General features: G+C 71.9%; 73 protein-coding genes and 1 pseudogene. 38 read left to right on the top strand and 36 right to left on the bottom strand.

Going from position 1 to position 81,592, the window contains the following annotated elements; translation table 11 throughout:
- Positions 1 to 758: 758 nt before the first annotated feature.
- Positions 759 to 1,526 (top strand): nitroreductase family protein, encoded by a 768-nt coding sequence (locus SM418_RS33990; RefSeq protein WP_371945593.1) that lies wholly within the window; start codon positions 759 to 761, stop codon positions 1,524 to 1,526.
- Here SM418_RS33990 and SM418_RS33985 read toward each other — a convergent pair.
- Together SM418_RS33985 and trxA are read right to left on the bottom strand one after the other, a co-directional pair.
- Positions 1,464 to 2,297, bottom strand: coding sequence for a putative RNA methyltransferase (locus SM418_RS33985; RefSeq protein WP_371966135.1), 834 nt, complete (start codon positions 2,295 to 2,297; stop codon positions 1,464 to 1,466). The two genes, SM418_RS33990 and SM418_RS33985, sit on opposite strands and share 63 nt — an antisense overlap.
- 158 nt (positions 2,298 to 2,455) lie before the next feature.
- On the bottom strand, positions 2,456 to 2,809 hold the full coding sequence (trxA, locus tag SM418_RS33980) for a thioredoxin (RefSeq protein WP_371945591.1): 354 nt from the start codon (positions 2,807 to 2,809) through the stop codon (positions 2,456 to 2,458).
- 129 nt (positions 2,810 to 2,938) lie between these two features.
- Between trxA and SM418_RS33975 the strand changes: the two genes are divergently transcribed.
- Together SM418_RS33975 and SM418_RS33970 are read left to right on the top strand one after the other, a co-directional pair.
- Complete coding sequence (locus SM418_RS33975) at positions 2,939 to 3,934, top strand: sigma-70 family RNA polymerase sigma factor (RefSeq protein WP_371945590.1); 996 nt, start codon at positions 2,939 to 2,941, stop codon at positions 3,932 to 3,934.
- A 137-nt stretch (positions 3,935 to 4,071) separates the two neighbouring features.
- Positions 4,072 to 5,421 carry a class II 3-deoxy-7-phosphoheptulonate synthase gene (locus SM418_RS33970; RefSeq protein ID WP_371945589.1) on the top strand — a complete coding sequence of 450 codons (1,350 nt, stop codon included), beginning with the start codon at positions 4,072 to 4,074 and terminating at the stop codon, positions 5,419 to 5,421.
- 144 nt (positions 5,422 to 5,565) lie between these two features.
- Here SM418_RS33970 and SM418_RS33965 read toward each other — a convergent pair whose 3' ends face one another.
- From SM418_RS33965 to SM418_RS33955, 3 genes are read right to left on the bottom strand one after another with little or no spacing between them, the layout of a single operon-like run.
- A complete protein-coding gene (locus SM418_RS33965) occupies positions 5,566 to 5,934 on the bottom strand; it encodes an ATP-binding protein (RefSeq protein WP_371945588.1) in 369 nt (122 codons plus the stop codon).
- 44 nt (positions 5,935 to 5,978) lie between these two features.
- Complete coding sequence (locus SM418_RS33960) at positions 5,979 to 6,317, bottom strand: STAS domain-containing protein (protein ID WP_371945587.1); 339 nt, start codon at positions 6,315 to 6,317, stop codon at positions 5,979 to 5,981.
- A 31-nt stretch (positions 6,318 to 6,348) separates the two neighbouring features.
- Complete coding sequence (locus SM418_RS33955) at positions 6,349 to 8,649, bottom strand: SpoIIE family protein phosphatase (RefSeq protein WP_371945586.1); 2,301 nt, start codon at positions 8,647 to 8,649, stop codon at positions 6,349 to 6,351.
- Positions 8,650 to 8,994: 345 nt separating this feature from the next.
- Between SM418_RS33955 and SM418_RS33950 the strand changes: the two genes are divergently transcribed.
- Both SM418_RS33950 and SM418_RS33945 read left to right on the top strand, forming a co-directional pair.
- Complete coding sequence (locus SM418_RS33950; protein ID WP_371945585.1) at positions 8,995 to 13,224, top strand: hybrid sensor histidine kinase/response regulator; 4,230 nt, start codon at positions 8,995 to 8,997, stop codon at positions 13,222 to 13,224.
- Positions 13,225 to 13,308: 84 nt separating this feature from the next.
- Positions 13,309 to 13,920 (top strand): response regulator, encoded by a 612-nt coding sequence (locus SM418_RS33945; protein ID WP_371945584.1) that lies wholly within the window; start codon positions 13,309 to 13,311, stop codon positions 13,918 to 13,920.
- Positions 13,921 to 13,962: 42 nt separating this feature from the next.
- Here SM418_RS33945 and gltX read toward each other — a convergent pair whose 3' ends face one another.
- The gene (gene gltX / locus SM418_RS33940) at positions 13,963 to 15,363 is read right to left on the bottom strand and encodes a glutamate--tRNA ligase (RefSeq protein ID WP_371945583.1); all 1,401 of its coding nucleotides are present in this window, start codon (positions 15,361 to 15,363) and stop codon (positions 13,963 to 13,965) included.
- Positions 15,364 to 15,425: 62 nt separating this feature from the next.
- Positions 15,426 to 16,004, bottom strand: a complete 579-nt coding sequence (locus SM418_RS33935; protein ID WP_371945582.1) for a TIGR03086 family metal-binding protein — start codon at positions 16,002 to 16,004, stop codon at positions 15,426 to 15,428.
- A 95-nt stretch (positions 16,005 to 16,099) separates the two neighbouring features.
- Between SM418_RS33935 and SM418_RS33930 the strand changes: the two genes are divergently transcribed.
- Both SM418_RS33930 and SM418_RS33925 read left to right on the top strand, forming a co-directional pair.
- Positions 16,100 to 16,939, top strand: coding sequence for a helix-turn-helix domain-containing protein (locus tag SM418_RS33930; RefSeq protein ID WP_371945581.1), 840 nt, complete (start codon positions 16,100 to 16,102; stop codon positions 16,937 to 16,939).
- Positions 16,936 to 17,589, top strand: coding sequence for an NUDIX hydrolase (locus tag SM418_RS33925; RefSeq protein ID WP_371945580.1), 654 nt, complete (start codon positions 16,936 to 16,938; stop codon positions 17,587 to 17,589). Before SM418_RS33930 ends, SM418_RS33925 begins: the two co-directional genes overlap by 4 nt.
- Before the next feature lie 19 nt (positions 17,590 to 17,608).
- On the opposite strand, the gene SM418_RS33920 is transcribed toward SM418_RS33925, so the two are convergent.
- Complete coding sequence (locus SM418_RS33920) at positions 17,609 to 18,109, bottom strand: HAD domain-containing protein (RefSeq protein WP_371945579.1); 501 nt, start codon at positions 18,107 to 18,109, stop codon at positions 17,609 to 17,611.
- 90 nt (positions 18,110 to 18,199) lie between these two features.
- Here SM418_RS33920 and SM418_RS33915 point away from each other — a divergent pair, with 90 nt between their 5' ends.
- On the top strand, positions 18,200 to 19,054 hold the full coding sequence (locus SM418_RS33915) for a class II glutamine amidotransferase (protein WP_371945578.1): 855 nt from the start codon (positions 18,200 to 18,202) through the stop codon (positions 19,052 to 19,054).
- A gap of 54 nt (positions 19,055 to 19,108) precedes the next feature.
- Positions 19,109 to 19,921, top strand: a complete 813-nt coding sequence (locus SM418_RS33910) for a PIG-L family deacetylase (protein WP_371945577.1) — start codon at positions 19,109 to 19,111, stop codon at positions 19,919 to 19,921.
- On the opposite strand, the gene SM418_RS33905 is transcribed toward SM418_RS33910, so the two are convergent.
- From SM418_RS33905 to SM418_RS33885, 5 genes are all read right to left on the bottom strand, one after another.
- Positions 19,914 to 21,059, bottom strand: coding sequence for an ARPP-2 domain-containing protein (locus SM418_RS33905; RefSeq protein WP_371945576.1), 1,146 nt, complete (start codon positions 21,057 to 21,059; stop codon positions 19,914 to 19,916). The two genes, SM418_RS33910 and SM418_RS33905, sit on opposite strands and share 8 nt — an antisense overlap.
- The gene (locus tag SM418_RS33900) at positions 21,056 to 22,477 is read right to left on the bottom strand and encodes a hypothetical protein (RefSeq protein ID WP_371945575.1); all 1,422 of its coding nucleotides are present in this window, start codon (positions 22,475 to 22,477) and stop codon (positions 21,056 to 21,058) included. Before SM418_RS33900 ends, SM418_RS33905 begins: the two co-directional genes overlap by 4 nt.
- Before the next feature lie 221 nt (positions 22,478 to 22,698).
- Complete coding sequence (locus SM418_RS33895; RefSeq protein ID WP_371945574.1) at positions 22,699 to 23,061, bottom strand: VOC family protein; 363 nt, start codon at positions 23,059 to 23,061, stop codon at positions 22,699 to 22,701.
- 71 nt (positions 23,062 to 23,132) lie between these two features.
- The gene (locus SM418_RS33890; protein ID WP_371945573.1) at positions 23,133 to 23,813 is read right to left on the bottom strand and encodes a TetR/AcrR family transcriptional regulator; all 681 of its coding nucleotides are present in this window, start codon (positions 23,811 to 23,813) and stop codon (positions 23,133 to 23,135) included.
- The gene (locus SM418_RS33885) at positions 23,806 to 25,098 is read right to left on the bottom strand and encodes an acyl-CoA dehydrogenase family protein (protein ID WP_371945572.1); all 1,293 of its coding nucleotides are present in this window, start codon (positions 25,096 to 25,098) and stop codon (positions 23,806 to 23,808) included. Before SM418_RS33885 ends, SM418_RS33890 begins: the two co-directional genes overlap by 8 nt.
- A gap of 107 nt (positions 25,099 to 25,205) precedes the next feature.
- Here SM418_RS33885 and SM418_RS33880 point away from each other — a divergent pair, with 107 nt between their 5' ends.
- Positions 25,206 to 26,270, top strand: a complete 1,065-nt coding sequence (locus SM418_RS33880; protein ID WP_371945571.1) for a phosphotransferase family protein — start codon at positions 25,206 to 25,208, stop codon at positions 26,268 to 26,270.
- A gap of 552 nt (positions 26,271 to 26,822) precedes the next feature.
- On the opposite strand, the gene SM418_RS33875 is transcribed toward SM418_RS33880, so the two are convergent.
- The 3 genes and pseudogenes from SM418_RS33875 to SM418_RS33865 all read right to left on the bottom strand — a co-directional run bounded on the left by SM418_RS33875 (position 26,823) and on the right by SM418_RS33865 (position 29,233).
- Positions 26,823 to 27,497 carry an RlpA-like double-psi beta-barrel domain-containing protein gene (locus SM418_RS33875; protein WP_371945570.1) on the bottom strand — a complete coding sequence of 225 codons (675 nt, stop codon included), beginning with the start codon at positions 27,495 to 27,497 and terminating at the stop codon, positions 26,823 to 26,825.
- Positions 27,498 to 28,094: 597 nt separating this feature from the next.
- A pseudogene (locus tag SM418_RS33870) lies at positions 28,095 to 28,496 on the bottom strand (hypothetical protein); the annotation flags it as partial.
- A 536-nt stretch (positions 28,497 to 29,032) separates the two neighbouring features.
- Positions 29,033 to 29,233: an SIP domain-containing protein gene (locus SM418_RS33865; RefSeq protein WP_371945598.1), complete on the bottom strand. Its 201-nt coding sequence runs from the start codon at positions 29,231 to 29,233 to the stop codon at positions 29,033 to 29,035.
- Between the two features lie 64 nt (positions 29,234 to 29,297).
- On the opposite strand from SM418_RS33865, the gene SM418_RS33860 reads away from it, so the two are divergent.
- On the top strand, positions 29,298 to 30,392 hold the full coding sequence (locus SM418_RS33860) for a winged helix DNA-binding domain-containing protein (RefSeq protein ID WP_371945569.1): 1,095 nt from the start codon (positions 29,298 to 29,300) through the stop codon (positions 30,390 to 30,392).
- A 39-nt stretch (positions 30,393 to 30,431) separates the two neighbouring features.
- Here SM418_RS33860 and SM418_RS33855 read toward each other — a convergent pair whose 3' ends face one another.
- Positions 30,432 to 31,940 carry a long-chain-fatty-acid--CoA ligase gene (locus SM418_RS33855; RefSeq protein WP_371966134.1) on the bottom strand — a complete coding sequence of 503 codons (1,509 nt, stop codon included), beginning with the start codon at positions 31,938 to 31,940 and terminating at the stop codon, positions 30,432 to 30,434.
- Positions 31,941 to 32,196: 256 nt separating this feature from the next.
- Here SM418_RS33855 and SM418_RS33850 point away from each other — a divergent pair, with 256 nt between their 5' ends.
- Both SM418_RS33850 and SM418_RS33845 read left to right on the top strand, forming a co-directional pair.
- Entirely contained in the window at positions 32,197 to 32,469 is a 273-nt protein-coding gene (locus tag SM418_RS33850) for a hypothetical protein (protein WP_371945567.1), read from the top strand.
- Between the two features lie 126 nt (positions 32,470 to 32,595).
- Positions 32,596 to 33,960, top strand: coding sequence for a DUF2786 domain-containing protein (locus SM418_RS33845; protein WP_371945566.1), 1,365 nt, complete (start codon positions 32,596 to 32,598; stop codon positions 33,958 to 33,960).
- Positions 33,961 to 34,042: 82 nt separating this feature from the next.
- Here SM418_RS33845 and SM418_RS33840 read toward each other — a convergent pair whose 3' ends face one another.
- Positions 34,043 to 34,255 carry a helix-turn-helix domain-containing protein gene (locus tag SM418_RS33840; RefSeq protein WP_371945565.1) on the bottom strand — a complete coding sequence of 71 codons (213 nt, stop codon included), beginning with the start codon at positions 34,253 to 34,255 and terminating at the stop codon, positions 34,043 to 34,045.
- Positions 34,256 to 34,817: 562 nt separating this feature from the next.
- Between SM418_RS33840 and SM418_RS33835 the strand changes: the two genes are divergently transcribed.
- Positions 34,818 to 35,774: a hypothetical protein gene (locus tag SM418_RS33835; RefSeq protein WP_371945564.1), complete on the top strand. Its 957-nt coding sequence runs from the start codon at positions 34,818 to 34,820 to the stop codon at positions 35,772 to 35,774.
- 357 nt (positions 35,775 to 36,131) lie between these two features.
- Here SM418_RS33835 and SM418_RS33830 read toward each other — a convergent pair whose 3' ends face one another.
- Complete coding sequence (locus SM418_RS33830; protein WP_371945563.1) at positions 36,132 to 37,379, bottom strand: hypothetical protein; 1,248 nt, start codon at positions 37,377 to 37,379, stop codon at positions 36,132 to 36,134.
- Positions 37,380 to 38,382: 1,003 nt separating this feature from the next.
- On the bottom strand, positions 38,383 to 39,168 hold the full coding sequence (locus SM418_RS33825; protein ID WP_371945562.1) for a hypothetical protein: 786 nt from the start codon (positions 39,166 to 39,168) through the stop codon (positions 38,383 to 38,385).
- A 175-nt stretch (positions 39,169 to 39,343) separates the two neighbouring features.
- On the opposite strand from SM418_RS33825, the gene SM418_RS33820 reads away from it, so the two are divergent.
- Positions 39,344 to 40,282 carry an aldo/keto reductase gene (locus tag SM418_RS33820; RefSeq protein ID WP_371945561.1) on the top strand — a complete coding sequence of 313 codons (939 nt, stop codon included), beginning with the start codon at positions 39,344 to 39,346 and terminating at the stop codon, positions 40,280 to 40,282.
- 76 nt (positions 40,283 to 40,358) lie between these two features.
- Positions 40,359 to 41,255: a serine/threonine-protein kinase gene (locus SM418_RS33815; protein WP_371945597.1), complete on the top strand. Its 897-nt coding sequence runs from the start codon at positions 40,359 to 40,361 to the stop codon at positions 41,253 to 41,255.
- Positions 41,256 to 41,264: 9 nt separating this feature from the next.
- On the opposite strand, the gene SM418_RS33810 is transcribed toward SM418_RS33815, so the two are convergent.
- Positions 41,265 to 41,927: a thiaminase II/PqqC family protein gene (locus SM418_RS33810; RefSeq protein WP_371945560.1), complete on the bottom strand. Its 663-nt coding sequence runs from the start codon at positions 41,925 to 41,927 to the stop codon at positions 41,265 to 41,267.
- Between the two features lie 128 nt (positions 41,928 to 42,055).
- Here SM418_RS33810 and SM418_RS33805 point away from each other — a divergent pair, with 128 nt between their 5' ends.
- The 3 genes from SM418_RS33805 (at position 42,056) to SM418_RS33795 (ending at position 45,494) form a co-directional block, all read left to right on the top strand.
- Positions 42,056 to 43,339: a citrate synthase gene (locus tag SM418_RS33805; RefSeq protein WP_371945559.1), complete on the top strand. Its 1,284-nt coding sequence runs from the start codon at positions 42,056 to 42,058 to the stop codon at positions 43,337 to 43,339.
- A 298-nt stretch (positions 43,340 to 43,637) separates the two neighbouring features.
- On the top strand, positions 43,638 to 44,543 hold the full coding sequence (locus SM418_RS33800; RefSeq protein WP_371945558.1) for a hypothetical protein: 906 nt from the start codon (positions 43,638 to 43,640) through the stop codon (positions 44,541 to 44,543).
- 258 nt (positions 44,544 to 44,801) lie between these two features.
- Positions 44,802 to 45,494, top strand: coding sequence for an alpha/beta fold hydrolase (locus SM418_RS33795; RefSeq protein WP_371945557.1), 693 nt, complete (start codon positions 44,802 to 44,804; stop codon positions 45,492 to 45,494).
- 372 nt (positions 45,495 to 45,866) lie between these two features.
- On the opposite strand, the gene SM418_RS33790 is transcribed toward SM418_RS33795, so the two are convergent.
- Positions 45,867 to 46,580 (bottom strand): TetR/AcrR family transcriptional regulator, encoded by a 714-nt coding sequence (locus SM418_RS33790; protein WP_371945556.1) that lies wholly within the window; start codon positions 46,578 to 46,580, stop codon positions 45,867 to 45,869.
- Between the two features lie 104 nt (positions 46,581 to 46,684).
- On the opposite strand from SM418_RS33790, the gene SM418_RS33785 reads away from it, so the two are divergent.
- A complete protein-coding gene (locus SM418_RS33785) occupies positions 46,685 to 47,587 on the top strand; it encodes a TIGR03620 family F420-dependent LLM class oxidoreductase (protein ID WP_371945555.1) in 903 nt (300 codons plus the stop codon).
- 417 nt (positions 47,588 to 48,004) lie between these two features.
- Here the strand turns inward: SM418_RS33785 and SM418_RS33780 are convergent, their stop codons facing one another.
- A complete protein-coding gene (locus tag SM418_RS33780) occupies positions 48,005 to 48,313 on the bottom strand; it encodes a hypothetical protein (RefSeq protein ID WP_371945554.1) in 309 nt (102 codons plus the stop codon).
- 594 nt (positions 48,314 to 48,907) lie between these two features.
- On the opposite strand from SM418_RS33780, the gene SM418_RS33775 reads away from it, so the two are divergent.
- A complete protein-coding gene (locus SM418_RS33775; protein ID WP_371945596.1) occupies positions 48,908 to 49,774 on the top strand; it encodes a Sco1979 family transcriptional regulator in 867 nt (288 codons plus the stop codon).
- A 7-nt stretch (positions 49,775 to 49,781) separates the two neighbouring features.
- Here the strand turns inward: SM418_RS33775 and paaI are convergent, their stop codons facing one another.
- Positions 49,782 to 50,237 (bottom strand): hydroxyphenylacetyl-CoA thioesterase PaaI, encoded by a 456-nt coding sequence (paaI, locus tag SM418_RS33770; protein WP_371945553.1) that lies wholly within the window; start codon positions 50,235 to 50,237, stop codon positions 49,782 to 49,784.
- A 124-nt stretch (positions 50,238 to 50,361) separates the two neighbouring features.
- On the opposite strand from paaI, the gene SM418_RS33765 reads away from it, so the two are divergent.
- The 7 genes from SM418_RS33765 to SM418_RS33735 all read left to right on the top strand — a co-directional run bounded on the left by SM418_RS33765 (position 50,362) and on the right by SM418_RS33735 (position 57,723).
- Positions 50,362 to 50,763: a nitroreductase family deazaflavin-dependent oxidoreductase gene (locus SM418_RS33765; RefSeq protein ID WP_371945552.1), complete on the top strand. Its 402-nt coding sequence runs from the start codon at positions 50,362 to 50,364 to the stop codon at positions 50,761 to 50,763.
- Between the two features lie 106 nt (positions 50,764 to 50,869).
- A complete protein-coding gene (locus SM418_RS33760; protein WP_371945551.1) occupies positions 50,870 to 51,925 on the top strand; it encodes a phosphotransferase enzyme family protein in 1,056 nt (351 codons plus the stop codon).
- Positions 51,926 to 52,029: 104 nt separating this feature from the next.
- On the top strand, positions 52,030 to 52,896 hold the full coding sequence (locus SM418_RS33755; protein WP_371945550.1) for an NAD(P)-dependent oxidoreductase: 867 nt from the start codon (positions 52,030 to 52,032) through the stop codon (positions 52,894 to 52,896).
- Positions 52,897 to 52,963: 67 nt separating this feature from the next.
- The gene (locus SM418_RS33750) at positions 52,964 to 53,791 is read left to right on the top strand and encodes a hypothetical protein (RefSeq protein ID WP_371945549.1); all 828 of its coding nucleotides are present in this window, start codon (positions 52,964 to 52,966) and stop codon (positions 53,789 to 53,791) included.
- Entirely contained in the window at positions 53,788 to 54,882 is a 1,095-nt protein-coding gene (locus tag SM418_RS33745) for a hypothetical protein (RefSeq protein ID WP_371945548.1), read from the top strand. The genes SM418_RS33750 and SM418_RS33745 overlap by 4 nt, the downstream gene beginning before the upstream one ends.
- A 7-nt stretch (positions 54,883 to 54,889) precedes the next feature.
- Positions 54,890 to 56,362 (top strand): hypothetical protein, encoded by a 1,473-nt coding sequence (locus SM418_RS33740; protein WP_371945547.1) that lies wholly within the window; start codon positions 54,890 to 54,892, stop codon positions 56,360 to 56,362.
- Between the two features lie 59 nt (positions 56,363 to 56,421).
- Entirely contained in the window at positions 56,422 to 57,723 is a 1,302-nt protein-coding gene (locus SM418_RS33735; protein WP_371945595.1) for an AAA family ATPase, read from the top strand.
- 618 nt (positions 57,724 to 58,341) lie between these two features.
- On the opposite strand, the gene SM418_RS33730 is transcribed toward SM418_RS33735, so the two are convergent.
- Entirely contained in the window at positions 58,342 to 59,181 is an 840-nt protein-coding gene (locus SM418_RS33730) for an ATP-binding cassette domain-containing protein (RefSeq protein ID WP_371945546.1), read from the bottom strand.
- Positions 59,182 to 59,508: 327 nt separating this feature from the next.
- Positions 59,509 to 59,703: an ATP-binding cassette domain-containing protein gene (locus SM418_RS33725; RefSeq protein ID WP_371945545.1), complete on the bottom strand. Its 195-nt coding sequence runs from the start codon at positions 59,701 to 59,703 to the stop codon at positions 59,509 to 59,511.
- A gap of 351 nt (positions 59,704 to 60,054) precedes the next feature.
- Between SM418_RS33725 and SM418_RS33720 the strand changes: the two genes are divergently transcribed.
- The 3 genes from SM418_RS33720 to SM418_RS33710 all read left to right on the top strand — a co-directional run bounded on the left by SM418_RS33720 (position 60,055) and on the right by SM418_RS33710 (position 61,748).
- Positions 60,055 to 60,570, top strand: coding sequence for a hypothetical protein (locus SM418_RS33720; protein WP_371945544.1), 516 nt, complete (start codon positions 60,055 to 60,057; stop codon positions 60,568 to 60,570).
- A 132-nt stretch (positions 60,571 to 60,702) separates the two neighbouring features.
- On the top strand, positions 60,703 to 61,392 hold the full coding sequence (locus SM418_RS33715; RefSeq protein ID WP_371945543.1) for a thioesterase family protein: 690 nt from the start codon (positions 60,703 to 60,705) through the stop codon (positions 61,390 to 61,392).
- Between the two features lie 140 nt (positions 61,393 to 61,532).
- On the top strand, positions 61,533 to 61,748 hold the full coding sequence (locus tag SM418_RS33710; protein WP_371945542.1) for a hypothetical protein: 216 nt from the start codon (positions 61,533 to 61,535) through the stop codon (positions 61,746 to 61,748).
- A 39-nt stretch (positions 61,749 to 61,787) separates the two neighbouring features.
- Here the strand turns inward: SM418_RS33710 and SM418_RS33705 are convergent, their stop codons facing one another.
- From SM418_RS33705 to SM418_RS33685, 5 genes are all read right to left on the bottom strand, one after another.
- Complete coding sequence (locus SM418_RS33705; protein WP_371945541.1) at positions 61,788 to 63,338, bottom strand: coiled-coil domain-containing protein; 1,551 nt, start codon at positions 63,336 to 63,338, stop codon at positions 61,788 to 61,790.
- A gap of 27 nt (positions 63,339 to 63,365) precedes the next feature.
- Entirely contained in the window at positions 63,366 to 64,364 is a 999-nt protein-coding gene (gene pip / locus SM418_RS33700; RefSeq protein WP_371945594.1) for a prolyl aminopeptidase, read from the bottom strand.
- A gap of 82 nt (positions 64,365 to 64,446) precedes the next feature.
- Complete coding sequence (gene hrpA, locus SM418_RS33695) at positions 64,447 to 68,379, bottom strand: ATP-dependent RNA helicase HrpA (RefSeq protein WP_371945540.1); 3,933 nt, start codon at positions 68,377 to 68,379, stop codon at positions 64,447 to 64,449.
- A gap of 178 nt (positions 68,380 to 68,557) precedes the next feature.
- A complete protein-coding gene (locus tag SM418_RS33690; RefSeq protein WP_371945539.1) occupies positions 68,558 to 69,466 on the bottom strand; it encodes an SDR family oxidoreductase in 909 nt (302 codons plus the stop codon).
- The gene (locus SM418_RS33685) at positions 69,463 to 70,236 is read right to left on the bottom strand and encodes an SDR family oxidoreductase (protein ID WP_371945538.1); all 774 of its coding nucleotides are present in this window, start codon (positions 70,234 to 70,236) and stop codon (positions 69,463 to 69,465) included. Before SM418_RS33685 ends, SM418_RS33690 begins: the two co-directional genes overlap by 4 nt.
- A gap of 64 nt (positions 70,237 to 70,300) precedes the next feature.
- Here SM418_RS33685 and SM418_RS33680 point away from each other — a divergent pair, with 64 nt between their 5' ends.
- From SM418_RS33680 to SM418_RS33665, 4 genes are read left to right on the top strand one after another with little or no spacing between them, the layout of a single operon-like run.
- Positions 70,301 to 71,047 (top strand): enoyl-CoA hydratase family protein, encoded by a 747-nt coding sequence (locus SM418_RS33680; protein WP_371945537.1) that lies wholly within the window; start codon positions 70,301 to 70,303, stop codon positions 71,045 to 71,047.
- Entirely contained in the window at positions 71,044 to 71,907 is an 864-nt protein-coding gene (locus SM418_RS33675) for a CoA transferase subunit A (RefSeq protein WP_371945536.1), read from the top strand. The genes SM418_RS33680 and SM418_RS33675 overlap by 4 nt, the downstream gene beginning before the upstream one ends.
- Positions 71,904 to 72,635 (top strand): CoA-transferase subunit beta, encoded by a 732-nt coding sequence (locus SM418_RS33670; RefSeq protein ID WP_371945535.1) that lies wholly within the window; start codon positions 71,904 to 71,906, stop codon positions 72,633 to 72,635. The genes SM418_RS33675 and SM418_RS33670 overlap by 4 nt, the downstream gene beginning before the upstream one ends.
- Positions 72,635 to 73,705 carry an NAD(P)H-dependent flavin oxidoreductase gene (locus SM418_RS33665; RefSeq protein ID WP_371945534.1) on the top strand — a complete coding sequence of 357 codons (1,071 nt, stop codon included), beginning with the start codon at positions 72,635 to 72,637 and terminating at the stop codon, positions 73,703 to 73,705. Before SM418_RS33670 ends, SM418_RS33665 begins: the two co-directional genes overlap by 1 nt.
- A 46-nt stretch (positions 73,706 to 73,751) precedes the next feature.
- On the opposite strand, the gene SM418_RS33660 is transcribed toward SM418_RS33665, so the two are convergent.
- From SM418_RS33660 to SM418_RS33650, 3 genes are all read right to left on the bottom strand, one after another.
- Positions 73,752 to 74,570, bottom strand: a complete 819-nt coding sequence (locus SM418_RS33660) for an SAM-dependent methyltransferase (RefSeq protein WP_371945533.1) — start codon at positions 74,568 to 74,570, stop codon at positions 73,752 to 73,754.
- A 141-nt stretch (positions 74,571 to 74,711) separates the two neighbouring features.
- Positions 74,712 to 75,887, bottom strand: coding sequence for an acyl-CoA dehydrogenase family protein (locus SM418_RS33655; protein WP_371945532.1), 1,176 nt, complete (start codon positions 75,885 to 75,887; stop codon positions 74,712 to 74,714).
- A gap of 62 nt (positions 75,888 to 75,949) precedes the next feature.
- Positions 75,950 to 76,645 (bottom strand): GntR family transcriptional regulator, encoded by a 696-nt coding sequence (locus tag SM418_RS33650; protein ID WP_371945531.1) that lies wholly within the window; start codon positions 76,643 to 76,645, stop codon positions 75,950 to 75,952.
- A 92-nt stretch (positions 76,646 to 76,737) separates the two neighbouring features.
- On the opposite strand from SM418_RS33650, the gene SM418_RS33645 reads away from it, so the two are divergent.
- On the top strand, positions 76,738 to 77,889 hold the full coding sequence (locus SM418_RS33645) for an acyl-CoA dehydrogenase family protein (protein ID WP_371945530.1): 1,152 nt from the start codon (positions 76,738 to 76,740) through the stop codon (positions 77,887 to 77,889).
- On the opposite strand, the gene glpK is transcribed toward SM418_RS33645, so the two are convergent.
- Both glpK and SM418_RS33635 read right to left on the bottom strand, forming a co-directional pair.
- Entirely contained in the window at positions 77,886 to 79,412 is a 1,527-nt protein-coding gene (glpK, locus tag SM418_RS33640; RefSeq protein ID WP_371945529.1) for a glycerol kinase GlpK, read from the bottom strand. The genes SM418_RS33645 and glpK overlap by 4 nt on opposite strands.
- Before the next feature lie 69 nt (positions 79,413 to 79,481).
- Positions 79,482 to 80,249, bottom strand: coding sequence for an IclR family transcriptional regulator (locus SM418_RS33635; RefSeq protein ID WP_371945528.1), 768 nt, complete (start codon positions 80,247 to 80,249; stop codon positions 79,482 to 79,484).
- A gap of 244 nt (positions 80,250 to 80,493) precedes the next feature.
- Here SM418_RS33635 and SM418_RS33630 point away from each other — a divergent pair, with 244 nt between their 5' ends.
- Both SM418_RS33630 and SM418_RS33625 read left to right on the top strand, forming a co-directional pair.
- On the top strand, positions 80,494 to 81,357 hold the full coding sequence (locus tag SM418_RS33630; RefSeq protein WP_371945527.1) for an MIP/aquaporin family protein: 864 nt from the start codon (positions 80,494 to 80,496) through the stop codon (positions 81,355 to 81,357).
- Between the two features lie 35 nt (positions 81,358 to 81,392).
- Positions 81,393 to 81,592, top strand: a 200-nt coding sequence (locus tag SM418_RS33625) for an FGGY family carbohydrate kinase (RefSeq protein WP_371945526.1), incomplete at its 3' end; no start/stop codon positions are given.

The following is an 81,592-nucleotide window of genomic DNA, read 5'->3' as shown; positions in this document are numbered from 1 at the left end:
AAAGACGGCCACGGGGCGACCCGACCCCAACAAGGGCCGAGCCGATAAAGGCACTGGCTTTTAACACGCTGTTGAGTTCTCAAGAAACGGACACCCACCGCGCCGAACCCCTGCTCACGCAGACCCGGCTCCGGGGCAACCCTTCTAACTTACCCGATCCGCTCCCGTTGTCAAGCCGATCAGCGAAGATCTTTTTGACGATCGGAGGCGCACCAGCCCCCACGGCGACGACACACCCCCAGGACGAAAACCTGGCGAAAATCGTTCCGTAGGAGATGCCCTGCGGGCCGGCCACCTCGCGGCGTCCTGCATCCCGGTCTTGGGCTTTTCGACCATCCTACACCAGCCCGAGCGCCGCTCGAACCGATTTTCGGAGGTCCGCTCACCCCGTGGGCCGTCCGCCACATCGGGCGTCCCGCATCCCATCGGGGGCGTCACACAGGACCAACCCGGCTTGCGGCTGGGTCATTCCTGGTGGCTTCCCCTAGACCGGCCGCCTTGCGGCGTCCCGCGTCCCTCGGGGCAAGAGAGACATTAAGGTCCGCCATGGGCATCGTCAAATCGCCGCGCTCGGTCCCCTCGCACACTTGTCACCCAGGAACACCATCGGCCTCGCTGACCTCGCATTCGCGCACTACGTGCGCCGGGTCACAGTGAGGTAGCGTGCGCAGGCAGACAGCTCGTCCAGCGGCGACGCCCCGCCGGGGCGGGCGGTGGCTCCCGGCACGACACCCCGCCGAGGTCAGGAGGAACACCTCGTGAATGTGCCCGTCGCCATCCGCGCGTCCGCGGAACGTCTCGTGGTCGCCGCGACGATGGGGCCGACGATCCATGACGTCCACGCGTGGCGCTTCAAGGTCGTTCCTGGACTGGTCGAGGTGCACGCCGACCCGGACAGGTTCCGGCCCATGCACGACCCCTCGGGGCGGGGCCTGCATCTCAGCAGCGGCGCCGCGCTCGTGAACCTGCGGCTCGCCGCCGCCCAGCTCGGACATGAGGCCGTGGTGCGGCTGCTTCCCGACGCCGCGCGTCCATCGGTCCTCGCCTCCGTGCGCCTGGCCGGACGCCACCGGGTCACCCGCGAGGAACGGCTGCTCTACGCCGCGACGCTGAAGCCCTTCCTGGCGAACCGTGCCGCCTCAGGCGCCCGGCCGGCGCTTCCCGTCGTCAACGAACTGGGGGAGGCGGCCCGGCTGGAAGGAGCGGCGCTCCATCTGCTCACAGGGCCCGGATCGCAGGAGGCCGAGGGCCGCCGCGCCGTTCTCACGACCTCCGGCGACTCCCCCGCTGAATGGCTGCGCGCGGGCCAGGCCCTCCAGCGCCTGCTGCTGAGCGGCATGGCCCGCTCGGTCTCCGTCTCGTTCATGTACGAGACGGTCGACGTGCCGGGGGTCGAGGAAGTGACGGCGCCGGGCGAGGTGCCGCAGGTCCTCCTCGAACTCTGCCAGAGCGTCGGCGCGGACCTAGGCGAGCCGCCGGTACGTCGACAGAACGAAGGACAGCGGCGCCGGCACCGGGTCAGGTAGCCGCCGAAGCCGCTCCCGGAGCACGTCGGCCGGGACGTGATGAGCGCTCGGCCCCATCCCCACGAGCGTCGCCGCCTCATCGTGGTACAGGACGGCCTCCACGTCGATCTCCTGGCGGGAGTCGAACTTGAAGTAACCCGCGAGCGCGGCGTCCATGCGTTCGGTCTTGCGCTCGTCGACGGAGAGCAGGCCGAGCGGCTCCACGAGAGTGCCGAGATGCCGGAGCGACGGGGTCACGGTGAGCAGGAGCCCGTCGTCGCGCAGGACCCGGTGGAACTCGGCCGCATTGCGCGGGGCGAAGACGTTCACCACCGCGTCGGCGACGCCGTCACGCAGCGGGAGCGGCCGCCAGAGGTCCGCGACGACGGCCCCCGCGCGGGGATGAGCCCTGGCCGCGCGGCGGGCCGCGTGCTTGGAGATGTCCAGTGCGAGACCGACCGCGCCGGGTGTCCGGTCGAGTATCCGGCCCAGGTAGTGGCCGGTTCCGGCGCCGGCATCGACGACGAAGGAAGGGGCGGCGCGGGAGACGCTCATCGCCAGCCTGTCCACAGGGGCGGCGAAGTGGCCCGCCTCGAGGAACGCGTCTCGCGCACGCACCATCTCCGGGGTGTCGGCCGTTCCCGGGCGGGCGTTGCCGGGCAGGAGGTTCGCATAGCCCTGTCGCGCGATGTCGAAGGCGTGCCCGCTGGGGCAGAGGAGTCCGCGGTCGGCCAGTTCGAGGTCGGCTCCGCACACGGGGCACACCAGATAGGGGACGACATCGGCGAGCATCCGTCCATCATCGTCCATCCGGGCGGCCGATCGGGCGTCACCGTCCTGTTCTTTGCCCTCGTGCCGCCCGCTCGCCGCCCCTGCGTCCGCCGGACGTCGCGTCCGCGCAACCTTGCGCCCTCAGTGCCGCCGGGTAGTCCCGGCGCCGGGACCCGGGGTCAGGCCTCCGCGCGCCGGCGGACGTCCTCCATGTCCAGACCGCGGACCTGCTCGATCACGTTCTCCAGCACCGGCTCGGGCACGGCGCCGGGCTCGGCGAAGACGATGAGACCGTCCCGGATCGCCATCAGCGTGGGGATCGACCTGATCCCGAACCGCTCTGACAGCTCCGGCTGGGCGTCGGTGTCGACCTTCCCGAAGACGATGTCCCCGTGCTTGCCCGCCGACCTTTCGAAGACCGGCGCGAAGCGCTTGCACGGACCGCACCACTCCGCCCAGAAGTCGACGAGCACGATGCCGTCGGCCTGAGCGACCTTGTCGAAGTTCTCAGCGGTGAGTGTGACCGTGGCCATGTCGGTTTCTCCTCAGTCGGGGTACAGGACGTAGAGCGGCACACAGCCAGGCAGTATTCCCCACCCGGGAATCACAGAGCGGTAATTAGCGTTCTCCTCCTAGGGAGATCGCACCGGAGAAGGGTCAGGATGGCTGCAACCCGTACTAAGGGCGACAGGGTCGAAGTTCCCGACAAGGACCTAGTCGGGGCGTACCTCGACCGGATCGGCCGTACCCCCCTGCTCGACGCGCAGGAGGAGGTCGATCTGGCCAAGGCGATCGAAGGGGGCCTGTACGCCGAGCAGCTCCTCGTGAACGGGAGTGCGCCCGAGGGCGCGACCCGCGAGGAGCTGGAGGAGCTGGCCGCGGCGGGGCTGCGCGCGAAGCAGCGCTTCGTCGAGGCCAACCTGCGGCTCGTGGTCTCGATCGCCCGGAAATATCCGACCGACTCGTTGCCCCTCATCGACCTCATTCAGGAGGGGAACCTGGGGTTGATGCGCGCGGTGGAGAAGTTCGACTACCGCCGCGGCTTCAAGTTCTCCACGTACGCGACCTGGTGGATCAGGCAGGCGATCGGGCGTGGGCTCAGCCATACCGCCCGCACCATCCGGCTGCCGGTCCATGTGGAGGAGGAACTTTCCCGGCTGCGGCGCGCGGAGCGCCAGCTGGGCCGCGAACTCGGCAGGGAGCCGACCCGGGAGGAGCTCGCCGGGACGCTCGGCGCCGAGGCCGACCATGTGGACGAGCTGCTGCGCTGGCGGCGCGACCCGGCGAGCCTGGACGCGACCGTCGACGACGCCGGCGAGACGCCGATGGGCGACCTGCTGGAGGATCCGGAGGCCGTCACGCCGGAGGCGGAGATCCTCGCGCTGGACGACGTCGAGGGCCTCGCCCGGCTGCTCGACAGGCTCCCGGAACGCGAGTCGGCGATCCTGCGCGCCAGGTTCGGGATGGACAGCGGCCAGCCGCTGTCCTACGCCCAGATCGGCGCCAGGTACGGCCTGAGCCACAACCGGGTGCGGCAGATCACCGACCGTTCGCTGCGGCGGCTGCGGCAGCTGGCGAGCGAGACGGATCTGAGCGGCCGCAGGACGGTGGCCGGCTCCACCCGGGAAACCGCGGGCGCCGGGAGCCGCGCCGCCTGACGGAGCCCACGCCGACGTGATCACGGACCGGGCGGCCCCGAAACGGGCCTCCCGGTCGGCGTGCCCGTCCCCGCCGCGCCGCCGCCCGGACGGACTCGCCGTCCGTTGCTGGGCGGGCGGTGCCATAGCCTTTCCGCGTGAGTACTTCCGCCGACATCGGGGACCTCGACGCCTGGCGCGCGCTCCCCGCCCTTCAGCAGCCCGAATGGGACGATCCGGACGAAGTCTCGGCGGTCGCCGCCGAACTGGCCGCCCAGCCCCCGCTCGTCTTCGCCGGCGAGTGCGACCAGCTGAAGGCCCAGCTCGCGGACGTCGCGCGCGGTGAGGCGTTCGTCCTGCAGGGCGGCGACTGCGCCGAGACGTTCGAGGGGTCGAACGCCGACGCGGTGAAGAACAAGCTGAAGACGCTGCTGCAGATGGCGGTCGTGCTCACCTACGCCGCCAGCGTGCCGGTCGTGAAGATCGGCCGGATGGCGGGCCAGTTCGCCAAGCCGCGCTCGAAGCCCGTGGAGGTGCGCGGCGGCGTCGAGCTGCCCGCCTACCGGGGCGACGCCGTCAACGGTTTCGGGTTCGACGCCGCGTCCCGCCGCAACGACCCGAACCGGCTGCTGAAGGCCTACCACTGCTCGGCGGTGACGCTGAACCTGTGCCGGGCGTTCACCAAGGGCGGGTACGCCGACCTGCGGCAGGTGCACGCCTGGAACCGCGACTTCGTCCAGCGGAGCCCCGCGGGACGCCGCTACGAGCAGCTCGCGGCCGAGATCGACCGGGCGCTGACGTTCATGAAGGCGTGCGGAGCGAATCCCGACGAGTTCCATGGGGTGGAGTTCTACTCGAGCCACGAGGCGCTGCTGCTGGAGTACGAGCGGGCGCTGACCCGCGTCGACCACCTGAGCGGCCTCCCCTACGACGTTTCCGCGCACTTCCTGTGGATCGGCGAGCGCACCCGGCAGCTGGACGGGGCGCACGTCGAGTTCCTGCGGCACATCCGCAACCCGATCGGGGTGAAGCTCGGCCCGACGACCTCGGCGGACGACGCGCTGGCGCTGATCGAGCGGCTGAACCCCGACCACGAGCCGGGCCGGCTCACCTTCATCACCCGGATGGGCGCGGGCAAGATCCGGGAGGCGCTGCCCCCGCTGATCGAGAAGGTGCGCCAGCACGGCGCGCCGGTCGCGTGGATCTGCGACCCGATGCACGGCAACACGTTCGAGGCGCCCAGCGGGCACAAGACCCGGCGGCTCGACGACGTCCTGGACGAGGTGGCCGGCTTCTTCGAGGTGCACCGGGCGCTCGGGACCCACCCGGGCGGCATCCACATCGAGTTCACCGGCGACGACGTCACCGAGTGCGTCGGCGGCGGCCAGGGGCTCGCCGAGCACGACCTGCACCAGCGGTACGAGACGGCGTGCGACCCGCGGCTCAACAGGGGCCAGTCGCTCGACCTCGCGTTCATGGTGGCCGAGCTGTACCGCAAGTCGGCCTGACCGTCACGGGGCGGGCGCGTCCATCTGCCGTGTCACCGCGGGTGGACGCGCTCCCGCCGGAAGCCGGGCGCGACGGCCTGCCCCCAGTGCGGCTGCCTCCAGGACGGCCGTTCCGTCACGGCGCGTTCCGCCGGGAGGCCTGGGTCAGATGTCGACCTCGGCCCACACGACCTTGCCGCCGGTCACCGGGTCGGCTCCCCATGAGTTCGCGAACCTGTCGACGATGAACAGGCCGCGGTGCGACTCGTCCAGCGGGCCGGGGACGGTCAGCCGGGGCAGCTGCGCGGCGCGGTCGCGGACCTCGACCCGGACGCGGCCGGAACCGCGCAGCAGCCGCAGTTCCAGCGCGGTGCCCGCGTGCCGGACGGCATTGGCGACGAGCTCGGCCACGATCGCGGTGACGAGCTCCTCGCGCTCCATCAGCGCCCAGGTGCGCATGGTGCGGGCCGCGAGGCGGCGTGCGTACTCGACCGCCTCGGTCTGCGGCGCCGCGCGCAGTGTGGTCTCGGTCATCGGGTCGGTCACTCCGCCCGCTCGCCGTTCTTCATCGTCTCCCCTCACCGTCCATCGGCCGGTGCCTCCTCCGTGGGGCCCTCGATCAGGAAGCGGTCGAGCCCGGTGGTGCGCAGCACGTTCTCGACCCGGCCGTAGGCGCCGGTGACGGTGAGCTTCGCGTTCTGCGCGCGCGCGTGCTTGTACGCCCGGACGAGGACGTTCAGGCCGGAGGAGTCACAGAAGTCGACCGCCGCGAGGTCGACGACGACCGCCCGCTCTCCCGCGTCCACGAGCTCGGTCAGCCGAGTGCGCAGCTCTTCGGAGGAATGCAGGTCGATGGAGCCGCGCGCGGCGATCGTCGCGCGGCCGTCCTGTCGTGTCGTGTGCAAGGCAAGCCCCACGCCACCCCACCTTACCGATTGTTGGTCTCCATCATGACGCCCGTAGAACGATCAGGGCAATGTCATCGTTCGACGGCTCCGGGCCGAAGTCGCGCACCGCGCGTTGGATCCGCGCGGCGACGGCGCCCGCGCTCAGCCCGGTGCAGCCGGCGAGCAGCCGTTCGAGGCCGTCGCCGTCACCGAGCAGCCGGCTCCCGGAACGCCGCTCGGTGACGCCGTCCGTCACGCAGAGCAGGACCTCGCCTCTGCGGAGGTCGACAGTGTCGGTGTGGAAGTCCACACCGTCGAAAACGCCGAGCAGCGCCTGGGCCGTGGCCGCCTCGCGCACGCCGCCGTCGGGGTCGAGGACGAGCGGGAGCGGGTGCCCCGCGCTCGTCAGCCGGATCCGGACGCCGTCGCGGCGGCGGGCCTCGATCTCGCCGTGCAGCAGGGTGAGCAGGCGGCCCCGCTCCCCCTCGCCGAGGATGAGCCGGTTGAGCCGGCCGAGCACGGCCGGGACCGACATGTCCTCGGCGGCGAGGATGCGCAGGGCGTGCCGGGCGAGGCCGGTGACGGCGGCCGCCTCGGGGCCGGTGCCGCACACGTCGCCGATGGCGAACCGCCAGCGGGTCGAGGACGCGGAGCCGCCCGGGCGCGGGACGCTCTCGAACACGTCGTAGAAGTCGCCGCCGACCTCGCTGCCCTCCCCCGCGGGCTCGTACACCACCGCGACCTCCAGGCCGGGGATCTCGGGGATGCCCGGCGGCAGGAGGCTGCGCTGCAGGGCGCTGCTCATGGCGGTCTGCGCGGAGAACAGGCGCGCGTTGTCGACGGCGAGGGCGGCGCGGCGGCTGAGCTCCTCGGCCAGCTCGACGGCGCTGCGCGGGAAGCGGTCGCCGGGCGGGCGGCCGATGACGATGGTGCCGACGCTACGTCCCCGGGCGATCAGCGGGAACGCGTAGACGTGGTCGGCGGCCGTCCCGCCGGCGGCGGCCCGGACGTCCGCGGGGGCCGTGGCGAGCCCGGTCCACGGGCCGGGGCCGTCCATCGGCGGGGCGGCGCCCGCGTGCTCCAGCAGTTCGCGGAGCCCGTCGGCGCGGTTCTCGTCGGCGTGCCACACGTAGGCGAGCCGGTCGGGCTCGGCCTCGGTGACGGTGTAGACGGCGCACCAGGTGGCCAGGCGCGGGACGACGAGCTGGGCGACCAGGGCCATGGTGCGCTCCTGGTCGAGGGTGCCGGCGAGCAGGTCGCTGGCCTCGGCGACGAAGCTGAGCCAGCCGCGCCAGGACCGTTCCAGCTCGCCGACCCTGGCCTTCTCCAGGGAGAGCGACATCTCGTCCGCGAGCCGCCCGAGCCGGATGCCGTCGGCCTCGTCGAAGCGGCCCGGAACGGAGGACACGGCCACGACGACGCCGGTGAGGCGTCCCTGGGACTCCAGCGGCGCGGCGGCCAGGGACCGCGCCTGCAGGGCGGCGGCGGTCGGGTCGGGGTCGGCGGCCACCCAGGGCGAGCCGGCGCGGGCGGCGGGGCCGAGTCCGGCCACCGACAGCTCGCCGAGCGGCAGCTCGGCGGCGGTGCCGGTGGACGAGCCCATGATCATGCGGCCGTCGCGCTCGGTGAGCAGGACGGCGGCGCCCTCCGCGCCGAGGATCTCGCGGACGGTGGCGACACCGTCCTCCATGGCCTCCACGGCGGCCGGGGAGCGCAGGAGCCGGTCACCGGCGACGGGCATGTCGCCGGCGTCGCCGCCGAGCCCGCCGTCGCGGCCGAGCCCGCCGTCGCGGCCGGGCGCGCCGGCGGCGTCGCGGGCCTCGCTCCGGTCGCGGTCCGCGCCGTCGCGTCTCGCGCGATCACGGGCGGCGCGATCACGGGGCGTCCGATCACGGACGGCGCAACCGGTGGGTCCGTCGCCGGCGGCCTCGGGCTCGCTCCCCTCGGCGGCCTCCGCGGCGGGCCCCGGCGCGGGGCCGGCGGCCGCGTCGGGCCGGGGCAGCCGGAACCAGACGCCCTTGGTGCGGCGGTCGTAGGAGACGCCCCAGGACGCGGCGAGCCGGGCGATCGACGGCAGCCCGCGGCCGCTGGAGGCGGTGACGCCGGGCATCTCGATGCCCCGGGTCGGGTGCCGGTCGCGGACCTCGATCTTGATGTCGCCGTCCTCCAGCCGGCAGGTGACCTCGAAGGAGGTGCCGGCGTAGGCGATCGCGTTGGTGGCGAGCTCGCTGGTGGCCAGCACGGCGTCGTCGGCCGCCTCGTCCATGCCCCAGTCGGCGAGGACCTTCCGGACGAACCGGCGCGCGTCCGCCACCGCCGCGGCGGCGGACGGGAAGGTCGCCGACGCCGTCTGCCGATCCAACTGTCGTCCCTTTGTTCGAAGCGTCACAATCCGGGCCTGGCTATCGTGACAGACGGTCGGCCGCGCGGCCACGAGAGCCGTGAACCGGGGGCTCCGCGAAGCGTCGGCCTCGGCGAACGCGACCCCCCGCCACGACACGACAGACCGTAACACGAAGACTACAAGCGCTGATGCACGGTCATCGACGTCTGACCACGGCCTGGTCCGCGAAAGGGCCCGGCCGTCGCCCGGCGACGTAGAGTACAGGTGCGGCCGGAAAGGGCCCAGGGGAACCGGACGTGGGCCCGGAGCAGGAGTCCGTGGTATCCGGATGTTGGACGTTCGCGGGCCAGGAGGATGAAGAGAATGCCGCGTACCGCGTCACGCGCCCGCCTCGGCGGGTACCGCGACACGACCCCGCGTTACAGCGACGCCGACCTCGAACCGCTGCTGAGGGCGCTCGTCGCCGTGCGGGACGGCAGGGCGAAGACCGAGCTGGACGTGCCGGGTGACGGCGCCGTGGCGGACGCCGCGGCGATCCTGGAGGAGATCCGGCAGAACGGCCATGAGCTCGCGTCGGGGCTGAGCCGCGTCCGGCGGGAGATCGGCCGGGAGGGGAAGCTCCGGGGGCGGCTGACCACGGGCCCGCTGCGCGGTACGTGGGCGACCGCGGTGGAGGACGCCAACGCGGTCATCGACAAGCTGACCGACCTGGCGACCGGGATGAGCCGGGTGGTGGAGGCCGTCGCGGCCGGGGACCTGAGCCAGCGGGTCGAGCTGCGGGTGCGCGGGAGGCCGATGCGCGGCGAGCTGCTGCGCATGGCGAAGTCGGCCAACGGCATGGTGGAGCTGCTCGACCAGTTCACCTGGGAGGTCACCCAGTTCGCCCGCGAGGTCGGCACGGAGGGCAGGCTCGGCGGGCAGGCGCCGGCGCGCGGCATGACGGGCCGCTGGCGGGACGTGACGGCGTCGGTGAACGTGATGGCGAACCGGCTGACGTCGCAGGTCCGCGACATCGCGGAGGTCACCACCGCGGTGGTGAAGGGCGACCTGACCCGCAAGGTCACGGTGGAGGCGAGCGGTGAGCTCCAGGAACTGAAGCTGACCGTGAACACGATGGTCGACCAGCTGTCGGCCTTCGCGGACGAGGTCACCCGCGTCGCCCGCGAGGTCGGCACCGAGGGCCAGCTCGGCGGGCAGGCGCATGTGCGGGGCGTCAGCGGCGTCTGGAAGAACCTGACCGACAACGTCAACGCGATGGCGAACAACCTGACGAGCCAGGTCCGCAACATCGCGCAGGTCACCACCGCCGTCGCCGAGGGCGACCTCGGCAAGAAGATCACCGTCGACGCGCAGGGCGAGATCCTGCAGCTGAAGAACACCGTGAACACGATGGTCGACACCCTGTCGGCGTTCGCGGACGAGGTCACCCGCGTCGCCCGCGAGGTCGGCACCGAGGGGCGCCTCGGCGGCCAGGCCCGGGTGCCGGGCGTGAGCGGCGTGTGGAAGGACCTGACCAACAACGTCAACGGCATGGCGTCCAACCTGACCTACCAGGTCCGCAACATCGCGCAGGTCACCACCGCCGTCGCCGAGGGCGACCTCGGCAAGAAGATCACCGTCGACGCGCAGGGCGAGATCCTGGAGCTGAAGGACACGGTGAACGCGATGGTCGACACGCTGTCGGCGTTCGCCTCGGAGGTGACCCGCGTCGCCCGCGAGGTCGGCACGGAGGGACGCCTCGGCGGTCAGGCGATCGTCCCCGGCGCGGGCGGGGTGTGGCTCGACCTCACCGACAACGTCAACTCGATGGCGAACAACCTGACCAACCAGGTGCGCGGGATCGCCACGGTGACGACCGCGGTGGCGCAGGGCGACCTGACGCGCAAGATCGAGGTCGACGCGCAGGGCGAGATCCTGCAGCTCAAGGACACGCTGAACACGATGGTCGACACGCTGTCGGCGTTCGCGGACGAGGTCAGCCGCGTCGCCCGCGAGGTCGGCACGGAGGGACGCCTCGGCGGCCAGGCGATCGTCCCCGGCGCGGGCGGCATGTGGAAGGACCTGACCGACAACGTCAACGGGATGGCGTCCAACCTGACCTACCAGGTCCGCAACATCGCGCAGGTGGCGACCGCGGTCGCGCACGGCGACCTGACGCGGCGCATCGACGTCGACGCGCAGGGCGAGATCCTGGAGCTGAAGACGACGCTGAACACGATGGTGGACACGCTGTCTTCGTTCGCGTCCGAGGTCACCCGGGTGGCTCGCGAGGTCGGCAGCGAGGGGCGTCTCGGCGGGCAGGCCGAGGTCGAGGGCGTGTCGGGCACCTGGAAGCGGCTGACCGAGAGCGTCAACGAGCTGGCCGGGAACCTGACCACGCAGGTGCGCGCGATCGGCGAGGTCGCCAGCGCGGTCGCCACCGGCGACCTGACCCGGACGATCACCGTGGAGGCGCGCGGCGAGGTCGCCGAGCTGTCCGACAACGTCAACCTGATGGTCGCGACGCTCCGCGAGACGACCCGCGCCAACCAGGAGCAGGACTGGCTCAAGACCAACCTGGCGCGGATCGGCGGGCTGATGCAGGGCCACCGGGACCTGCTGCAGGTCGCCGACCTGATCATGCGGGAGCTGACGCCGTCGGCCAGCGCCCAGTACGGGGCGTTCTACCGCGCCGAGGGCGCGGGCGACGAGACCGAGCTGGTGCTGATCGCGGGGTACGGGACGCGCCGCAACCGGGTCGGGGCGGTGCGGTTCGCGCCGGGCGAGGGCCTGGTCGGGCAGGCGGCGCAGGAGCGCCGGCCGCTGCTGATCGCCGACGCGCCCGCCGACTACATCAAGATCGGGTCGGGCCTGGGCGAGGCGTCCCCGGTCAACATCATCGTGCTGCCGATCGTGTTCGAGGACGAGCTGCTCGGCGCGATCGAGCTGGCCTCGTTCGGCCGGTTCAGCGACGTCCACCTGGCGTTCTTCAGGCAGCTGATCGAGACGATCGGGGTGACGCTGAACGCGATCCGCGCCAACGCGCGGACCGAGGCGCTGCTCGGCGAGTCGCAGCGGCTCGCGCAGGAGCTGCAGGAGCGGTCGGACGAGCTGCAGCGCCAGCAGGGCGAGCTGCGGCACTCCAACACCGAACTGGAGGAGAAGGCGGCGCTGCTGGCCCAGCAGAACCGCGCGATCGAGATCCAGAACTTCCAGATCGAGCAGGCGCGGCGGACCCTGGAGGAGCGCGCCGAGCAGCTGGCGATCTCCTCGCGGTACAAGTCGGAGTTCCTGGCGAACATGTCGCACGAGCTGCGCACGCCGCTGAACAGCCTGCTGGTGCTCGCCAAGCTGCTGTCGGAGAACCAGAGCGGGAACCTGACCGACAAGCAGGTGGAGTTCGCGCGGACGATCCACGACTCCGGCACCGATCTGCTGGAGCTGATCAACGACATCCTGGATCTGGCCAAGGTCGAGGCGGGCAAGATGGAGGCGCACCCGCAGCGGCTGTCGGTGTCGGCGCTGGTCGACTACGTGGAGGCGACGTTCCGCCCGCTGTCGGTCGACAAGGGGCTGCAGTTCGGCGTGGAGGTGGCGCCGGACGTCCCCGCCGCGCTGAACACCGACGAGCAGCGGCTGCAGCAGGTGCTGCGCAACCTGCTGTCGAACGCGGTGAAGTTCACCGCGGAGGGCGAGGTGCGGCTGCTGATCGAGCGGGCCGGCGACATCGACTTCACGCTGCCCGCGCTGTGGAACACCCCGGACGTGGTCGCGTTCCGGGTGATCGACACCGGGATCGGGGTCAGCGCGGACAAGCTGCAGGAGATCTTCGAGCCGTTCCAGCAGGCCGACGGCACCACGAGCCGCCGCTACGGCGGCACCGGCCTCGGCCTGTCGATCAGCCGGAACATCGCGCGGCTGCTCGGCGGGGAGATCCACGCGGAGAGCCAGCCGGGCCGCGGCAGCGTGTTCACGCTCTACCTGCCCGCCCAGTACAGCCGGCGCGAGGACCGGCGGCGCCCGGCGGCGCAGGAGGAGTCGCTCGCCGCGCCGGAGGGCGGGCACGGCGCGGACGCCGGGCACGGGAACGGCGGCGGGGTCCGGCCGCCGGCCGCCGCGGCCGCCGAGAACGGGGTGCTCATCGAGCAGGGGCCGCCCGCCGCGGAGTCCGAGCCCGCGCTGAACGGCCTCGTGGAGGAGCCCCCGGCCGACTTCCTCGACACCGTCCTGTCGGGGCGCAAGGTCCTGATCGTCGACGACGACGTCCGGAACGTGTTCGCCCTCACCAGCGTCCTCGAGGGCTACGGGATGGACGTCCTCTACGCCGAGGACGGGCAGGCCGGGATCGAGGTCCTGCACCGCAATCCGGACGTGGCGGTCGTGCTGATGGACGTCATGATGCCCGGCCTCGACGGCTACGCGACGGCCGCCGCGATCAGGGCGATGCCGCAGTTCGCCGAGTTGCCGATCATCGTCATCACGGCGAAGGTGATGAAGGGCGACCGGGAGAAGAGCCTCGACTCCGGCGCGTCGGACTATGTGCCGAAGCCCGTTGACGTGGACCATCTCCTTGACGTCATGAGGAATTGGCTGCAACCCTCCATCGTCCGCTGAGGAGAGGAGGCGCCCGGGCACTAGGGTCGCCGCAGGGGGCTCATGCGCCGGGCGATGGCGGGGACCGGAATCGGAGAGACGCGCGTGGACGACAAGGCGAAGATCCTGCTCGTGGACGACCGCGAGGAGAACCTGATCGCGCTGGAGGCCATCCTCAGCTCACTCGATCAGGACCTGGTCCGGGCGCGGTCGGGTGAGGACGCGCTGAAGGCGCTCCTCACCGACGAGTACGCGGTCATCCTGCTGGACGTCGTCATGCCGGGCATGGACGGGTTCGAGACGGCCCGCGACATCAAGCGCCGCAAGAAGACCCGGAATCTTCCGATCATCTTCCTCACGGCGGTGAACAGCGACCCCGACTACGCGTTCCGCGGCTACGCGGCGGGCGCGGTCGACTTCATCTCCAAACCGTTCGACCCGTGGGTGCTGCGCGCCAAGGTGTCGGTGTTCGTGGAGCTGCACACCAAGAACAAGCAGCTCCACGAGCAGGCCGCCCTGCTGCGCGAGCAGTCGGCGCTGCTGGACGAGCGCCCCGACCAGGACACGGTCCGTGACCGGCTCAGAGCGGTGGAAGAGCAGGCGGAGGCGGTCGGCAAGCACATACCGCCCGCCCGCCGCGACGAGTTCGACGAGCTGACCCGCCGCCTCACCGAGCTGCGCCGGACCCTGGACGGCGCGGAGCCTCCCTCCTCCTGACCCGTGCCCGGCCCGTGGGGCCGGACCCGGATCGCGGAAGCGTCAGGAGGAGGCTTCGAGGCGGGCGCGGGCGGCGGCGATGCGGGCGAGGGTGCGGTCGCGGCCGAGGATCTCCAGGGACTCGAACAGCGGCAGGCCCACGGTGCGCCCGGTGACGGCGACGCGGACGGGCGCCTGCGTCTTGCCGAGCTTGAGGCCGTGCTCGGCGCCGATGCGCTCCAGCCGGTCCTTCAGCTCGGCGGCGTCCCACCGGGCGTCCCGGTAGGCGGCCTCGGCGGCGGCGAGGATCGCGGCGGCGGGCTCCTTCATCGCTTTGTTCCAGGACTGCTCGTCGGAGGGCGGCTCGTCCAGGAACGCGAAGTCGATCATCTCGACGATCTCCGACAGCAGCGCCACCCGGGTCTGGGCGAGCGGCGCGAGTTCGGCGAACACCGCCACGTCCACGTCGAAGGGGGCGCGTTCGAGGAAGGGCAGGCACTCGGCGATGAACTTCTCGACGGGCAGCGCCCGGATGTACTCGCCGTTGATCGCGCGGAGCTTCTTGACGTCGAAGAAGGCCGGCGAGGTGTTGACGTCCTCGATGCGGAACTCCTCGACGATCACGTCCCAGCGGACGATCTCGCGGTCGGCGGCCGGGGCCCAGCCGAGCAGCATCAGGTAGTTGCGCATGGCCTCGGCGAGGTAGCCCTCGTCGCGGTAGTCCTCCAGCGCGACCTTGTCGCGGCGCTTGGACAGCTTCTGCCGCTTCTCGTTCACGATGACGGGGATGTGCGCCCAGACGGGCGGCTCGCCGCCGAGCGCCTCCCACAGCAGCTGCTGCTTGGGCGCGTTGGACAGGTGCTCCTCGCCGCGCACCACGTGGGTGATGCCCTGGCTCATGTCGTCGACGGCGTTGGCCAGCAGGAACGTGACCGAGCCGTCGGCGCGGGCGATGACGAAGTCCTCCAGGACGGCGTTGTCGAAGACCGGCTTGCCGCGCAGCAGGTCGACGACGGTGGTCTGGCCCTCGTCGGGGGTGCGGTAGCGGAGGGCGCGTCCGGGGCCGGGCTCCAGGCCGCGGTCGCGGCAGAAGCCGTCGTAGCCCTTGTGCTGGTCGCCGGTGCGGGCGACGACGGCTTCGCGGCTGCAGTCGCAGTAGTAGGCGCGGCCGGCGTCCTTCAGCTTCTGGACGGCCTCGGCGTGCCTGTCGGCGTTGGCGGACTGGAAGTAGGGGCCCTCGTACTGCTCGCCGTCCATCCCGAGCCAGGCGAGGGCGCGGATGATGCCCTCGGTCCATTCGGGGCTGTTGCGGGAGGCGTCGGTGTCCTCGATGCGCAGCACGAGCGTCCCGCCCGACTGGGCGGCCATCACCCAGTTGAACAGCGCCGAGCGGGCGCCGCCGACATGGAACATGCCGGTCGGTGACGGGGCGAAGCGTACGCGGATCGAAGAGCTCGAAGACATGTCTCAAGGGTAGAGCGCGCGGGCCCCCGCTCGCGCCGGGACCCGCGCGGCGGGGCGGCGTTTCAGGGCTTCCAGTGCGGGTCGCGGCCGGACGCCCCGAGGACGCGGTCGAGCAGCGGCGCGTCCTCGGGCACGGGCACCTCGGCGCCGAACACCCCGTACCGGCGGCTCATCTCCGCCATCGGGACGACCTGGTCCCATGCCGTCCGCACCACCTCCGGCGAGAACCCCGGATCGCGGCCGGTGGCGACGGCGAGGTCCCAGCCGTGGAGGACGCACTCGACGAAGAGGATCCCGGCGATGAACTCGGCGGGCATGCCCTCCCCGGTGCCGCTGAGGCTGGTCCTGCCCTCCCAGGCCGCCGGGTCCTGCCACGCCTCGGCGGTCTTCCTGGCCTGCTCCCCGAACCGCTCGGCCCACCCCGGTTCGGCGGTGAAGTCGTGGTCCTCCCCCGGCCCGGTGACCGGCGCCCGGTGCGCGGCGGCCTCGCCCCGCCCGTTCCAGAGGATCAGGTGGTTGACCAGGCCCCGCACGTCCCAGTCGGGGCACGGGGTGGGGTCGTCCATCCGCGCCGCGGGGACCTCCAGGACGATCCGCGCCGCGGCCTCCGCGGCGGGAAGCATCCGGCTCCGGACATCCATGATCTCTCCCTCGCTCATTCGTTCGAACACATGGCCACGCTAGGACGGGCCCGCGGCGCCGTCTTGTACAAACGCGACGGCGTTAGCCTGAGACGATGGAACGATCCCTACCCGGTGGGACGCGCGGCATCCTGCGGGCGCGGACGGGCCTGGAGCGCTTCGGGGTGGAGCGGATCGCGCCGGCCGAGGCGCTCGCCCCGTTCGTGGAGAACTTCTGGGTGCTGCGGTGGGATCTGCGGGGCCGGCCGCCGCACCGGCAGCGGGTGCTCACGCGGCCGTCCGTCCATGTGACGTTCACCAGTTACCTGACCGGCGGGGCGACGCGGGCGCGGATCGTGGGCGTGGTGCGCGACGACTTCGTCGAGGAGATCCACGACGAGGGCCGCGTGGTGGGGGCCGCCTTCCGGCCGGGCGGGTTCAGACCCTTCATGGACGGGTCCGTCTCCGCGCTGACCGGCCGGTTCGCGGGCGTGGACGAGGTGTTCGGCGCGGCCGGTCTCGCGCTCGCCGATGAGATCTTCGCTTCGGCCGGCGCCGAGGAGGCGGTCGGGCGGCTGGAGGCGTTCCTCGCCGGAGCGGCCCCCGGACCCGATCCGCAGGCCGGGCGGGCCGCCGCCATCGTCGAGCGGATCGCGGCGCGGCCGGGCCTCGTGCGGGTGGACGAACTGGCGGCCGACGTCGGGCTCGGCGTGCGCGGCCTGCAACGCCTGTTCCACGAGTACGTGGGCATCGGCCCGAAATGGGTGATCCGGCGGTTCCGGATGCAGGAGGCGGCCGAGCGCGCGGCGTCCGGCGGCGAGGTCGACTGGGCGGACCTCGCCGCCGAGCTGGGCTACGCCGACCAGGCGCACTTCACCCGCGACTTCACCGCGGCGGTCGGGACGCCGCCCGCGCGGTACGCCCGCGAGGCGGGTCCTGGCAGTATCGAGGCATGACCGCCCCCCTCGACCCCCTCGACCCCCTCGATCCCCTCGACGACCTCGCCGCCTTCCGGAGGCTGGCGGCCGCGAAGCTCGGCTCCTTCGCGCACACGACCGTCCCCGACGCGCCCGGCCTGCGCCGCGCCGGCGTGGTGCTGTGCGCGGTCGAGCACGACGGCGTCCCGTCGGTGATCCTGATCAAGCGCGCGGACCGGGGGCGGAACGCGGGCCAGTGGGGGCTGCCGGGCGGGCGGCTGGAGGACGGCGAGACGCCCGAGGAGGCGGCGCTGCGGGAGCTGCACGAGGAGATCGGCCTGGCCGCCGGGTCCGCCGACGTGCTCGGCCGGCTCGACGACTTCCCCGCCGCCTCGGGCTTCGCGATCACCCCGGTCGTGGTGGTGCTGGACGACCCCGGCCCGCCGGCGCCGAGCCCGGACGAGGTCCAGTCCGTCCACCACGCGAGCCTGCGGAGGCTGGCGGACGACGACACCCCGCACTGGGTCCCGCAGCCGGACGGCGGCAGCCTCCTGCAGATGCGGCTCGGCCCGAACTGGCGCGTCCACGCCCCTACGGGCGCGATGCTGTGGCAGTTCCGCGAGGTGGTGCTGCTCGGGCGGGACGTCAGGGTCGCCGACTTCGTCCAGCCCGACTGGACGCGCCGCTGACCGCCGGCCCGCGGATCCGTCAGCGGGAGATGGCGCGGAGCCAGGTCGCGGCGGCGGCGAGGTGCTCGTCGGTGAGGCCCGTCAGGGGGTCGACCTCCACGAGGAGGTGCTCGGCCGCGTCGGTTTCGGCGGCGATGCATTCGGTGGCGTCGGGCTCGTCCTCGAACCAGACGAACGGGCGGCTCTCCGCCCACGCGGCCACGTGCCGGGCCTTCCACGCGCCGAGGGTGCCGCCCTGCTCGGCGCCGGGGAACCGCGGGATGGGGACGAAGGGCAGTTCCGGCAACCCGATCCTGGGCGCTATCCAGACGTTGGCGTTGTCGCACCAGTAACTCGCCCAGGCCAGTTCGGCGCCGGTGGATTCGGCGAGATCGAGCAGGGACGGGCCGTGCGCCGGGTTCAGCCACAGCCTGAACATCCTGCCGTCCGGCACGCACCGGTGCCGTTGGAACCCGCGATGGGGCCTTTCGAAGGGATTGAGAACTCCGTCCACGTCCAGCAGAACCACCGGCGATCCCATACTCCGGACCGTACGTCATCGAGGACCCGCCGTCGAAGGTCATTTCCGCGTCCGAGTCTTGACCGGCGCTCCGCCGGGCATCCTCCCGTCATGTGCCGGTTGTTCGGGATGACCACGGGCGGTCCCCGCATCCACGCCACGTTCTGGCTGCTGGACGCGCCCGAGAGCCTGGAGTTCCAGTCCCGCCGCATGCCCGACGGGACGGGACTCGGCTGGTTCTCGCTGGGCGAGGAGCCCGTCCGCGACCGCGCGCCCGTCGCGGCGTTCAAGGACGCCGACTTCAACGCCGAGGCGCGCAACGTCGTGTCGCACACGTTCGTGTCCCATGTCCGCTATGCCTCCACCGGACGGCCGGAGGTCCACAACTCCCACCCGTTCGTCATGGACGACCGGCTGTTCGCCCACAACGGCGTCGTGCGGGGGCTCGACGACCTCGGCTCGTGGCTCTCCGACGTGGACCGGGCGCTGATGCAGGGGCAGACCGACTCCGAGTTCGTCTTCGCCTACATCACGGCGGAGATCCGGCGGCACGGCGACACCGCGGCCGGGTTGATCGCGGCCGTCCGCCGCATCGCCGCCGAACTGCCGCTGTTCGCGTTGAACATCCTGCTCGCCGAGTCGGGGCGGCTGTGGGCGCTGCGCTATCCGGACACCCACGAGCTGTGGGTGCTGAACCCCAGGCTGGAAAAGCCGGGACCGGCCCGGCACCTGGCCTCCGACCGCGAGCCCGGCCAGGTGAGGGTGTCGGCGCACCGGGAGGCGTGCCCGGCGGTCGTCCTCGCCAGCGAGCGGATGGACGACGACCCGGGCTGGCGGCTCCTCGCCCCCGGCGAGCTGCTCACCGTGGACGGGCTGGAGTCGTCCTCGGCCTTCCCGTTCGACGAACCCGCGCATCGGCTGACGACCGCGGATCTGTCGCCGGCGGAATCCACGTCCCAGACCTGATCGACTCCCGCGCCGGGACGTAAGGTGGACGGCCGAACCGCTTGAGGAGCCCGGATGACGCATGAACTCACGCTGATGGCCGTCCACGCCCACCCGGACGACGAGGTGCTCGGCACCGGCGGGCTGCTCGCCCGCAGCGCCGCCGAGGGCATCCGGACGGTGCTGGTCACCTGTACCAACGGCGAGCAGGGCGACGGCGAGGGCGGCGCGAAACCCGGCGACCCGGGACATGACGCCGAGCAGGTCGCGCGGCTCCGCCTCGCCGAACTCCGCGAGTCGGCCGGACTGCTCGACATCGGCCATCTGGAACTGCTCGGCTACCGCGACTCCGGCATGGACGGCTGGTCGACGAACGAGGATCCGCGCGCGTTCGCGAACGTCCCCCTCGACGACTCCGCCGGGCGGCTGGCGGAGCTGATGGAGCGCTACCGCCCGCAGGTCGTCGTCACCTACGACGAGAACGGCGGCTACGGGCATCCCGACCACATCCAGGCCCACCGCATCGCGCTGGCCGCGGCCGAACGGACCGGCGTGCCCGACAAGCTCTACTACACCGCCATCCCCCGCTCGGGGATCAAGCAGATGTTCGACACGATGAAGGAGGCGGGCGTGGAGATCGACTTCGACCCGCCGGACGACTTCGGCACCCCGGACGAGCTGATCACCAGCGTGGTGGACGTCGCCGCGCACGTGGACGCCAAGCGCAAGGCACTGGAGGCGCACGCCAGCCAGGGCGAGAACATCTTCCTGCTGCGGATGCCGGAGGAGCGGCAGCGGGCGGCGTTCTCCTTCGAGACGTTCGTCCGGCACCTTTGCCGTGTGGAGGCCCCCGACCAGGAGGACGACCTCTTCGCCGGGCTCAGGTAGCCCGGGTGGCGCGCTGCGCCCGGTAGTGGTCGAGGACGTCCTGCCTCAGCAGGTACCCGAACCCGGCCCGCTCCAGGCGCAGCGCCAGCGCCGCCCTGTCGGCGCCGAGGGCGGCGGCCGTGGCGCCGAGCCGCCAATCGTGCTCGGCGAGCCTGCTGAGCAGGTAGCCGCGCCTGGTCTGGGCGTCGGACAGCCGGAACGACTTCAGGTAGGCGACGCGGCCGTCCCCGTCCGTGATCGTCTCGCCGATGTGGTTCTCGTCGCGCAGCGCGAACGACGGCAGGAACCGCGCGAGCTCGAACCCGCGCAGACGCTGGACGACCTGGCGGGAACCGTCGCCGTCGAACAGCCGCCCGGCCATGACCACGTCGTGGAAGGACGCCCACTCCTCCTGGCGCAGCTCCGCCGCGGCCCGCAGGTCCGCCAGGGAGCGGATCTGCGTGTCGTCGACGCGCCCGGACAGGTCGCCGGCGGGTGCGCCGAGCAGGCCGTAGGTATGGATCAGCTCGCCGAAGAGATCCTCGACCAGGGTCGGGTGCAGCGCCCGGTAGTCGTCGTGGTGCGGGACGACGAACGCGCTGGCCAGCGCGTCCGCGACGTAGACCATGGCGCCGCACTGCCCCGGATGGATCTCGAAGATCCTGAGCGCGTCCTCCAGCCCCCGCACCTGGAGCCCGAAGTAGGTCTCCTCGCATCGAGGAGACAGTCCGTGCGCGACGGCGTCGCGCGCCCACTCCTCCCAGGCGATCTCGGGGCCGCCGAAGTGGAGCGCGAGATAGCCCTCGACCGCCAGGTGCAAGGGAAGGAAGCGGAGCCGGTCCTTGCCCGCCTTCCGCGCCATGCGCCGCGTGGTCCGCACCGCCATGCGCGGGGGCGCGCCGGTGTCGCGCTCCAGCAGCCGCGTCCCGTAGGACGCCGAAGGCAGCTGGTCAGCGTCGCTCCAGGACGCCACGAAGGCGTGCGGGACGAACGAGACGTAGTAGGCGTCGCCGACGTCCACGACCGTCACCGGCTCCCCGTAGGCCTTCCGGTGCAGGCGCAGGTGGGGGACGGGCTCGTCGCGGATGAGCGGGACGAGCCGCACCGAACCCCGCACCTGTGCCGGGCCCGTTTCCAGGCCGTCCAGCTTGAAGGTCACGCGTGCTCTCCCAGGAAGCGGGCGGTCCGGTCGTCCAGGTGGGCCCGGAGCTTGCCGAACCCGACCCGCCCCTCGGCGAACCGGGCCAGCTCGACGAGCGTGGGCAGGTTCTCGGCGTCGCGGATGCCCGCCGTAGGCACGGCCGGCGCCAGCCTCCGCACGTCGAAGTCGTCCGCGTCGTAGACCGGGTTGAGATGCACGATCAGCATCCGGTGGCCGGGCGCCAGCCGGTGGCCGGGGTCGAGGCGCGTCCGCCAGATCCGCAGGACGTCCGCGGCGAGGCCCGACGGCGCGTTGTCCCAGCCGTCGGAGACGATGAGGAGCCGCTCGGGCGCGGTGTCCAGCGCATCGATGATCCGCAGGCCCAGCGGTGTGGGGCCGGACGGGTAGAGCAGCAGCTCGTCGGCGCGTCCCGACGTCCACAGCGGCGTGTACTCCTTCGCGAGCGCCTCCAGCAGGTAGTGCGCGGCGAGCGCGACCGCCAGCGGGCGGCGGCGCTTGTCCCCCGACCCGAGCGAGGAGTAGCTGTCGTCCAGCACGGCGGCGACCCGGCCCCACGACCCGCGCGCCGGCCCGGCCACCCGCCGCGCCGCGGTGCGCAGGGCCTGCGACAGTTCGGCACGCCGCCCGGACCTCTCGTCCAGCGGCAGGGAGAGCACGTACGACGCCAGCCGGGTGAGCGGCATCTCCCCCAGCTCAGCGCGGACGCCGCTCCCCTGCATGCGCAGTCGCTCCAGCCGCGTCATCCTGCGCTCGATGCGCTCCAGGAACACCTCGCGCGGAATCCCGTGCTTGGCCGCGAAACCCTCCGCGACCGTGTACGGAAGATCGTAGATCGCGGCCTGCTCGTAGTGCGCGCGGCGCCACTGCTCGAAGACCGGCGACCGGAACGACTTCACGCTGGACGGCGCGAAGAGAAAGTCGCTCTGCTCCTTGCCGAGCCGCAGGTGCGCGTGCCGCACGGCGTCCTTCACCGCTCCCCGGTACTTCACGAAGTCGAAGTCCGGGTCGCGGCGACCGGCCATCCAGTCGCGGACGATGGCGCGCGTCCGCCGGTTGTTCACGCCGAGCCGGCGCAATTCCCGGAAGACCCGGTACACGCGTTGCTGCGGCATCAGTTCCAGCCGCCGCGCGATCAGGCGCCCCTCCCGCCTGCGCTGTTCGGCCCCGGCGTCGCCCGCCCGCACCAGCAGATTCCGGATGATGGTCGCCGCGTTGTGGTCGTTGACGTCCAGCGCGAGCGCGGCCGCGTACACCTCCCGGTAGTTCTCCAGCATGTACTCGTGCAGGAAATCGAGGCTGAGGCGCTGCTCCCCGGCGTGGTGATGGAACTCCCGCTGCCCGGTGGAGGTGATCGCCGCGTTGACGAACATCAGCACGTCCTCGCACGCGACGAGGTCCGCGAACGTCTCGCTCATCTTTTCCCAGGGGTCGTCCGAGGGGCCGGGATGCCGGCCGGGGAAGGGTGGCGCGAGCTGCGAATCATCACTTCAGAGGTGGGTTCCGGAAGTCGCACCGAAGTCCCGCGGCCGGCCCCCGAACCGTAACATCACACCCCACCCGCCGGCCTCCGGTAATCGCCCCGGAAAGGCCCGGCCACGGAGGATCGCGGGCTCTTCCCGGGGCGATGGCGAGCCGGTCAGGGACGATAGGTGCCGAAGTACCACTCGTTGCCGTCGGGGTCCCGGGCCGCGTAGTCGCGGGAGCCGTAGTCCTGGTCGCTGAGCGGGCGGAAGATCTCGGCGCCGGCGGCCTTCGCGCGGTCGTGGTGGGCGTCGGGATCGTCCACGGCGACATAGACCGCCGTCGCGGCGGTCTCGGCGGCGCCCAGCATGACCAGGCCGGTGTCGAAGCGCATCTCGGCGTGGACGATCTTCCCCGTGTCGTCCTTGTGGGCCGCGATCTCGGTGAAGCCGAACGCCTTCTCCAGCCACGCCATCGTCCGCGCCGGGTCGGCGGATCTGATCAGCGGGTAGAAGGTCCTGCGGATCTCGCTCGTCATGTCGTCCTCCTTCGGGTCTGGCATGCCCAGTCTGCGCGGCGGGCCTCCCTTCGTCTTGGACGAATGTGACCTCAGCGGCGGGCGGCGTCGCGTTCGGCGGCGAGGCGGCGGGTCTCGGGCGAGACGGGTGCGCCGAGGATCGCGGCGACGACGTCGACGAGGTGGCTGGTGAACAGGCGGTCGTCGGTGCGGGGGCCGGAGCGGGCGCGGCGCGCCAGCTCGATCGACGCGTACAGGACGGCCGTGAAGCGGCGGTGCAGGCGTGCCGCGTCCTCCTCCATGAGGGGTTCGACGAGGGCGCGCCAGCGGCAGAGGCTGTCGGTCTTCGTCTGCGGGGAGGACCTCCCGGTCTCCCCGGCGACCGCGCCGGAGGGGTCGTCCAGCACGGCGACGGGGACGAGAGGGTTCGGGCGGTTCACCACGTCCGCCCAGATCTGGAGGTAGGCGCGGCCGGAGGGGTCGGCCAGGCGCGCCGCCGGCGGGCGGACGAGGGCGGCGGCCAGCGGCCGGACGCCCCGCTCGCCGTCCTCGTAGGCGTCGAGCAGGGCGTGCCGGCGGGCCTCCACGTCCGGGGCGTGCCGGGCGAAGATCGCGCGGAGGACCCCGGCGCGGTCCCCGAAGTGGTACTGGACGGCCGTGGCGTTGCGGGCGCCGGCCTCCTGGAGGATCTCCCGGAGGCTCACGGCGTCCACGCCGCGCGCGGCGTAGAGGGCCTCGGCGGCGTCCAGCAGGCGTTCGCGGGTGTCACTCATTGCCGATCGCGTGCTCCAGGGCCTCGGCGAAGCGCTCGCGGGCGGCGTCCCGGCGGGTGGGCAGGTGGCCGGACGGCCACAGGCCCTCGACCGGCTCGACGTCACGCAGCAGCTGCCGGGCCAGCGTGATCTTGTGGACCTCGGTGGGGCCGTCGGCGATGCCGAGCGCCTCGGCCGCGAGCAGCATGCCCGCGAACGGCATCTCGTTCGACACGCCGAGGGCGCCGTGCAGGTGCATCGCGCGCTGCACGACGTCGTGGTAGACCTTCGGCATCGCGGCCTTGACCGCGGCGATGTCCTTGCGGACCTTCTTGTAGTCGCCGTGCTTGTCGATCAGCCAGGCGGTGCGCAGGACGAGGAGCCGGAACTGCTCGATCTCGATCCAGCTGTCGGCGATCTTCTCCCGGGTCATCTGCATCTTGGCGAGCGGACCGAACCGCGTCTGCCGGGAGACGGCCCGTTCCAGCATCATGTCGAACGCCTTGCGGACCTGCGCGATCGTCCGCATCGCGTGGTGGATGCGGCCGCCGCCGAGCCGCGTCTGCGCGATGACGAACGCGCCGCCCTCGTCGCCGAGGAGGTTCTCGGCGGGGACGCGGACGTCCTCGTACCGCAGGTAGCCGTGCGAACCCTCGCGCTGGCCGCCGACACCCACGTTCCGGACGGTGGTCAGCCCGGGCGCGTCGGCCGGCACGATGAACATCGACATACCCTCATATGCGGACACATCGGGATTCGTCACGACCATCACGATCAGGAATGTCGCATGGCGGGCGTTCGAGGAGAACCATTTCTCGCCGTTGATGACCCATCCGTCCCCGTCCCGGACGGCCCGGGTGGTGAACAGCGTCGGGTCCGCTCCCCCGTGCGGCTCGGTCATCGAGTACGACGAGGAGATCTCGCCGTCCAGCAGGGGCCGCAGGTAGCGCTCCTTCTGCGCGGGCGTGCCGAAATGGGCGATGATCTCCGCGTTGCCGGAGTCGGGCGCCTGGCAGCCGAACACCGACGGCGCCCACCTGGAGCGTCCGAGGATCTCGTTCAGCAAAGCCAGCTTCACCTGGCCGTATCCCTGGCCGCCGAGGCCCTGGCCCAGATGGCACGCCCACAGCCCCTTCTCGCGCACCCGGTCCTGGAGAGGCCGCACGAGTTGCTTGTAGCGGGGGTCGCTCTTGTCGTACGGATCGCCGAGCACCAGGTCGAGGGGCTCGACCTCGTCCCGGACGAAGGCGTCCGCCCAGTCGAGAAGTTCCTGATAGCCGGGGTCGGTCTCGAAGTCCCAAGCCATGGCGAGCCTCCTGACGTCGTTTCCCCGATGATCGGCTCACCTCAGCGAGTAATGCAAGTGCATGACTGTTACTCTCCGGTTGACCTTGCGCCGGAAAGGGACCCGCCGTGCAGCCTGAGCAGATCGACCGCGCCCTCGTGGACTTCGACGTCCTGAAGGGGTGGATGGACGGCCGGGGCCTGCCGGGCGGCCCGTTCGAGGACCTCCGGCCGCTCGCGGGCGGCACGCAGAACACGCTGATCCGGTTCCGCCGCGGCGGCCGCGACTACGTGCTGCGGCGCGGGCCGGCCCACCTGCGGGCGAGGACGAACGACGTCCTGCGCCGCGAGGCCCGCGTGCTGGCGGCGCTCGACGGCACCGACGTCCCCGCGCCGCGCCTCATCGCGGCCTGCCCGGACGAGTCCGTGATGGGCGGAGCGGTCTTCTACCTGATGACGCCGGTCGAGGGCTTCAACGCCTCGGTGACGCTCCCCGAGCTGCACGCAAACGACGCATCGGTCCGGCGCGGAATGGGGCTGAACGCGGCACGCGCGCTGTCGGCGCTGGGCGCGGTCGACCACGAGGCCGTCGGCCTCGGCGGCTTCGGCAAGCCCGAGGGTTTCCTGGAGCGGCAGGTGGGCCGCTGGATGTCCGAGCTGGACTCCTACGGCGCCCTCGACGGCTATCCGGGTCCCGACATCCCCGGCCTGGACGACGTCGCCCGCTGGCTGGAGGAGCGCCGTCCGAAGCTGTGGCGGCCGGGCATCCTGCACGGCGACTACCACCTGGCCAACCTGATGTACTCCTTCGACGGCCCCGAGGTCGCCGCGATCGTCGACTGGGAGATGTGCACGATCGGCGACCCGCTGCTGGACCTCGGCTGGCTGCTCGCCACCTGGCCGGACCGCGACGACCAGAGCGCGGCGCTGGCCGGACCGCTGGGCGAGGCGGGCGGCCTGCCGGCCGCGGACGAACTGGTCGCGACCTACGCCGAACGCGCGGACGCCGTCGCCGGGCGCGACCTGGCGTCCATCACCTGGTACGCGGTGCTCGCCTGCTTCAAATTGGGGATCGTCCTCGAGGGCACGCACGCACGGGCCTTCGCGGGCAAGGCCCCGAGGGAGACCGGCGACCTGCTGCACTCGATCACTCTCGGCCTGTTCCAGCGCGCCCAGGCGTTCATCGGCTCATGACAAAGATCCGCCGTGGCGGCCCCGCCGACGCGCGGCTCTTGCTCGCCATGGCTGGACGGCGCGGTGTCGTGGCTCACGGCGAACGGCCGGACGGGGCGGCGGAGCGGGGCAGCGGGGCAGCGGGGCAGCGGGGCAGCGGGGCAGCGGGGCAGCGGGGCAGCGGGGCAGCGGGGCAGCGGGGCAGCGAACCGTGGTCGCAGGATCCGCGCCTGTCACAGCAGGTGAAGCCCGCCGCAGTTGAAAATCCGGGCGGCGCGGCGCAGCCTGGAGAGTGACCGGTGCGAACGGGGCAGTCGGTGACGCCCTTTCGCCGCACGGACGGCGACCGAGCCGCTCGCCCCGTTCCGCCGGTCGACGAGGCGGCTCACGGCCGGAGCGTTGAAAATGAGGATTCCCCGGTTATCTCGCGATACCGGGGAATCCCCGTTTTCCATGCACCGGCAGCCCTGTGCCGGGTCTGTGCGAGGCGCTGGCCGGCGCCCGTGAGCGGGTTCACATTTCTTTTGTGAGCCATTTCACTGGGGCACCGGCGTGCGGCCTCATGTCATTTGGTCAGGAGCCGAAAGGCCGGGGCTCGCCCTTCTTCCCGGCGCCCTTGCCCCAGGAGAGGACCTCCCACTTGACGCCGTTCAGATGGCCTTCACCCGTGCCGGCGTTGTACTTGCTCTTCGGCTTCTCGCCGTCCAGCAGGTAGCGGAAGGTGTAGGTGTCGAGGTCGAGCATCACGCCCCGGTGGGAGGGCTCGCCCGGTCCGCGGTCGCCGACGAAGCCGGTGACACTGCGGCCCTTGTAGGTGACCTTGACCTTGGTGTGCATGGGCCAGCTAGGGCTGGCGAACAGCCCCTTCTGCATCGGCTTGCCGCCGGCCGGGGCGCCGGTGTCGCCGTTGATGCCGGACCCGTCGTCCCAGAAGTAGGACGCCTTGGTCTTACCGCTGAGCAGCGCCTTGGGGGCCTTCTTCTCGCTCTGGGCGTCCTTCTTGGAGTCGGCCTTCGACTCGGCCTTGCGACCGGTCTCGGAGTCGGACTTGGACTCGCTCTTCTCCTCGCCGCCGGTGACGGGCTTCGGAGAGGTCTTGTGCTCCTGCGAGGCCACGGCCTGCTGCGACAGGAACTGCTTGTCCGGAGCGGAGTCATCACTGGCCGCGGCCACGCCGGCCACCAGCATGCCCGCAAGGGCGGTTCCGGTGACACCGGTCAGGATGACGTTGATCGCTCGCTGCTGCATGGATTTCCTTCGTTCGGGGTACAGGGCTGCCGCTCCGCGCCGGTGGCGATGCGCCGTTTCCGGGCAGGGGAGAGCGGCTCCGAGACTCGGGACTCGGGAGATGCCGCCGCGGGGAAGGACCCGCTTGGAACGGTCCACGGGCATGGCGGACCGCGCCCGCGCCGATTCGTGCACGACCGTTCTCGGACGTGCGTGTATACGCGGGCTTTGATGAAGCGGAAGAAGCGCCGACCGGGGGCTCACGGGCCCGTCACGGTGCGCGCGGCCGGTGCATGGTACGGCCGCGGCTCGGCGCGGGATCCCGCCTGGCGGGCGGGAGGCGACGGCTATGCGGTTGGCAGGGTCAACGGTTCTTTGACCCGAACCTGCGGTTGACTATATACGGCAATACCGTACTTTCGCCAAGCCACGGTTTTCTTTACCTTTGCCCAGGTAGATCTTTTTCTCCGAGATCCGACCGGAACGCCTTTCCCATCGGGCCTCCGGGCGGTCCGCCCGAAAGAAAACGATCTTTATGTTCTCCCGAGCGCAGCCGGCCGGAGAGCGCCGGAGACGTCCGGATCGGGCAAAGAGCCGGGATCGCTGCACCGGTGACGGTCACAGCATCACCACGACACAGTAAAGAACGCGAGGACCTCGACGGGCATTCCAGACATCGCCCGAGGGGAGGTAAAGCCTCGGCGGGGCCCCTGCCGAGCCCCGGCAGGCGGCTTGGGCCGGGCGTCCGCTGAGCCCGCACGGCTCAGGAGATCGGGGACGCCGGACCGTGGGCCGGGCTGGGCCCCGGCCAAGACGAGGACACTGCACGGTGCCCGTATCGTGGGTGCCGCTCGGCTGGATCAGTACGTCGGGTAGACCGTCGGCACGAGCGGCGTCGGTCCGGTACCGCCGGTGAAGATCGGGGCGCCCGGCTGCGGCGGCACGAACGGTGCCTCGGTGTAGCCGGGTTCCGGGTAGACGGGCTCCGGATAGGCGGGCTCCGGATAGGCGGGCTGCGCGTAGCCCGGCCCCGGATAGGCGGGCTGCGCGTAGCCGGGATCCGGATAGGCGGGACCGGGGTAGGCGGGCTCACCGTACGGGCTCACGGCCGCCACGGGGGGTCCCTGCGCCGCCGGGCCGCCCTGGGCCGTGGGCGCCGGGCCGTGCGAACCGTCGGCCCGGCGGGGCTCGGCTCCGGGAGCACCGCCCTGTCCCGCACGACGCTCGGCCAGCACGGCCATGAGCGCGTGGGCGGTCTCGGCGTCCATCTTCAGCAGGACGCTCGGCATCCCGGACTGGTCGACGAACGGGGAGACCGAAGGGGCGGCCGGCAGCTGCGGAAGTGTCGCCCACATCTCCTCGCGGAGATCCTGGGCCAGCCGCAGCGCCTGTCGGTCACTGTCGCTCAAGTGTGCGTTCATCGCGATCTCCGGGGAGTTCACGTGCGGGGGGTCCGGGATCATCCTGCTAGGGATGGCGTGCAGGTGCAAGAGCTGATGCACGTGCATTTCAAGAAAATCACCCCGTAACCGGCACGCCCGTCGATCGTTCCAGGGTCACTCCATCCCCCGCTTGCCGGGCGTCCAGAACGGCTTGACCAGCACGGATGCGCGAGGCCAGCCGCGGTCGCGGACGAGGTGCGCACGGACCGCCTGTACGGTGCGTTCCTCTCCGGCCACGTAGGCGATTCCCGGCTCGGACGGCAGCTCCAAGTCGCGGACGGCGCAAGATATATCTCTAGTTGCGCGCGGGTCCAGGGGCGATCGGCCCGGAAGAGCGACGGGGACTCCGCCCCCGCCCGATTACCGGCATGCTGGACGCATGGTCGAAACCCTGAGCGTCCAGGCCCTGAACCGGGCCACGCTGGCACGGCAACTGCTGCTCCGCCGGGAGGGGATCCCGGTCACCGAGGCGGTGAGCCGCCTGTGCGGCATGCAGGCCCAGGAGCCCAAACCGCCGTTCCTCGGGCTGTGGGCACGGCTGGACGGCTTCCAGGCGTCCGACCTGCACGCGGCACTGCAGGACCGGTCGCTCGTCCGCGCCACGATGATGCGGGCAACACTGCATCTGATGACCGGCGCCGACTACACGGCCTTTCGCACGGCCATGCAGCCGATGCTGGACGGCGCCTTGCGCGTCCTGGGCGACCGCGCCAAGGGGTTGGACTTGCAGAAGGTCGTCCCGGCCGCACGCGCGCTCCTTGACGAAGGCCCCAGGACGTTCAACGAGGTGCGCGCGCTGCTCCAGGAACGGTTCCCGGAGGTCAACGACCGTGCCCTCGGCTACGCCGTCCGGCTGTGCGTGCCCTTGGTGATGCTTCCCACGCAGGACAGGTGGGGGTTCCCTCGTGCGGCGCAGTTCACCCTGGCCGGAGGCTGGCTGGGGAGCGAGCCCTCGGCCGGGGCCGCGGTCGAAGAACTGATGCTGCGGTACTTGGCGGCCTATGGGCCGGCGTCTGCCGCCGACGCTCAGACGTGGTCCGGACTGGCGGCCACCGGGGAGGCCCTGGAGCGCCTGCGGCCGTCCCTTCGGGTCTTCGCCGACGACAGGGGGCGGGAGCTGTTCGATCTTCCCGACGCACCGCGCCCTGGGGAGGACGTTCCGGCACCGGCGCGCTTCCTGCCCGAGTTCGACAGCCTCGTCCTGGCGCACGCCGACCGCAGGCGCGTCATCGCCGACGCCCACCGGCCCTCGCTGACGACCAAGAACCTGCGCGTCCGCGCCGTCTTCCTCTGGGACGGCCTCGCCCGCGGCATCTGGGACACCGAGTACAAGCGCAAGGTCGCGACCTTGCGGATGCGTCCTTTCGAACCGCTCCCCCAGACGGCCGTCGACGAGCTGACCGTCGAAGGGGAGGCGCTCCTACGCTTCCTGGAACCCGACGCCAAGCAGACCGTCGTCACCGTGGAGACCTAGGCGGCCGCGCGGGCCGTGGAGGCCGAGCAATCGTGCAGGCTAGGCGATCGTGCGGCCGAGCCCCTCCCAGTAGGGGGCCCGGAGGTCCTTCTTGAGGATCTTGCCACTGGGGTTGCGTGGCAGCGCGTCCACGAAGTCGACCGAGCGGGGGCGCTTGAAACCCGCCAGCCGCCCGCGCGCGTGCGCGAGGACCTCGTCCTCGGTCAGCTCGGCGCCCGGCGCGCGCACCACGACGGCCTTGACCGTCTCGCCCCAGCGCTCGTCCGGGACGCCGATGACCGCCACGTCCGCGACGGCGGGATGGGCGGCGAGGACCTCCTCGACCTCGATGGGGTACACGTTCTCCGCGCCGGTGACGATCATGTCCTTGATCCGGTCGGTGAGGAAGAGGTAGCCCTCGCCGTCGACATAGCCGGCGTCGCCCGTGCGGAGCCAGCCGTCCCCGACGAGGAGGCGGGCCGTCTCCTCCGGCCGGTTCCAGTAGCCGGGCGTGTTCTGCGTGGAACGAGTCAGCACCTCGCCGACCTCGCCGGGGGCGCGCTCGGTGTCCCCGCCCGGTTCGACGATCTTCACCTCGACCCAGTCGTAGGGGCGGCCGGCCGAGCGCATCAGATGGCCGCGCGGGCCCCCGGGGTCGTGGTCCTCGGGTTCGAGCTGGACGATCGCGCCGGTGGTCTCCGTCATCCCGTAGAGCTGGAAGAGCGGCGCCTTGAACGTGTCGAGGGCGCGGCGCAGCACCTCCGAGGTGATCGGGGACGCGCCGTAGGTGATCGCGCGCAGCGCCGAGTAGTCGCGTCCGGCGGCGCCCGGCACCTGGCACATGAACTGCAGGACGGCCGGGACGATGAACGCGTTCGTGATCCGCTCGCGCTCGAACGTGTCGACGAGCGCGGCCGGGTCGATGTCGCGGACGAGTACCTGCCGGCAGCCCGCGTACATCCCGGACAGCGCCCAGCCGGTGCCGCCGATGTGGAACAGCGGCATCGGGACGAGGCTCACCGCCGTGCCGTCCAGCCGCCAGCGGCGGGCCATCCGCTCCCCCACCTCGAAGTTGGCGTTGCTGAGCTGGACGCCCTTCGGCACCCCGGTCGTGCCGGAGGTGTAGAGCTGCACGACGACGTCGTCCGGCTCCCCCACGAAGCCGGGGTCGTCGGCGGGATGCGCGGCCAGCCACGTCTCGTGCTCTTCGCCGGTCACGACGACGCGGCCGGGAAGCCCGTCCGCGAGGTCGGCGAACTCGGCGTCCAGCACGGTCACCGGCGCGCCCGCGTCCGCGACTATCGCGGCGATCTCGGCGGGGGTCAGCCGCCAGTTCACCGGGGCGGTCACGGCGCCGATCTTCGCGGCGCCGAACAGCAGGTCGAAGAACTCGGGCGCGTTCTTGCCGACGTAGGCGACCCGCGCGCCGGGGCCGAGCCCGTCCGCCTTCAGGGCCTGCGCCACCCGGCTGGAGCGCTCGTCGAGTTCGGCGTAGCTCACGGTCCGCCCGTCGCCGGAGACGGCGGGCGCCGACCCCCGGTCGCGGGCGTGGTCACGGACGATGGACACGACCCGGTACTCCAACTCCGGCCCCTTCCGAATCTCATTCGGTTGCGTGCGGCCGACTCTATCGATCCCGGCACGGCCTGCGGAAGCACCGGCCCGCCGCCGCTTGCGGACATGGCGTTGGGGGGGCGTGGACGGCTTCCAATGGTGATCAATCCGATACCGGAACTGGTTGAAAGATCCACCAAATGCGCGCAAGCTGTGGCCGACGTTTGGAATGCCCCGCCCGTTCCTCCCGACCGCCGACAGGACACGACTCATGTTCGAGATCTGGGAGACCAGCGACCCCGCGCGGCTCATCAGCGACGCGGGAAGTCTGAAGGTGGCACTGGAGAAGGTCGACACGATGTGCCGGCTCCGGCACGACCAGGCCGTGGCCCACGTCGGGAACACCGGCGAGGGCTACCACTTCGAGATCAGGGACGACGACGGCAAGGCCCTCGCGCGGCTCAGCTACGTCCCCGACACGTCCCGCGCGTACCAGAGCGTCGTGGTGGACGAGATGCGGGGCGACAAGCACGGCGGCGCCTGACCCGCTCGTCCAGCGAGGCCCGGACAGGACGGCCGGGGCCTTCGCGTGTCACTCGCAAAACTCCCTCCACGGCGCATCGGATGGCAGGATGCTGCGTGGCCTGTGATGCCGGCGGCGGGAGTGGCGGTGCGGAAGTCGTGGCGGCGCGAGCCCGGCTCGCCGGAGGCAGCCGAGGCCGCGGACACGCTGGCGGCCGAGGCCGTGAGGTCGCTGTCCCAGGGCGACGACGTGACGTTCCGCCGTCTCGCGGCCTCCCTCGCGGACCGTCCCGGCACGCCGCACTGGGCGCTCACCGCCGGCCGGTGCCTGACCGCGCGGCTGCGGCGCGGAGTCACCGCGGCCTGGAACCGGGGCTGGCAGCCTGTCGACCTGGTCCGTTTCACGTCCCGCCTGCGCACCTCCCGGCACGCCCGCCTGGCGACCGACGCGATCGCCGACGAGATGCGCGCCTACTCCCCCGCCACCGTGGGCGAGCAGTGGCACGAGCAGCTCACATCCATCGAAGCCGCCGTCTGGTGGACGGACGACGACTCGCACCCGACCGAGTGGTGCCACCGCGAAAACGTCGACCGTGCCGTCTACATCACGACGGCACTCGAACTAGCCCACCTCCTGGAAACCCTCCCGAAACTCCCGCCTCTGACCGCACCGCCTGGCAGCGGCCCCTCCGACCGGGACTCGTTCACGACGCACTCGGCTGGAACGGGCTCCAGTTGGGGCGGCGCGCCCGGAGGCGGGACGTCCGGCGCAGAGGTGTCGCGTGAGCGTGCACGTGGCGTGGATCAGCGGGTGCTGGGCAAGGTCCGGGCGCTGCTCGCCAAGGCGGAGTCGACCGAGTTCCCCGAGGAGGCGGAGGCGCTCAGCGCCCGCGCTCAGGAGTTGATGGCGCGGCACAGCATCGACCATGCGCTGCTGGCCGCGAAGACGGGCGGCATGGGAGGGCCCGCCGGCCGGCGCATCGCGGTGGACAGCCCGTACGACGCGCCGAAGGCGGTCCTGCTGACGGTGGTGGCCGATGCGAACCGCTGCCGGGCGATCTGGCACCGGGAGCTCGGGTTCTGCACCGTCCTGGGTTTTCCGACCGATCTGGCCGCGGTGGAGATGCTGTTCACGTCGCTGCTCGTCCAGGCGACGTCCGCCATCGTGCACGCGGGTCCGCGGCGCGACGCGCGGGGACGGTCACGAACGCGGTCGTTCCGTCACGCCTTCCTCAACGCCTACGCCTCCCGCATCGGGGAACGGCTGTGCGAGGCCGCGGGCGCTGCGGCGGACAGTGCGGTCGCGGACGCCGGCGGGAAGGATCTTCTTCCCGTTCTGGCGGCGCGCGACCGGGCCGTCGAGCAGGCCGTCGACACGATGTTCCCGGACCTCGCCAAGGGACGGGCGGGTTCGGTCTCCAACTATGAGGGCTGGGTGGCCGGGCGGGCGGCCGCCGACCTCGCCAGCCTGAACGGGCGCTCCGAGATCACCGGGGCGTTCCGCCGCTCGTAGCGCACGGGGTCCCCCCGGGGGGCGAGGGGGACGTCCGGACATGTGCTCGCTTCTTCCTTTCTCGCGTGGTCGCGGGAGCGGGTCAGCCCTTCTTGCGCCGGGTGTTGCCGCCCCGGCCGCGCAGCGGCACGCCCGCTTCCTTCAGGACGTTGTAGATGAACCCGTAGGACCGGCCGGTCTCAGCGGCCAGGTCGCGGATGCTCTCGCCGGACGCGTAGCGCGGAGCGAGTTCGGCGGCGAGCTGTGTGCGTTCGGCACCGGTGACCCGGGTGCCCCTCGAAAGTGTTCGAGCCACGGGGACCTCCTGTTCCAAGGCTGGGCGGCGGGGTCAGTCCCCGCAGCTCACAGCAGTGTTGATCTCCCCAACGTACACATTCCCCCTGATTACGCCGTCGATGCCGCGCGAATCACCGCGAATTCGGCCGAAGCTGGTCTTTTCCGTGGTGAACGGCGTGTCGGATCTAGACAGACGGGCCCTCAACTGCCGACGACCGTCCGTTCCGCACGAGCATCGTCCGCAGCGGCCCCCGGACCGGAACCCGATCCGGCCTCCCGCCGACGCCTCAGCCGCGTGTTCCGAGCCGGAGGGCCTCACTCCGGGCCCAGTACGCCGTGGACCGCCGTCCGGCGAAGGTGAACGCCGACCCGGCCGACCCGCCTTCGGTTCGACGACCGCCGCCGAGATCGCGCACCGTCATGAGTACGCACGGCCGAGCCGACTTCCCGCACGCCCTCACGCGAACGCTCCGGCCGGCGGCCCCGGGCGCCGCCGACTTTTCCCCAGAATCTCGTTCTACTGCTTCGGGCCGGGGCGGCCGCGCATGCTGGCCGTGTCCCGTCCCGGAAGGAGCGATCCGATGGCCACGATCACGTTCTCGGTCCCGGCGACCACGACCTCGCGGTTCGCCGTCGCCGCAGACCGCATCCCGCACGACCTCGCCGGCGTTCTTCGCCGGGCCGCGTCCGGCCCCTATGCCCCCCACATCGCCGGACGTCTCGGCTCGTCCCAGCTGCAGATCACCCGAGAGGACGTCGCGACCCTGCGCTGGGATCCGGGCGCCGTCCGCGCGGCCGGCCCCGGAGACCGGCAGGCGGCACTCGCCTTCAACGGCGCCACGGAGTTCGCCGTCGTCACCACCCTGGGGCCGATCACCGACCAGCCCCGCGGCGTCCAGGTCGCCCGCGCCGCCGCGTACGCCATCGCCAAGTCCACCGGCGGCATCGCCGCCGACCTCGTCACCGGTCACGTCCTGGCGCCGTCCACCGCCGAGCGGACCCGCTTCGTCCTCGCCGACCGCTGGCTCGGCGACGTCCTGCCGCCGTTCCGCGCGAACGGCCGCTGCACGGCCCCCGACCCCGACCTGGCCCCGGAGGGCCTCAACGGCTGCGCCTGCGTCCGCCTGCGCACCCGCGGTCTGCGCCGCTTCGGCCTTCCCGAACTCCAGATCACCGACGTCGCCTGCCCGCACGACCTGGCCGCCCTGAACGTCCTGCGGGCCGCGGCCCGCCGTCTCCTGACCGACCACTGGTCCTGGCTCGCCACCGGTCCGGCCGAGGGCACCCGCACGATCCCCGCCGCACTCGACCTCACCCAGCGGGACTTCAACGACTTCTGGGGGTCGACACGCCGCGTCCGCCTCACCCCGCCGGCCCCCTTCCAGCTCACCCTCTCGCCGCTGACGACGCGCCTCCTCACCGTCAGCCCGCCCGCCGAATTCGACGGCACGGTCAACGACTGGCTCTCGGGCGACACGCTCCCCCTGGGCATGTACGACGTCCTGAAGGCCGCCGCCGACCCCTCACGCGCCGCCTAACCGAACCTCCGGCATTGCCCTCCGCACCCCTCCGCCCCCCCACCTGCCCAGCAACGGCTCACCTCCGCGCAAAGGGTCTGTAGGGCCTTGCGGGTAACCGAGGGCTGACACCCGCCGGGGTCCGGCAAGCCCTGTTGATCTCGACCGGGGACCGCGCTCTACGCCGGTCATCCAAGTCGGTGTCACTAGGACGCCCGGAGACCGCGATCAACGCCACCGATCCGACAAGTCGGTGTAGCTCCTGATCGAGGAGTTACATCCTGACGACGGCCGGAGTGAACACGGCGGCCGTGGTGGCCGAGTCAGGTAAGAAGCCCAGCCGGCGGAGGCGGTAGTCGGCGGGCACTGGTTTCGCGGTCAGGGACGGCGAGGGGATGAGCGGCGTTTGGGCGGGGGCTTCTTGGCCTCCCTCTGCTGCGCCAGGGCGGCGAGGAGACGGTCCCGGGCCTCGGTTCGGGAGAGCGCCGGGACGCGGTCGGGGAGGGCGGAGGCCAGCGCGGGAGGGGCATCGACCAGACCGTCGTCGTCGATCATGGCCTGGTCGCCCGTCCACGGCCCGAGAAGGACGGCCGAGGCGCCGCCCGGATGCCGGGCGAGGAGTGCCTGGAGCCGGTGGGCCTCCTGGGCGCAGTCGGCCACCAGGAGGAGTCGGCGTGCCTGCGTCACCCCGGTGTCCTTGCGGATGGCGAGTTCCGTCTCGAGGTAGGCGAGCGCCACGTCGAGGTTGCCGGGGATGAAGAGCCCGTCCGTGCTGTCGTCGAGGAGTTCGTCCTCGGCCAGCCCGAACAGGCTGGTGGCGTCGGGACGCGGGATCACCAGCAGGGATTCGTCGCCGTGCGCCTCAAGGGCGGTCAGGGCGAGCACACGTGCCGTGGAAATCGCCCCGGGGCCGCACAGGCCCGCGACCGGCGCGGCGAAGGGGTCGAGGACGGGGCGGTAGCCGAAGCCGACCGGCGCCGACGCCTCCGCCTCCGCCTCGGGCACGGGGAGGACGGGCAGGCCGGCGGTGGCGGCGGCGCAGAGCCGGTGCCGGAAGGGGTAACAGATCGCCGCCGCGGCGGGAATGAGCAGACTCAGCAACAGGACGGGCTGCAGCGAGGAGGAACGTGACTCCGCCTCCTCCGCCCGCTCCGGTATGCGAGTCGGCGCCGCAGAGGACGGTGCGGGACGAGGGGTGTTCTTCTTCCGGACGGGGGACGGCCGCTCGCCGCTCGGCGGATCCGGCAGGACGGTGCGGGCGCTCGGCCTCTGCGGTACGGGCGGGGACGGCCGGTGTCCCGTCTTGGGCTTCCAGGTGTGCCGGTGCGCCCGGCGGGGGACGTCCCGGCCGCGTCCCGACCTCCTGCGAGACCTCTCGTACATCGACCGCCATGCCTCCCTGCACTTGTGCGCGGTGTGCCGGTCACCGACGCTCACAGCGTGACGGCAGATCGGCGGCACGGATCTGCGCGACCCCGGCTCGGGCCGGGCGATGGCGTCCGAGGGCGCCGCCGCACCGATCGAGATGGCACCGGCCATGGCGGTACAGCCCAGCACGCCGCAGGTGCAGCGGAGCCAGTCGCCGAGCAGGGCGGCAAGCCTGGGATGTGCCAGAAAACGGTTCATCTTCGCCCCGGGGGATCGCGTCGGTCACCGTGAGAATGCCGATCGTAGTCAATTCGGCTACGGAGCGTTGAACATTGCTCACAGTCGCCTGCACGGTCCCCGCCGCCGACTCCGTCGGTGCGCTGGCCGGAATAGGCGGTATGTCGTAGATGGAGCCAAGGAAGACGATGTGGTGCACCGAGACGATAGCGGCACCGAACGGCAGTGGCCGCCTTCACGGTTCGCCTGCTGACACGCACCTTCCGCGAACGCGCACCGCAGGTTCACAGCCTCCGTTCACGCATGAACGCGCAGGCGGGGCGGGCCTCTTCCGTAGGCGGCGACGTGCCATGGGCAGGTGACCGCCCAGTGCCATAAGTCTCACTCGGCGTTATCAACACGCCGGGCGGACGGCACCCACTCACAGGCGGCAGATCGGTTCCGGTTATTTATGTTGGCCGGAATTGAATGACTACCCGGTCCTGCGGTCCAGCGGGCATGCTCCGAGTCGGGCGAAGCACCGGCGAGGCGGCGTGTGCGACAGGGCGGCGCGGACGATGCCGATCAGCACCGCGGCCGCGGCGCGAACCGCGAGGCCGGTGACGCCGCCCGGCTAGCCCGCGCCGGCCGCCCGGCCCAGCAGATGATCATGAGGGACTGGAACGCGGCTCCGGGCGACGCACGGGAGCGGGACCCAACCCAAAGGTCGAGCGCAACACGGGGCGCGACGCACAACACGGGCGCGACGCACAACACAGAGGGGCGAGCACGGGGGCAGGGCAAGCCAAGGCGGCGGGGCGAGCAAGGCGGCCGGGGCGAGCACGGGGGCGGCTCGTCGCCAGCCGGTCCGGCTCAGTGCCGGGGGTGCTCTTCCTTGCCCGGCGGAGACCGGGCATGGACGTTAGAAGGCGTTCTCCCCCATGACCATGGGTCTGCTTCTCATCGCTCTCTTCCAGGTCGGCCTGGCGCCTTCGGCCGTGTGACTCGCCTGATACCGGTTGACGAATGCATCGGCAGGCCGCTCTCAAGAGGCAGGGTGCTCCTGTCTTCGGATCTCGGCCCTGACGGTGCCGAGGCTTCGGAGTGCCCGGCTGAGGGGGCCGATGTCCGGTTGCTGGTCGGCGTCGCCGTCCAGGTAGGCCGAGCAGCGCAGGATCCAGGCGCGTATGACGTCCTCGACCGCGGCCTCGGACCTGCGCGTCCGCTCCAGGGCCAGGTGGCGCTTCTCCTCCGCGATCTCGCGGGCCAGGCGCTCGTCCCTTCTCAGCGCCTGGACGTCGGGAAGGGCGTAACGGCCGAGCCTGTCGGGCACGAGCTCGCGCTCACCGGCGATCCGGTCGAACATCCGGCGCGGGCATCCGAGGATGGTCGCCGCCCCGCCGGCGTCAACGGTGTCGGTGAGCGGGCCCTTCCTGGTGGAGACGACCATCCGCACGGCCTCGGGGTCGAGCCGGTCCAAGTCGCGCATGAGGTACACCGGGTGCCCGCGGAAGGTGCTGACGACGTTGAGGGCGCCTTGGGCGACCAGGACCTCGATGTCCCTTCGCTCCACGTCGAGGGTCACCCGGGCGGCCAGCCGGTCCGCCGCGCGAGCGGAGCCGATCGGCGGTTCGTCGCCGAATCTGGCGACGACCTCCTCGCCGGCCTCCCGGGCGTCCTCGGCCAGGTCGGCGGACCAGCGGTCGCCGTCGAGATCGGGGCCGGGGAGGATCCCGTGCTCCAGCCCCACGCGCAACTGCCAACGAGTGAGACCCAGGTGGTCGGCGAACTGGTGGGCACCGTACTCGGTGCGATTAATCTGCGCAGGCATTTCCGCGCCTTTCGTGCCGCGATCGTCATTGACGTGACACAGCCTCGCGGACGAGGAATCGCGAGAATGCTAGAACGCGATTCTGTGGATAATCCTGAAACAACCATCCGCTTTATCGGACAATTCAGGCGAATATCGGTTCTCCAGCGCGGGCACCCCATGCGAGGCTGGGGCCATGAACGCAATGCAGCGCCTGGGGGTCGGGCTTGCCGCGCTGGGACGCCCCGCTTACATCAACGTGGGCAGGGCCGATGAGCTACCGCACGGGCGGGGCGTAGAACAGATGCGCGAGGCGACATGGAACGTCCTGGACGCGGCCTATGCGGCCGGCATCCGATGGGTGGACACGGCACGTTCCTACGGAAGGGCGGAGGAGTTTCTCGGAAGCTGGCTCAGCGCGCGCAACCCCGAGGATGTGACCGTCTCCAGCAAGTGGGGCTACGCCTACGTCGGCGATTGGAAGACCGACGCCGCGGTGCACGAGGTCAAGGAGCACAGTCTTGGCCGCTTCCACACCCAGTACAGAGAGACCCGCGAGTCGCTTGATGGGCGTCTTTCCGTCTACCAGGTCCACTCGTTGACAGCCGAGAGCCCCCTGTTCCAAGACGTCCGTCTACAGGAGGCCCTGGCGGAACTGAACGCCGAGGGCGTGCAGGTTGGCTTCTCCACCTCGGGCCCCGGGCAAGCCGACACGATCCGCCGGGCGATGGCGCTGGACGTCTCCGGTCAGAGGCTGTTTCGTACCGTCCAATCAACGTGGAACATCCTGGAGACATCCGCCGAGGACGCTCTGCGAGAAGCACATGACGCAGGGCTGCACGTCCTGCTCAAGGAGGTTCTGGCCAACGGGAGGCTCGCCGTGCGGCCGCCAGCGGCCGTGCAGACCATCGCGTCCGAGAAAGAGGTGGGGCCGGACGGTCTGGCGCTGGCGGCGGCGCTCAGTCGGCCATGGGCCGACATCGTTCTCATCGGCGCGGTCAGTCCGACTCAACTGGAGTCGAACCTGACTTCGTCGAGGGTGTCCCTCGACGAAGGGGACCTGAGGGCGCTGGCGGAGCTCAATGTTCCGCCGGAGCGCTACTGGGACGAACGGAGTGCGCTGCCCTGGACATGAGGGCGCGCATTGCCGGACGAGTGTCCGCCCCATGACACGATTGAGCGCGCCCCACCATGATCGGATCTCCGTGCCCATGCAGTCAGAACTCCCAGAGATGATCGGCCCGTACCGCGTGGTCGCCCGGCTCGGCACCGGTGGGATGGGCGAGGTGTTCCTCGGGGCGTCGCCCAGCAGGCGCCTCGTCGCCGTGAAGGTCATCCGCCTGGAGCTTCTGGACGATCCCCGATGGCGCACGAGGTTCCGCCGTGAGGTGACGTCGGCGCGGTCGGTCAGCGGCTTCTACACGGCGCCCGTCGTCGACGCCGACCCGGACGCGGAGCGACCGTGGCTCGCGACCCAGTACATCCGTGGTGTGAGCCTTTCCAAGGTCGTCCGGGAGAAGGGGCCGCTTCGCGAACGTGCGGCCTGCCGCCTGGGGGCCGGACTCGCCGAGGCCCTGATCGCGATCCACGGTGCGGGCATCGTGCACAGGGACTTGAAGCCCTCGAACGTACTGCTCGCTTCGGACGGGCCAAGGGTCATCGACTTCGGTATCGCGAGGCCTCTGGACGCGCTGCCCCTGTCCCGCAAGGAGATCCTGGGGACGCCCGCCTACATGTCACCAGAGCAGGCTCTCGGAGACCCCCTCCACACAGAAAGTGACGTGTTCTCGCTCGGCTCGACCCTCGTCTTCGCGGCGACGGGAGTCGCGCCCTTCGGCGCCGACCGCAAGGTCCGCGGGCGGATCGTGTACGGCGAACCGGACCTCAGCCGGTTGCCCGCCCCCATGCGCGGGCTCGTGACCCGCTGTCTGCTCAAGGACCCTGGGGAGCGTCCCACACCAGAGCAGATCCTCGTCGCCTTGTCCACGCTGCTGGACGCCCACTACGGCGAGGAATGGCCGCCCGTCGACGTCGAGCAGCTCATCGGTGTCCAGGAGAAGACACTGGTCGAGATCACCGCGGAGTTGCCCACGCTGCGGGAGCACTAACACGCCCGGTCAGGGCAGACCCTCGGCGAGTGCGTCCCAGAAGGCGGTCTCGTAGGCGTGTAGGAGGCGGGCCGCGCGGGCTGCCTCGACCGGGTCGTCCCCGGATGCCAGCCCGGACGCGATCACGTCCAGGGCTTGTTCCTCGAAGCCCGGCGGTGGCTCGGCGAAGAAGTCGAAGAACCCGACGGCTGTGTCAGGGAAGCCGTACTCCGCACGGAGGGCCCTGGCGGTGCGGGCGCAATACGCACCCCACTCCTCCAGGTTGGCCAGCATGGCCAGGGCGACCTCGGCGGCCGTCCCGAAGGCCGCCCTCTGCGCGAGGTAGGCCGGATACGCCTGTGCGAGGGGTTTCGGCTCGTAGGCCATGAGATTCTTCTCACTTTGCCCGAGCGCGGCCGCGAAGTCTCCGAGCAGCGTCAGCGCCCGCCCCTCGCCCTGCGCGAGCCCCAGGAACAGCTCACCGGACGACGAATCGGGATACCTTGCAGCTAGCAGGGCGAAACTGCGCCGATCGCTCTTGACGATCCGATACTCCTCGCCGGCCAGCCAGACCAGGCGATCTCGGGGCAACTGGCCCGCTTCGAGCAGGCTGACGAAGCGGTTCGCGGCCGCTCCGCCCGCGATATCCCGGCGGGTGCGAGCGACGAGTTCAGCGGCCCCGTGATCGGTCACGATCCCACCGGAGCACCTGGCCCGGCCTTCCGTCAACAGGACGTGCCGGATCGGCCCGGGTGATCACGTGGATACGATGAAGAGCGGAACGTCTGCGCAGGTGTGGACGCAGTTGGGAGTGAGCGAGTATGTCGGATTTCGAGCTCGACCACGCGAGCGGCCGGATGCCTCTGGAGGTCACCGAGGCTACGGAAGGGCCGTCAGGGCTGGTCGTTGGCAGCCTCTTGAAGGAGACGGGGCATGTCACGCTCGATCCCGGTTTCACCAACACCGCGTCCACGACGTCGGCCATCACCTACATCGACGGCGAGGCGGGCATCCTCCGCTACCGGGGCTACCCCATCGAGGAGCTGGCGGAGAAGTCTTCCTTCCTCGAGGTGGCCTACCTGCTCATCTACGGCGAGCTCCCGACGCCCGACCAGCTGAGCGCGTTCACCGACAGCGTGCGGAACCACACCTTGCTGGACGAGAAGTTCCGCGCGTTCTTCTCCGCGTTCCCGCGCCGGGCCCACCCCATGGCGGTGCTGTCGTCCGCGGTCAGCGCCCTGTCCACCTTCTACCAGGACAGCCTCGACCCGTTCGACCCCGAGCAGGTCAACCAGTCGAGCATCCGCCTCATCGCGAAGCTGCCCACCATCGCGGCGTACGCCTACAAGACCTCCAACGGCCAGCCGCTCCTGTACCCGGACAACTCCCTCGGGTATGTGGAGAACTTCCTCCGCATGATGTTCGGCCTGCCCACCCAGCCCTACGAGATCGATCCTGAGATCGCGCGCGTCCTGGACATGCTCTTCGTCCTGCACGCCGACCACGAGCAGAACTGTTCGACGTCGACTGTGCGCCTCGTCGGGTCCAGCCAGGCGAACCTGTTCTCGTCGGTGTCCGCGGGCGTGGACGCGCTGTTCGGCCCGCTGCACGGCGGCGCCAACCAGGCCGTCCTGGAAATGTTGGAGCGCATCCACGAGAACGGCGACGACATCGACTCGTTCGTGGAGCGCGTCAAGAAGAAGGAGCCCGGCGTCAAGCTGATGGGCTTCGGGCACCGCGTCTACCGCAACTACGACCCGCGCGCTGCGGTCGTGAAGAAGGCCACGGGCAAGGTCCTGGACGCCCTGGGCAAGTCCGACCCGCTGCTGGATCTGGCCATGCGTCTCGAAGAGGTCGCGCTGAGCGACGACTACTTCATCGAGCGCAAGCTCTACCCCAACGTGGACTTCTACACCGGCGTCATCTACAAGGCGATGGGCTTCCCCACCAACGCGTTCACCGTGCTGTTCGCGCTCGGCCGGCTTCCCGGCTGGATCGCCCAGTGGCGCGAGATGATGAACGACCCGGCCACGAAGATCGGACGTCCTCGCCAGGTGTACGTGGGCCCCGGTGAGCGCCACTACGTGGATCCTTCCGCCCGCTAGCAGCAAGGGAACGTCGCCGGATCGTCCGCTCTCGCTTGGCCGAGCGCCGGTGGGCCGCGTTGGAGCGCCTTCTGACGGACGATCCGGCGGCGGCCGACGTGCCTGGCACGTCGGCAGGTCAGCAGGTCGGCGCCATGCCTGCCCGCGATCGCCGGTCGCGGGCGATCCGTGTTCGCATGGCGCTCGGACCTGCGCGCTCGGAGCCTCTATCCACAGAATCGCCTTCTAGTGAAAGTGCTCGGCGGCCTCCTCGAAGGTGGACTGCGAACGCCGGTCCACGGCCCCGAGGAGGCTGCAAATGCGCGTCACCATCACGGTTCCCGAAGAGACGACCGCCGGCTTCGTCGTCGCGACCGACAGGGAGCCCGGCGATCTCGTGGCGGCGATCCGACAGCGGCTTCCCGTCCCGCTGGCCGCGGCGGTGGCGGGCCTCCTCGGCACCCCGCATCTCACGCTGTCCTGCCATCCCGCCGGGGATTCGCCCTGGGACCTGACCGAGGTGGCGGGTGCCTCCGAGGACGATGCGGAGCGGGCCCGCCGAGCCTCACGGCACATCGGCGTCACATCCGTCCTGCCGGTCGGCGACCTGCCGTCCGGGCCGCTCCTCGCACGGGCGACGGCCAAGGCGATCGCCGACTCGCGCTGCGGGGTGCCCGTAGACCTCGCCACCGGCCGGACGCTGGCGGTGACGAGCTTCGGTCGTTTGGACGACTTCGTCCTCGCCGACGACTGGCTCGGCACCGTCCTGCCGCCGTACCGGAACTCGGGCCGCTGCACCGCCGACGAGGACGACATCGACGGCTGCGCCTGCGTCACCCTCAAGACCCGCGGGTTGCGGCGGTTCGGGCTGCCTGAGCTGGAGATCGCCAACGTGGCATGTCCCCACGACCTGGCCGCTCTCAACATCCTCCGTACGACGGCGCAACGGCTGCTACCTCTGGGCAGGCACCCCGGCGACCACGTGCTGCCCGGCGAGCTGATGCTGACCAGCACCGACTTCTCCGCGTTCTGGGGCAATCGAGACCCCATGTGGGACGACGGCCCCATCGCTGTACGGCTGACCGACGTCGGTTCCAACCGCCTAAGCATCCAGCCGCCGGCGGGGTTCCCGGGCACCCTGAACGAATGGCTCTGGGACGACCTTCCGCCCGTCCTGCACGAGTTGCTCACCTGCGAACCCGACCTCACCGCCCCCGTCAACTGAACCGACCGCAAACGCTCCCGACCTCGGGCACCACCACCGCGGACGTGCCTGCCAGTAGGGCACGCGACCCATCGTGCAGCAACTCGCGGACGACCAGCAGCCCCACCGCACGACGTCGAGCACACGGGCGCTACCGCAACGGATCGCCGCACCCGAATGGGACGAGATGCCGCTACATCAAGAGGGTGGGACCAGAAAGTGTCGGTGGAGGCTCGTAGCCTGAACGCTGCCGAACTCGACCACGCGGAAAGGTGACCATTGGCGACCTATGTACTCATCCCCGGAGCCGGCGGAGAGTCCTGGTATTGGCACCGCCTCGTCCCGGAGCTGCGAGAGCGGGGGCACGACGTCGTGGCCGCCGACCTCCCCGCGGGGGACGATTCGGCGGGCCTGCGGGAGTACGCCGACACCGTGGTGAAGGCGATCGGCGACCGGTCCGGCCTCGTCCTGGTGGCACAGTCCATGGGCGGGCTCACCGCTCCGCTGGTCTGCGAACGGCTGCCGGTGGAGCTGCTCGTCCTGCTCAATGCCATGGTTCCGGCACCCGGCGAATCGGGTGGCGCCTGGTGGAAGAACACCGGTCAGGCTCAGGCCATGGCCGACCAGGCGGTCCGCGAGGGACGGACGCCGTCCGCGGAGTTCGATCCGGAGGAATGCTTCTTCCATGACGTCCCGCAGGACGTGAAGGCCGAGGCGCTGTCCCGGGAGGAACCACCGCAGTCGTCGACGCCGTTCGCGGAGCCGTGGCCGCTCAGCGCGTGGCCGGGCACCCCGACCGTGTTCCTGCAGGGACGCGACGATCGACTTTTCCCGTTGGAGTTCCAGCGCCGTGTGGTACGCGAACGGCTGGGCATCGAGGTCGACGACATGCCCGGCGGCCACCTGCTGGCGCTCAGCCGCCCCAAGGAACTGGCCGAACGACTTGAGGCATATCGCACCCGTCCCCGCTGATCCGGCAACCACGGCATCCCGGACGCATGCGCCCGATGGCCTTGGCGTACAGCGATGCCGTCGTTTCCCGACGCTCCGCCAGGTTCGGGAGGAAATACGCCGGGCCGGGCATCGCAGAAGCGTGGATGCCAGTCACGGCATTCCTGACCGAGTGGCCAGGGCGGGAGGCACGGGATAGGGGCGTTCCTTGGGGAGGAGGGCTTTCGTCTGGGATTTCCGGCCTGCCTTGGGGAGCTCGTGGACCTTGCGGGCAAGGGCCGTGCGAGTCCGGGAAGTACGCCGGGTAGGCCGTGATCGAGTCGCGGTCGTAGCGGGCTCGGATCTCGCGTGTGCGCATGGGCCGGCCAGGCTTTCCCAGGGCGGGGGAGCGATTCAACCGGTTTTCGGGGACGCCTTCTTGCGGCGGTGGGCCTTCTGCCGGCATGAGGCACTGCAGAAGCGGGCCGGACGGCCGGTCGCGGCCGGAGTGAGCGGGGTCGCACAGATCTCGCAATGCGTTTCGTCACGCGGGCCAGAAGTTTCGTTTCGTTTCGTCGTGGGACGGAGCGCATCGCAGGCAAGGGACGTCATGTGGCCGGGACGGTCGCCCCGGCGATGCCCGCGCTCCATGTACATGGCACCCGCCAGGAGGGCGCGGACGTCCTGAACGTCCACGTCGGGACGTACGGCGCCGGCGTTCTGCGCCCTCCGCAGCAGGACGTCGAGGGCAGCGGTGAACTGCTCGTCCATGCCGCTCGCGTCGAAGCCGCGCATGTCGGCCGCCAGGGCCTCGCAGACGGCGTGGTTGAACATGGCCCGCTCGACGACCTGCGTTACGAAACCGTAGAAGGCGTCGGCCGGGTCCGCCGCGCCCCCGAGGGCCCGGGCCTCGTCCACGATCCGTTCGATGCGGACGGTGACGACGGCCTGGAACAGCGCCTCCTTGGTGGGGAAGTTGCGGTACACCGTGCCCGCCCCCACTCCGGCGCGACGAGCGATGTCATCGAGCGGAACGAGGTGCCCCTCTGCGGCGAACGCCTCGAAGGCGGCCTGGAGGATGCGCTCGCGGTTCCTGCGCGCATCGGCGCGCTGGGGCGGGCTGCCCAACGGTGCCTCCTTCTTGCGTTGACGACTTCGTGCATTGACAAGCGGGGCGCGCGTTCCGGTACGGTTCCTAACCGGGTTGTTCGTTCCGATTATAGGAGGATCCGATGTCGGTCGCAGCGGTGGAGGAGATGCGGGGAAGGCTGGGCAGGGTCGGTGCCGTGCTCATGACGCCGATCGCGCCGGCGGACGAATGGCGACGCGCGGCCCGGCGGGTGGAGCGGGCGGGCTACGGAGCAATCTGGACCAACGAGGCCATCGGGGGCCGCGAGGTCTTCACGCAGCTGGGGGTGATGCTCGCGGCGACGGAGCGAATCGTCCTCGGATCGGCCGTCGCGAACCTGTGGGCGCGGCATCCGGCCACCATGCAGGGAGCGGCGTCGGTCCTCGCAGACGCCCATCCGGGCCGGCTCGCGCTCGGCCTCGGCGTCAGCATCGCCGCGGCCGTCGAGCAGAGCGGGCAGAAGTGGGCGAGCCCGCTGAACCGGATGCGCGAGTACCTCGACGGGATGGACGCCTCCGCCGGAGCCGCCCCGGTTCCCGACGTGCCGTTCCCCCGGCTGCTGGCGGCCCTCGGCCCGAAGATGCAGGGCCTGGCGCGCGACCGTGCGGACGGCGCGCTGCCCGCCATGATGCCCGTCGCGCACACCAGAGCCGCAAGAGAGCGGCTGGGCCGGGACAAGCTCCTGATCGTCATGCAGATGGCCATCCTCGAGACGGATCCCGAGAAGGCGCGCGCCGCCGCGAGGCAGATGCAGGTGCTCAGCCTTCCCGGCTCGCCCTACGTCCGTTCGCTGAAGGAGCTCGGGTTCCCGGACGAGGCGCTCGCCGACGGCGCCTCTGACGAGGTCGTCGACGCGTGCTTCGCCTGGGGCGACGACACCGCGATCGGCAAGAGGGTGCAGGACCATCTGGACGCCGGCGCCGACCACGTGTCCATCGCGGTCCTCGCCCCGGACCCGGCGTCGTCCGCCGACCTTTACGAACGACTCGCTCCCACGCTCCTCTGACCGGCTCCAGCCCCGAGCAGCCCGACGATCCGGCCCGTCTGACGGCGGTCAACGCCATCAGGCGGGGCGGAACAGGCGGGTTTCGTAGGCGGCTGTCAGCAGTTGTGCTCTGTCGCGGGCCTGGAGTTCGGAGAGCATCGCGGCAGCAGGCAGGCGCGGCGTGCTGCCGCGTTCCACAGCGGCATTCCTCGTGTCGGCCGTCTTCGTTCGGCACGCCGTGCCGAAGACGTCATGCCGAAGGTCGCCTACCACCTGCCGGGGCCGTGGAACGAGCGCGCCGGGTCAGTAGACCGCGTCGGGCGATGGTCGCGGCCCTTCCCAGGCCGATCGGCCGCGACGAATGCATGGGCCCGAACGCGCGAACGGCGGCGCCCCGCCATGGGGCTCCGCCGTTGCAGGACGGGCGGGCTGTCAGATTCAGCCCGCCTGAGGGGAGGTCGCCCGGATCGCCAGGCGTTCGCGGAGCATGTCGGTCGCCTCGCCGATGCGGGGCGCGGCGGCCTGGGCTCGGACGCGCCGGCGGTCGAACTCGACGACGGCCTGGGCGAGCGCCGGCCTCGGCAGCGACTGGTCGTTGACCACGCTCAGCGTGACCTGGACGGACGTGACGCCACGGGCTCCGGCCAGCGCCTCGCGGACGGCGCGCTCAGCCGCCGAGCGCTCGTGCGCGGAGACATCACCCGAGGTCAGGAACCGTATCTCTGGTCGCTCACGGGTCGCGTTCATGGTTCCCCCAGATGCGCGGTGGTGGTCGCCTGTCTGCAGAGCGGCGGCTGTGACCGCCCTCTGTCGGGAAGAACGTACGAGCGGCCGGAGATCTTGCCCGTCCGGGACGAGAGCTTCGTCACGCCGCCGTCCGCCGATGCGGGCCGCCCCGCCGCGTCGGCACCGGAAGAGTCGCCAAAAGGCCCGACGTGCGACATTCACGTGTCATCCGACAGTTCACTGAATGGCCTGTCAGGATTGGTCGCCCACAATGCCAGCGAACGGTGGGATATGGGTACGCCGACGACGGCGCGACGGCCGGCGAAAGGACCCCCGAACCATCTTCGGGATTGTCCCGGCACCACGTTCCGCAGCAACGCCGCCACCTACAGCACTGGTCACCGGGCATCCCCGCCGACCGGGGCGAGCCATCGGCCCCGCATCCCGGCCCGACCCCAGACGCGTTTTTCGATACCTCCCGAAAACAGGGCCGCATCCTCTAACATAGGGCGGTGCCGTCCGGCCTCCGTACAGACCCGTCAACTGGCTGGTGACCCCTTGCCCCAGGATTCAGCTGCCCCAACACCTCCGGCCGAAGGTGATCCGGCCGGACGGCTGATCGATTACCCCCGGCGCGGCGGCCCCACCGTCCTGCGCATTCTTCTCGGCGCGCAGCTGCGCCGGCTGCGCGAGGCGCGCGGGATCTCCACCGAGCAGGCGGGGTATGAGATCCGCGGGTCGCATTCCAAGATCAGCCGGATGGAGCTGGGGCGGGTCGGGTTCAAGGAGCGCGACGTCGCCGACCTGCTCACCCTTTACGGCGTCTCCGACCCCGCCGAGCGGACACCGCTGCTACAGCTGGCCAAGGAGGCCAACAACCCCGGCTGGTGGCACCGGTACGGCGACATCCTGCCGAGCTGGTTCGAGGTGTATCTCGGCCTGGAAGAGGCCGCCTCGATGCTGCGTGCTTATGAGTTGCAGTTCGTTCCCGGGCTGCTGCAGACCGAGGACTACGCGCGCGCCGTCGTCCGGCTGGGCTACTCCGACGCCTCGGAGGAGGAGGTCGAGCGGCGCGTGCAGATCCGCACGACGCGGCAGGAGCGGTTCACCTCACCCGGCGCCCCGACGCTGTGGGCGGTGCTGGACGAGGCGGTCGTGCGCCGTCCACTCGGCGGCCGCGAGGTGATGCGGGCCCAGCTCAAGCACCTCATCGAGGTGTCGGAGCTGGCCAACGTGACGCTGCAGATCGTGCCGTTCGGCGCGGGCGGGCACGCGGCCGCCGGCGGCCCGTTCACGATCCTGCGCTTCGCCGAGCCCGGCCTGTCCGACGTCGTCTACCTGGAGCAGCTCACCAGCGCGCTCTACCTCGACAAGCCGACGGACGTCGACACCTACATGCGGGCCATGAACAACCTGTGCATCACGGCGGCGCGTCCAGACGACACCGCCCGGTACCTCACCGACATCCTCAAGGAGCTCTGAACCAGGGTCACGACGGGTCGCCACCGGACGGGTCGCCATCGGTGACCCGCTGGTCCCGGGTGCGGCTTCCGCCTCGGAACTCTGCGACGACCTCGCCGTCCGGGACGCGGCGCACCGTCACGTCGTAGATCCCGCTCCGGCCGTAGCGGACGCGTTCGGCCGCCGTCGCCTCCAGGACGTCCCCGCCGCGCGCGCTCGCCACGAACACCACCTCGGCGGACGCGGCGACCGTCACGGCGTCATGGGTGTTGCACGCGTAGGCGAACGCGGAGTCGGCGAGCAGGAACAGGTAGCCGCCGTGCGCGAGCCCGAAGCCGTTCACCATGGTGCCGGCGACCGTCATGCGGAGCCTCGCCCGGCCGGGCCCGATCTCGACGATCTCCATGGCGAGGTCCTGCGCCACCTGGTCCCGTGCGTACATCGTCTCGGCGCATCGCCGCGCCACTTCCGCCGCGTCGTCCACCGGCCCAGCGTAATGAGAGTGCGCACCACCAGGGCATGGGTAGGTCGCGCCTTGAGCCGCCGGGAAGTCGACCCCGCGTTGCGGGGTTACACGGGAGCGGGCCGAACCGGGAGAAGGAGAAGCGATGCTGTACGGCAAGGAACACGTCAAGCGCTACCAGGAGACCGACGGGGCCGAAGGCCACGACTGGCAGGGCACGACGACGCTGCTGCTCACGACGACCGGCCGCAAGACCGGCAAGGAGCGCACCACGCCGCTCATCTACGAGCCCGAGGGGGACGCCTACCTCGTCGTGGCGTCCAAGGGCGGGGCGGACGAGCCGCCGCTCTGGTACCTGAACCTCCAGGCCGACCCGGAGGTGAAGGTGCAGGTGAAGGGCGACAGGTTCACCGCGAGGGCGCGGACCGCGACTCCGGAGGAGAAGCCACCGCTGTGGCGGAAGATGGTCGCCGCCTGGCCCGCCTACGACGAGTACCAGACGAAGACGAGCCGCGACATTCCGGTGGTGGTGCTGGAGCGCGTCTGAGCCGCCGTCCGCGCGGGTTCCCTTTCGCGGCGCGGGCCGGACGTGTAGCGTCGGCGTAGAACATTCATTCGACCACCATCCGCCCCGACGCAGCCGAGGTGCCGAGGTGCCCACGTCCCAGACCGCCGACGTCGATCCGCCGCCGCGGCTCCTGCGGCGGTGGGACATCGGCGCCCCGGAAGCGGCGAGCCCGCTGGCGGCGGGCCCGGGCCGCCGGTGCTGGCGCGTCGACGCGGCCGCGGGGACGTTCTTCCTCCGCGAGTACGCCGAGCCCGACCGCCGCCGCGTGCTCTTCCAGCACACCGTGACCGCCGCGCTGGACGCGGCCGGGCTGCCGGTGCTGGCGCCGCTGCCGGCGCGCGCCGGCCGGACGCTGGTCGCCTCCGCCGGCCGCGGCTACGCCCTGTACCCGTGGGTCGGTGGCCGCGGGCGCGGCGGGCTGGAGCTGACGTTCGTCCAATGCGAGGCCCTCGGCGAGCTGCTCGGGCGTCTGCACGCGGCGCTCGACGAGCTGACCGCGCCCGTCCAGCAGAGCATGCTGGTGCCGACCCCGCGCGCCGCCGACGCGTCCGCCGCCGTCGAGGAGATGCTGCGGGACGTCCCGGGCGACGGGGACGGCACCGACTTCGACGCGCTGACCGGGCGCCGCCTGCGCGAGCGCCGCGACCTGCTCACCGAGTTCGCCGGGCATCAGCCGCCCGACATCGAGGTGAGCACGGTCGGGCACCTGCACGGCTCGTTCCACTCCGGGCATCTGCGCTACGGCGGGTCGGGGAACGTCACCGCCGTCCTCGGCTGGGACGGCCTGACGACCGGCCCGGTCGCCGGCGAGGTGGTCCGCTCGGCGGCGCGGCTGTTCGCCTGCGACGACGAGCGCGGGCTCGACCTCGACCGCGTGCAGGCGTTCGTGCGGGGGCACCGCTCGGCGTATCCGCTGGACGCCGGGCAGATCCAGTCGGCCGTGCACCGCGCGTGGTGGGAGCGGCTCTGCGACGTCGCGCCGCTGCGGCACCGGTACCTGGGCGAGGACGGCACGGGCGGGCGCGGCCCGGCATCGCTCGTCGCCTGGTGGTCGGCCCAGCTCGACCGCACCCTCGACGCGTTCGCCGCGCCGTACACGGCCGCGTACGCCGACGCGGACGACGGCCACGCCTACGGCTGACCGCTCCGGTCGCCGCCGCGATCCCCGGGTCGCCGCCGCGATCTCCGCCCGCGGGTGGGTAGGGACATCCGGGAACCGGACAGTCCGACGAAGGGGAGCGTGAGATGGCACAGGTCGCGATGCTCGGAACCGGGATCATGGGAGGCGCGATGGCCCGGAACCTGCTCCGGGGCGGCCACCGGGTCGTCGTCTGGAACCGCACGGCGGCGCGGGCGGAGCCTCTCGCCGCCGACGGCGCCACCGTCGCGGGCTCCCCCGCCGAGGCCGTGGACGGCGCCGAGGTGGTGATCACGATGCTGAAGGACGGCGAGACCGCCCTGTCGGTCATGTCCGAGGCGTCTCCCGCGCTGCGCTCCGGGCAGATCTGGGCGCAGATGGGGACGGTCGGCCTCCCGTCGCTCGGGCGGCTCGCCGCCTTCGCCGCCGAGCGCGGTCTCAGGTTCGTCGACGCGCCCGTCCAGGGCACCAAGCAGCCCGCTGAGCAGGGGAAGCTGATGGTGCTCGCCGCCGGCCCGCAGGACACGCGGACCGTCCTCGACCCGGTGTTCGACACCGTCGGCGCGAGGACGCTCTGGCTGGACGAGAACGGCGCGGGCGGCGCGGGCACCCGGTTGAAGCTCGCCGCGGTCAGCTACGCCATCTCGCTGACCGCCGTCGTCGCCGAGTCCGTGGCGCTGGCGAAGGGCCTCGGCCTCGATCCGTCGCTGCTCGGCGAGGTCCTCACCGGCGGCCCGCTGGACAGCGCCTACCTGCAGATCAAGATGAAGGCGATGATCGAGGACGACTTCGAGCCGAGCTTCGCCGTCCGCAACGCCGAGACCAACACCCGGCTCATCCACGAGGCGGCCGAGTCCGCCAAGATCCGCGTGGACGTCAACGACGCGGCCGGCGAGCGCTTCCGCCGCGCCATCGAGCGGGGCCACGGCGACGCGGACATGGCCGCCACCTACCTCGCGAGCTTCGCCACCTGATCCCGCCCCGGCGCCCCAAAGCTGGAGAACACTGGAACTGTCCGGAAGTACCTGTACTGTCCTCGGCATGTCCAGGTCCCCCGGCCTGCCGTCCCCCGACGAGCTGGAGAGGCGCATCGGCGAACTGCGCGCCGCCGTGCGGCGCGCCATCGCGGCCGGAGACCGGCGGGAGGCCCGCCACCTGCGCGCCGAGCTGCGCAAGGCCGAGAAGGCGTGGGACGACGCGGTCCTCGGCGAGCCGGCGCCCGCGCCCCGCGGCGAGGGCGAACGGGGACTGCTGCCCGTCCGCGACCAGGTGCACCAGGCGCTCACCCTCCTCGGCGCGCCGGCCGCGCCGAAGCTGATCGGTTCGGTGTACGCGGCGTTCTTCCCCGGCGAGATCCCGGGGACCCGGCTGACGAGCCTGCGCCGCGACGAGGAGCGCTCGTTCCGCACCGCCCCGTACGCGCGGCCGTACTACCTGTGCGCCGCGCTGACCGCCGACCTGCTCGCCCCCGCGCGCGGGCTGCTCACCGTGAGCACCTGGCCGCTGGAGCAGCGGATCGTCGGCCCGCTGAGCCCGCGCACCGACTTCCTCACGTGCGCGCTGCGCCTCGCCGAGCACGCCGGGCGCGGGACACCGTCCCCGGACGCGCAGCGGCTGCTGTGGCGTTTCGCGTCCAACATTCCGGGTGCGGTCACCGGTACGGTCGGTACGGCCGATCCGGCCGTGCTCGCCGAGGCCGCCCGGGCCGAGCTGGACGTCCACCGCGAACCGGACCGGCGGCGCCGCGAGGCCGCCGCCGCCCGCGCCCGGGAACGGCTCGACGACGCGGAACGGCTGTTCGGCAGCCGGTTGCGCGCCGTGCGCGCCTCCGGGCGGCGCCCTGCCATCAACGGAGAGAATGCCCCATGACCGACACCGCACCGGAGCTGGACCGGCTGCGCGGCGGCGCTCCCCCGCGCAACCACGACGCCCGCACGATCGCCGCGCTGACGTCCAATCCGGGCTGCGCCCGCCGCGGGGTGATGGACGCGGCGGGCGTCGACAAGGAGGCGGTGGCGCGGGCCCTCGGGTTCCCCGCGCCGTTCGGGCAGTCGCAGTTCGCGATCACGCGCGGTAACGCGTTCGAGGCGCAGGTGAAGGCGGACGGGTGCGCGGAGCTGCTGACGCTGCTGCGCGACCGGCTCGGCCTCGACGTGCCGGAGGTCGCCTACGACGACCTGGAGGTGGTCGCGGGCAACGAGGGCCGGGAGCTGCGGCACTCGCGGACGCGGCGGCTGCTCGCCCGCGCGCTGGAGGCGGGCGAGGGCACGCTGTTCGACCATCCGCTGCTGCGGCTGGAGATCGCCGGGTGCCCGGCCTACCTGGAGCCGGACGTCATCGCGTTTCAGCTCGCGGGCCGGCTGCACGTCATCGAGATCAAGTCGTTCGCCGTCGTGGACGGGCAGGCCGAGCCGGAGCAGGTCGCCGCGGCGGCCCGGCAGTCCGCGGTGTACGTGCTGGCGCTGCGCCGGCTGGTGGCCGAGCTGGGGCACGATCCGGCGCGCGTGTCGCACGAGGTGTTCCTGGTCTGCCCGGAGAACTTCTCCAACCGCCCGACGGCGACGCCGCTGGACGTGCGGCCGCAGTTGGCCGTCCTCGAACGGCAGCTCGCCCGGCTGACCCGCGTCGACGAGCTGCTGGCGGAGCTGCCCGACGGGCTGACGTTCGAGGCCGGCGATGCGCTCGCGGCGTCGGTCCGGGCGGTGGAGGCCCGGTACGCGCCCGAGTGCATGTCGGGCTGCGAGATGGCGCTGTTCTGCCGCGACGAGGCACGGGAGTGCGGTGCGACGGGCGCGCTCGGCCGGTCCGTCCGCGACGACCTCGGCGGCGTCGACACGATCGGCACCGCGCTGGCGCTGGCGGACGGCTCGCTGGCCCCGTCCGACGACCTGGCCGAGACCGCCGAGCAGCTGCGCGCCGCGGCCCGGCTGCGCGCCGAAGCCCTGGACGGGGCGGCGTGATCCCTTCATGAGCGCGCTGTCCTCGCTCGCGCAGTTGCAGGCGGTGGCCGCCGGGGTCGCGCAGCCGCTGGCGACCGTGCGGCACTGCCATGTCCCGGACGCGCCGCTGGTACTCGTCCCGCTGAAGCTCGCCGGGGAGGCGGCGGCGCCGCTGGCCGTGCTGGCCGGCAGCGCGCCGGACGAGCCCGCGCTGCTGGTCGTGCCGCAGCCGCGCAACCGCGATCTGCGGTTCGGGTTCGCCGCCGGGCTGGCCAAGCTCGTCCTGAACCACATCGAGACGAGCCGGGGCGCGGTGGAGGAGCTGCCGCCCGGCAAGGAGGGCGAGGAGCGGATCCGGTACGGGGACGCGCCGCAGCTGCTCGTCCCGAACCGGGGCGGCGTCGCGTTCCTGCGGCTGATGGGACGGTCGACGCGGTTCCGCAGCACGGAGGGCCCGTACGCGGTCGACCCGGCGGTGCCGGTGCTCGGCCGGTGGCTGACGTGGTTCGCCGACCGGTACGACCATCCCGGGTCGTCGCTGCTGCTGGCGATGACGGAGGCGCTGCGGCTGCACTGGGCGACCGGCCAGAGTTCGCTGGAGGACGGCAACCTCGCCGCGCTGATGGGCTGGATCGACCCGCCGGACGGCATGGACGGCGCGGCGGCGGCGGCCCGCGCCGAGGACCCGGTGCTCTGCCCGCCCGCCGGGCCGACCACCGACCCGACGTTCGACAACGAGGTCCTCGCCCCGGCGATCGCCGCCTACGACCGTGCGGGGCGCGGCTCCCGCGCGGAGGAGAGGCTGCGGGAGGCGCTCGCGAGCCAGCTCACCCCGACGTGGGACCTGATGTGGCGGGCCGTCGAGCTGCTGCGCGCGCTGCCGGAGGCGGCGAGCGCGCCGCGGCGCTGGGAGCGCGACCGCGACGCCTTCACCTATTACCACCAGACGTTCGGCGAGGCGTATCCTCAGGCGCGCCGCGACCCGCCCGTCCGGGCGGCGCGGCGGCTGCACGACCTGGAACGCGCGCAGGACGCCTACGACGCGCAGCGGGCGTTCGACGACCCGCTGGTCATGGCCGAGCACCGGCTGAACGGCCAGGCGTTCGGCGGGACGGTCACCGGGTGCGACCCGACCCGGCTCGACGAGACGGGCAAGCGGCCGAAGCTCCGGCCCCTGCTGCGGGTCGGCACGCGGGATCCGGTGCGGCTCGACGCCGGGACGACCGTCTGCAACGCGGCACGGCCCGCGCTCAAGGGGAGGATCGTGGAGATCGGGGACGGGTCGGTGCTGCTGGAGCTGACCGGCGGGATGGGCCGCAAGCTCACCCCGGAGCCGGGCGCCGTCCCGCGCGAGGGCGACCGGGTCTGCTTCACGTCGCTGACCGAGGGCTCGTTCGGCGCGGCGAAGTTCCCCGACCGCGAGGACACGCCGTGGACGCACGGCGGTCCGCCCGGCGAGTACGTGCCGACCGACGAGGACGCCGAAGAGGAATGGTCGTGACCGAACACGCGGGCCGCCGCCTGGTGCCGGTGGCGGCGGAAGGTCTCCAGCCGTCCGCGCTGGATCCCGGGCAGGCGGCGGGGCGGGTCGTGGACGACGTCCTCGCCGATCTCGCCGGCGGGCATCGCGGCGTGGTGGTCGACTCGCCCCCCGGGGCGGGCAAGTCGACGCTGGTCGTCCGCGCCGCCGCGCACCTGGCCGAGGCCGGCGAGCGGCTGATGATCGTGGCGCAGACGAACGAGCAGGTCGACGACCTCATCGAGCGGATCGCGGACAGGCATCCCGAGATCACGCTGGGACGGCTGTCGGCGTCGGGGTACGTGCCGTCCGAGCGGGTGCTGGCGCGTCCGTCCGTGCGGATCGCGCAGAAGGCCGCCGATCTCGCCGAGCGCACCGTGGTGATCGCGACGGCGGCGAAATGGGCGACGCTGCCGGACGGCTCCTGGCCGTGGGCGATCGTCGACGAGGCGTACCAGATGCGCTCGGACATGCTGCTGCGCATCGCGCGCCGGTTCGAGCGGGCGCTGTTCGTCGGCGACCCCGGGCAACTCGACCCGTTCTCCACGGTGGAGGTCGAACGCTGGGCGGGGCTGACGTGGGACCCGATGCGCAGCGCCGTGTCCGTCCTGCTCGCGCACAACCCGGAACTGCCCGTCCACCGGCTGCCGGTGTCGTGGCGGCTGCCCGCGTCGGCCGCGCCCGTCGTGTCCCGGGCGTTCTACCCGTTCACCGGGTTCCGCGCCGGGACGGGGCCGGGCGACCGCCGCCTGGAGTTCGGCGCGCGCGGCATGGGCACCACCTACGACCGGGCGCTCGAAGAGGCCGCGGCGACCGGCTGGGCCCTGTACGAGCTGCCGGCGCGGCACACGCTGCGCACCGACGCCGAGGCGGTCCGGGTGACGGCGGCGCTCGCCGTCCGGCTGCTGCAACGCGGCCCCGTCGCGCACTCCGAGCAGGGGTCGAGCCCGGTGGGCGCCGCCCGCGTCGCGATCGGCGCCGCGCACCGCGACCAGGTCACCGCGATCCGCGCCGCGCTCGGCCCGCACGGCGACGGCATCACCGTCGACACCGCGAACCGGCTGCAGGGCCGCGAGTACGACGTGACGGTCGTCCTGCATCCGCTGTCGGGTCGTCGCGACGCCACCGCGTTCCACCTGGAGTCGGGGCGGCTCTGCGTCCTCGCGTCGCGGCACCGGCACGCGTGCGTGGTGGTGGCGCGCGCGGGCATCCCCGAGCTGCTGGACGCGCACCCGTCCGCGGAGCCGGTGCACCTCGGCGTGCCGGTGAAGTTCCCGGACGGGTGGGAGGCGAACCAGTCGGTCCTCGCCCACCTGGCCGGGCATCGCGTCGTGGGAGGCTGAGCCGCGGGGGCTGAGTGGCGAGAGGCTGGGGCCTGTTCGTGGTTTGGATCACTGTATGGCTGGGAGGCCGCGCAGCCAGCCGATGCATCCGCGCAGTCAGCGGCAGCCCGCGGGTGTCGACCGCCAGGTGTCGTTTGCGGCGGTTGAGCTTCTTGCCTGCCGTCATGACCGCGGTCGGCCTTGGCGACCGTTTCGGCGGCTTTGACCGACTGGCCGTCGACGATGACGGTGACCGGGCGGGCGCAGCGGCCGGCGGGGCGGCGGACCTGCTCGCGCAACTGGCCGCACAGCTGGCCGTGCAGCATTGCCACCACTCCGGTCCGCGCCCAGCGAGCGAACCATTTGACGAGCGGACCGGTGACCTGTCGTGTCCGCCGGCAAAACCCTTCCCTGCGGACGATCTCCACCTAAGGCCCAGGAGATAGAGGCCGACCAGGAGCGACGGCGCCAGGTGTAGGCACTGACGCAGAACGGCTCCCGGCAACGGGAGCCGTTCTTTTCGTTCTGAACCGGAGCAACCCATGATCTTCGAGAGATTGAAGACAGGCACTCAAGTGCCTGTTCCCGGAATCTCGGGCAAGGCGTCAGCCTCACCGGACCTGGCCAGGGCGTAGTCGATCAACGTGCGTCGTTCGCGGCGGTGTAACCGGACCCGACGTTCTGAACGTCGCCGGCGGGCATGCGACTCCCCCTCAACGTCATCGGGCCCGTCGGGGCGGGTTTTCCCCGCCGGCCTGCACCGGCTACGGCCCGAACATCCTGAACGTCGCGGTGCACTGGCGACCGCACTGCCTCAGCGGTCACGCCGCCGGTAGGCGGCGCCGAGATGGCGTCGGCCGAGTAAGAGCGGTCCCGGTCGAGGACGCTGACACGGTGGGCCCGCCGGCTTTCGGCCGCGTCGCTGGTGGTGAGCAGCACGGTCTTGCCGGCTGCGGCCACGTGGTGCAGCGTCGCCCAGATTCGGTGGACCGTTCCCCCATCCAGGCCGGACGTGGGCTCGTCCAGGAACAGCACGTCCGAGCGGTTCACCATCGCCAGCGACAGGTCGAGCAGCCGCCGCTCACCTGCCGTCAGCCGCTCGAACCGCACCCCGGCGACCTTCTCCAGTCCGGTCAGGGCGAGCGCCTCGTCCACCGTCAGCGGGTCCAGTGTCCAGCGCCGCCAGGCTTCGAGGACCTCAGTGACGGTGAGGCCGGGGAACAGGCCGCCGTCTCGCCACACCGTGCCGACCCGCAGCCCGTCCCGCTCGGCGTAGGGATCGGCGCCCCGGAGCCGGACCCGGCCACCGCAGGGCCTCCGGAGGCCGGCCAACGCCTCCAGCGCCAGGGTCTTTCCGGCCCCCCGGTGGCCGAGTAGCGCGTGAATCTCGCCTTCCGGCACCGCCAGCGACAAGCCCCCGGCCACCAGGCCGCCTGAGCTGACGCGCAAGTCGCGTGCCTCGACCACGATCGTGTTCATCCTCGTTCCTCCCGCGCCGTGCGGCTTTCGGTCCTTCCGGAGCGTCCGCGTAGTACGAGGCTATGGAGGCGACCCGCCGGTAACCGCCTGAACTGGCCGAGCGTTCGCAGTCCGTAAGATCATCGGAACGTGGGCGCCCCTGTGCCACCGAGCCCGGGCAGGCTTATGGCCGGACGTTCGGCCGTACGGGGGCCTGCTGCGTACGCTCGGAGCCATGAGCGAGCACCAGGACGACGCTGCCGAGCGGCGTGCCGAGTTGCATCGGCTCGTTGGCGGGTACTGACGAAACCCTCTGACCAGCGGCAGCAACCGCACATCGGGGAGCGTCTATGCGGGCCCCGCGGTCGCGGACCAGCGGCCGTTGCGCCGGTCGATGCTGATCGGATGGTCGAAGCAGGCGCTGACCAGCTCCGTCGTGAGCACCTCGTCGGCCGGGCCCGAGGCGAGCACCCGCCCCTCCCGCAGCAGCAGGGCGTGGCTGGTGCTGACGGGCAGTTCCTCCAGATGGTGCGTGACGAGCACGGTCGCCAGGTCGGGACGGTCGGCTCTTGCCCGCGCCGTTCGGGCCGATCAGCGCCCAGTGCTCGCCCCGCAGCACGGTCATCGTGACACGGTCGAGGAGCGGCCGCCGCTCGCAGACCAGATCGATCTTGTCGGCGTCCAGCACGACGTTCGACACGGGACCTTCCGTTCAAGGATTCGGCATGGGGGCACGCTGGGAGTGTGCGGCGGTGCGGGGACGCCGGGGGCCGGGATCGCCGGGGCGGCGCGCCGGTGACGATCTTCAACGTATCCGAGAGGCTCCGACGGGTACGACGGAGGCGTCCGGCCGGATACTGTGAGACCCGGTGCCTCAGCGATCAGGGGAGGGACATGGAGGACATCGGCCTCATGTGCGCCCGCTGCGGCGGCGAGGTGCACGACGTGACGCACAACCGCGAGGGTTCGCTCGACGGCGTCGGCTACCGCCACAACCGGCGGGTCGAGCCGTGGGACCACGAGCTGGAGCTGGCGGTCGGCGAGCCCCTCCCGCGGGAGCCGGGCTGCGACTTCTGCGGCGCGTCCGGGCCGAGCTGGCTCTACTACCCCACGCTCGACCCCGACGACACCGACATGTTCGAGGTCGAGCTGGACACCACCGACCTCTCGGACGACGACACCGCCGTGGCCGTCCTGAACATGCTCTACCCGTGGTACGCGTGCGACACGTGCTCCGTCCTCGTCGCCGACCGCAACATCGACGTCCTCATCGACCGCGCCCTCGACCGCACTCCCGTCCCGGAGGACGGCCCCGTCGACGAGGAGACCGTCCGCGCACGCCTCCAGGGCTCCCTCTCGGTCTTCTTCACCACCCGACCCGGCCGCCCCCAGCCCTCACGGGCCGTATAGCCCGCGCGCTCGGCCCCGGCGCCCGGGCGCCCGGCGATTCGAACCAGGTTCGGGGGTGCGGCGGCGGAATGTCGGGCGGGGTCAATAGGATCTAAGCCGTTTTGGTGTGGTGATAGTACGGGGGAACGTCAGGTGATCATTGACGAACGTTTCCACGGGCCGGACGGGTCCGGGAACGGCGGATACGTCGCGGGGCGCCTCGCGGGGCGGGTGCTGATCGACACGGTGACGGTGGCGCTGCGGCAGCCGCCGCCGCTGGACACCGAGCTGACCGTCACGACGGAGGACGAGCGGGGGCACAGCGCGCGGCTGTGGGACGGCGACCGGCTGATCGCGGAGGCGCTCGCGGGGGCGATCGTCGTGCCGCCGATCGCGCCCGTCCCGTTCGAGCGGGCGGTGGAGGCGGCGGAGAAGTTCCGGACGCAGGAGAACCACCCCTTCCCGGGCTGCTTCGTGTGCGGGCCTGACCGGGAGCCCGGCGACGGGCTCCGGCTCGAGCCGGGGCCGGTCGGCGAGGGGACCGTCGCGGCGCCGTGGGTTCCGGAGCGGGTGCCCGAGCGGGAGCTCGTGTGGGCGGCGCTCGACTGCCCGGGCGGCTGGTCGTTCGACGTGGCGGGCCGCCCGGCGGTCCTCGGCACCATGACCGCGCAGGTGATGGACGTCCCCGAGGCCGGCGAGCGGTGCGTCGTGATGGGGCGCGCGCGCAGCCGCGAGGACCGCAAGATGCACGCGGCGACGGCGCTCTACGGGGCGGACGGGCGGCTGCTCGGCCGCGCCGAGCAGATCTGGATCGAGATCGACCCCGAGGTTTTCGGCCGCTGAACCGGTCGGCCGGCCGGTGATCCGCAGCCGGCCGACCGGATCCGGTTCCGCATGTGTCGTGCGAATGTGTCGTCCGACGCTGTAATCTCGGCCGGATCCGCTGTTCAATCTGAGCTTCCGCGGATACGGAGGCGCGACACATGGGCGAAGACGGGTTACTCATCCTGGCCCTGGCGGCCCTGGCGGCCTACACGGGCATCCACTGGGGGCGGGCGCGACGCTCCGTGACGGATCTGCGGCTCGGCCGGCGGCGGGCCGTCACGCTGCGGCAGGGCGTGGCGCGCGAACCCGGCCACGTCATGCTGGTCATCATCGGATCGGCGCTGGCGCTCTTCCTGGCCGTCAGGTACGGCTGAGCCCCGGACGGACGTCCGCCCAGGGCACGCGCGGCCGGGTCAGGGGCCCGCGAAGAGCGGGTCCTCGCGGTCCACGCCGTTCAGGGGACGGCCGTGGTTCTGCGCGTCGCGGCCCGGCGCCCGGTGGCCGCCGGTGTTCGAGCCCGGCGTTCCGTTCGGGGTGGGGGCGTCGCTCGGGAGGGGCGCCGCCAGCGGCATCGGCGGGGCACTGGTCGGCACGGGGGCGTGCGGGGCCGACCCGCCGATCGGGGGCAGGCCGGGCGGCAGACCGGCGGGTTGCCGTCCGGCGGCTTGCGGCCCGGTGAGCTGCGGTCCGGTGAACTGCGGACCGGCGGGTTGCGGCACGCCCGGCGGGGGCATCGGGGGGCCGCCGCCCGGCATCCGGCCGCCCGGCGGCATGCTGGACGACAGCGTGTGGTGCGTGAACTGGTCGATCTGGCGGCGGGCGCGGTCGGCCTCGGCGCGGGCGGCGTCGCGCTCCTCGGCGAGGGCGGTGAGCGCCGCCTGCTGCTCGGCGACCGACTGCGAGAGCTGCCGCAGCTGGACGGCCTGGTCGTTGATCTCGCCGGTCAGCTCGTCCCGCTCCGCCAGCGCGGCCTTGGCCTGCGCCTGGGCGGCGTCGCGTTCCTTGGCGGCCTCGTCGGCGCGCGCGTTGGCGCGGACGACCTCCGCCTCGGCCTCGGACTGGGCGCGCAGCGCGGTGGTGCGCTCGGCCTCGGCCTTGCTCGCGGCCTGCATGGCGCGCTGCCGCTGCGCCTCGGTGTCGCGCATGGCGTTGCGCAGGTCCTCGGCGCCCTGCTTGGCGACGGCGGCCTCCACGCGCTGCGACTCGGCGGCGCCCTCGGCCTCGGCGAGCTTGGCGTGCAGGCCGACGAGCTCGGCTCGCGCGGACTCCAGCGCGGCGAGCAGCTCGGTCTCGCGGGCGGCGACGCGGTCGCGCTCGCTCTCCGCGGCGAGCTTGGCCGTCATCGACTGCTGCGCGACCTGGTGTGCCTCCTCCCACGCCTGCTGGGCGGCGTCGCGCTTGGCGGTGGCGACCCTGGCCTCCTCCAGGGCGCGGCCGGCCTCCTGCTCGGCGCCCTCCGCGCGCTTGCGGGCGGTGGACGCCTCCTGCCACGCCTCCTCGGCCCGGCGCTGGGAGGCGTCGCGCTCGCTCTGCGCGATGGCGAGCTCCCGGGCGGCCTCGGCGCGCACCTCGGCGACGCGGCGCTCCACGCCGGCGACGCTCAGCTCGGAGGTCAGCGAATCGGCGAGCAGGTCGGCGGCCTTCTCCAGCCGCTCGACCATCTCCCAGGCGGAGGCGACCTGCCCGGTGAGGCCCGGCGCGTCCCGGCCCCGGTCGCGGCGCTCGCGGGCCTCGCGGGCGCAGACGCCGTCGTTGTCCCGGCAGTAGCGGACGGCCCGGACGGCTCCCACGGGCTGCGGGACGGGACGTCCGCAGTTCGCGCACGGCCATACCGTGACCGGCTCGCCCATGCGGGCGACCGCCGTCCCGGTGGATTCCCCCGCGCCCTCGGAGACCGCGCCGACCTGGGGAGCCGCGGCCGTCTCCTCGGGGCCGCTATTGTCGCGCTCTTCGATGTTAGGCATGGAATGAACCTTACGCACTGATCGAAGTCACTGCAGTGACTTGGGGGCTAGATGTGGCGCCCACGTCGCGGAGGAGTGAGCGGCGAAGCGGTCGGTGGCCTCGACCAGGCGGGCGCGCGTGCCTGGCTCGGAGCCGCCGTGCCCGGCGTCCTCGACGATGTGGAACTCCGCCTCGGGCCACGCCCGGTGCAGATCCCACGCCTGGTCCGGTGGCGTCTTCATGTCGTAGCGGCCGTTGACGATCACGGCGGGGATGTGCCGGATGCGGTCGACGCCCGCGAGCAGCCCCTCCTCCGGGAGGAAGCCGCGGTTGGAGATGTAGTGGTGGGTGATGCGGGCGAACGCAAGGACGGTGGCGTCGTCCAGGTCCGGCGGCGGGACGGGCAGCAGCGTGTTGGCGGACATCTCCCAGGCCATCCAGGCACGGGCGGCGGGGACGTGCACGGCCGGGTCCGGATCGCCGATCCGGCGGCCGTAGGCGGCGAGCAGGTCGTCCCGCTCGGCGGGCGGGATCGCGTCCCGGAACTCCGCCCACTCGGCCGGGAAGAGGTGCGCCGCGCCGGTCGGGGTGAACCCCCACGCCTCGTCGGGCGGGCGCACGAGGTAGACGCCGCGCAGCACGATCTCGGTGACGCGCTCCGGGTGCGCCTGCGCGTAGGCGAGCGCGAGGGTGCTGCCCCAGCTCCCGCCGAACACGAGCCACCGGTCCACGCCGAGGTGCTCGCGCAGCCGCTCGATGTCGTCCACCAGGCGCGCCGTGACGTTGTGCTCCAGCGACACGGACGGGTCGCCGGCGTGCGGGAGGCTCCGCCCGCAGCCCCGCTGGTCGAACAGGACGATCCGGTAGGCGGCCGGGTCGAAGAACCGCCGGTTGTCGGGGAGCACGCCGCCGCCGGGGCCGCCGTGCAGGAACACCGCGGGCTTTCCGTCCGGGTTCCCGCACGTCTCCCAGTGGATCCGGTCGCCGTCGCCGACGTCCAGGAGCCCCGAGTCGTACGGCTCGATCGGCGGGTAATACTCCCTCAATGCCATGATCCAGTCATACCAGGCGAACGATCATGGTCGTCCGGTGAAGCTCGCGCCCGTCCGGCGGACCTGCGCGCTCCGGTCAGAGCTGGGCCATCGCCTTGCGGATGCGCTTGTCGGAGACGGGGAAGCGGGTCCCGAGCTGCTGGGCGAAGAGGCTGACGCGCAGTTCCTCCAGCATCCAGCGGATCTGCCGGGGCGGCTCCTCCTCGCGGCGGGACGGATGCAGGCGGCGCAGCGTCTGCTCGTACTCCTGCTTCAGGACGTCGACCTGGTGCGCGAGCATCCGGTCGCGTCCCGGGTTCTCCGGGAGCTTGTCGAGCCTGATCTGGAGGGCGCGCAGGTAGCGGGGCAGGTCGGCCAGCCGCGCCCAGCCCGTCGCGGTGACGAAACCGGGCTGGATCAGCGCGCCGAGATGGCCGCGGACGTCGGTCAGCGCGGGGACGAGCGTGAGGCTCGTCGTGCCGCGCAGCCGCCGGTCGACCTCGTGGGCGTCGGCCAGGATCCGCTCGACCAGAGCGACGATCTGGGCCGTCGCGTCGTGCAGGTCGGCGCGGACGCGGTCGTACAGGACGCGGAAGCCGTCCTCGTCCCAGGCGGGCCCGCCCGCCTCGGCGATGAGCCGGTCGGCGGCGGCGGTGACGCAGTCGTCGAACAGCGCCGCGACGGAGCCGTGCGGGTTGTGGCTGAGCGCCAGCTTGCCCTTGTTGGTCAGGCGGCCCTGGATGAGCTTGACCGGTGACGGTGCGTTCAGCAGGACCAGCCGGCGCGTTCCGAGCCACATGGCGCTGCGCTGCTCGGCCTCCGTCTCGTACATGCGGACGGCGACCGTGTCGCCCTCGTCGGTGAGCGCCGGGTACGCCTTGACGTCGTAGCCGTTCTGCTTCTGCTCGTAGGTGCGGGGCAGCTCCCCGATCGTCCACCCGGTGAGGCCGGAGCGCTCGATCGTGGACGCGGCCTTCGACAGCGTCCCGCGCACCTGGCCGGCGAGTCGGCGTTTCAGCTCGTCCAGGCCGGTGCCCTCGCCGAGGGTGCGGCCCCGGTCGTCCACGACGCGGAACGTGATGCGCAGGTGGGCGGGCAGCCGTGAGGTGTCCCACGCCTCCCGGGCGAGGGGGACGCTCGTCATCGCGGTCAGTTCGCGTTCCAGCGCGTCCAGCAGCGGCTCGGTGCGCGGCGCGACGCGGTCGAGGACCTTGCGGGCGTAGTCGGGCGCCGGGACGAAGTTCACGCGCAGCTGCTTCGGCAGCGACCGGATCAGCTCGGTGACCAGCTCGGCGCGCAGGCCCGGCACCTGCCACTCGAACCCGTCCGGACGGACCTGGTTGAGTACCTGGACGGGGATGTGCACGGTCACGCCGTCGGCGTCGGCGCCGGGCTCGAACTGGTAGGTGAGGCGCAGGCGCAGCGGGCCCTGCTTCCACACGTCCGGGTAGTCGGACTCGCTGACCCCGCCCGCGGTCTCGTTGATGAGCATCGACTTCTCGAACCCGAGCAGGTCGGGGTCGGAGTGCCGCGCCTTCTTCCACCAGGAGTCGAAGTGCCGCCCCGAGACGACGTCCTCGGGGATCCGCTCGTCGTAGAAGTCGAAGAGGGTCTCGTCGTCGACCAGGATGTCGCGGCGCCGGGCGCGGTGCTCCAGCTCCTCGACCTCGTCCAGCAGGGCGCGGTTGTCGTGGAAGAAGCGGTGGCGGGTCTCCCAGTCGCCCTCGACCAGCGCGTGCCGGATGAACAGCTCGCGGGACAGCGCCGGGTCGATGCGGCCGTAGTTGACGGGGCGGTCGGCGACGATCGGCACCCCGTAGAGGGTGACCTTCTCGCGCGCCATCACCGCCGCCTGCTTCTTCGACCAGTGCGGCTCGCTGTAGGCGCGCTTGACGAGGTGCTGCGCGAGCGGCTCGATCCAGTCGGGCTCGATCTTGGCGTTGACCCGTCCCCAGAGCCGGGACGTCTCGACCAGCTCCGCCGACATGACCCAGCGCGGCGGCTTCTTGAACAGCGAGGATCCGGGGAACACGGCGAACCGGGCGCCGCGCGCGCCGAGGTACTCCTGGCCCCGGCGCTGCTTGTCCTTCTTCTCGGCGTCGATGAGCCCGATGTGCGACAGGAGGCCCGCGAGCAGCGAGGTGTGGATGCGGTCGGGCGGCGCGTCGGCGGTGTTGAGCGTGACGCCGAGCGACTTGGCGACCTGCTTGAGCTGGCCGTGCAGGTCCTGCCATTCCCGGACGCGCAGGAAGTGCAGGAACTCGTTCTTGCACATCCGGCGGAACGCGCTGCCCGACAGCTCCTTCTGCTGCTCGCGCAGGTAGTTCCACAGGTTCAGGTAGGCGAGGAAGTCGGAGGTGGGGTCGGCGAACCGGCGGTGCCTGTCGTCGGCCGCCTGCTGGTGTTCGGCCGGACGTTCGCGCGGGTCCTGGATGGACAGCGCCGACGCGATGACGAGGACCTCGCGCACGCAGCCGTTCCTGTCGGCCTCCAGCACCATGCGGGCGAGCCGCGGGTCGACGGGAAGCTGGGCGAGGCGGCGGCCGAGCGGGGTGAGGCGCTTGCGCGGGTCCTTCTCGGCCGGGTCGATCGCGCCCAGCTCGTGCAGCAGGTCGACGCCGGCCTTGACGTTGCGGCGGTCCGGCGGCTCCACGAACGGGAACGCGGCGATGTCGCCGAGGCCGAGCGAGGTCATCTGCAGGATGACCGACGCGAGGTTCGTGCGCAGGATCTCCGGGTCGGTGAACTCCGGGCGGGACTCGAAGTCCTCCTCGGAGTACAGCCGGATGCACACGCCCTCGGAGACGCGTCCGCAGCGTCCCTTGCGCTGGTTCGCCGAGGCCTGCGACACCGGCTCGATCGGGAGCCGCTGCACCTTCAGCCGGTGGCTGTAGCGGGAGATGCGGGCGGTGCCGGGGTCGACGACGTACTTGATGCCGGGAACGGTCAGCGACGTCTCGGCCACGTTCGTGGCGAGCACGACGCGCCGCCCGCGGTGCGGCTGGAACACCCGGTGCTGCTCGGCGGCCGACAGCCGCGCGTACAGCGGCAGCACCTCGGTGGCGCTCTTGCGCCGCGTGAAGTGCTTGGTCAGCGCGTCGGCGGTGTCGCGGATCTCCCGCTCGCCGCTGAGGAACACCAGCACGTCGCCCGGAGCCTCGCGGCCCAGCTCGTCCACCGCGTCGGTGATCGCCTGGATCTGGTCGCGGTCGGGGTCGGCGGACGGGTCGTCGGGGTCGGTGACGGGCCGGTACCGGACCTCCACCGGATAGGTGCGCCCCGACACCTCCACGATGGGCGCGTTCCCGAAGTGCTGCGAGAACCGCTCGGGGTCGATCGTCGCCGAGGTGATGATCACCTTGAGGTCGGGACGCCGCGGCAGGATCTCCTTGACGTAGCCGAGCAGGAAGTCGATGTTGAGGCTGCGCTCGTGCGCCTCGTCGATGATCAGCGTGTCGTACTGGCGGAGCAGCCGGTCGGTCTGGATCTCGGCGAGCAGGATGCCGTCGGTCATCAGCTTGACGAGCGTGTCGTCGCTGGACCGGTCGGTGAAGCGCACCTTGTAGCCGACGGCGTCGCCGAGCCCGGTGCCGAGCTCCTCGGCGATGCGGTCGGCGACCGTCCGCGCCGCCAGCCGCCGCGGTTGGGTGTGCCCGATCGAGCCGAGCACGCCCCGGCCCAGCTCCAGGCAGATCTTGGGGATCTGGGTGGTCTTGCCGGACCCCGTCTCGCCCGCGACGATCACGACCTGGTGGTCGCGGACCGCATCGAGGATGTCGTCCTTCTTCTGCGCGACGGGCAGCTCGGTCGGGTAGGTGATCGCGGGCACGGCGAGGCGCCGCCGCTCGACGCGCCGCTCGGCGGCCTCGACGTCGGCGGTGATCTCCTCGGCGGCCTTCGCGCGGCGCGCGGCGTCCCGCGTCTTCTGCACACCGTCGATCCGGCGGCGCAGCCGGTGCTGGTCGCGCAGCATCAGCTGTGGCAGGCGCGCGCGCAGGCCGGCGAGCGGCGATTCCAAACTCGTCCCCATAACCATCGACAAGGATAAGGTTCCGGGCCCCCGGTCCCGCTCACCCCACAAACCTTCGCACCGTAGCCGGAACGCCCCATGCGACGCGATCCATTTTCCGGCGGCTACAACGCTCCCTGCCCTGGCCGCATTCCGCGCCGGGGCCGCCGCCGGACGCCGCGCCGGCCCCGGGGCGCGGTCAGCCCGCGCCGTAGACGGGCTCGGGCGCGGGGGCCTTCGCCAGGAGGTCCTTGACGACGTCGCCGACCTCGGCCGGTTCCCACTTGGCGCCCTTGTCGGCCGTGGGGCCGTGCCGGAAGGCGTCCATCACGCAGATCTTGCCGCCCTCGGCTTCGAAGACCCGGCCCGTCACGTCGCGGGACCCGGCCGATCCGAGCCAGACGACGAGCGGCGAGACGTTCTCGGGTGCCATCGCGTCGAACTCGCCCTCCGCGGGGGCCGCCATCGTCTGCGCGAAGACCTCCTCGGTCATCCGGGTGCGGGCTGCGGGCGCGATCGCGTTGACGGTCACGCCGTAGCGGCCGAGTTCGGCGGACGCGACGAGGGTCAGCCCGACGATCCCGGCCTTGGCGGCGGAGTAGTTGCCCTGGCCGACGCTGCCGAGCAGCCCGGCGCCGGAGGAGGTGTTGATGACGCGGGCGTCGACGGGCCGGCCCGCCTTGCTCTCGGCGCGCCAGTGGCGTCCGGCGTGCTTGAGCGGCAGGAAGTGGCCCTTGAGGTGGACGCGCATGACGGCGTCCCACTCGTCCTCGCCCAGGTTGATCAGCATGCGGTCGCGCAGGAACCCGGCGTTGTTGACGAGGACGTCCAGCCGCCCGAACGCGTCGATCGCCGCGGCGACCAGTGCGGCGGCGCCCTCGTCGGTGGCGATGTCATCGGTGCTGGCGACCGCCCTGCCGCCGAGCGCCTCGATCTCCCGGACGACGTCGTGCGCGGGCCCCCCGGAGGCGTCGCCGGTGCCGTCCCGCGCCACGCCCAGGTCGTTGACGACGACGAGGGCGCCCTCGCGGGCGAACTCCAGCGCGTGCGCGCGGCCGAGCCCGCGTCCGGCGCCGGTGACGGCGACCACCCGGTCCTTGCAGATCATCGCGATTCCTCCTTGTTGACGGTGGCGGCGTCCAGGAAGGCGGGGCGCTCTCCCCCGCCGTGGACCAGCATCGACGCGCCGGTGACGTAGGACGCCAGGTCGGATGCCAGGAAGGCGCAGGCGGTGCCGATCTCGTAGGGGTCGGCGAGCCGGCCGAGCGGGACGGTCCGCCCGATCGCGGCGACGCCGTCCTCGTCCCCGTAGTGCAGGTGCGCCAGTTCGGTGCGGACCATCCCGAGGATCAGCGTGTTGACCCGGATGTGCGGCGCCCACTCGACGGCCAGGGACTGGGTCAGGCCGTGCAGGCCGGCCTTCGCGGCGCCGTAGGCGGAGGTGCCGGGCGAGGGCCGCACCCCGCTCACGCTCCCGATGTTGATGACCGAGCCGCCGCCCGCCTCCAGGATCTTCGGCTGGAGCACCCGGGCCATGATCAGCGCGGAGGTCAGGTTCAGCTCAATGATCTTGAGATGGGTGCGCAGCTCGCCCTCGGCGAGCGGCAGGTAAGGACCGCCGCCCGCGTTGTTGACCAGCACGTCGACGCGGTCCAGCCCGTCGGCGAACGCCTGCGCGGCGTCCGGGTCGCGCACGTCCAGCGACGCGAACCGCGCCGTCCGCCCGCCCGCCTCGGGCAGCGAATCGGGCTCGCGCCGGGCGACCGCGACGACGTCGGCGCCCGCCTCCAGCAGGGCGCGGCTGATCCCGGCCCCGACCCCGCGCACGCCGCCGGTGACCACGGCGGTCCTGCCGGCCAGGTCGAGCGTCAGTGACATTCCGCCTCCTCTGTGCACCTCTGCTACCTTCTGTTCTAACAAATGTTTGGTGGAAAGGTAGCGCATGGGAGTCTCCACCACGACCCTGGACGGGGTCGCCGAGATCGTCGTGGACGCGCCGCCGGTCAACGCACTGACCGTCGCGGGCTGGTACGAGCTGGCCGACGCGGTGCTCGCGGCGGGCCGCGACCCCGAGGTCGGCGCGGTCGTGCTCCGGGCCGAGGGCCGGGGCTTCAACGCGGGCGTCGACATCAAGGAGATGCAGAACAGCGAGGGCCACACCGCCCTCGTCGGCGCGAACCGCGGCTGTTACGCGGCGTTCGCGGCCGTCTACGACTGCGAGGTCCCGGTCGTCGCCGCGGTCCACGGCTTCTGCCTGGGCGGCGGGATCGGGCTGGCCGGCAACGCCGACATCGTGATCGCCTCGCAGGACGCCTACTTCGGCCTGCCGGAGGTGGACCGGGGCGCCCTCGGCGCCGCGACCCATCTGGCCCGGCTCGTCCCGCAGCACCTGATGCGCGCGATGGTCTACACGTGCCGCAGCGTCACGGCGGAGGAGCTGCACCACCACGGCTCGGTGCTGGAGGTCGTCCCGGCGGACGAGCTGCGCGCCAAGGCCATGGAGGTCGCCGCGAACATCGCCGCCAAGGACCGCTACGTCATCCGGCGGGCCAAGGAGTCGCTGAACGGCATCGACCCGATCGACGTCAAGCGCAGCTACCGCTACGAGCAGGGCTTCACCTTCGAGCTCAACCTGGTCGGCGCCGGCGACGAGCACCGTGACGCCTTCGTCGCGAAGGGGGCGAAATGAGCAGCAAGGTGATGTCGCCGGACGAGGTCGCCGCCTCGCTGGAGAGCGGCATGACGGTCGGGATCGGCGGCTGGGGGTCGCGGCGCAAGCCGATGGCCCTCGTCCGCGCCATCCTCCGCTCCCCCGTCACCGACCTGACGGTGGTGACGTACGGGGGCCCGGACGTGGGGCTGCTGTGCGCGGCCGGCAAGATCCGGCGGCTGGTCACCGCGTTCGTGACAATGGACTCGATCCCGCTGGAGCCGCACTTCCGGCAGGCGCGGGAGTCCGGGACGATCGAGCTGACCGAGTACGACGAGGGCATGTTCATGTTCGGGCTGTACGCGGCGGCGCACGGCCTGCCGTTCCTGCCCACCCCGGTCGGGCTCGGCTCGGACGTCCTGAAGGTCAACCCGGAGCTGAGGACGATCCGGTCGCCGTACGAGGACGCGACCGAGCTCGTCGCCGTCCCGGCCCTCAAGATGGACGTGGCGCTGGTCCACATGAACCGTGCGGACGCGCGCGGCAACGCCCAGTACCTCGGCCCCGACCCCTACATGGACGACCTGTTCGCCAAGGCCGCCGGCCGCACGTACGTATCGTGCGAGCGGCTCGTCGACACGGCCGACTTCGCCAAGGAGGGGCCGGTGCAGTCGATGCTGATCAGCCGGTCGCACGTCGCGGGCGTCGTCGAGACGCCGAACGGGGCGCACTTCACCGACTGCGTGCCCGACTTCGGGCGGGACGAGAAGTTCCAGAGGCTCTACGCGCAGTCGGCGGCCGACCCGGAGAAGTGGGCGGCGTTCACCGGCCGGTTCCTGTCCGGCGACGAGGCCGCCTACCAGGACGCCGTCCGGGTCTGGCGGGAGGAGAACCGATGAGCGACATCACGCGTGCGGAGGTGTGCGCGGCGGCGTGCGCCGACCTGTTCCGGGGCGACGGGGAAATCGTCGCGGCGGCGGTGGCCGGGTTCGTGCCGATGCTGGGGTCCCGGCTGGCGCGGTCCACGTTCGCGCCCGACCTGCTGACCACCGACGGCGGGCCGTCGCTCAGCGCCGAGCCGGTGCCGCTCGGCTCGTCCGCGGCGACGGTCGAGGGCTGGCTGCCGTTCCGCGACCACCTGTGGCTCGTCCTGAACGGGCGGCGGCACGTGGTGATGGGGCCGAGCCAGATCGACGCGCACGGCAACACCAACATCTCGTGCATCGGCGACTGGGAGCGGCCCGCCCGGCAGCTCCTCGGGGTGCGCGGCGGGCCCGGCAACACGTTGCTGAACCCGACGAGCTACTGGGTGCCGAAGCACTCGACGCGGGTGTTCACCGAGAAGGTCGACATGGTCAGCGGCGTCGGCTGGGACCGGGGCGCGCACGAGATCCGCGCCGTGGTGACCAACCTCGCGGTCCTCGACTTCGACACCCCGGACCGGCGGATGCGGCTGCGCTCCGTCCACCCGGGCGTGAGCGCCGAGGACGTGGTGGCCGCCACCGGCTTCGAGCTCGCCGTCCCGGACGAGGTGCCCGAGACGCGGCTGCCGGACGACACCGAACTGCGGATCATGCGCGAGGTGCTCGACCCGAAGGGCCTGCGCGAGCGGGAGGTCCCGTCCTGATGGAGCAGGTGCTCGATACACCGCTGACCCGGCTCACGGGCGTGCGGCACCCGGTCGTCCAGACCGGCATGGGATGGGTGGCCGGACCGAAGCTCGTGACGGCCGTGGCGAACGCCGGCGGGCTCGGGATCCTCGCGTCGGCGACGATGACCCTGGACCAGCTCGCGGACGCGATCCGCGAGGTCAAGGAGCGCACGGACGCTCCGTTCGGGGTCAACCTGCGGGCCGACGCCGGGGACGCGGGCGACCGCATCGACCTCCTGATCAAGGAGGGCGTGAAGGTCGCCTCGTTCGCGCTGGCCCCGAAGAAGGAGCTGATCGCCAAGCTGAAGGACGCCGGGCTCGTCGTGATCCCGTCCGTCGGCGCGCGGCGGCACGCGGAGAAGGTCGCCGGCTGGGGCGCCGACGCCGTGCTCGTCCAGGGCGGCGAGGGCGGCGGCCACACCGGCGCCGTCGCCACCACCCTGCTGCTGCCGCAGGTCGTGGACGCGGTCGACATCCCGGTCATCGCGGCCGGCGGCTTCTTCGACGGGCGCGGCCTCGCCGCCGCGCTCGCCTACGGGGCGGCCGGCGTCGCGATGGGCACCCGCTTCCTGCTGACCTCCGACAGTTCGGTGCCGGACTCGGTCAAGCAGGTCTACCTGAAGACCGGCGAGACCGTGGTGACGCGGCAGGTGGACGGCATGCCGCACCGGGTGCTGCGCAGCGAGCTGGTCGACACCCTGGAGAGCTCCGGCCGCGTCGGCGGGCTCGTCCGGGCGGTGCGCAACGGCGCCCGGTTCAAGAAGCTGTCCGGGATGTCGTGGCGCGCGATGATCGCCGACGGGAAGGCGATGAAGCACGGCAAGGACCTGTCGTGGTCGCAGGTGCTGATGGCGGCCAACACGCCGATGCTGCTGAAGGCTGCCATGGTGGACGGGCGCCCCGACCTCGGCGTGATGGCGTCCGGCCAGGTGGTCGGCGTCATCGACGACCTGCCCACCTGCGGTGAGCTGATCGACGGCATCGTGAAGCAGACCGCCGACGCGATCGCCGCGCAGGGCTCGTGCCTGGTGCGCCCGGCGGAGTGACCCGGCCGTTCCGAGGGACCCGGCCGGGTCAGGGAACGCGGCCGGGTCAGGGAACGCGGCCGACCGCGCCGAGGTAGGTCGGCCTGGCGAAGTCGAAGTCCCCGCCGCCGCCCGGCCGCCAGTCCTCGACGGGGGTCAGGCCGGGCGGCAGCATTTCGGTGCCCGCGAACAGCGAGCCGATCTGCGCCCGGCTGCGCAGCGTGAAGTTCCCCGCCGTGGTCCGGCTGTAGACGCCGTCGACCTCCGCGAGCTCCTCGTCGTGCCCCTCGCCCGGGAAGACGTGCGAGATGACCAGGTGGCTTCCGGACGGCAGGCCCTCGCACAGCCGGCCGACGATCCGCGCGGCCTCCGCGTCGTCGGAGATGAACTGCACGATGGCGCACAGGATCAGGGCGACCGGCTGGTCGAAGTCGATCCGGGTGCGCAGCGCGGGGTCGGCGAGCAGCGCGTCCGGGTCGCGCAGGTCGCCCTCCAGAACCGTGGTCTGCGGGTTGTCCGCGAGGAGCGCCCGCGCGTGGACGAGCACGATCGGGTCGCTGTCGACGTAGACGATCTGCGCGTCGGGTGCGCTGCGCAGCACGACCTGGTGCACGTTCTCCTGGGTGGGCAGGCCGGTGCCGATGTCGAGGAACTGCCGGATGCCCAGCTCCGCCAGCATTCCCACGGCCCGGCCGAGAAAGGCGCGGTTGGCGCGGGCCGCCAGCCTGACGTCGTTGCCGACCTCCCTGCTGATGGTGATGACCCGGTCCGCGGCCTCCCGGTCGGCGAGGTAGTTGTCCTTGCCGCCCAGGTAGTAGTCGTACATCCGCGCGACGCTCGGCACGCTCGGGTCGACGCCCGCCGGCACCCGCTCGTCACTGCTCACATGTCCACCTCTCTCGACTGCCCAGAGAGATCGAATCATAGGAAAGGCCCTTCCGATCACCTTTCCGATCATCCGGTCAGCGGGATTCTCCCGCGCCGAGTCCGCGCGTGCGGACGCGGGGACGCGGGGACCGCGGCCCGGTCAGTCCTCCAGCAGGCGGCGGCCGATGATCATCTTCTGGATGTCCGCGGTGCCCTCGCCGATCAGCAGCATCGGGGCCTCCCGGTAGAGGCGCTCGACCTCGTACTCCTTGGAGTAGGCGTAGCCGCCGTGGATGCGGAACGCGTCCTCCACGACCTCCTTGCAGTACTCGCTGGCCAGGTACTTCGCCATGCCGGCCTCGAGGTCGTTGCGCTCGCCGGAGTCCTTGCGCCGCGCCGCCATCACCATCATCTGGTGGGCGGCCTCGACCTTGGTGGCCATCTCTGCCAGGCGGAACAGGACGGCCTGGTGCTCGGCGATGGGCCTGCCGAACGTCTCGCGTTGCCGCGCGTAGCCGAGGGCCAGCTCGTAGGCGCGCTTCGCGACGCCGCACCCGCGCGCCGCCACGTTGACGCGGCCCACCTCGACGCCGTCCATCATCTGGTAGAAGCCCCGGCCCGGTGTGCCGCCGAGGATCCGCGCCGACGGGACGCGGTACGCGTCGAAGATCAGCTCGGTGGTGTCGACGCCCTTGTAGCCCATCTTCTCGATCTTGCCGGGGACGGTGAGGCCGGGCGCGACCTCACCGTAGCCGGGGGTCTTGTCGATGAGGAACGTGGTCATGCCCCGGTGGCCCGCTTCGGGGTCGGTCTTGACGAGCGTCGCGACGAGGTTGGCCGAGCCGCCGTTCGTCAGCCACATCTTCTGGCCGTCGATCACGTAGTCGTCGCCGTCCGGGACGGCGCGGGTCGTGATCGCGGACACGTCGGAGCCGCAGCCGGGCTCCGACATCGAGAACGCGCCCCGGATCTCCCCCGTGGCCATCTTCGGCAGGTAGTGCGCCCGCTGTTCGGCCGTCCCGTGGTGGGTGATCATCCAGGCGACGATGAAGTGGGTGTTGACGATGCCGGACACGCTCATCCAGCCGCGCGACAGCTCCTCCACGACCAGCGCGTACGTGAGCAGCGACGCGCCGAGCCCGCCGTGCTCCTCGCCGATCATCAGGCCGAAGAGCCCGAGGTCCTTCATGCCGTCCACGATCGCCTGCGGGTACTCGTCGGCGTGCTCCAGGGCGGTCGCGACAGGAAGGATCTCCTTGTCGACGAACGCGCGGACCGTCGCGATGATCTCCCGCTGCTCGTCCGACAGCCCGTGCGTCTGCTGCAGCCTGCTCACTCCCGCTCCTCCGGCCGGCCCCACCGAAATTTTTTATACGATACGGCGGCCCGCGGGCGGCATCACCCCGGCGGGGTATCCCAGAAGCCCTGTGCCTCCAGGTGGACGGCCAGGAGCGTGCCCGCGTGCCGGATGTGGGCGCGCATCGCCTGCCGCGCGGCTCCCGCGTCCCCGGCCCGCAGCGCCGCGAGGACGAGATGGTGGTCGTCGACCGACGCGCGGGTCCAGCCGTCGATGCTCGCGTAGAACCTGCGCGGCGCGTAGCGGACCGCGGTCTGCAGCAGCCAGGCCAGCTTCGGGGCCCCGGCGCACAGGTTGATCAGCCGGTGGAACTGGTGGTTGGCGCGTTCGACGCCGGCCGAGTCGCCGGCCTCGAACGCCTCCTCCAGCAGCGTCTGCGTCCGGGCGAGGGAGTCCAGCTCCGGCTCGGTGAGCTTGCCGGCGGCGCGGGCCGCAAGCTCGCCGGCGAAGTAGGCCTGGGCCTCGAACAGGTCCTGGACGTCCTGCCGGGCCAGCGGCGCCGGCATGAACCCGCGCCGCGGCTCCAGGGTGACGAAGCCCTCGCCGCGCAGCGAGAGCAGGGCCTCCCGGACGGGGGTGACGCTGATCCCGAGGTCCTCGGCGATCCGCTCCAGGCGGAGGAACTCGCCGTGCCTCACCTGTCCCGACATGATGAGGTCGCGGACGTGGGCGGCCACCTCGTCGCTCAGCTGGCGGCGTCTGCCGAGGGCCGGGCCGCCGGAACGGGCAACGGTCATCGTCTCCCCCGTGCGCGTGCGCGGGTCGGGTGTGTGTATTTTCAAATCAAATATATGAGAGATCGCCCGGTGCGGGAGGAGGCGGAGCCGCCGTGTTCACGCTCAGCGACGAGGAGCGCGCCATCGTCGAGGTCGTCGCGGACTTCGTCGACAGGGAGGTCCGCCCGATCGCCCGGGACCTGGAGCACGCGGGAGCCTACCCCGGCCGCCTCATCGACCGGATGAAGGAACTCGGGGTCTACGGGCTCGCGGTGCCCGAGCCGTACGGCGAGTCCGCCGTGTCGAAGGCGTGCTACGCGCTCGTCACCGAGGAGCTGGCGCGCGGCTGGATGACCATCGCGGGCGCGTTCGGCGGCCACACCGTCGTCTCGCACCTGCTCGCCGTGTTCGGCACCGAGGAGCAGAAGGCCCGCTACCTCCCGCGCATGGCGACCGGCGAGCTGCGCGCCACGATGGCGCTCACCGAGCCGTCCGGCGGCTCCGACCTGCAGGCGATGGGCACGACCGCGCGGCGGGACGGCGACCGGTACATCGTCGACGGCGCCAAGATGTGGATCACCAACGCCCGGATGTCGGGCCTCATCGCGCTGATGTGCAAGACGGACCCGCGGGCGTCCCCGCGGCACCGGGGCATCAGCATCCTGCTGGTCGAGCACGGCCCCGGCCTGACCGTCTCCCGCGACCTGCCGAAGCTCGGCTACAAGGGCGTGGAGAGCTGCGAGCTGTCCTTCGACGGTTACGAGGCGCCGCTCGACGCGCTGCTCGGCGGCGAGGAGGGACGCGGCTTCGCCCAGATGATGCGCGGTCTCGAAGTGGGCCGCATCCAGGTCGCGGCTCGCGCCCTCGGCGTCGGACGCGCCGCCCTTGAGGACTCCCTCCGCTACGCCCAGGAGCGCGAGGCGTTCGGCAAGCCGATCTGGCAGCACCAGTCGATCGGCAACTACCTGGCCGACATGGCGACGCGGCTGCGCGCCGCGCGGCTGCTCACCCTCGACGCCGCCCACCGCCTCGACGCGGGCGAGCGCTGTGACATGGAGGCGGGCATGGCCAAGCTGTACGCGTCGGAGGCGGCCATGCAGATCACGCTCGACGCGGTCCGCATCCACGGCGCGGCCGGCTACTCCACCGAGTTCGACATCGAGCGCTACTTCCGCGACGCCCCGCTGATGATCGTCGGCGAGGGGACGAACGAGATCCAGCGCAACGTGATCGTCAGGCAGCTCGTCGAGCGGAACCGGATCTAGGGCGCGGACGCCGGGTCCTCGCCGGCGCGGATCCAGTCGAACGTCCGCTCCACCGCGCGTTTCCAGTTGCCGTACTCGGCGTCGCGCCGCGCCGGCTCCATCGCCGGGACCCAGCGGGCGGCCCGGTGCCAGTTGCGCCGCAGCCCCTCGAGCCCCGACCAGTAGCCGACGGCGAGCCCGGCGGCGTAGGCGGCGCCGAGCGACACCGTCTCGACCACCATCGGCCGCTCCACCGGCACGTTCAGCACGTCCGCGACCATCTGCATGACGAGGTTGTCGGACGTCATGCCGCCGTCGGCCTTCAACTCCTTCAGGCCGAGCCCGGAGTCGGCGTTCATCGCGTCCACGACCTCGCGGGTCTGCCAGCCGGTCGCCTCCAGCACGGCCCGCGCCAGGTGGCCCTTCGTGATGTAGGACGTGAGGCCGACGATGACGCCGCGCGCCTCGCTGCGCCAGTGCGGGGCGAACAGCCCGGAGAACGCGGGGACGATGTAGCAGCCGCCGTTGTCGTCGACCGACCGGGCCAGGGTCTCGATCTCCGGCGCGGTGGTGATCAGCCCTAGGCCGTCCCGGAACCACTGGACGAGCGCGCCGGTGATCGCGATCGAGCCTTCGAGCGCGTACACGGCGGGCTCGTCGCCGATCTTGTAGCCGACGGTGGTGAGCAGCCCGTTGTCGGACTTCACCGGCGCGGTGCCTGTGTTCATCAGCAGGAACGCGCCCGTCCCGTAGGTGCACTTGGTCTCGCCGGGGGCGAAGCACGCCTGTCCGAACAGGGCGGCCTGCTGGTCGCCGAGGGCGGCGCCGATCCGCACCCCGGGGAACACGCGGCGGGCCGTCCCGTAGGTCTCGGTGGACGACCTGATCTCCGGCAGCATCGCCCGCGGCACGCCGAAGAAGCGGAGCAGGCCGTCGTCCCAGCTCAGCGCGCGCAGGTCCATCAGCAGGGTGCGGCCGGCGTTGGTCACGTCCGTGACGTGGACGCCGCCGTCCACGCCGCCGCTGAGGTTCCAGATCAGCCAGCTCTCCATCGTGCCGAACAGGACCTCGCCGCGCTCGGCGCGCTCCCGCAGGCCGGGCGTGTGGTCGAGGAGCCAGCGGATGCGCGGCGCGGAGAAGTAGGTGGCGAGGGGCAGCCCGCTGCGCTCGGCGACCAGCGCGGCGCCGGGGGCACGGCCGAGCTCGTCCACCAGGGCGCCGGTGCGCAGGTCCTGCCACACGATGGCGCGGCCGATCGGGACGCCGGTCAGCCGGTCCCACAGGACGGTCGTCTCCCGCTGGTTGGCGATCCCGACGGCGGCGACCTGGTTCACGGTCACGCCCGCCTGGGCGAGCGCTTCCGGAGCGATCCGTTCAAGGTTGCGCCAGATCTCCACCGGGTCGTGCTCGACCCAGCCGGGCCTCGGGAAGTACTGCCGGTGCTCGCGCTGCGCCACCGACACCAGCCGGCCGCCGTGGTCGAACAGGATGCACCGCGTCGAGGTCGTGCCCTGGTCGATCGACATCACGTAACGTTCCGTCACGATCGGCCTCCCGCCCTTGGCAGCGCCTCCCGGTGGCCGGCACCGGACGGGGGCGGCGGCGCGCCGGGATCACCAGCGAGAGCCGCCGAGGTCCCGGGAGACGGCGCGGGCCGCATCCCGCACGAACGCCACGAGCCGCGGCTCGGGGAGGCGGCGGGGGTCGCAGATCCGCTCCACCGCGCCCGAGATCCCGATGGCCCCGACCACCAGTCCGCCGTGGCCGCGGATCGGCGCGGCGATGCCGGCCTCGCCGATCGACAGCTCCTCGGTCTCGGCGGCCCACCCGTTCTCCCGCACGCGGGTGGCGGCCCGTGCGAGCTCGCGCGGATCGGTGATGGTGCGCCGGCAGTAGGACTCGAGGACGGTGTCGCGGATGGACGCCGCCGCGTTGGCGTCATGGGCGAGCAGCGCCTTGCCGAGGGCGGTGGCGTGCAGCGGCAGCAGCGAGCCGACGTCCATCGCCTGAAGCGTGTCGTCGGGGCGGAACACGTGGTGGACGACCAGGACCTTGCCCTCCAGCAGCGTCCCGATCCGGACGGCCTCACCGCTCCGTGAGGCGAGCGCGTCGGCCCAGTTGATGGCGCGGGAGCGCAGCTCGTTGACGTCCAGGTAGCTGGTGCCGAGATGAAGCAGCGCGGCGCCGAGCTGGTACTTGCCGGTGCCGCCGTCCTGCTCGACGAAGCCGACGCGCTCCAGGGTGCGCAGGATGCCGTGCGCCGTGCCGCGGGCGAGGCCCAGGGAACTGGCGATCTCGCCGACCCCGAGGCGGCCCGAACTCGCGGCGAGCAGGCGCAGGATCGCGGCGGCCCGCTCGATCGATTGCACAGGTCCGGGCATGGATCCGATGGTAGTTCGCCCGGCAGGTTGCCGACAATGTCGGCAGTCGTCGTAATCGTCGTTGTTTGCGCCCCGAACTGCCCCGATTCTGTGATCTGGTGCACAGACTGGAGGGTAACCGGCGCCGGGCATCGGGGAAAGTGTTCGACATTGTCGGCACGCTCCCGTTGTCGTCCGTTCCGTCCCGACTTACGGTCCGACCAGCCTCACAAGGGCTCGTCCCCCTGCCTTCCGAGGAGTCCGCATGACGGAACCAACCGCGGAACCAACCGCGGAACGAACCGCGGAACGACCCAGAATCCCCGCGCTCGCCGGTGAGCTCGCGGCCGAGTTCGCCGGCACCATGATCCTCATCCTGTTCGGCGTCGGCGTCGTCGCGCAGGTCGCCGGCGGCGGAATCGGCGACCACGACAGCATCGCCTGGGCCTGGGGCCTCGGTGTCACGCTCGGCGTCTACGTCGCCGCGCGGATCAGCGGCGCCCATCTCAACCCCGCCGTCACCGTCGCCCTGGCCGTGTTCCGGGAGTTCGCCTGGCGCAGGACGGCGCCCTACATCGCCGCGCAGACCGCGGGGGCGTTCGTCGCGGCGCTGATCGTCCGCTGGAACTACAGCGAGGTGCTCGCCAAGGTCGACCCCGGCCACACCGTCAAGACGCAGGGCGTCTTCTCAACGCTGCCCGGCAACGGGACCCTCCCGGTCGGCACCTGGGGCGCGTTCCGCGACCAGGTGATCGGCACCGCCATCCTGCTCTTCGTGATCAAGGCGCTGACCGACGCGCGCAACGCCCCGCCGCTCGCCAACACCACACCGTTCATGATCGGCCTGCTGGTGGTGGCGATCGGCATGGCGTTCGGCACCGACGCCGGCTACGCGATCAACCCGGCGCGCGACTTCGGGCCCCGGCTCGCCTCGTTCCTCACCGGATACGGCGGCGCGTGGCGGGACCAGCACGGCGACCTGTACTTCTGGGTCCCGATCGTCGGGCCGCTGATCGGCGGCGTCCTCGGCGTCGGGCTCTACAAGACCCTGGTAGGACGGTTCCTGCCCGCCGGGGAGGAGCGTCCTCAGGAGATCGCCAAGCCCGAACCGCAGTACGAGACGGCTTGACCCGTCCCATCCCTTCGTCCCAGGAGACCGCGCGCATGGCCGACTTCGTCGGAGCCCTCGACCAGGGCACGACCAGCACCCGTTTCATGATCTTCGATCACGGCGGCGGGGTGGTCGCCCGCCACCAGCTGGAGCACGAGCAGATCCTGCCGCGGGCGGGCTGGGTCGAGCACAACCCGACCGAGATCTGGGAGCGGACCCGCGCCGTCGTCGAGACCACGCTGAACAAGGCGAA

This window comes from Actinomadura chokoriensis (assembly GCF_041463665.1).
GTDB classification, from domain to species: Bacteria; Actinomycetota; Actinomycetes; order Streptosporangiales; family Streptosporangiaceae; genus Spirillospora; species Spirillospora chokoriensis_A.
The sequence above is the reverse complement of the archived record's forward strand: the minus strand, read 5'-3'. Positions and strand labels throughout refer to the sequence as shown.

What these genes read in the sequence shown, in the direction of transcription:
- SM418_RS33985 (WP_371966135.1), bottom strand. Translation starts at nt 2,297, where the DNA reads ATGCTCGCCGATGTCGTCCCCTATCTGGTGTGCCCCGTGTGCGGAGCC.
- trxA (WP_371945591.1), bottom strand. Translation starts at nt 2,809, where the DNA reads ATGGCCACGGTCACACTCACCGCTGAGAACTTCGACAAGGTCGCTCAG.
- SM418_RS33975 (WP_371945590.1), top strand. Translation starts at nt 2,939, where the DNA reads ATGGCTGCAACCCGTACTAAGGGCGACAGGGTCGAAGTTCCCGACAAG.
- SM418_RS33965 (WP_371945588.1), bottom strand. Translation starts at nt 5,934, where the DNA reads ATGACCGAGACCACACTGCGCGCGGCGCCGCAGACCGAGGCGGTCGAG.
- SM418_RS33950 (WP_371945585.1), top strand. Translation starts at nt 8,995, where the DNA reads ATGCCGCGTACCGCGTCACGCGCCCGCCTCGGCGGGTACCGCGACACG.
- gltX (WP_371945583.1), bottom strand. Translation starts at nt 15,363, where the DNA reads ATGTCTTCGAGCTCTTCGATCCGCGTACGCTTCGCCCCGTCACCGACC.
- SM418_RS33935 (WP_371945582.1), bottom strand. Translation starts at nt 16,004, where the DNA reads ATGGATGTCCGGAGCCGGATGCTTCCCGCCGCGGAGGCCGCGGCGCGG.
- SM418_RS33930 (WP_371945581.1), top strand. Translation starts at nt 16,100, where the DNA reads ATGGAACGATCCCTACCCGGTGGGACGCGCGGCATCCTGCGGGCGCGG.
- SM418_RS33925 (WP_371945580.1), top strand. Translation starts at nt 16,936, where the DNA reads ATGACCGCCCCCCTCGACCCCCTCGACCCCCTCGATCCCCTCGACGAC.
- SM418_RS33920 (WP_371945579.1), bottom strand. Translation starts at nt 18,109, where the DNA reads ATGGGATCGCCGGTGGTTCTGCTGGACGTGGACGGAGTTCTCAATCCC.
- SM418_RS33915 (WP_371945578.1), top strand. Translation starts at nt 18,200, where the DNA reads ATGTGCCGGTTGTTCGGGATGACCACGGGCGGTCCCCGCATCCACGCC.
- SM418_RS33910 (WP_371945577.1), top strand. Translation starts at nt 19,109, where the DNA reads ATGACGCATGAACTCACGCTGATGGCCGTCCACGCCCACCCGGACGAC.
- SM418_RS33900 (WP_371945575.1), bottom strand. Translation starts at nt 22,477, where the DNA reads ATGAGCGAGACGTTCGCGGACCTCGTCGCGTGCGAGGACGTGCTGATG.
- SM418_RS33895 (WP_371945574.1), bottom strand. Translation starts at nt 23,061, where the DNA reads ATGACGAGCGAGATCCGCAGGACCTTCTACCCGCTGATCAGATCCGCC.
- SM418_RS33890 (WP_371945573.1), bottom strand. Translation starts at nt 23,813, where the DNA reads ATGAGTGACACCCGCGAACGCCTGCTGGACGCCGCCGAGGCCCTCTAC.
- SM418_RS33885 (WP_371945572.1), bottom strand. Translation starts at nt 25,098, where the DNA reads ATGGCTTGGGACTTCGAGACCGACCCCGGCTATCAGGAACTTCTCGAC.
- SM418_RS33875 (WP_371945570.1), bottom strand. Translation starts at nt 27,497, where the DNA reads ATGCAGCAGCGAGCGATCAACGTCATCCTGACCGGTGTCACCGGAACC.
- SM418_RS33860 (WP_371945569.1), top strand. Translation starts at nt 29,298, where the DNA reads ATGGTCGAAACCCTGAGCGTCCAGGCCCTGAACCGGGCCACGCTGGCA.
- SM418_RS33850 (WP_371945567.1), top strand. Translation starts at nt 32,197, where the DNA reads ATGTTCGAGATCTGGGAGACCAGCGACCCCGCGCGGCTCATCAGCGAC.
- SM418_RS33835 (WP_371945564.1), top strand. Translation starts at nt 34,818, where the DNA reads ATGGCCACGATCACGTTCTCGGTCCCGGCGACCACGACCTCGCGGTTC.
- SM418_RS33830 (WP_371945563.1), bottom strand. Translation starts at nt 37,379, where the DNA reads ATGAACCGTTTTCTGGCACATCCCAGGCTTGCCGCCCTGCTCGGCGAC.
- SM418_RS33825 (WP_371945562.1), bottom strand. Translation starts at nt 39,168, where the DNA reads ATGCCTGCGCAGATTAATCGCACCGAGTACGGTGCCCACCAGTTCGCC.
- SM418_RS33820 (WP_371945561.1), top strand. Translation starts at nt 39,344, where the DNA reads ATGAACGCAATGCAGCGCCTGGGGGTCGGGCTTGCCGCGCTGGGACGC.
- SM418_RS33815 (WP_371945597.1), top strand. Translation starts at nt 40,359, where the DNA reads ATGCAGTCAGAACTCCCAGAGATGATCGGCCCGTACCGCGTGGTCGCC.
- SM418_RS33805 (WP_371945559.1), top strand. Translation starts at nt 42,056, where the DNA reads ATGTCGGATTTCGAGCTCGACCACGCGAGCGGCCGGATGCCTCTGGAG.
- SM418_RS33800 (WP_371945558.1), top strand. Translation starts at nt 43,638, where the DNA reads ATGCGCGTCACCATCACGGTTCCCGAAGAGACGACCGCCGGCTTCGTC.
- SM418_RS33785 (WP_371945555.1), top strand. Translation starts at nt 46,685, where the DNA reads ATGTCGGTCGCAGCGGTGGAGGAGATGCGGGGAAGGCTGGGCAGGGTC.
- SM418_RS33780 (WP_371945554.1), bottom strand. Translation starts at nt 48,313, where the DNA reads ATGAACGCGACCCGTGAGCGACCAGAGATACGGTTCCTGACCTCGGGT.
- SM418_RS33765 (WP_371945552.1), top strand. Translation starts at nt 50,362, where the DNA reads ATGCTGTACGGCAAGGAACACGTCAAGCGCTACCAGGAGACCGACGGG.
- SM418_RS33755 (WP_371945550.1), top strand. Translation starts at nt 52,030, where the DNA reads ATGGCACAGGTCGCGATGCTCGGAACCGGGATCATGGGAGGCGCGATG.
- SM418_RS33750 (WP_371945549.1), top strand. Translation starts at nt 52,964, where the DNA reads ATGTCCAGGTCCCCCGGCCTGCCGTCCCCCGACGAGCTGGAGAGGCGC.
- SM418_RS33745 (WP_371945548.1), top strand. Translation starts at nt 53,788, where the DNA reads ATGACCGACACCGCACCGGAGCTGGACCGGCTGCGCGGCGGCGCTCCC.
- SM418_RS33740 (WP_371945547.1), top strand. Translation starts at nt 54,890, where the DNA reads ATGAGCGCGCTGTCCTCGCTCGCGCAGTTGCAGGCGGTGGCCGCCGGG.
- SM418_RS33730 (WP_371945546.1), bottom strand. Translation starts at nt 59,181, where the DNA reads ATGAACACGATCGTGGTCGAGGCACGCGACTTGCGCGTCAGCTCAGGC.
- SM418_RS33720 (WP_371945544.1), top strand. Translation starts at nt 60,055, where the DNA reads ATGGAGGACATCGGCCTCATGTGCGCCCGCTGCGGCGGCGAGGTGCAC.
- SM418_RS33710 (WP_371945542.1), top strand. Translation starts at nt 61,533, where the DNA reads ATGGGCGAAGACGGGTTACTCATCCTGGCCCTGGCGGCCCTGGCGGCC.
- SM418_RS33705 (WP_371945541.1), bottom strand. Translation starts at nt 63,338, where the DNA reads ATGCCTAACATCGAAGAGCGCGACAATAGCGGCCCCGAGGAGACGGCC.
- hrpA (WP_371945540.1), bottom strand. Translation starts at nt 68,379, where the DNA reads ATGGGGACGAGTTTGGAATCGCCGCTCGCCGGCCTGCGCGCGCGCCTG.
- SM418_RS33690 (WP_371945539.1), bottom strand. Translation starts at nt 69,466, where the DNA reads ATGATCTGCAAGGACCGGGTGGTCGCCGTCACCGGCGCCGGACGCGGG.
- SM418_RS33685 (WP_371945538.1), bottom strand. Translation starts at nt 70,236, where the DNA reads ATGTCACTGACGCTCGACCTGGCCGGCAGGACCGCCGTGGTCACCGGC.
- SM418_RS33680 (WP_371945537.1), top strand. Translation starts at nt 70,301, where the DNA reads ATGGGAGTCTCCACCACGACCCTGGACGGGGTCGCCGAGATCGTCGTG.
- SM418_RS33675 (WP_371945536.1), top strand. Translation starts at nt 71,044, where the DNA reads ATGAGCAGCAAGGTGATGTCGCCGGACGAGGTCGCCGCCTCGCTGGAG.
- SM418_RS33670 (WP_371945535.1), top strand. Translation starts at nt 71,904, where the DNA reads ATGAGCGACATCACGCGTGCGGAGGTGTGCGCGGCGGCGTGCGCCGAC.
- SM418_RS33665 (WP_371945534.1), top strand. Translation starts at nt 72,635, where the DNA reads ATGGAGCAGGTGCTCGATACACCGCTGACCCGGCTCACGGGCGTGCGG.
- SM418_RS33650 (WP_371945531.1), bottom strand. Translation starts at nt 76,645, where the DNA reads ATGACCGTTGCCCGTTCCGGCGGCCCGGCCCTCGGCAGACGCCGCCAG.
- SM418_RS33635 (WP_371945528.1), bottom strand. Translation starts at nt 80,249, where the DNA reads ATGCCCGGACCTGTGCAATCGATCGAGCGGGCCGCCGCGATCCTGCGC.
- SM418_RS33630 (WP_371945527.1), top strand. Translation starts at nt 80,494, where the DNA reads ATGACGGAACCAACCGCGGAACCAACCGCGGAACGAACCGCGGAACGA.